The sequence below is a fragment of the Burkholderia sp. APQ4-4ca genome, from assembly GCF_057837105.1.
The window spans coordinates 7,897-103,156 of record NZ_JBYQCG010000230.1; the positions used below are offsets into that span (position 1 = coordinate 7,897).

The 95,260-nt window shown below is 67.3% G+C and carries 95 protein-coding genes and 8 tRNA genes; 37 read left to right on the plus strand and 66 right to left on the minus strand.

Annotation, left to right across the window (positions count from 1 at the left end):
• Positions 1-1,825 (plus strand): protease pro-enzyme activation domain-containing protein (locus AC3IFE_RS26820; protein ID WP_489193111.1); only part of this gene is annotated, 1,825 nt, incomplete at its 5' end.
• Between the two features lie 93 nt (positions 1,826-1,918).
• On the opposite strand, the gene AC3IFE_RS26825 is transcribed toward AC3IFE_RS26820, so the two are convergent.
• Genes AC3IFE_RS26825 through AC3IFE_RS26845 form a run of 5 tightly spaced genes read right to left on the minus strand, consistent with a single transcriptional unit; the run spans position 1,919 to position 7,355 of the window.
• Positions 1,919-3,025: an MraY family glycosyltransferase gene (locus tag AC3IFE_RS26825; RefSeq protein ID WP_489193113.1), complete on the minus strand. Its 1,107-nt coding sequence runs from the start codon at positions 3,023-3,025 to the stop codon at positions 1,919-1,921.
• Positions 3,026-3,052: 27 nt separating this feature from the next.
• Complete coding sequence (galE, locus tag AC3IFE_RS26830; protein ID WP_489193115.1) at positions 3,053-4,075, minus strand: UDP-glucose 4-epimerase GalE; 1,023 nt, start codon at positions 4,073-4,075, stop codon at positions 3,053-3,055.
• A gap of 14 nt (positions 4,076-4,089) precedes the next feature.
• On the minus strand, positions 4,090-5,226 hold the full coding sequence (locus AC3IFE_RS26835; protein ID WP_489193117.1) for a glycosyltransferase family 4 protein: 1,137 nt from the start codon (positions 5,224-5,226) through the stop codon (positions 4,090-4,092).
• Positions 5,227-5,277: 51 nt separating this feature from the next.
• Entirely contained in the window at positions 5,278-6,102 is an 825-nt protein-coding gene (locus AC3IFE_RS26840; protein ID WP_089466825.1) for a glycosyltransferase, read from the minus strand.
• On the minus strand, positions 6,099-7,355 hold the full coding sequence (locus tag AC3IFE_RS26845; protein ID WP_489193119.1) for a lipopolysaccharide biosynthesis protein: 1,257 nt from the start codon (positions 7,353-7,355) through the stop codon (positions 6,099-6,101). Before AC3IFE_RS26845 ends, AC3IFE_RS26840 begins: the two co-directional genes overlap by 4 nt.
• A gap of 245 nt (positions 7,356-7,600) precedes the next feature.
• On the opposite strand from AC3IFE_RS26845, the gene AC3IFE_RS26850 reads away from it, so the two are divergent.
• The 4 genes from AC3IFE_RS26850 (at position 7,601) to waaA (ending at position 12,470) form a co-directional block, all read left to right on the plus strand.
• Positions 7,601-8,995: a phosphomannomutase/phosphoglucomutase gene (locus AC3IFE_RS26850; protein WP_089466827.1), complete on the plus strand. Its 1,395-nt coding sequence runs from the start codon at positions 7,601-7,603 to the stop codon at positions 8,993-8,995.
• Positions 8,996-9,167: 172 nt separating this feature from the next.
• The gene (gene waaC / locus AC3IFE_RS26855; RefSeq protein ID WP_006485129.1) at positions 9,168-10,163 is read left to right on the plus strand and encodes a lipopolysaccharide heptosyltransferase I; all 996 of its coding nucleotides are present in this window, start codon (positions 9,168-9,170) and stop codon (positions 10,161-10,163) included.
• 23 nt (positions 10,164-10,186) lie between these two features.
• Positions 10,187-11,071 carry a Kdo hydroxylase KdoO gene (gene kdoO, locus AC3IFE_RS26860; RefSeq protein WP_006485119.1) on the plus strand — a complete coding sequence of 295 codons (885 nt, stop codon included), beginning with the start codon at positions 10,187-10,189 and terminating at the stop codon, positions 11,069-11,071.
• A 37-nt stretch (positions 11,072-11,108) separates the two neighbouring features.
• A complete protein-coding gene (waaA, locus tag AC3IFE_RS26865) occupies positions 11,109-12,470 on the plus strand; it encodes a lipid IV(A) 3-deoxy-D-manno-octulosonic acid transferase (protein ID WP_489193122.1) in 1,362 nt (453 codons plus the stop codon).
• 63 nt (positions 12,471-12,533) lie between these two features.
• On the opposite strand, the gene ureG is transcribed toward waaA, so the two are convergent.
• The 16 genes from ureG to hemN all read right to left on the minus strand — a co-directional run bounded on the left by ureG (position 12,534) and on the right by hemN (position 27,091).
• On the minus strand, positions 12,534-13,181 hold the full coding sequence (gene ureG / locus AC3IFE_RS26870) for an urease accessory protein UreG (RefSeq protein WP_489193124.1): 648 nt from the start codon (positions 13,179-13,181) through the stop codon (positions 12,534-12,536).
• 14 nt (positions 13,182-13,195) lie between these two features.
• Positions 13,196-13,876 carry an urease accessory protein UreF gene (locus tag AC3IFE_RS26875; RefSeq protein WP_089466830.1) on the minus strand — a complete coding sequence of 227 codons (681 nt, stop codon included), beginning with the start codon at positions 13,874-13,876 and terminating at the stop codon, positions 13,196-13,198.
• Positions 13,863-14,453, minus strand: coding sequence for an urease accessory protein UreE (ureE, locus tag AC3IFE_RS26880; RefSeq protein WP_489193126.1), 591 nt, complete (start codon positions 14,451-14,453; stop codon positions 13,863-13,865). The genes AC3IFE_RS26875 and ureE overlap by 14 nt, the downstream gene beginning before the upstream one ends.
• An 18-nt stretch (positions 14,454-14,471) precedes the next feature.
• Complete coding sequence (gene ureC, locus AC3IFE_RS26885) at positions 14,472-16,178, minus strand: urease subunit alpha (RefSeq protein ID WP_301738093.1); 1,707 nt, start codon at positions 16,176-16,178, stop codon at positions 14,472-14,474.
• Between the two features lie 26 nt (positions 16,179-16,204).
• Positions 16,205-16,510: an urease subunit beta gene (locus tag AC3IFE_RS26890; protein ID WP_089466832.1), complete on the minus strand. Its 306-nt coding sequence runs from the start codon at positions 16,508-16,510 to the stop codon at positions 16,205-16,207.
• Between the two features lie 8 nt (positions 16,511-16,518).
• The gene (gene ureA / locus AC3IFE_RS26895) at positions 16,519-16,821 is read right to left on the minus strand and encodes an urease subunit gamma (protein ID WP_006406310.1); all 303 of its coding nucleotides are present in this window, start codon (positions 16,819-16,821) and stop codon (positions 16,519-16,521) included.
• A 236-nt stretch (positions 16,822-17,057) separates the two neighbouring features.
• Positions 17,058-17,933 carry an urease accessory protein UreD gene (locus tag AC3IFE_RS26900; protein WP_301738095.1) on the minus strand — a complete coding sequence of 292 codons (876 nt, stop codon included), beginning with the start codon at positions 17,931-17,933 and terminating at the stop codon, positions 17,058-17,060.
• A 150-nt stretch (positions 17,934-18,083) separates the two neighbouring features.
• Entirely contained in the window at positions 18,084-18,776 is a 693-nt protein-coding gene (gene urtE / locus AC3IFE_RS26905; protein ID WP_089466834.1) for an urea ABC transporter ATP-binding subunit UrtE, read from the minus strand.
• A 4-nt stretch (positions 18,777-18,780) separates the two neighbouring features.
• Positions 18,781-19,641, minus strand: coding sequence for an urea ABC transporter ATP-binding protein UrtD (gene urtD / locus AC3IFE_RS26910; protein ID WP_089466835.1), 861 nt, complete (start codon positions 19,639-19,641; stop codon positions 18,781-18,783).
• Positions 19,638-20,825, minus strand: coding sequence for an urea ABC transporter permease subunit UrtC (gene urtC / locus AC3IFE_RS26915; protein ID WP_489193132.1), 1,188 nt, complete (start codon positions 20,823-20,825; stop codon positions 19,638-19,640). Before urtC ends, urtD begins: the two co-directional genes overlap by 4 nt.
• Before the next feature lies 1 nt (position 20,826).
• On the minus strand, positions 20,827-22,446 hold the full coding sequence (urtB, locus tag AC3IFE_RS26920; RefSeq protein ID WP_489193134.1) for an urea ABC transporter permease subunit UrtB: 1,620 nt from the start codon (positions 22,444-22,446) through the stop codon (positions 20,827-20,829).
• A gap of 137 nt (positions 22,447-22,583) precedes the next feature.
• Positions 22,584-23,891 (minus strand): urea ABC transporter substrate-binding protein, encoded by a 1,308-nt coding sequence (gene urtA / locus AC3IFE_RS26925; protein WP_489193136.1) that lies wholly within the window; start codon positions 23,889-23,891, stop codon positions 22,584-22,586.
• A 356-nt stretch (positions 23,892-24,247) separates the two neighbouring features.
• A complete protein-coding gene (locus AC3IFE_RS26930; RefSeq protein WP_006488544.1) occupies positions 24,248-24,571 on the minus strand; it encodes a rhodanese-like domain-containing protein in 324 nt (107 codons plus the stop codon).
• Positions 24,572-24,585: 14 nt separating this feature from the next.
• On the minus strand, positions 24,586-25,242 hold the full coding sequence (locus AC3IFE_RS26935; RefSeq protein WP_301738103.1) for a protein-L-isoaspartate O-methyltransferase family protein: 657 nt from the start codon (positions 25,240-25,242) through the stop codon (positions 24,586-24,588).
• Between the two features lie 104 nt (positions 25,243-25,346).
• Entirely contained in the window at positions 25,347-25,604 is a 258-nt protein-coding gene (locus tag AC3IFE_RS26940) for a hypothetical protein (protein ID WP_089466840.1), read from the minus strand.
• Positions 25,605-25,699: 95 nt separating this feature from the next.
• Positions 25,700-27,091, minus strand: coding sequence for an oxygen-independent coproporphyrinogen III oxidase (gene hemN / locus AC3IFE_RS26945; RefSeq protein WP_489193139.1), 1,392 nt, complete (start codon positions 27,089-27,091; stop codon positions 25,700-25,702).
• Between the two features lie 172 nt (positions 27,092-27,263).
• Between hemN and AC3IFE_RS26950 the strand changes: the two genes are divergently transcribed.
• From AC3IFE_RS26950 to AC3IFE_RS26960, 3 genes are all read left to right on the plus strand, one after another.
• Positions 27,264-27,581 (plus strand): YkgJ family cysteine cluster protein, encoded by a 318-nt coding sequence (locus AC3IFE_RS26950; RefSeq protein ID WP_089467903.1) that lies wholly within the window; start codon positions 27,264-27,266, stop codon positions 27,579-27,581.
• Entirely contained in the window at positions 27,578-28,159 is a 582-nt protein-coding gene (locus AC3IFE_RS26955; RefSeq protein ID WP_089466842.1) for a DUF1439 domain-containing protein, read from the plus strand. The genes AC3IFE_RS26950 and AC3IFE_RS26955 overlap by 4 nt, the downstream gene beginning before the upstream one ends.
• A 79-nt stretch (positions 28,160-28,238) precedes the next feature.
• Positions 28,239-29,069, plus strand: a complete 831-nt coding sequence (locus AC3IFE_RS26960) for an undecaprenyl-diphosphate phosphatase (protein ID WP_089466843.1) — start codon at positions 28,239-28,241, stop codon at positions 29,067-29,069.
• Positions 29,070-29,163: 94 nt separating this feature from the next.
• Here the strand turns inward: AC3IFE_RS26960 and trmB are convergent, their stop codons facing one another.
• Both trmB and AC3IFE_RS26970 read right to left on the minus strand, forming a co-directional pair.
• A complete protein-coding gene (gene trmB, locus AC3IFE_RS26965; RefSeq protein WP_489193142.1) occupies positions 29,164-29,940 on the minus strand; it encodes a tRNA (guanosine(46)-N7)-methyltransferase TrmB in 777 nt (258 codons plus the stop codon).
• A gap of 130 nt (positions 29,941-30,070) precedes the next feature.
• Positions 30,071-30,145: transfer RNA gene (locus AC3IFE_RS26970), tRNA-Gly, on the minus strand.
• Positions 30,146-30,345: 200 nt separating this feature from the next.
• Here AC3IFE_RS26970 and AC3IFE_RS26975 point away from each other — a divergent pair.
• Positions 30,346-30,690 carry a cupin domain-containing protein gene (locus tag AC3IFE_RS26975; protein ID WP_006496617.1) on the plus strand — a complete coding sequence of 115 codons (345 nt, stop codon included), beginning with the start codon at positions 30,346-30,348 and terminating at the stop codon, positions 30,688-30,690.
• 323 nt (positions 30,691-31,013) lie between these two features.
• Positions 31,014-32,186 (plus strand): enolase C-terminal domain-like protein, encoded by a 1,173-nt coding sequence (locus tag AC3IFE_RS26980; protein WP_489193144.1) that lies wholly within the window; start codon positions 31,014-31,016, stop codon positions 32,184-32,186.
• A gap of 3 nt (positions 32,187-32,189) precedes the next feature.
• On the opposite strand, the gene AC3IFE_RS26985 is transcribed toward AC3IFE_RS26980, so the two are convergent.
• From AC3IFE_RS26985 to AC3IFE_RS27000, 4 genes are all read right to left on the minus strand, one after another.
• Positions 32,190-32,816: a LysE/ArgO family amino acid transporter gene (locus tag AC3IFE_RS26985; protein WP_489193146.1), complete on the minus strand. Its 627-nt coding sequence runs from the start codon at positions 32,814-32,816 to the stop codon at positions 32,190-32,192.
• 438 nt (positions 32,817-33,254) lie between these two features.
• The gene (locus AC3IFE_RS26990; RefSeq protein ID WP_489193148.1) at positions 33,255-33,797 is read right to left on the minus strand and encodes a chromate transporter; all 543 of its coding nucleotides are present in this window, start codon (positions 33,795-33,797) and stop codon (positions 33,255-33,257) included.
• Positions 33,794-34,405, minus strand: a complete 612-nt coding sequence (locus tag AC3IFE_RS26995; RefSeq protein ID WP_489193150.1) for a chromate transporter — start codon at positions 34,403-34,405, stop codon at positions 33,794-33,796. The genes AC3IFE_RS26990 and AC3IFE_RS26995 overlap by 4 nt, the downstream gene beginning before the upstream one ends.
• Positions 34,406-34,536: 131 nt before the next feature.
• Entirely contained in the window at positions 34,537-35,292 is a 756-nt protein-coding gene (locus tag AC3IFE_RS27000) for a DeoR/GlpR family DNA-binding transcription regulator (RefSeq protein WP_301738107.1), read from the minus strand.
• Between the two features lie 90 nt (positions 35,293-35,382).
• On the opposite strand from AC3IFE_RS27000, the gene AC3IFE_RS27005 reads away from it, so the two are divergent.
• From AC3IFE_RS27005 to AC3IFE_RS27025, 5 genes are all read left to right on the plus strand, one after another.
• Positions 35,383-35,982 (plus strand): NUDIX domain-containing protein, encoded by a 600-nt coding sequence (locus tag AC3IFE_RS27005; RefSeq protein WP_489193197.1) that lies wholly within the window; start codon positions 35,383-35,385, stop codon positions 35,980-35,982.
• The gene (locus AC3IFE_RS27010; RefSeq protein ID WP_089466852.1) at positions 35,979-36,359 is read left to right on the plus strand and encodes a DUF4406 domain-containing protein; all 381 of its coding nucleotides are present in this window, start codon (positions 35,979-35,981) and stop codon (positions 36,357-36,359) included. Before AC3IFE_RS27005 ends, AC3IFE_RS27010 begins: the two co-directional genes overlap by 4 nt.
• Before the next feature lie 181 nt (positions 36,360-36,540).
• Positions 36,541-37,410 carry an SIR2 family NAD-dependent protein deacylase gene (locus tag AC3IFE_RS27015; RefSeq protein ID WP_489193153.1) on the plus strand — a complete coding sequence of 290 codons (870 nt, stop codon included), beginning with the start codon at positions 36,541-36,543 and terminating at the stop codon, positions 37,408-37,410.
• Between the two features lie 163 nt (positions 37,411-37,573).
• On the plus strand, positions 37,574-37,960 hold the full coding sequence (gene crcB / locus AC3IFE_RS27020; RefSeq protein WP_089466854.1) for a fluoride efflux transporter CrcB: 387 nt from the start codon (positions 37,574-37,576) through the stop codon (positions 37,958-37,960).
• Between the two features lie 23 nt (positions 37,961-37,983).
• Positions 37,984-38,334 carry a DUF190 domain-containing protein gene (locus AC3IFE_RS27025; protein ID WP_089467904.1) on the plus strand — a complete coding sequence of 117 codons (351 nt, stop codon included), beginning with the start codon at positions 37,984-37,986 and terminating at the stop codon, positions 38,332-38,334.
• A 13-nt stretch (positions 38,335-38,347) separates the two neighbouring features.
• On the opposite strand, the gene AC3IFE_RS27030 is transcribed toward AC3IFE_RS27025, so the two are convergent.
• Positions 38,348-38,911 carry a YggT family protein gene (locus AC3IFE_RS27030; protein ID WP_006488584.1) on the minus strand — a complete coding sequence of 188 codons (564 nt, stop codon included), beginning with the start codon at positions 38,909-38,911 and terminating at the stop codon, positions 38,348-38,350.
• A gap of 75 nt (positions 38,912-38,986) precedes the next feature.
• Positions 38,987-39,916 carry a Rossmann-like and DUF2520 domain-containing protein gene (locus AC3IFE_RS27035; protein ID WP_089466855.1) on the minus strand — a complete coding sequence of 310 codons (930 nt, stop codon included), beginning with the start codon at positions 39,914-39,916 and terminating at the stop codon, positions 38,987-38,989.
• A 508-nt stretch (positions 39,917-40,424) separates the two neighbouring features.
• On the opposite strand from AC3IFE_RS27035, the gene AC3IFE_RS27040 reads away from it, so the two are divergent.
• A complete protein-coding gene (locus AC3IFE_RS27040; RefSeq protein ID WP_006488565.1) occupies positions 40,425-40,721 on the plus strand; it encodes a hypothetical protein in 297 nt (98 codons plus the stop codon).
• A gap of 122 nt (positions 40,722-40,843) precedes the next feature.
• Here AC3IFE_RS27040 and AC3IFE_RS27045 read toward each other — a convergent pair whose 3' ends face one another.
• Positions 40,844-41,512, minus strand: a complete 669-nt coding sequence (locus AC3IFE_RS27045) for a LysE family transporter (protein ID WP_489193156.1) — start codon at positions 41,510-41,512, stop codon at positions 40,844-40,846.
• A gap of 58 nt (positions 41,513-41,570) precedes the next feature.
• Positions 41,571-43,127: a UbiD family decarboxylase gene (locus AC3IFE_RS27050; RefSeq protein WP_089466857.1), complete on the minus strand. Its 1,557-nt coding sequence runs from the start codon at positions 43,125-43,127 to the stop codon at positions 41,571-41,573.
• 597 nt (positions 43,128-43,724) lie between these two features.
• On the opposite strand from AC3IFE_RS27050, the gene AC3IFE_RS27055 reads away from it, so the two are divergent.
• Complete coding sequence (locus tag AC3IFE_RS27055; RefSeq protein WP_489193158.1) at positions 43,725-44,873, plus strand: transglycosylase SLT domain-containing protein; 1,149 nt, start codon at positions 43,725-43,727, stop codon at positions 44,871-44,873.
• A gap of 115 nt (positions 44,874-44,988) precedes the next feature.
• On the opposite strand, the gene AC3IFE_RS27060 is transcribed toward AC3IFE_RS27055, so the two are convergent.
• From AC3IFE_RS27060 to AC3IFE_RS27100, 9 genes are all read right to left on the minus strand, one after another.
• Positions 44,989-46,185, minus strand: a complete 1,197-nt coding sequence (locus AC3IFE_RS27060) for a pyridoxal phosphate-dependent aminotransferase (protein ID WP_489193160.1) — start codon at positions 46,183-46,185, stop codon at positions 44,989-44,991.
• 70 nt (positions 46,186-46,255) lie between these two features.
• Positions 46,256-46,693 carry a transcription antitermination factor NusB gene (gene nusB / locus AC3IFE_RS27065; protein ID WP_006476662.1) on the minus strand — a complete coding sequence of 146 codons (438 nt, stop codon included), beginning with the start codon at positions 46,691-46,693 and terminating at the stop codon, positions 46,256-46,258.
• On the minus strand, positions 46,690-47,205 hold the full coding sequence (ribH, locus tag AC3IFE_RS27070; RefSeq protein WP_006476661.1) for a 6,7-dimethyl-8-ribityllumazine synthase: 516 nt from the start codon (positions 47,203-47,205) through the stop codon (positions 46,690-46,692). The genes nusB and ribH overlap by 4 nt, the downstream gene beginning before the upstream one ends.
• 53 nt (positions 47,206-47,258) lie before the next feature.
• Positions 47,259-48,401: a bifunctional 3,4-dihydroxy-2-butanone-4-phosphate synthase/GTP cyclohydrolase II gene (gene ribBA / locus AC3IFE_RS27075; protein ID WP_089466860.1), complete on the minus strand. Its 1,143-nt coding sequence runs from the start codon at positions 48,399-48,401 to the stop codon at positions 47,259-47,261.
• A 195-nt stretch (positions 48,402-48,596) separates the two neighbouring features.
• Positions 48,597-49,115 (minus strand): DUF1993 domain-containing protein, encoded by a 519-nt coding sequence (locus AC3IFE_RS27080; protein WP_089466861.1) that lies wholly within the window; start codon positions 49,113-49,115, stop codon positions 48,597-48,599.
• A gap of 315 nt (positions 49,116-49,430) precedes the next feature.
• On the minus strand, positions 49,431-50,060 hold the full coding sequence (locus tag AC3IFE_RS27085; protein ID WP_489193163.1) for a riboflavin synthase: 630 nt from the start codon (positions 50,058-50,060) through the stop codon (positions 49,431-49,433).
• A 14-nt stretch (positions 50,061-50,074) separates the two neighbouring features.
• Positions 50,075-51,196, minus strand: a complete 1,122-nt coding sequence (gene ribD / locus AC3IFE_RS27090; protein WP_489193165.1) for a bifunctional diaminohydroxyphosphoribosylaminopyrimidine deaminase/5-amino-6-(5-phosphoribosylamino)uracil reductase RibD — start codon at positions 51,194-51,196, stop codon at positions 50,075-50,077.
• A 15-nt stretch (positions 51,197-51,211) separates the two neighbouring features.
• Entirely contained in the window at positions 51,212-52,495 is a 1,284-nt protein-coding gene (gene hemL / locus AC3IFE_RS27095) for a glutamate-1-semialdehyde 2,1-aminomutase (protein ID WP_489193167.1), read from the minus strand.
• 173 nt (positions 52,496-52,668) lie between these two features.
• Positions 52,669-53,127, minus strand: a complete 459-nt coding sequence (locus AC3IFE_RS27100) for a hypothetical protein (protein ID WP_489193169.1) — start codon at positions 53,125-53,127, stop codon at positions 52,669-52,671.
• Positions 53,128-53,375: 248 nt separating this feature from the next.
• Between AC3IFE_RS27100 and AC3IFE_RS27105 the strand changes: the two genes are divergently transcribed.
• The gene (locus AC3IFE_RS27105; RefSeq protein WP_489193171.1) at positions 53,376-54,593 is read left to right on the plus strand and encodes a Bcr/CflA family multidrug efflux MFS transporter; all 1,218 of its coding nucleotides are present in this window, start codon (positions 53,376-53,378) and stop codon (positions 54,591-54,593) included.
• Between the two features lie 60 nt (positions 54,594-54,653).
• Here the strand turns inward: AC3IFE_RS27105 and AC3IFE_RS27110 are convergent, their stop codons facing one another.
• The 6 genes from AC3IFE_RS27110 to zwf form a co-directional block, all read right to left on the minus strand.
• Positions 54,654-55,082 carry a type VI secretion system amidase immunity protein Tai4 gene (locus AC3IFE_RS27110; protein ID WP_489193173.1) on the minus strand — a complete coding sequence of 143 codons (429 nt, stop codon included), beginning with the start codon at positions 55,080-55,082 and terminating at the stop codon, positions 54,654-54,656.
• Positions 55,083-55,185: 103 nt separating this feature from the next.
• On the minus strand, positions 55,186-55,542 hold the full coding sequence (locus tag AC3IFE_RS27115; protein WP_089466868.1) for a DUF1493 family protein: 357 nt from the start codon (positions 55,540-55,542) through the stop codon (positions 55,186-55,188).
• Positions 55,542-55,994: an STM2901 family protein gene (locus AC3IFE_RS27120; protein WP_489193199.1), complete on the minus strand. Its 453-nt coding sequence runs from the start codon at positions 55,992-55,994 to the stop codon at positions 55,542-55,544. The genes AC3IFE_RS27115 and AC3IFE_RS27120 overlap by 1 nt, the downstream gene beginning before the upstream one ends.
• Positions 55,995-56,532: 538 nt before the next feature.
• Complete coding sequence (locus tag AC3IFE_RS27125; protein ID WP_301739480.1) at positions 56,533-58,461, minus strand: bifunctional transcriptional regulator/glucokinase; 1,929 nt, start codon at positions 58,459-58,461, stop codon at positions 56,533-56,535.
• Positions 58,439-59,119: a 6-phosphogluconolactonase gene (gene pgl / locus AC3IFE_RS27130; RefSeq protein ID WP_089466872.1), complete on the minus strand. Its 681-nt coding sequence runs from the start codon at positions 59,117-59,119 to the stop codon at positions 58,439-58,441. Before pgl ends, AC3IFE_RS27125 begins: the two co-directional genes overlap by 23 nt.
• Positions 59,120-59,207: 88 nt before the next feature.
• Positions 59,208-60,677, minus strand: coding sequence for a glucose-6-phosphate dehydrogenase (gene zwf, locus AC3IFE_RS27135; RefSeq protein ID WP_089466873.1), 1,470 nt, complete (start codon positions 60,675-60,677; stop codon positions 59,208-59,210).
• Positions 60,678-61,108: 431 nt separating this feature from the next.
• Between zwf and AC3IFE_RS27140 the strand changes: the two genes are divergently transcribed.
• The 4 genes from AC3IFE_RS27140 to AC3IFE_RS27155 all read left to right on the plus strand — a co-directional run bounded on the left by AC3IFE_RS27140 (position 61,109) and on the right by AC3IFE_RS27155 (position 65,511).
• Positions 61,109-62,356 (plus strand): ABC transporter substrate-binding protein, encoded by a 1,248-nt coding sequence (locus AC3IFE_RS27140; protein WP_301739482.1) that lies wholly within the window; start codon positions 61,109-61,111, stop codon positions 62,354-62,356.
• Between the two features lie 138 nt (positions 62,357-62,494).
• Positions 62,495-63,433 carry a carbohydrate ABC transporter permease gene (locus tag AC3IFE_RS27145; protein ID WP_011544827.1) on the plus strand — a complete coding sequence of 313 codons (939 nt, stop codon included), beginning with the start codon at positions 62,495-62,497 and terminating at the stop codon, positions 63,431-63,433.
• Positions 63,423-64,280: a carbohydrate ABC transporter permease gene (locus AC3IFE_RS27150; protein ID WP_089466875.1), complete on the plus strand. Its 858-nt coding sequence runs from the start codon at positions 63,423-63,425 to the stop codon at positions 64,278-64,280. The genes AC3IFE_RS27145 and AC3IFE_RS27150 overlap by 11 nt, the downstream gene beginning before the upstream one ends.
• A 112-nt stretch (positions 64,281-64,392) precedes the next feature.
• Positions 64,393-65,511, plus strand: coding sequence for an ABC transporter ATP-binding protein (locus tag AC3IFE_RS27155; protein WP_089466876.1), 1,119 nt, complete (start codon positions 64,393-64,395; stop codon positions 65,509-65,511).
• A 97-nt stretch (positions 65,512-65,608) separates the two neighbouring features.
• On the opposite strand, the gene AC3IFE_RS27160 is transcribed toward AC3IFE_RS27155, so the two are convergent.
• From AC3IFE_RS27160 to trxB, 3 genes are all read right to left on the minus strand, one after another.
• Entirely contained in the window at positions 65,609-66,232 is a 624-nt protein-coding gene (locus AC3IFE_RS27160) for a trimeric intracellular cation channel family protein (protein ID WP_089466877.1), read from the minus strand.
• Entirely contained in the window at positions 66,219-66,998 is a 780-nt protein-coding gene (locus tag AC3IFE_RS27165; RefSeq protein WP_089466878.1) for a Smr/MutS family protein, read from the minus strand. The genes AC3IFE_RS27160 and AC3IFE_RS27165 overlap by 14 nt, the downstream gene beginning before the upstream one ends.
• A 136-nt stretch (positions 66,999-67,134) precedes the next feature.
• A complete protein-coding gene (gene trxB / locus AC3IFE_RS27170; protein ID WP_089466879.1) occupies positions 67,135-68,097 on the minus strand; it encodes a thioredoxin-disulfide reductase in 963 nt (320 codons plus the stop codon).
• Positions 68,098-68,479: 382 nt separating this feature from the next.
• Here trxB and AC3IFE_RS27175 point away from each other — a divergent pair, with 382 nt between their 5' ends.
• From AC3IFE_RS27175 to AC3IFE_RS27185, 3 genes are all read left to right on the plus strand, one after another.
• Entirely contained in the window at positions 68,480-70,789 is a 2,310-nt protein-coding gene (locus AC3IFE_RS27175) for a DNA translocase FtsK (RefSeq protein WP_489193179.1), read from the plus strand.
• Positions 70,790-70,835: 46 nt separating this feature from the next.
• The gene (gene lolA / locus AC3IFE_RS27180; protein WP_089466881.1) at positions 70,836-71,528 is read left to right on the plus strand and encodes an outer membrane lipoprotein chaperone LolA; all 693 of its coding nucleotides are present in this window, start codon (positions 70,836-70,838) and stop codon (positions 71,526-71,528) included.
• Between the two features lie 247 nt (positions 71,529-71,775).
• Positions 71,776-73,086 carry a replication-associated recombination protein A gene (locus tag AC3IFE_RS27185; protein ID WP_089466882.1) on the plus strand — a complete coding sequence of 437 codons (1,311 nt, stop codon included), beginning with the start codon at positions 71,776-71,778 and terminating at the stop codon, positions 73,084-73,086.
• 16 nt (positions 73,087-73,102) lie between these two features.
• Here AC3IFE_RS27185 and AC3IFE_RS27190 read toward each other — a convergent pair whose 3' ends face one another.
• Positions 73,103-73,372 carry a DUF2164 domain-containing protein gene (locus tag AC3IFE_RS27190; protein ID WP_089467906.1) on the minus strand — a complete coding sequence of 90 codons (270 nt, stop codon included), beginning with the start codon at positions 73,370-73,372 and terminating at the stop codon, positions 73,103-73,105.
• A gap of 246 nt (positions 73,373-73,618) precedes the next feature.
• Between AC3IFE_RS27190 and serS the strand changes: the two genes are divergently transcribed.
• Positions 73,619-74,920: a serine--tRNA ligase gene (gene serS / locus AC3IFE_RS27195; protein ID WP_489193182.1), complete on the plus strand. Its 1,302-nt coding sequence runs from the start codon at positions 73,619-73,621 to the stop codon at positions 74,918-74,920.
• Positions 74,921-75,035: 115 nt separating this feature from the next.
• Positions 75,036-75,126: transfer RNA gene (locus tag AC3IFE_RS27200), tRNA-Ser, on the plus strand.
• 330 nt (positions 75,127-75,456) lie between these two features.
• On the opposite strand, the gene AC3IFE_RS27205 is transcribed toward AC3IFE_RS27200, so the two are convergent.
• On the minus strand, positions 75,457-76,617 hold the full coding sequence (locus AC3IFE_RS27205; protein ID WP_489193184.1) for an alkane 1-monooxygenase: 1,161 nt from the start codon (positions 76,615-76,617) through the stop codon (positions 75,457-75,459).
• A 556-nt stretch (positions 76,618-77,173) separates the two neighbouring features.
• Here AC3IFE_RS27205 and AC3IFE_RS27210 point away from each other — a divergent pair.
• From AC3IFE_RS27210 to AC3IFE_RS27230, 5 genes are all read left to right on the plus strand, one after another.
• Positions 77,174-77,797, plus strand: a complete 624-nt coding sequence (locus AC3IFE_RS27210) for a GNAT family N-acetyltransferase (protein WP_256979659.1) — start codon at positions 77,174-77,176, stop codon at positions 77,795-77,797.
• A 169-nt stretch (positions 77,798-77,966) separates the two neighbouring features.
• Positions 77,967-78,749, plus strand: coding sequence for a septum site-determining protein MinC (minC, locus tag AC3IFE_RS27215; protein ID WP_301739486.1), 783 nt, complete (start codon positions 77,967-77,969; stop codon positions 78,747-78,749).
• Positions 78,750-78,808: 59 nt separating this feature from the next.
• Entirely contained in the window at positions 78,809-79,624 is an 816-nt protein-coding gene (gene minD / locus AC3IFE_RS27220; protein ID WP_006476635.1) for a septum site-determining protein MinD, read from the plus strand.
• 12 nt (positions 79,625-79,636) lie between these two features.
• The gene (minE, locus tag AC3IFE_RS27225) at positions 79,637-79,891 is read left to right on the plus strand and encodes a cell division topological specificity factor MinE (RefSeq protein ID WP_006476634.1); all 255 of its coding nucleotides are present in this window, start codon (positions 79,637-79,639) and stop codon (positions 79,889-79,891) included.
• A gap of 161 nt (positions 79,892-80,052) precedes the next feature.
• Positions 80,053-80,454: a YXWGXW repeat-containing protein gene (locus tag AC3IFE_RS27230; RefSeq protein ID WP_489193188.1), complete on the plus strand. Its 402-nt coding sequence runs from the start codon at positions 80,053-80,055 to the stop codon at positions 80,452-80,454.
• Between the two features lie 116 nt (positions 80,455-80,570).
• On the opposite strand, the gene AC3IFE_RS27235 is transcribed toward AC3IFE_RS27230, so the two are convergent.
• A complete protein-coding gene (locus tag AC3IFE_RS27235; RefSeq protein WP_489193190.1) occupies positions 80,571-82,127 on the minus strand; it encodes a chloride channel protein in 1,557 nt (518 codons plus the stop codon).
• 191 nt (positions 82,128-82,318) lie between these two features.
• Between AC3IFE_RS27235 and waaC (AC3IFE_RS27240) the strand changes: the two genes are divergently transcribed.
• Positions 82,319-83,317 (plus strand): lipopolysaccharide heptosyltransferase I, encoded by a 999-nt coding sequence (gene waaC, locus AC3IFE_RS27240; RefSeq protein WP_089466887.1) that lies wholly within the window; start codon positions 82,319-82,321, stop codon positions 83,315-83,317.
• A 14-nt stretch (positions 83,318-83,331) separates the two neighbouring features.
• On the opposite strand, the gene AC3IFE_RS27245 is transcribed toward waaC (AC3IFE_RS27240), so the two are convergent.
• From AC3IFE_RS27245 to rph, 9 genes are all read right to left on the minus strand, one after another.
• Entirely contained in the window at positions 83,332-83,511 is a 180-nt protein-coding gene (locus tag AC3IFE_RS27245; protein ID WP_089466888.1) for a hypothetical protein, read from the minus strand.
• Positions 83,512-83,615: 104 nt separating this feature from the next.
• Positions 83,616-84,926 (minus strand): MFS transporter, encoded by a 1,311-nt coding sequence (locus AC3IFE_RS27250; protein ID WP_089466889.1) that lies wholly within the window; start codon positions 84,924-84,926, stop codon positions 83,616-83,618.
• 306 nt (positions 84,927-85,232) lie between these two features.
• Entirely contained in the window at positions 85,233-85,724 is a 492-nt protein-coding gene (locus AC3IFE_RS27255; RefSeq protein ID WP_089466890.1) for an energy transducer TonB family protein, read from the minus strand.
• Between the two features lie 315 nt (positions 85,725-86,039).
• The gene (locus AC3IFE_RS27260) at positions 86,040-86,333 is read right to left on the minus strand and encodes a hypothetical protein (protein WP_089466891.1); all 294 of its coding nucleotides are present in this window, start codon (positions 86,331-86,333) and stop codon (positions 86,040-86,042) included.
• Between the two features lie 243 nt (positions 86,334-86,576).
• Positions 86,577-86,972 (minus strand): hypothetical protein, encoded by a 396-nt coding sequence (locus tag AC3IFE_RS27265; RefSeq protein ID WP_089466892.1) that lies wholly within the window; start codon positions 86,970-86,972, stop codon positions 86,577-86,579.
• A 141-nt stretch (positions 86,973-87,113) separates the two neighbouring features.
• Positions 87,114-87,201, minus strand: a tRNA-Ser gene (locus AC3IFE_RS27270).
• A gap of 44 nt (positions 87,202-87,245) precedes the next feature.
• Entirely contained in the window at positions 87,246-88,460 is a 1,215-nt protein-coding gene (hemW, locus tag AC3IFE_RS27275) for a radical SAM family heme chaperone HemW (protein ID WP_011544847.1), read from the minus strand.
• A gap of 34 nt (positions 88,461-88,494) precedes the next feature.
• On the minus strand, positions 88,495-89,121 hold the full coding sequence (gene rdgB / locus AC3IFE_RS27280; protein WP_089466893.1) for an RdgB/HAM1 family non-canonical purine NTP pyrophosphatase: 627 nt from the start codon (positions 89,119-89,121) through the stop codon (positions 88,495-88,497).
• Positions 89,114-89,854 (minus strand): ribonuclease PH, encoded by a 741-nt coding sequence (rph, locus tag AC3IFE_RS27285; RefSeq protein ID WP_089466894.1) that lies wholly within the window; start codon positions 89,852-89,854, stop codon positions 89,114-89,116. Before rph ends, rdgB begins: the two co-directional genes overlap by 8 nt.
• Before the next feature lie 173 nt (positions 89,855-90,027).
• On the opposite strand from rph, the gene AC3IFE_RS27290 reads away from it, so the two are divergent.
• The 4 genes from AC3IFE_RS27290 (at position 90,028) to AC3IFE_RS27305 (ending at position 94,334) form a co-directional block, all read left to right on the plus strand.
• The gene (locus AC3IFE_RS27290; RefSeq protein WP_089466895.1) at positions 90,028-90,951 is read left to right on the plus strand and encodes a YicC/YloC family endoribonuclease; all 924 of its coding nucleotides are present in this window, start codon (positions 90,028-90,030) and stop codon (positions 90,949-90,951) included.
• A gap of 7 nt (positions 90,952-90,958) precedes the next feature.
• Entirely contained in the window at positions 90,959-91,642 is a 684-nt protein-coding gene (gmk, locus tag AC3IFE_RS27295) for a guanylate kinase (protein ID WP_089466896.1), read from the plus strand.
• Positions 91,643-91,700: 58 nt separating this feature from the next.
• The gene (rpoZ, locus tag AC3IFE_RS27300) at positions 91,701-91,904 is read left to right on the plus strand and encodes a DNA-directed RNA polymerase subunit omega (RefSeq protein WP_006025620.1); all 204 of its coding nucleotides are present in this window, start codon (positions 91,701-91,703) and stop codon (positions 91,902-91,904) included.
• A 63-nt stretch (positions 91,905-91,967) separates the two neighbouring features.
• Positions 91,968-94,334 (plus strand): RelA/SpoT family protein, encoded by a 2,367-nt coding sequence (locus AC3IFE_RS27305; RefSeq protein WP_089466897.1) that lies wholly within the window; start codon positions 91,968-91,970, stop codon positions 94,332-94,334.
• 203 nt (positions 94,335-94,537) lie between these two features.
• Here AC3IFE_RS27305 and AC3IFE_RS27310 read toward each other — a convergent pair.
• The 5 genes from AC3IFE_RS27310 to AC3IFE_RS27330 all read right to left on the minus strand — a co-directional run bounded on the left by AC3IFE_RS27310 (position 94,538) and on the right by AC3IFE_RS27330 (position 95,166).
• Positions 94,538-94,614 (minus strand) — tRNA-Arg (locus tag AC3IFE_RS27310).
• A gap of 61 nt (positions 94,615-94,675) precedes the next feature.
• Positions 94,676-94,752 (minus strand) — tRNA-Arg (locus tag AC3IFE_RS27315).
• Between the two features lie 61 nt (positions 94,753-94,813).
• A tRNA-Arg gene (locus AC3IFE_RS27320) sits at positions 94,814-94,890 on the minus strand.
• Positions 94,891-94,951: 61 nt separating this feature from the next.
• Positions 94,952-95,028, minus strand: a tRNA-Arg gene (locus tag AC3IFE_RS27325).
• A gap of 61 nt (positions 95,029-95,089) precedes the next feature.
• Positions 95,090-95,166, minus strand: a tRNA-Arg gene (locus AC3IFE_RS27330).
• Positions 95,167-95,260: the final 94 nt, after the last annotated feature.

Sequence of the window (95,260 nt, forward strand, 5' to 3'; positions counted from 1 at the left end):
GCTCGGGCTCGATACCGCGACCCGCCTGCACCCCAATTTCGTACGCGCTTCCGATGCCGCCGCCGCGCCGACCGCGAACGCCTCGCCGACGACTTCCGCCGTCGCGGTGGGTCACAATCCGACGGATTTTCCCCGCATCTATTCCGTCGGCAGTGCCCCGGCGGCGGTGAACACCATAGTAGGCATCATTGCCGAAGGAGACGTGACGCAGTCCGTCATCGACTTGGCGACGTTCGAAAGCAATAACCACCTGCCTGCCGTACCCGTTTCCGTGATTCATGCCGGGCTGTCGAGTGGGGACACGAGCGCAACCACGGAATGGTCGCTCGATAGCCAGACCATCGTCGGGATGTCCGGCGGCCTCAAGCAACTGAATTTCTACGTTGCGCGGTCGTTTGCCTGGAGCGATATGGCGCTGGCGATCAATCGCGCCGTGACCGACAACACTGCTCGGGTCATCAACATGTCGATCGGCGGGTGCGAGAACTGGGCGCCGACGGCGGTCATCGACACGTTGTTCCAACTCGCCGTCGCGCAGGGGCAGACTTTTTCGGTCAGCTCCGGCGATTCAGGCAGCGTGGCATACGGCTGCAGTGGCACATCGGTGCAATATCCCGCAACGTCACCGTATGTAGTGGCCGTTGGCGGCACGACGCTCTATACGAACGGGAACGGCAGCTATGCAGGCGAGACGGCCTGGGATTCCAGTGGGGGCGGCATTAGCGGTATCGAGCCGATTCCATCGTGGCAGTCGAATGTTCCGGCGCTCAAGGGGCGCGCTTTTCGGGGCATGCCGGACATCGCGTTCGACGCCGATCCGAACAGCGGCGAAGCAGTCGTCGCGGGCGGACAACTCGTGATAATGGGTGGGACGAGCCTGTCCGCGCCGTTGTTTGCTGCGACCTGGGCGCGCATGCTGTCCGGGGCCTGCGCAACGAATCTTGGTTTTGCGGCGCCCACGCTGTACAGCGCCCAGGTCAAGACGCCCTCGATCTTTCGCGATATCACCTACGGATCGAACGGCGCATACGGTGCAGGCTCGGGATGGGATTTCGTGACCGGCTGGGGCACGCCGAACGTCAGCGCGATGTATTCTGCGATATGTGGTCCGACAGCGGCGATTTACGGCGGTGTGATCAATCAAGGTACGACGCTCAGGCCGGGGCAAATCGCATATTCGGGTTCCAGAAGCCATCAGTTGGTCATGCAGAATGACGGCAACCTCGTGCTTTACAACACGACCAATGGTGCCGCGGTGTGGAATTCAGGCACTTACGGAAATCCCGGCGCGTATGCCGCCTTCCAAGGCGATGGCAACTTCGTGGTGTACGGCGCGAGCGGTAATGTGCTGTGGAACTCGGCGACCAGCAGCACGTCCTACAGCCAGTTTCTTGTCGTGCAGGACGACGGCAATCTGGTGATCTACCGATCATTCGTCCCGGTATTCTCCACATCGACCGCTTCCAGCGGATATGCAAACTCCCCGGCCGGCCCGGCCGTATGGAAGGGCGGTGTTGCCCTCGGCAGTGGCCAGAGTTTTACTTCAGGCAATGGTGCGAACGTGCTGATCATGCAGGGAGACGGAAATCTCGTGCTGCTCCGCCAGGGCGTTGTGCAATGGAATTCCGGTACGTATAGTCATCCGGGCGCATTCGCGGCGATGCAAACGGATGGCAATCTGGTCGTCTACAGTCCGACGGGGGCCCCGCTCTGGTATTCCGGCACCAGCGGCAATTCAGGCGCGGCGACTTATGTTCAGGACGACGGCAACGTCGTGATCTATGTGCCGCTGCCGCGCTGGAGCACGAATACAGCAGGTGCCTAGCAGCTTCACTCGTCGCTTCGCGACCGAATATCGCACGGCCGCCGTGACCGGCGGCGGGCCGCGCGAGCCGGGCAACACGCCGGCCGCGGCTCCTCAATGCCCCCGCCGCTCCTTCCTCACCACCATCCACCGCGGCGCCCTGAACCTGACGATGCTGAGATAAAGCCACACATACGTCAGCGCGAACAGCACGACGAACACGAACAGATGCACCGTATGCCGCCAGAACAGCGTCGCCGGAATCACCGCGACGAGGCACAGCAGCCACAGATAAGGTGAAGTCAACGAATTCCGCCGCGTCAGATCATGCGCGTGCTTCGTCCCCACGGCCCACCGCATCAGCCGCTTGTACACGAGCATATGCAGATGCACGCCGTCCGGAATCCCCGGCGACATCCCGCGGATGAACTTCTTCCGGTAGATCGAGAAGCAGGTCTCGAAGATCGGATACATGAACAGCAGCACCGGATACCACGCGGACACCTCGCGGTTGCGCATCACGAGCATGATCGCGAGCTCCGCGAGCATGAAGCCGATGAAATACGCGCCGCCGTCGCCGAGGAAGATCAGCCCCGCCGGGAAATTCCACAGAAAGAAGCCGAGCACCGCGCCCATCATGATGATCGACGCGGACATCACGACCGGGTCGTTCACATGGAACGCGACATACGCGAGCGACGCGAACATCATGAAGCTGACCATCGACGCGAGCCCGTTGAACCCGTCGATGATGTTGATCGCGTTCGCGAGCGCCGCGACCGCGAGCACCGTGATGAACGCCGAGATGGCCACGTAGCCGAGCAGGAAATCGAGCGGCGGCACGCTGATGCGCTTGACCGCGATGCCCAGCAGCCAGAACGCCAGCGCGGCCGCGCCCATCGTGCAGAGCAGCCGCGCACGCGGCGACACGCGCTTGGTCAGGTCCTCGACGAGGCCGGAGAGGAAAGCCGGCAGCCCGCACGCGGCGATCCCGAGAATGCTGCCGGAGATCGTCGGATAGCGCCGGGACAGCACCAGCGCGGCCACGACGACCCCGGCGAGGATCCCGATGCCCCCGACGCGCGGCACGGGCCGCACGTGGAATTTCTGCACGCCGGCCAGGTCGCTGTCGATCGAGAATTTCTCGTGAAGGTGCGCGTAGCGCACGATGAACAGCGTGACGAGCAAGGAGACGATGAAGCCGGACGCGAAGCTGAGCATGGGATCGCTCGAAAAATGGACAGCGGATTATACAAAACCGCGCGGGTTGCCCTCCTGCCATCGCCAGTGGTCGGCACACATGTCCTCGATGCCGAGCGTCGCACGCCAGCCGATGACGTCGGCCGCGGCCTGCGGATTCGCATAGCACTCGGCGATGTCGCCCGGGCGGCGCGCGACGAGTTCGTACGGCACCGGCCGGCCCGACGCCTTCTCGAACGCACGCACGACTTCCAGCACGCTGTAGCCTTGCCCGGTGCCGAGGTTCACGACGAAGCTCGCGTCGCGCTTGGCCAGTGCGTCGAGCGCGGCGATGTGCCCCTTCGCGAGATCGACGACGTGGATGTAGTCGCGCACGCCGGTGCCGTCCGGCGTCGGATAATCCGAACCGAATACACGGAGCTTTTCCAGCTTGCCGACCGCGACCTGTGCGACGTACGGCATCAGGTTGTTCGGGATGCCGGCCGGATCCTCGCCGATCAGCCCGCTCGCGTGCGCGCCGACCGGGTTGAAGTAGCGCAGCGTCGCGATGCGCCACGACGGGTCCGACACTTCGAGATCGCGCAGGATCTGCTCGGCGATCAGCTTCGACTGGCCGTACGGGTTCGTCGCGGCGAGCGGGAACGATTCGTCGATCGGCGAGCGTTCGGGCACGCCGTACACGGTCGCGGACGAGCTGAACACGAACTGCCTGACGTTGCGCTCGCGCATGACCTTGAGCACGGCGAGCAGTCCGCCGATGTTGTTCTGGTAGTACTCGAGCGGCTTCGCGACCGATTCGCCGACGGCCTTGAGCGCCGCGAAGTGAATCGTGCCGGTGATCGGGTGCGCGTCGAATACCTTCGCGAGCGCGGCTTCGTCGCACACGTCGACCTGATGGAACGCGGGCGTCTTGCCCGTGATCCGCTCGATGCGGCGCACGGATTCGGCCTTGCTGTTCACGAGGTTGTCGACGATCACGACGTCGTAGCCGTTGTCGAGCAGCTCGACGGCCGTGTGCGAGCCGATGTAGCCCGCGCCGCCGGTAACGAGGATGGTGCCTTTAGCGGTCATGCTGATGCGCTCCTTCAGAGTGTGAATCCCGTCAACGAATGGATGGTCTCCCTGTAGCGTTCGACGACCTGCTGTTCGTCGAATTCCGCCGCGACCTTGTGCCGGCCGCGTACGCCCATCGCCGCACGGCCTTGCGGCCCGAGCGCGATCATGCGATTCAGTTGTTCGGCGAGGCTCGCGCTGTCGCGTACGCGGCACAGGAAGCCCGTTTCGCCGTCGGCGACGACGTCGCGGCAGCCCGGCACGTCGGTCGCGACGATCGGGCGGCCCATCGCCGATGCTTCCATCAACGTGCGCGGCACGCCTTCGCGGTACGACGGCAGCACGACGCAATCGGCCGCCGCGATATGCGGGCGCACGTCGTGCGCTTCGCCGAGATACTCGACGATGCCTTCGTCGACCCACGCGTCGACGTCCGTGCGACCGATCGCGCTCGGATTGTCGACGCCGAGCGGCCCGAGCAACTGGAAGCGCGCGTTCGGGAAGCGCGCGCGTACGAGACGCGCGGCTTCCACGTATTCGCGCACGCCCTTGTCCCACAGCAGCCGGCCGATCAGGATGAAGACGGGCGCGGCGCCGCCCGGCAGCGGCACGGGCGAGAACTGTTCGAGATCGACGCCTTCGCCGTGCAGCAGCCGCGCGCGCTCGGGATGTGCGAGCAAGCGCTCGTCGGTGAAGGTCGCGAGATCGTCGCGATTGAGGAACCACACCTCGCGCGGGAAGCGGAACGCGAACCGGTACAGGCGCTTCGCGACGCTCGCCGCGCGGCTCTTCTGGATGAACACGTAGCCGAGGCCGGTCGTCACCGCGATCGACGGCACGCGCGCGAGCCACGCGGCCACCGAGCCGTAGATATTCGGCTTGATCGTGTAATGGAACACGAGATCGGGCCGCAGCGCGCGGTAGTGGCGCGCGAGCGCGGCGAGCGTGCCGAGATCCTCGCGCGGGCTCGTGCCTTTCGACGCGATCGCGAGCGCCACATAGCGGCAGCCCATCTGCTCGAGCAGCGGCACCGTACGGTCGTGCGGCGCGATCACGATGACCTCGGCGCCGCGCGCGACGAGCGCACGGATCAGCCCGTGGCGATACGTATGGATCGCCCAGGCCGTGTTGCAGACGAGCGCGATGCGCAGCGGGGAGGTGGCGGACATGAAAAAAAGAAAAAATAAAGCGTCGAAATGGGCGAGCGGGCCGGATGCGCGTCAGGCGGACGGCCGCGCGGCGAACAGCGTCTGCTTGATGCGCTGCAGCGTACGGTACGGCGTGACGAAATGCAGCAGGTTCTTGGCGAGGCCGGCCCAGTCGTACGGGTTCAGCACGTTGAAGTGGCGCAACAGCAGCGTGAGCGTCGACACCAGCTGGCGCCGGCGTTTGGTCGCGCTGATCCCGCCCTCGTTAAGCTCGTAATACAGGCCGAGTTCCGGCAGGTTCGCGCAATCGTAGCGTTGCATTAACCGTAAAAAAAGATCGAGATCCTCGGCCGCGCGGTACTGCGCCCGATAGTTGCCCACCTCGCGCACGGCGTCGATGCGCAACATGACCGACGGATGCACGAGCGGCGAGCGCAGGAAGCGCGTGCGGCGCAGCGTGCGCGGATCGGCGGGCGGTGTCAGCATGAAGCGCGGCTCGCCGGCGCGCGACACGACCTGCGTCCACATGCCGACGCAGGCCACGCGCGGGTGGGCGCCGAGATAGGCGCGTTCTTTCGCCAAGCGCTGCGGCGCGGCGAGATCGCCCGCGTCGATGCGGGCCGCATAGCGGAAGCCGCGCGCGGCGAGCGCGTCGATGCCGGCCGCTAGCGCGCGTTCGATGCCACCGTTCTGCGGCATGCGCAGCACGTCGATCGACAGGCCCGGCAGGTCGGGCGCGACGATCGGCGGCGTGCTGCCGTCGTCGACGATCAGCACGTGCACGCGCGCATCCTCGCGAAACGACGCGAGGGTCCGGACGACGTCGTCGTGCCCGTTGTAGGCCGGCATCAGCACGGCCACGTCGTCGAGCGGGGGCGGGCAATCGGGGGGCGTCATGTTCGCAGCTTGAAACGGATGTAATAAAAGTTGACGGCGGCGGCGGCGAGGTAGCCGGCCGCCAGCCCGACGAGCGCGCCGTACAGGCCGAGCCGCGGGATCGCGAACAGGTTGACGAGCGCGGCGATCGCCAGCGCGAGCAGCCATTTCGTGAGCAACACGAATTTTGCTTGATATTTGAGAACGATAAGATTGCCTATCGCCTCGATGCCGGCCGGCACGGACAGCCAGACGGCCCAGCGGAAGATGTCGACCGACGCCTCGTAGCCGCGGCCGAACACCTTGCCGACGATCAGCGGGGCGGCCGCGTCGAGCACGAGTGCGCCGGCCGTCATCAGGCCGGCCGTCATCGCGATCAGCCGGACGATGTTGCGGCGCAGCCGCGCGACGTCCTGCACGCGGTAGACGAACGCGGGCGCGATGGTCTGCGCGAGCATCAGCGCGAGCGTGATCCAGTTCTCGTTGAGCTGCTGCGCGGCCGAATAGCGGCCGAGATCGGCGAACGACACGTGGCGCTCGAGCATCAGGCGGTCGAGTTTCAGGAACAGGTACATGCAGATGAGGCCGAGCCAGAACACGGTGCCGGCCGTGGCAAAGTGCCGGAACAGCGATGTGTCGAACGTCCAGCCGAGCGCGCCGCCGTTACGATGGCGGTAGTACAGCAGCAGCGCGAGGCCGATCGCGGCGGCTTCCAGCGCCCACAGCCACGCGAAGCGGGCAGGGCCGGCGGCGGCACGCACCAGCAGCCAGACGAGCAATGCCTTCGCGAGCGCGGTGACCATGCTGGTGACGAGCTGCGGCTTGCTGTAGGTCATGCTCTGCAGCCACGCGTTGATCACGCCGACGAACGGCTCGCGGAACACCATCGTGACCGCGAGGCCCGCGAGCATCGCGCCGACCAGCGGGTCGAACGCGCCCGCGGCGATCGCGATCCAGGTCGCGGCGAGCGCGGCGACCGACACGGCGATGCGCAGCACGAACGCGCTGCCGAGCACCGCGCCGAGCTGGGCGGGCGGGCGCTGGACGATGGTCGGGACGAGGATTTCCGCGCCGCACACCCAGGTGAGCGGCGCCAGTACCAGGAGAAGCGTATTCGCATACTGCCATTTGCCGAACACATCTGGCCCGAAATAACGGGCCAGCAGGCCGCTGATCGCGATCGCGACGCCGATCTGCGTGAGCCGTTCGAGCCCCAGCCAGACGAGGTTCGCGACGGCCTTCGCGACGTCCGGGTTGCCGAAGCGCTTCAGCATGCGCGGCGGCGGCTGCGCGCGCGGGAGGCGGCCGGAAGCGGCGGGTGGGCGGTGGCGGAGCGGCTAGGCATTAAAATGGGCGATATGCGCGTCATCAAAACCCGCGATTATAAGTGGGATCGCGACCGCTCCAGCCGTTCCGCTCCTTGTTTTACGGGCCGCCTGTATCATGCGCGGCACCGGCGAGAGGCGGCCAGCCAAGCCAGACAATTTTCCATGCACGCAACTGAGAGAGAAGAGAATCGATGATCTCCCAATCCATCTTCAAGGCATATGACATCCGTGGCGTGGTCGGCAAGACACTCGACGTCGACACGGCGCGCGGGATCGGCCGCGCATTCGGTAGCGAAGTGCGTGCGCAGGGCGGCGATGCGGTCGTCGTCGCGCGCGACGGCCGCCTGTCCGGGCCGGAACTCGTCGGCGCACTGGCCGACGGCCTGCGTGCGGCCGGTGTCGACGTCGTCGACGTCGGCATGGTGCCGACGCCGGTCGGCTATTTCGCGGCGAACGTGCCGCTGGCGCTGAAGGGCGGCGAGCGCCGCGTCGATTCGTGCATCGTCGTCACGGGCAGCCACAACCCGCCCGACTACAACGGCTTCAAGATGGTGCTGCGCGGCGCCGCGATCTACGGCGAGCAGATCCAGGCGCTGTATCGCCGCATCGTCGACGAGCGGTTCGAGACGGGCAGCGGCACCTATGAGGAAATCGACGTCGCCGATCAGTACATCGCACGCATCGTCGGCGACGTGAAGCTCGCGCGGCCGCTGAAGCTCGTGGTCGACGCCGGCAACGGTGTCGCGGGCCCGCTCGCGACGCGCCTGTTCAAGGCGCTCGGCTGCGAGCTCGTCGAACGCTTCACGGACATCGACGGCACGTTCCCGAACCACCACCCCGATCCCGCCCACCCGGAAAACCTGCAGGACGTGATCCAGGCGCTGAAGGACACCGACGCCGAGATCGGCTTCGCGTTCGACGGCGACGGCGACCGCCTGGGCGTCGTCACGAAGGACGGCCAGATCATCTATCCGGACCGCCAGCTGATGCTGTTCGCGGAAGAAGTGCTGTCGCGCAATCCGGGCGCCCAGATCATCTACGACGTGAAGTGCACGCGTCACCTCGCGCAGTGGGTGAAGTCGAAGGGCGGCGAGCCCTTGATGTGGAAGACGGGCCACTCGCTCGTGAAGGCGAAGCTGCGCGAGACGGGTGCGCCGCTCGCGGGTGAAATGAGCGGCCACGTGTTCTTCAAGGATCGCTGGTACGGCTTCGACGACGGGCTGTACACCGGCGCGCGCCTGCTCGAGATTCTCGCGAAGACGGCCGATCCGAGCGCGCTGCTCAACAGCCTGCCGGACGCGATGAGCACGCCCGAACTGCAGCTCTGGCTCGACGAAGGCGAGAATTTCCGCCTGATCGAGCAACTGCAGAAAGAGGCGAAGTTCGACGGCGCCGACGAAGTCGTGACGATCGACGGCCTGCGTGTCGAGTACCCGGACGGCTTCGGCCTCGCGCGTTCGTCGAACACGACGCCGGTCGTCGTGATGCGCTTCGAGGCCGAGACGCAGGAAGGGCTCAAGCGCATCCAGGAAGACTTCCGCCGCGTGCTGACGGCCGCGAAGCCGGACGTCAAGCTGCCGTTCTGAGCGTCGGCGGCCGGCGGGCCGCCCGTACGACGGCTGGTTCATCGGCCGTGTTTATCCCGAAAAGCGGCGCGCGCCCCGGGCGCGCGGCCGCTTTTTGTCTGTCCGGCCCGTCGGCCGGGATAAAATCGCCCCTTTATGTCTGTCGCCGGCTGCCAGCCGGCGTTTTTTCAGCGTGCAAAAGATCCTGATCGTGCGCGTGTCGTCGCTGGGCGACGTCGTGCACAACATGCCGGTGATCGCCGATATCCGGCGCCGTCACCCCGATGCGCAGATCGACTGGCTCGTCGAGGAAAGCTTCGTCGACCTCGTGCGGCTCGTCGACGGCGTGCGCAACGTGCTGCCGTTCTCGCTGCGCCGCTGGCGCAAGAAGCCGTTCTCGGGCGCGACGTGGCGCGAGATCCGCGCATTCCGCCGGCGCCTCGCGGCCGAGCAGTACGACCTCGTGATCGACTGCCAGGGCCTCATCAAGACGGCCTGGGTCGCGAGCTGGGCGCGCGGCCCGCTCGTCGGGCTCGGCAATCGCACCGACGGCGCCGGCTACGAATGGCCGGTGCGCTTCTTCTACCGCAAGCGCGTGCCGATCGCGCCGCGCACGCACGTGGTCGAGCGCTCGCGGCAACTCGTCGCGGCCGCGCTGGACGACCCGGCGCCGACCCCGGCCGACCCGGTGGAATTCGGCCTCGACACGCGGGCGGCGGCGCTCGCGGTGGCCGCGCTCGGCCTGAACCTGCCGGTGCCGTACGTCGTGTTCGTCCACGCGACGTCGCGCGCCGACAAGCAGTGGCCGGATGCCGCTTGGATCGAGCTCGGCCAGGCGCTCGTGCGGCGCGGCGCGTCGCTCGTGCTGCCGTGGGGCAACGACGCGGAACGCGCGACCAGCGAGCGGCTCGCGAAGGAATTCGGCGCGGCGGCGATCGTGCCGCCGAAGCTGTCGCTGCCGGCCGTGGTCGGGCTGATCGACGGCGCGGCCGCGACGGTCGGGGTTGATACAGGTCTGGTTCACATCGCGGCCGCGCTGAAGCGTCCGACGGTCGAACTGTACAATTTCGCGACGGCCTGGCGGACCGGCGGCTACTGGTCGCCGAACGTCGTCAATCTCGGCACGGCGGGGCAGCCCCCGTCGATCGCGCAGGTGAAGTCGGCGCTCGCGGGCTTCGGTCTCCTGTAACGCTGTCCATACGCGAACCGATCATGAGCGAATCCCAGATCATCGAAGTCCCGTCCGCCGACTGGAGCGGACACAACCTGTCGGCGCCGCGCGAGCAGTTGCTCGCCGCGGTCGAGGAAGGCAAGGTGCTGTATTTCCCGCATCTGCGCTTCGCGATCGAAGGCGGCGAGGAAGCGCTGCTCGATCCGGCGCTCGCCGATCCGAAACGCAAGAACATCAGCCTCGCGCCGAACGGCGGCGCGCTCGCCGGCGTGCTCGGCGACAGCGTCACGCAATCGGCCGTGCGCGCGCTCGTCGCGCGCTTCCAGCAGCAGGCCGGCACGCTCGTCGACGGCCTCTTTCCCGAATACCGCGGCAAGCTGCGCGTCGCGCCGACGAGCCTGCGGCTGATGCAGGTCGAAACGCGCCAGACGTCGTGGCGCAAGGACGATAGCCGCCTGCACGTCGACGCATTCCCGTCGCGGCCGAACTACGGCGAGCGAATCCTGCGCGTGTTCACGAACGTGAACCCGGCCGGCGCGCCGCGCGTGTGGCGGGTCGGCGAGCCGTTCGAGGACGTCGCGAAGCGTTTCCTGCCGAAGATCCGGCCGCAGTTCCCGGGCTCGGCGTGGCTGCTGAACCTGCTGCACGTGACGAAATCGCCGCGCAGCGCGTACGACCACCTGATGCTGAACCTGCACGACGGGATGAAGGCCGACCTCGACTATCAGAAGACTTGTCCGCAGCAGACGATGCCGTTTCCGCCGGGCAGCGTGTGGATATGTTTCTCCGATCAGACTTCGCACGCTGTGATGTCCGGCCAGTTCATGCTCGAGCAGACCTTCTTCCTGCCGGTCGATGCGATGGTGCGTCGCGAGTGCGCGCCGCTCGGCATTCTCGAACGCCTGACGGGCAGGGCGCTGGTTTGAGCGCGCCTCTGCTTCGACGTCACTCGAGGGCGGCCGCATGCTGAGGGCGATCTATCGTGCGCTGTGGTGGCTCGTCGCGCCGGCCGCCGTGATCCGGCTCTATGTGCGTTCGCGCAAGGAGCGCGGCTATCGCGAGCATATCGGCGAACGCTTCGGCCGCGTCGCGGGCCGCTCGCCGGACGATCGCGCGCCGCTGATCTGGGTGCATGCGGTGTCGGTCGGCGAGACGCGCGCCGCGCAGCCGCTGATCGACGCGCTGATGCATGCGCGCCCCGATGCGCGCATCCTGCTCACGCACATGACGCCGAGCGGCCGCGCGACGGGCGAACAGATCTTCGGCGATCGCGTGCTGCGCTGCTACCTGCCGTACGACATGCCGGGCGCGGTGCGGCGCTTCCTGCGCGCATGGCGGCCGACGCTCGGTCTCGTGATGGAAACCGAGGTGTGGCCGACGTTGATCGACGAGTGCCGCCGCGCGGATGTGCCGCTCGTGCTGACCAATGCGCGGATGTCCGCGCGTTCGTTCCGGCGCGCGGCGAAGTTCGGCACGGCGACGCGCGACGTGTTCGGCGGCTTCTCGCGCGTGCTCGCGCAGAGCCCGGCCGATGCGGAGCGGCTGACGTCGCTCGGCGCGCGCAACGTGACCGTGCTCGGCAACCTGAAGTTCGACATGACGACGCCGCCGGAACTCGCGGCGCGCGGCCATGCGTGGCGCGACGCGATCGGCGCGCGGCCGGTGTGGGTCGCCGCCAGCACGCGCGAGAACGAGGAGGCACTCGTGCTGCAGGCGTTCGCGGAAATGCGCACGCCCGGCGCGCTGCTGGTGCTCGTGCCGCGTCATCCGCAGCGCTTCGCCGAGGTCGAGGCGCTCATCGTGCGCAACGGGCTCAAGTGCGTGCGGCGCTCGGTCTGGGCGGCCGATGCGGCCGCGCTCGCGGCGGGCCGGCCGGCCGCCGAACCGTTGGCCGGCGACGTGACGGTGCTGCTCGGCGATTCGATGGGCGAGCTCGGCGCGTACTACGCGGCGGCCGATATCGCGTTCATCGGCGGCAGCCTGTTGCCGCTCGGCGGGCAGAACCTGATCGAAGCGTGCGCGGTCGGCGTGCCGGTGCTGATCGGGCCGCACGTGTTCAACTTCACGCAGGCGACCGCGGACGCGGTCGCGGCCGGCGCGGCGATGCAGGTCGCGGATCCGCTCGATCTCGCGCACGTGCTCGACGCGCTGTTCGTCGACAAGGCGCGGCGCATCGCGATGGGCGCGGCCGGCGCGGCCTTCGCGTCGCGTCACCGCGGCGCGACCGCGCGCACGGTCGACGTGCTCGCCGCGTTGCTGCCGCCCGCCGAAGCCGGTGCGCGTGGGCTGCCGGGCGGGCTGGGCGCCGCTTCCGAAGACGAATAGACGAAGGGCGGCGCAAGGCCGCCCGCGCACGCATGGCGGCGACGCGAGCCGCCGCCATGCCGCTCACACCGTCAGCAAGCCCTTCTTCTCGATGAACGCGATCACGTCCGCGACGCCGTCGAGCGCCTTCAGGTTCGTCATCACGTAAGGCCGTTCGCCGCGCATCTTCCGCGTGTCGGATGCCATCACGTCGAGATTCGCGCCGACCAGCGGCGCGAGGTCGGTCTTGTTGATCACGAGCAGGTCGGACTTCGTGATGCCGGGGCCGCCCTTGCGCGGAATCTTCTCGCCGCCGGCCACGTCGATCACGTAGATCGTCAGGTCCGACAGCTCGGGGCTGAAGGTCGCCGCGAGATTGTCGCCGCCGGACTCGATGAACACGATGTCGGCATCCGGGAAGCGCGCGAGCATCCGGTCGACGGCCTCGAGGTTGATCGACGCGTCCTCGCGGATCGCCGTGTGCGGGCAGCCGCCCGTTTCGACGCCCATGATGCGTTCCTCGGGCAGCGCGCCCGCGACTGTCAGCAGCCGCTGGTCTTCCTTCGTATAGATGTCGTTCGTGATCGCGACGAGGTCGTACCGGTCGCGCATCGCCTTGCACAGCATTTCGAGCAGCGTGGTCTTGCCGGAGCCGACGGGGCCGCCGATGCCGACGCGCAGCGGCGGCAGTTTTTTCGTGCGGTGGGCGGGGGAGGGAGCGGGTGCGTTCATGGCGTGGATCAAGTTCAGGAGCGGAACAACCGCGAGTACTGGGTTTCGTGCCGCGCGGACAGGATGCCGAGCTGCGGCGCGAACGTGTTGACGGCGTCGGGCGGCGTCGCGAGCGCGCGGCGCACGGCCGCGTCGATCGCGCCGCGCAGCGCGACGATGATGCGTTGCCCGGCGAGCTGGCCGAGCGGCACGGCCTTCAGCGCGGCGGACGTCTGGTTCTCGACCCAGCCGAATGCGTACGCGGCGAGCGTCGCGTCGGCGCTGGCGTCGTGTGCGGCCGCCGCATATGCGAACGCGGTCGGTAGCGCGACCGGCGACAGCGACGCGAGCGTCGCGCGGCGGGCGGCGTCGCCCCATTCGAGCGACGCGCACAGCTGCGCGAGCGACCAGCCCATCTGTTCGGTTTCGCGGCGCAGTTCGGCCGATTCCCGGCTCGCGACGAACCACGCGTTTTCGGCGACGAGCGCGTGCGTGTCGTGCGTCTGCCAGCGGTTGAGCTGGTGCGCGAGGAACGGCAACTCGCCGTGCGCGAGCACGTCGGTCAGGCCGCTGGCGATCCAGTCGCGCGCGGAATCGGCGTCGTGGATCAGGTTCGCGTCGAGCGCGGCTTCGAGGCCCTGCGAATAGCTGTACGCGCCGATCGGCAATGCGGGCGATGCGAGGTGCAGCAGCGCGACGAGTTCAGTGGTGGTCATGACCGTGGTGGCCGTGCGTGCAGCCGGGACCATGCTGATGATCGTGATCGTGCGAATGCCCGTGGTGTTCGCCGAACACCTGCTGCGCGAGCGCGTAATCCTCGGCGAACGTCGCATCGTGCCCGTGCTTGTGGCCGCCGCCGTACGCGCCGGCTTCCGGCTGGAACGGCGCGCGTGCCTCTTCGACCTGCGTGCCGAGCCGGCGCAGCATGTCCGCGAGCACGGGATCGGCTTCGAGCTTCAGGTAGCCGTCGCCGATTTCGACCGGCGTATGACGATTGCCGAGGTGATACGCGGCACGCATCAGCGTGAGCGGGTCGGCCGCGCGCACGAGCAGCACGGTTTCGGGTGCCGCGGCGATGCGCACGAGCCCGCCGTCGTCGGCGACGAGCACGTCGCCGTCGCGCAGCACGGTGCCGCGCGGCAGCAGGACCGCGACGGCCTCGCCGCTGTCGAGCGTCGCCGCGAGGCGGCTCTTGCAGCGCGCGTCATAGGCGAGCGTGAGCGTCGGCGCGCGTGCGACGAGCGACGCGGCGAGTTTCACGTTCGGGGCAATGCGTTTGTCGAGGGTGCGCATGAAGCTGAGGATTCCGGATCAGAACAGGAAATAGCGCTGCGCCATCGGCAGCACCGTCGCCGGTTCGCAGGTGAGCAACTGGCCGTCGGCGATCACGTCGTAGGTTTCGGGATCGACGCTGATCGACGGACGCCATGCGTTGTGAATCATGTCGGCCTTCGTCACGTTGCGGCAGTTGCGCACCGGCACGATCCGCTTCGCGAGGCCGTAGCGCTCCGCGATGCCCGCGTCGGCCGCCATCTGCGACACGAAGGTCAGCGACGTGCGCGCGAGCGCGCCGCCACGCGTCGCGAACATCTCGCGATAGTGAACCGGCTGCGGCGTCGGGATCGACGCGTTCGGGTCGCCCATCTGCGCGACGGCGATCATCCCGCCCTTCAGGATCATCGACGGCTTGATCCCGAAGAACGCGGGTTCCCACAGCACGAGGTCGGCCCATTTGCCGGGCTCGATCGAGCCGACTTCGTGCGCGATGCCGTGCGTGAGCGCCGGGTTGATCGTGTACTTCGCGACGTAGCGCTTCGCGCGGAAATTGTCGTTGCGCGAGCTGTCTTCCGGCAGCGCGCCGCGCTGCACTTTCATCTTGTGCGCGGTCTGCCACGTGCGGATGATCACTTCGCCGACGCGGCCCATCGCCTGCGAATCGGACGACAGCATCGACAGCGCGCCGAGATCGTGCAGGATGTCCTCGGCCGCGATCGTCTCGCGGCGAATGCGCGATTCGGCGAACGCGAGGTCCTCCGCGATCGACGGATCGAGGTGATGGCACACCATCAGCATGTCGAGATGCTCGTCGAGCGTGTTGATCGTGTACGGGCGCGTCGGATTGGTCGACGACGGCAGCACGTTCATCTCGCCGCACACCTTCAGGATGTCGGGCGCATGGCCGCCGCCCGCGCCTTCGGTGTGGTACGTATGGATCGTGCGGCCCTTGAACGCGGCGACCGTCGATTCGACGAAGCCCGCTTCGTTCAGCGTGTCGGTGTGGATCGCGACCTGCGTGTCGGTGTCGTCGGCGACCGACAGGCAGTTGTCGATCGCGGCGGGCGTCGTGCCCCAGTCCTCGTGCAGCTTCAGCCCGATCGCGCCGGCCGCGATCTGCTCGACGAGCGGCTGCGGCAGGCTCGCGTTGCCCTTGCCGAGGAAGCCGAGGTTGATCGGCCAGCCGTCGGCGGCCTGCAGCATCCGCTCCATGTGCCACGGGCCCGGCGTGCAGGTGGTCGCGTTGGTGCCGGTGGCCGGCCCCGTGCCGCCGCCGAGCATCGTCGTGACGCCCGAGGCCAGTGCCTCGTCGATCTGCTGCGGGCTGATGAAGTGGATGTGCGTGTCGATGCCGCCCGCGGTCACGATCAGCCCTTCGCCGGCGATCACTTCGGTCGCCGCGCCAATCGCGATCGTCACGCCCGGTTGAATGTCGGGGTTGCCGGCCTTGCCGATCGCGGCGATGCGGCCGTGCTTGATCGCGATGTCGGCCTTCACGATGCCCCAGTGATCGAGGATCACCGCGTTCGTGATGACGGTATCGGGCACGTCGGCGGCCACGCGCTGCGACTGGCCCATCCCGTCGCGGATCACTTTCCCGCCGCCGAATTTCACTTCCTCGCCGTACGTGGTGAAGTCGCGTTCGATTTCGATCAGCAGTTCGGTATCGGCGAGCCGCACGCGGTCGCCCGTCGTCGGCCCGAACATTTCCGCGTACGCGCGGCGGCTCAAGCGTAGTGTCATGTGCTGTTCCTGAAGAGCGGGGCGGCTTACAGCGGCCCCATCACCTTGCCCTGAAAACCGTAGACGGCGCGCTCGCCCGCGAGGGCGACGAGCTCGACGGTGCGCGTCTGGCCCGGCTCGAAGCGCACGGCCGTGCCGGCCGCGATGTTGAGCCGGAAGCCGCGTGCGGCCGCGCGGTCGAACGACAGCGCGTCGTTGACTTCGAAGAAGTGGTAGTGCGAGCCGACCTGCACCGGGCGATCGCCGGTGTTCGCGACGACGAGCGACAGCGTCGCGCGGCCCGCGTTCAGTTCGTGGTCGCCGTCGTCGGTGAGGATTTCGCCGGGAATCATGCGGGGCTTCACGGAATCGGGTGGTGGACGGTCACGAGTTTCGTGCCGTCGGGGAAGGTCGCTTCGACCTGGATGTCGGGAATCATTTCCGGCACGCCGTCCATCACGTCGTCGCGCGTGAGCAGCGTCGTGCCGTAGTGCATCACCTCGGCCACGGTCTTGCCGTCGCGCGCGGCTTCCATCAGCGCCGCGGTGATGAAGGCGACCGCCTCCGGATAATTGAGCTTCAGGCCGCGCGCGCGGCGGCGTTCGGCAAGCAACGCCGCCGTGAAGATCAGCAGCTTGTCCTTTTCGCGGGGAGTCAGTTTCATGAAGGCAGGCGTTCAGGAAAACGTAATTTTTATCGGTGCGTAAGCGACCGAGCAGGGGTGCGGACCATCGTAGCACCGCGCTGTTTGGCGTGCGTCGTGTATCGCTTATGTAAGCAGCAAGGTGCGTGCCATGAGCGTTCGACGTGCCGCCATGCGCGCCCGTGGTGCGTGATGCATGCAGACTGTGCGTCGCGTGTCGCGGCGTTGCGCCGAAACGGTGCGTAAGGTGGACGTGCTCAGGTCTGCCAGAGACGCAGCGGCCGCGCGTCGACGCCGTGCACGATCGGTCGCAACTGCAGCCAGCAGTCGGTGAAGTGGCGCTGCAGCGCTTCCATCGACGTTGCCAGCGCGCGCACCAGCACGACGCCGGGCGTCACGCAGGTGGCGCCCGCGCGCAGCGTGTCGTCGAACGGCATGCGCGCGGCGAGCGCTTCGGCGAGCGCGGCGTCGCACGCGGCGCCGGCCGCCCACAGCGTGCCGTACGCGGGAAAGCCGGCGAGGCCCTGCAGCGCGCCGCGCAGTGGGTCGCGCGCGTCGAGCAGCGCGCGTTCGGTCCACAGCGGCCGGCCGTCGGCGGCGACAAGCGCCGAGCTCGACGCGATGCGCCCCGCCGACCAGGTTTCGCCGGCGGCCTGCCGGCCGAGCTGCGTCGCGTCCCAGCCGATCGCGCTCGCGCCTGCGCCGAGCGTCACCGTGAAGTCGAGCGACGCGTGCGCCGTGTCGAAGAACAGGTTGTTCTGCGGCAGCCAGTCGAGCTTCGCGTGTTCGCCAACCGTGATGCCGATCCGTTGCGTCGCGTCCAGCCCGTTCGACTTGTACCACTTGGTCGCGCCGGGTGTCGTCAGCACCGCGTGCGTGCCGTCGCCGAGCGCGATGTCGATGTCGAGCCGGTCGCCGCCCGCGACGCCGCCCGGCGGATGGACGATCACCGCGTGGCAGATCGCGTCGCCCTCCGGATACAGCGGCCGCTGCACGCGCAGCGGGCCGTCGTGCAGCCGGTGCGCGAGCGTCGTGCGCGCGCCGTGCCGCTCGAAGCCGAGTTCGAGGCGGCCGCGCCACGACTTGGCGACGGCGGGGCGGGACAGCGTGGCATGCGAATCGGGGGCGGACATCGGCGGCGAACGGGAAACGAGGAAGCGGGTGCGAAGAACGTGGATGCTACCGGAACAATAATGCAGATACTGCATTCGTTGAAAGCGCTGTGCGCGCCGTCCGCACGTGTCACCCGCCGCGCACCGCGGCGCCGGCCGCCACGCCTGCCGTCACACCGCGATCAGCTCGCGCACGCCGTTCGCCTCCATGTCGCGCGCGTCGCCGCCCGCGACGATCTCCCCGCGGCTCATCACCCAGTAGCTGTCCGCAATCGAGCGCGCGAAGTCGTAATACTGTTCGACGAGCAGCACGGTCATCTTCGATTCGTCGACGAGCTGGCGCAGCGTGCGCCCGATGTCCTGGATGATCGACGGCTGGATGCCTTCGGTCGGCTCGTCGAGGATCAGCAACTGCGGCTCGCTCATCAGCGCGCGGCCGATCGCGAGCTGTTGCTGCTGGCCGCCGGACAGGTCGCCGCCGCGCCGTGCGCGCATGTCCTTCAGCACCGGGAACAGGTCGTAGATGCGGTCGGGCACTTTCGACGGCGCCTTGCGGCTCGCCGCGCCGACGAGCAGGTTCTCCTCGACGGTGAGCCGTGGAAAGATGTCGCGGCCCTGCGGCACATACGCGAGCCCGGCCGCGACGCGCGCATACGGCGGCAGCGCGCCGAGTGCGGTGCCGCGCCACGACACGCTGCCGCTTTTCGCGGCGACGACGCCCATCAGGCAGCGCAGCAGCGTGCTCTTGCCGACGCCGTTGCGGCCGAGCAGCACGGTGAGTTTGCCGTCGTCGGCGGCGAGGTTCACGTTGCGCAGGATATGGCTGCCGCCGTAGTACTGGTTCAGCGCTTCGATTTTCAGCATCGCATCATCGTCCGAGGTAAGACTCGATCACCGCATCGTCGCGCTTGACCTGGTCGAGCGTGCCGTGCGCGAGCACCGCGCCTTCGGCCATCACCGTCACACGCCCCGTGTCGCCCGCGAGCGCCGCGACGAACTCCATGTCGTGCTCGACGACCATCATCGAGCAGGTGCCGCGCAGCGTGTTCAGCAGCTCGGCGAGTTCCATCGTCTCGTGGTCGGTCATCCCGGCCGCCGGCTCGTCGAGCAGCAGCAGCGCGGGGCGCTGCATCAGCAGCATGCCGATTTCGAGCCGCTGCTTCTGCCCGTGCGACAGCTCGCCGGCCGCGCGATAGGCCTGGCTTTCGAGGCCGATCAGCGCGAGCGTCTCCTCGATCTTCGCCTGCGCGGTGCGGTCGAGCCGCGCGCGCAGCGACGCGAGCCAGCCCTTGTCGGTCTGCATCGCGAGTTCGAGGTTTTCCCACACCGGATGCTGTTCGAACACGGTCGGCTTCTGGAACTTGCGGCCGATGCCCGCACGCGCGATCTCGGGTTCGTTCATCCGCGCGAGATCGATCGTCTGGCCGAGAAACACCTTGCCCGCATCGGGCCGCGTCTTGCCGGTGATCACGTCCATCATCGTCGTCTTGCCCGCGCCGTTCGGGCCGATCACGCAGCGCAGCTCGCCCGCGTCGATCGCGAGCGACAGCTTCTTCAGCGCCCGAAAGCCGTCGAAGCTCACCTCGATATCCTCGAGATAGAGAATCGTGCCGTGCGACGTGTCGATGCCGGCCGGCACGACGCGCCCCATCGACGCGCTGCCGCTGACGGCGAGCAGCTCGTCTTCGGGCGGCGGCGGCGTGAACTGATAGAGAGCCGTTCCGTTCATGCGCGTTTCCCCTTCGCGAGCACGGTTTCGACGAGGCCCATGATTCCGCGCGGCAGCAAGAGCGGCACGAGCACGAAGATCAGGCCGAGGAAGAACAGCCAGTATTCGGCGAAGTACGCGGTGAAGAAACTCTTCGCGCCGTTCACCGCGAATGCGCCGACGATCGGCCCGATCAGCGTGCCGCGCCCGCCTACCGCGACCCAGATCGCCATTTCGATCGAGTTGCCCGGCGACATCTCGCCGGGATTGATGATGCCGACCTGCGGCACGTACAGCGCGCCGGCGATGCCGCACAGCACGGCCGACACGGTCCACACGAACAGCTTGTACGCGAGCGGGCTGTAGCCGAGGAACATCAGCCGCGTCTCGCCGTCACGCACCGCGGTCACCACGCGCCCGAGCTTGCTCGTGACGATCGCGCGCGCGGCGATGAACGCGAGCACGAGCGTCGCGAAGGTCAGCAGCAACAGCACCGTGCGCGTGCCCGGCGACGTGATCGCGAAGCCGGCGATGCGCTTGAAATCGGTGAAGCCGTTGTTGCCGCCGAAGCCCGTCTCGTTGCGATAGAACAGCAGCATCGCGGCGAACGTCATGGCCTGCGTGATGATCGACAGGTACACGCCCTTCACGCGCGAGCGGAACGTGAAGAAGCCGAACACCCACGCGAGCACGGCCGGCACGAGCACGACGAGCGCGAGCGCCCACGCGAGATGCTGCGTGCCGCTCCAGTACCACGGCAACTGGTGCCAGTCGAGAAACACCATGAAGTCGGGCAGGTCGCTGCCGTACTTGCCGTCGCGGCCGATCTCGCGCATCAGGTACATGCCGATCGCATAGCCGCCGAGCGCGAAGAACAAGCCGTGGCCGAGGCTCAGGATCCCGCAGTAGCCCCACACGAGATCGAGCGCGAGCGCGGCGATCGCGTAGCACATCAGCTTGCCCGCGAGCGTCATCGTGTACGCGGACAGATGGAACGCGCTCGCTTCCGGCGCGACGAGCGCGGCGAGCGGCACGCCGATGCCGATCGCCACGCAAAGCGCGACGAGCGCGAGCCATGCGCGGCGCGACAGCAGCGCGGGGCGGGGCGGCAGGCCGAGCGCGAAGCCGTCCGCCGCGCGCGCGCCGGCGGCGGGCTGCGGCATGCCGGCGACCGGGTTCGACATCGAATCGGTGTATGAAGTCACGTCAAGCCTCCGCGCTGCGGCCCTTCGGCGCGAACATGCCCTGCGGGCGTTTCTGGATGAACAGCACGATCATCACGAGCACCGCGATCTTCGCGAGCACGGCGCCCCAGAACGGTTCGATCGCCTTGCTCGCGAGGCCGAGCCCGAAGCCGCCGAGCACGGTGCCGGCGATCTGCCCGACGCCGCCGAGCACGACGGCCATGAACGAATCGATGATGTAGTTCTGGCCGAGATCGGGACCCACGTTGCCGATCTGCGACAGCGCGCAGCCGCCGAGGCCCGCGATGCCCGCACCGAATGCGAACGCATACGCGTCGACGCGGGCGGTCTTCACGCCGACGCAGGCGGCCATCCGGCGGTTCTGCGTGACGGCGCGCACGAACAGGCCGAGCCGCGTCTTCGTCAGCACGGCCCACGCGACGAACACCACCGCGAGCGCGAACGCGAGGATCGCGAGCCGGTTGTACGGCAGGATCAGGTTCTGCATCACCGTCACGCCGCCGCTCATCCACGACGGGTTCACGACCTGCACGTTCTGCGCGCCGAACAGCATGCGCGTCGCCTGGATCAGGATCAGGCTCACGCCGAAGGTCGCGAGCAGCGTTTCGAGCGGGCGGCCGTACAGATGTCGCAGCACGAGCCGTTCGAGCACGATGCCGACGAGCGCGGCCACCGCGAACGACACCGGCACGGCGACGAGCGGATACCAGTCGAACGCGCCGGGCGCGTAGCGCTGGATCAGCGTCTGCACGACATAGGTTGCGTACGCACCGATCATCAGGAATTCGCCGTGCGCCATGTTGATCACGCCGATCAGCCCGTACGTGATCGCGAGGCCGAGCGCGGCGAGCAGCAGCACGCTGCCGAGCGACAGGCCGGCGAACACCGTGCCGACGATTTCGCCGCGGCGCTGCAGTGCGTGCAACGCATCGAGCCCGTGTTGCGCGGCGTCGCGCACGCGTGCGTCGGGTTCCGCGTAGCTGCCGTCGGCGTTCTTCGCGACGAGCGGGCGCAGTTGTTCAATCATGTCGAGGTCGCTGCGCGCGGCTACCACCTGCACGGCTTCGAGGCGTTTCGCCGGATCGGCGTCGTGCAGCGCGGCAATTGCCCACAGCGCGTCGAGGCGACGTTTCAATGCCGGATCGGTTTCCTTTGCGCGGGCACGATCGATCATCGGCTTGAGCGCCGGGTCGGGCGACTTCAGCAGTGCGTCGATCGCGTCGCGGCGTGCGGCCACGTCGGGCGACGCGAGCGCGAGGCCCGACAGCGCGCCGGCGATCTTCGTGCGCAGCAGGTTGTTCAGCATCACCGGCTGCGCGTCGCCGGCCGGCGTCGCGGCCTGCGTGAGCGCGTCGTGCGCGGTGTCGCCGGACTGGATCAGCAGGCGGCCGTCGCCGGTCGCGAGCGCATCGCCGCTCGACAGCGCGTTGAGCACCGCGACGGCGCGCGGATCGGTGTCTGTGGCGAGCCGTTCGATCGCCGCCGTCTTCGCGTCGAAGTCGTCGCCGGCGAGCGCGGCGGTGTCGGCCGCCGTCAGCGCGAACGCGGCGTGCGGCAGCAGGCCCGCGAGGGCGGCGCATGCCGCGATCGCGCGGGCGGCTCGGCGAAAGCGTGTAGGCATCGGGAAATCCTGTCGGGCGAGGGGAGCGGAGTGGTGCGGCGCCGGCGGTGGCGATTCGTCACGACGAGCGCGGCCGGCGCATCGCGGTGGATGCGCGAGCGGCACGTCGCGCACGAAGCGCGACGCGCCGCACGGCGTCACGCCAGCGCCGCGCGCTGCCGGCGCAGGAACGCCGGAATCGAGCTGACGACGTCCGGCTTGCCCTGGTTGCCCGCGATGAACGGGCTCCACGGTTGCGCGCGCACGGCCGTCTTCGTCTTCCACACGACGTTGAACTGTCCGTCGCCGCGAATCTCGCCGATCATCACCGGCTTGTGCAGGTGATGGTTGCCGTCCATCGTGAGCGTGAAGCCCGACGGCGCGGCGACCGTCTGGCCGATCATCGCGACGCGCACCTTGTCGACGTCGGTGCTCTTCGCCTTCTCGACGGCCTGCTTCCACATATGGATGCCGACGTAGGTCGCTTCCATCGGATCGTTGGTCACGCGCTTCGCGCCGCCGGGCAGGTTGTTCGCCTTCACCCACGCGGCGAACTGGTCCTTGAACTTCGTGTTGGTCGGGTTCTTCACCGACATGAAGTAGTTCCACGCGGCGAGGTGGCCGACGAGCGGCTTCGTATCGATCCCGCGCAGTTCTTCCTCGCCGACCGAGAACGCGACGACCGGCACGTCGGTCGCCTTGATCCCCTGGTTGCCGAGCTCCTTGTAGAACGGCACGTTCGAATCGCCGTTGATCGTCGAGACCACGGTCGTCTTGCCGCCTTGCGCGAAGGTCTTGATGTTCGCGACGATGGTCTGGTAATCGCTGTGGCCGAACGGCGTGTAGACCTCCTGAATGTCGGCGTCCTTCACGCCTTTCGATTTCAGGAACGCGCGCAGGATCTTGTTGGTCGTGCGCGGATACACGTAGTCGGTGCCGAGCAGGAAGAAGCGCTTCGCGCCGCCGCCTTCCGCGCCCATCAGGTACTCGACGGCCGGAATCGCCTGCTGGTTCGGCGCGGCGCCCGTGTAGAACACGTTGCGCGACATTTCCTCGCCTTCATACTGCACCGGGTAGTAGAGCAGCCCGTTCAGCTCCTCGAACACCGGCAGCACGGACTTGCGCGACACCGACGTCCAGCAGCCGAACACGCACGCGACCTTGTCCTGCGTGAGCAGCTGGCGCGCCTTCTCGGCGAACAGCGGCCAGTTCGACGCCGGGTCGACCACCACCGGTTCGAGCTTGCGGCCCATCACGCCGCCGCTCTTGTTGATGTCGGCGATCGTCATCAGCGCGGTGTCCTTCAGCGACGTCTCCGAGATCGCCATCGTGCCCGACAGCGAATGCAGGATGCCGACCTTGATCGGGCCGGTGCCCGCATCGGCCGCGTGCGCGAACGGGCTCTTGCCCGCCAGCGCGAGCGCGCCGGCCATCGAACCGAACTTCAACAGACTGCGACGTTTCATCGGTATCCCCTTGTCGTGTTGGATGCGCGTGCGCCGTGGCGGCGCCGGCCATCGTGTAACGCAAGGCATGTGCCAGTCGCGCGGATGCACGCCCGGCGTGCCTGCGCGGGGCACGGGTGGGCACCGGCGGGCATCGGCGCGGTGCGGATGATGCGCCGTGCAGCATCCGCCGTCCATTGCGGTGCAGGCGCACGGGCGCAAATGGTGCACGACGGTGCGGCGGCGTCGAAACGCAGGCAAACCGGGGAGGAAAAGAAAAACGGGCGCGCAGTGCGCGCCCGTTCGGCGGATCTGTGCGGCCGGCGGCGGGGTGCCGGGCGGCGCGGCGGCACATGATGCGCCGCCGGAAGGATCGGTCAGTAGCGCGGCACGGACGGATCGACGTCGCGCGACCACGCGTCGATCCCGCCTTGCAGGTTGTACAGCTTCGTGAAGCCGCGCGATTCGAGGAACATCGCGACTTGCGCGCTGCGCATCCCGTGATGGCACACGCAGACGATTTCCGCTTCGTCGTCGAGCTCTTCGCTGCGCGCGGGAATCTGCTGCATCGGAATCGACACGCTGCCGGCGATCTGCGCGGTCGCGATTTCCCACGGCTCGCGCACGTCGAGCACGACCGGCGCGGGGCGCGCCGTGTCGCCGAGCCATTCCGCGAGCATCGCGGGCGTCAGGATCTGCATGGAGGCTCCGCCGCTCAGAACTTGAAGCGCGACGGCTCGATCGCGTTGACGAGGTGGTCGATGTACGTTTCGAACACGTCGGCGACGCGGTACTGCTTGTCGTCGATGCGCGTGATGATCTGCGCCTTCATCACCGGACGGCCGCCGACGAACGCCGACAGGCGGCCGCCGACCTTCAGCTGTTCGAGCATTTCCTGCGGCACGACCGGCAGGCCGCCCGCGACGCAGATCACGTCGTACGGCGCCTTGGCCGCCCAGCCGCGCGAGCCGTCGCCCAGCACGACTTCGGCGTTGGTCACGCCGTCGTTGCGCAGGTTGTCTTCCGCGAACTTCGCGATCGCCGGATCGATCTCGACGGCCGTCACGTGCTGCGCGCGATGCGCGAACAGCGCGGCCAAGTAGCCCGAGCCCGCGCCGATCACGAGCACGTTCTCGTGCTTCTTGACCGACAGCTCCTGCAGCACGCGCGCTTCGACGCGCGGAAACAGCATCTTGCTCGTGCCGCCCGGCAGCGGCAGTTCGAGATCGGCGAACGCGAGATCGCGATATTGGGCCGGCACGTAGTTTTCACGCTTGACGATCGACAGCAGGCCCAGGACATCCAGATCCAGCACGTCCCACGGACGGATCTGCTGTTCGATCATGTTGAAACGCGCGTTTTCGATATTCATGGTGTGGTCACGCAGCCAGGTCGGCCATCAGCGGGGATAGAGAAACTTCGTGATTGTACCAAACGGCACGGCCGCGAAGCCTTCAGGCGGCCTGCAACAGACCTTTACCCTTTGCTCTTCTTGATCTGCGCCTCGAACGCGAGGTCGAGCTTGCTCGCCTTGCGCGGCTTTTTGGGGCCAAATTCGTCGACGAACTTGACGAATTCGTCGAGCGGCAGCGGCTCGCAGCGTTTTTCGGCGGTGCCGCCCGAGCGGTCGACGAGATAGAACAGGCCGCCCGCCATCGCGACGGCCGCGAATTGCGGGTTGCCGGAGCGGGCCTTCAGGCGTTCGACCGCGTGGGTCGCTTTGGTGGTGCGCATCTTGGGGTGGCGGAGCGGATGTAAGCCTCACACTCTATCAAACCGGCCACGAGCGTGCGGCCGGCGCCCGCCCGTGGGCCGGCGCGGGAACCGCCCTAAACCGTGCGCGAGTAGCGCTGCTGCGACGTCTGGCCGAGGTACGCGTCGAACGCCATCGCGATGTTGCGCACGACCATCCGGCCGGCCGGATGGGTCGTCAGCCGGTCGCGCGCGATCGTCAGCAGCCCGTCGCGCTCGAACGGTCGCAGCGCGTCGAGCTCGCGCGCGAAATGATCCGCGAAGAGGATCCCGTGCGCGGCCTCGACATGCGAGAACGGCAGTTCGAGGTTGCACATCAATTGCGTGATCACGTCGCGGCGCAGCCGGTCGTCCGGCGTGAGCCGCACGCCGCGCGCGATCGGCAGCCGGCCGGCGTCGAGCGCGGCGCCGTAGGCGGGCAGGTCCTTCGCGTTCTGCGCGTAGAAGTCGCCGACCTTGCCGATCGACGACACGCCGAAGCCGATCAGATCGGTATCCGCGCGCGTGCTGTAGCCCTGGAAATTGCGCTGCAGCGTGCCGTTGCGTTGCGCGCGCACGAGCTCGTCGGACGGCCGCGCGAAGTGGTCCATCCCGATGTACACGTAGCCGGCCGACGTCAGCATGTCGATCGCGAGGCCGAGCAGCGCGATGCGCGTTTCCGGCGGCGGCAGCGTCGCATCGTCGATCTGCCGCTGCATCTTGAACAGATGCGGCATGTGCGCGTAGCCGAACACCGACAGGCGATCGGGAGCGAGTTCGATGATCGTCTCGAGCGTGCGTGCGAACACGGCGACCGTCTGGTGCGGCAGCCCGTAGATCAGGTCGACGCTCACCGAATGGAAGCCCGTCGCCCGTGCGGCGGCGAGCAGGTCGGCCGTCATCGCGCGCGGCTGGATGCGGTTGATCGCCTGCTGCACGACCGGGTCGAAATCCTGCACGCCGAGGCTCAGCCGGTTGAAGCCGATCGTGCGCAGATGGACGAGCGTCGCCGGCGTGACCGTGCGCGGATCGATCTCGATCGAGAACTCGGCGTCGGCGTCCGGCGCGAGCGTGAAGTGCTCGCGCGTGGCCGCCATCAGCTCGGCCGTTTCGTCGTCGGACAGGAAGGTCGGCGTGCCGCCGCCCCAGTGCAGCTGCGTGACGGGGCGGGACGGATCGAACAGCGCGGCCTGCAGCGCCATCTCGCGCTTGAGCTGGTCGAGATACGGGCGCGCGCGGCGGCGGTTGTTGGTCGCGATCTTGTTGCAGCCGCAGTAGAAGCACGCGGTGTTGCAGAACGGGATGTGGAAGTACAGCGACAGGTCGCTCGACGACGCGCCGGGGTCGCGGGCCGCGCGGACGTAGTCGGCCGGATCGAAATCGTCGCGGAACTGCAGCGCGGTGGGGTACGACGTATAGCGCGGCCCGTTCGCGCCGTATTTCGTGAGCAAATCGGGACGGAACATCGTGTCGGCAGAACCAGAACGCATGGCGGTCTCGCGCTTTTTTAGATGCTTTCGAGTATATGAACACGCGCGCGGGCTGGATTGTGTAATAACGTCGCAGCCGGCGATGGCACAATGCGGGGTGGGCTGCCGGACGCCGCGTCCGGTTGCCGCACCGTTTTTCGTTGTTCGTCGAGAGAGCCGAGTGTCCGTCGAAATGCCTGCCCGCCCGGCGCCCGCCGAAGTCCCGCCGCCGCATGCGTGCCGCGAGGGCTGCGGCGCGTGCTGCATCGCCCCGTCGATTTCCAGCCCGATTCCGGGCATGCCCGACGGCAAGCCGGCCGGCGTGCGCTGCGTGCAGCTCGGTGACGACCTGCGCTGCATGATCTTCGGCCGACCCGAGCGCCCCGCGTGCTGTTCCGGGCTGCAGCCGTCCGCCGACATGTGCGGCGCGTCGCGCGACGACGCGCTCGCGTGGCTCACGCGCCTCGAGGCCGCGACGCGGCCGGCGCATCCAGGAGAGAAATCAGCATGACCGTCCCTCGCGCGCCCGGCCGGCGCCGTTTTCTCGCTGCCGCTATCGGCGCCGTCGGCGTGTGCGTATCGCTCGCCGCGTGCGCGTCGACGTTCCCGTTCATCCCGGATCACTACACGTTCTCGCGCGGCGACGTGCAGAAGGCCGTCGCGCGGAAGTTTCCTTACCAGAAGACGGTCGCCCAGGTGGTCGACGTGTCGCTCGCGAACCCGGCCGTCAATCTGCTGCCCGACCAGAACCGCGTGGCCGTGCAGCTCGACGCCCATTTCGCGAGCCCGTTCCTGCGCGAGCCCGTCAGCGGCAAGTTCACCGTGTCGGGCCAGCTTGCGTACGACGCACCGAGCCGTTCGGTCGTGCTGAGGGCGCCGGCCGTCGACAGCCTCGCGCTCGACGGCGACGCGCAGATGTACGCGCAGCAGGTCGGCGCGGCCGCCGGCCTGCTCGCGACGCAGCTGCTGACCAACTATCCGATCTACACGTTCAAGCCGGAACAACTCCAATTTGCCGGAGTGAACTACGAACCCGGTACAATTACGATCCTTACAAACGGCATACGCGTGGCGATCGTCGAAAAGTGACGATGGGGCGCGCACGGCCGGGCGGGCCGCGCGCGCAAGAGTGGCCCTTTCTTTCGACCATTTCGGAGTTGGGCCACGGATGGACTGGATCCTGATCTGCAAGGCATTGATCCTCGGCGTCGTCGAGGGGCTGACGGAATTCCTGCCGGTGTCGAGCACCGGTCACCTGATCGTCGCGGGCAGCTTCCTGAATTTCAACGATTCGCACGCGAAGACGTTCGACGTCGTGATCCAGTTCGGCGCGATCCTCGCGGTCTGCTGGGAATACCGGCAGCGCATCGTATCCGTCGTGTCCGGGCTGCCGAGCCGGCCCGACGCGCAGCGCTTCACGCTGAACGTCGTGATCGCGACGATTCCCGCGATCGCGCTCGGCCTGCTGTTCGAGAAGAAGATCAAGGCGGTGCTGTTCTCGCCGGTGCCCGTCGCATTCGCGCTCGTCGTGGGCGGCGCGATCATCCTGTGGGCCGAGGCGCGGCAGCGCGAACGCAGCGAGCCGCCGCGCGTGATGTCGGTCGACGCGCTGACGCCGCTCGACGCGCTCAAGGTCGGTATCGCGCAGTGCTTCGCGCTGGTGCCCGGCATGTCGCGCTCGGGCTCGACGATCATCGGCGGGATGCTGTTCGGTCTCGACCGGCGCGTGGCCACCGAATTCTCGTTCTTCCTCGCGATTCCGATCATCTTCGGCGCGACGCTCTACGAAACCGTGAAGGACTGGCAGGCGTTCACCGTCGATTCGCTCGGCCTGTTCGCGCTCGGGCTCGTCGCCGCGTTCGTCAGCGCGTTCGTGTGCGTGCGCTGGCTGCTGCGCTACGTCGCGACGCACGATTTCACGGTGTTCGCGTGGTACCGGATCGCGTTCGGGCTGTTCGTGCTGCTGGTGGGTTACAGCGGCTGGCTGAACTGGACGTGAGGCTGGCGAGCGGTCGATGCGCCGCTCCATGAAAAAATCCCGACCGGCGCGAGACGCCGGTCGGGATTTTTTTATTCCGCGCGGGGTGGGGCGCTCAGCGTGGGCGCTTGCGGAACACCAGGTCCCACACGCCGTGGCCGAGCCGCAGGCCGCGCCGTTCGAACTTCGTCACCGGACGGTAGTCGGGGCGCGGTGCGTAATCGGCGGCCGTGTTTTCGAGCGTCGGTTCCGCGCCGAGCACTTCCAGCATCTGCTCCGCGTAGTTCTGCCAGTCGGTCGCGCAGTGCAGGTACGCGCCGGGCTTCAGGCGCGACGCGAGATGCGCGACGAGCGGCGGCTGGATCAGCCGGCGCTTGTGGTGACGCGCCTTGTGCCACGGATCGGGGAAGAAGATGTGCACGCCGTCGAGGCTTTCCGGCGCGATCATGTGCTCGAGCACCTCGACCGCGTCGTGCTGGACGATGCGGATGTTCGTCAGATCCTGCTCGCCGATCAGCTTCAGCAGCGCGCCGACGCCCGGCTCGTGGACCTCGACGCCGAGGAAATCGTCAGCCGGGCGATGCGCGGCGATTTCCGCGGTCGACGCGCCCATCCCGAAACCGATCTCGAGGATGCGCGGTGCGCTGCGGCCGAAGATCGCGTTCCAGTCGGGCAGCTCCGGCGCATACGGGACGACGAAGCGCGGGCCGAACTCGTCGAGCGCGCGGCGCTGGCCGGTCGACACGCGGCCGGCGCGCGTCACGAAGCTGCGGATGCGGCGGCGGTGCAGCGGGTTGACTTCGTCGGCGCCTTCGCCGGCTTGGCCGGCTTCGTCGGGAATGGCGTCGTCATGCGGCGGCAGGCCGGCTTCGTTCGGATCGTCGTGCATCATCGGTACAGAGAAAGGCTCGGTTCGGGCGAGGGCCCGTGCGCAGCAATGCTGCCGGGCGATTCGGCGCATGGTACAAAAAAGCCGCCTTCGACGAGGCGGCTCATGCGCAGGCTGTTGTGCAGCCGGAAAGTGGAGCGGGCGATGGGAATCGAACCCACGTCATCAGCTTGGGAAGCTGAGGTAATGGCCATTATACGACGCCCGCAGAACGCGCAATTCTACAGGGGTTTGGGTGGGGATGGCAAGCGGGCCGTCTTGGCCGCCGGTATCGAAACTGGTGCGGCCCGGCCGGCACACCAGCCAATGTCGAAAATGGACGAGTCGGTGTCGGAAGCATACAAGCCCATGCAAAGCTTTCGAACTAACGTGACAGGCCTCTCATACGATCGTTAGTCTGGAGCCGACATGTCCGATTTCATCACCGTTCTGCGCAAAACCTGCCCGACGCCTGTCCTTGATGCAACCAAGTGGAAGCGCATCGGCGGCGATCCGCACACCGTGAACCTCAACGCGTACGTCTCGAAGGACGGCAGCAAGATCATGGGCACCTGGATCTGCACGCCGGGCAAGTTCGAGGTGAATTATGAAAAATGGGAGTACTGCCACTTCCTCGATGGCTACTGCATCATCACGCCGGAAGGCGAGGAGCCGCAGCACTTGAAAGCCGGCGACGTGTTCGTCATCGAACCCGGCATGAAAGGGACCTGGGAAGTGGTCGAGACGGTGCGCAAGTACTTCGTCTTCGCCTGAGCGAGCCTGTCGATTCGATTCAGTCCAGGCATACCGCCATCGTCCCGGTTCATGGAGCCGGGACGGCAATCGAGATCCCGGCTCGACCGGACTCGATTCGGAAATAGCGCGCCGAGCATGGCCGCCTGCTCGGCGCGCTTCTTTATCCAGCTGCACCCCCTGACGAATTCGACACGCAATTGCCCGGGCGACGACACGATGACGCTCGCCACCGATCCTGCACGCCATCACGCAAACCCCTAAGATGCAGCGATCCGCCCACCGTTTCCGCTGCAGCGCACGAACTTTCCGCCTGTGCCGGACGCCCCTCCGGAGCCCCGACCATGCGCATCACCGCGATCCACGAACGTGCGATTCCCGTGTCCCGCTATGCCGATCCCGCGATTGCGTCCGGCGGCCTGACGACGAGCGTCGTCGCGGTCGTTACCGACGTCGTGCGCGACGGCCGCCCGGTGACGGGCTACGGCTACGCGTCGATCGGCCGCTTCGCGCAGGGCGGCCTGATCCGCGAACGGTTCGCGCCGCGCCTGCTGGCCGCGGCCGACGCACTCGCCGACGAAGCCGGCACGAACCTCGACCCGTTCCGCGCATGGCGCGCGATGATGGCCGGCGAAAAGCCGGGCGGGCACGGCGAACGCTGCGTCGCGGTCGGCACCCTCGACATGGCGATCTGGGATGCCGCCGCGAAGATCGCCGACCTGCCGCTGCATCGTTTTCTCGCCGATCGTCTCGGACGCACGCCGCAGTCGCGCGTGCGCGTGTACGCGGGCGGCGGCTACCGCTATCCGCATGACGATCTCGCGCGCCTGTCGGACGAGATGCGCCGGATCGTCGATCTCGGCTACACGCACGCGAAGATGAAGATCGGCGGCGCGGATGTCGAGCAGGACCGGCGCCGCATCGAAGCCGCGGCCGCACAGCTGGCCGGCCCTTCGCATCTCGCAGTCGACGCGATGAACACGTACGACGCGACGACGGCACCCGCCGCGACCGCGATGCTCGCGCTGTTCGACCTCTGGTGGTTCGAGGACATCTGCGATCCGCTCGACCTGCCGCTCCAGGCGGACGTCGCCACGCGATACGCTGCGCCGATCGCGTCCGGCGAAGCGCTGTTCTCGCTCGCGGAAGCGAAGCTGCTCGACCGCTACGGCGGCTTGCGCAACGACCGCGACGTACTGGTGTTCGATCCCGTGCACAGCTACGGGCTGCCGGGCTATCTACCGATCGTCGATCACTTCGTATCGCGTGGCTGGCGGCGCGACGCGTTCTGGCCGCACGGGGGGCACCTGTTCTCGTTGCACGTCGTCGCGGCGCTCGGGCTCGGCGGTGCGGAAGTCAGCCCGTTCGCATTCGAACCGTTCAGCGGACTCGCCGATGGCGAAATCGTCGACGCGGGATACGCACGCGTGCCGCGGGCGCCGGGTATCGGGTTCGAATTGCATGCCCGCGCGCACGACGTATTCCGCGCGATATCGGAATCGCTATCGGGAGGCTGACGCCTAAAGCGCGTCGATCGCGAAACGCGCCGCGAAGCCGAGCATCATCATCGCGACGAAGCCGTCGAGCACGCGCCACGCGAGCGGACGAGCGAACCACGCACGGCACGCGCGTGCGCCATAGACGAGCACCAGAAACCACGCGAGCGACGCAGCCACTGCGCCGATCGCAAACGGCGCGCGGGCGGACGGCGCGTGGCTCACGATCACGGTGCCGAGCAGCAGCACCGTATCGATCCATGCATACGGATTGAGGAGCGAAACGGCGGCGGTTGCGAGCACGGTGCGCGACCGCGTGGGTTCGCTGCCGACGCGTGAGCCATCCACATGTTCGGGCTGCCGTCCGACGATCGCCGAGCGCAGCGCGAGCAGGCCATAGCCGGCGAGATACGCGATGCCGGCCCACAGCGCGGCCGACACGACGCCGGGATGGCGCGACAGCAACGCCGACAGCCCGTGTGCGCCGAGCGCGATCAGCAGCGCGTCGCTACCGGCGCAGACGAGGGCAATGGAAAGCAGGTGAGGGCTCGAAATCGAGCGCTTGATGACGAAGGCGTCCTTGGGACCGACCGACGTGAACAGGCCGGCGCCAAGCAGCAGGCCTTCGATGAAGGCAGAGGTGTCGAGCACGAGCGGGCCGACAACCTCTTAAGCTGAACCGGTGATGGTTAGGATGGACGCCACGTTAAGGGGTGCCTGGGGCGTTGTCAATACCGGCCGGCCGCGCACGCTCCGGCCGTTGCCCGTGCGTATCGAACCGCCAGACGATTTCGGCCTTCACCTCCTGCACCGCGTGGCTGGCGAGCGCGGTGTCGTGTCAGCGCAGCGACAGAGCGCGCGCGAACAGCCTGTGCGGTACCGTCTACAGCGCGAGCTTGCATTCCTGGGTCTCGATGTGCGCGGCCATTGCCGACCGACGCGCTCGAACGGATCGCCGACTTGCGTCGGCGGGCGTGCGAAGGCGCGGATTTCGACGAGGGGTGGCGTGCGTTCGCAGAGCGGCGTGCGCCGGTGTTTCGCGGCGTTTAGGCGAGCAGGCGGCGCCCGGGGCGATGACGGCGGCGCGCGTCAAGCGCCGCCGAGCGTGTGCAAGCCGACGAGCAGCAGCGCGCCGATCGCGATCAACAGCAGCGCATGAATGCGTGTGTACATCACGCACAGCGTCGACGCAATCGCGATCGCGCGAGCCGCCCAGCCGCCGTCGAGCGCCTGCAGCAGCACCCATACCGACGCGAGGATCATGCCGGCCGCGACCGGACGCAGGCCGGCTTCGAGCGCGATTTGCCAGCGCGCGCCCCGGTGTCGCCGCCATAGATGCGCGACGCCGTAGATCAGGAACGCGGTCGGGCCGAACAGTGCGAGCGTCGCGATCACCGCGCCCCAGAAGCCGGCGACCTGCCAGCCGATCAGCGTCGCCAGCAACGAGCCCGGGCCCGGCGCCATCCGCGCGATCGCGAAGTCGTTCACGAATTGCGTGGCGCTCATCCAGTGATGGACATCGACGACTTGCCGCTGAATATCCGCGATGACCGCCTGCCCGCCGCCGATCGTCGCGATCGACAGCGGCGCGAACACGCCGAACAGTGCTGCGTAACGTGCGGACGCATTCATCGCGCGTCGCTCCCGATCGGCGCGGCGGCCGCACGACGGTATTCGCGCGCGACGCTCAGCGTGCCGCCGATCAGCACGGTCCATACGAGCGGCCAGTGCAGCACCGCAACCGACGCGAACGTGAGCGTCATGACGGCGAACGGCAGCACGCGGCGCGGCAGCCGGCGCACCGCGGTGATCGCCATCGAGATCGAGAGCCCGATCGCCGCGGCCGCCGCGCCGGCGAGCGCGACGTGCGTGAGCGGAAAGCGCGTGAGCGTCGAGAACGCGACGCCGAACAGCACGATCAGCACGGCCGGCGGCGCGATGATGCCGGTGAAGCCGGCCACCGCGCCGCGCCATCCGGCGAGCCGGTAGCCGATCCAGATCGCGAGGTTCTTCACGTTGACGCCCGGCAACGCCTGCGACAGCGCGAGACCGTTGAGGAACGCCTCTTCGTCGAGCCAGCGTCGCTCGTGCACGAAATCGCGCATCATCCGCCCGCTGAGCCCGCCGCCGAAGCTGGTCAGGCCGATCTGCGCGAACGCGACGAACAGTGCGAGGACGTCCGGCGGCGGTGCCTCGCCTGCGGGCGGTGCCGAGGCAGTTGTGGTGGAGGGCGGAAGCATCGGGCGGGTAGCACGTGGTGATCGGACGATCGCCCATGTTAGCAAGCGGTGCCTGTCAGCACGCTGACATGGGTTCGGCACGAGCGCGGTGCAACTCGCAACCGATTCGGCGCGTACGAGCGCACCGCACGCTATGCGCGCACCACCGTCACACCCGCGGCCTCGATCGGCTTCGTCAGCGCGGTGTCGGTTTCCTTCTCGACGACGATCGCCTGCGCCAGCGTGAGGTCGCCGATCACGAACTGCGACGCCGCGCGCAGTTTCGACTGCGACGCGAGCACGACCGTCTCGGCCGCGCGTTCGGCCAGCGCGCGCTTGATCGCCGCTTCCTCGAAATCGCCGGTGCTCAGGCCGGCTACCGGATGCACGCCCGTGACGCCCATGAAATACAGATCCGCGCGAATGCGCGCGATGCCTTCCATCGCCGCCGCGCCAACCGCGACGATCGAGTGCTTGTAGAGCCGCCCGCCGATCAGGATCACGTCGATCGACGGATGCGCGGCCAGCGCGACCGCGACGCTCGGGCTGTGCGTAACGATCGTCGCGCGCAGGTCGGCCGGCAACTGGCTGACGAGCAGCGCGGAGGTCGTGCCGCCGTCGACGATCGCCACCTGCCCGGGCGCGATCATCTGCGCGGCCCGCCGTGCGATGCGCCGCTTCTCCGTGGTTTCGAGCGCCTCGCGCTGCGCGAACGGCGCGACGGCCGGCGACGCCGGCAGCGCACCGCCATGCACGCGCTGCAGCAGCCCTTCGGCCGCGAGTTCGCGCAGGTCGCGGCGCACCGTGTCTTCGGACACGCCGAATTGCACGCTCAGCTCGGCGGCCAGTACCTGGCCATCGCGCGCGAGCGCATCGAGGATCGCCTTCTTGCGTTGGGTCGTCAGCATCGCGTTTGCACGAAAATTCTTGAAATTGCACGAATCTGCACGTTACCATGGGCGCCGTCCTTTGTCGAACCGGAGGCTGCAATGGCTGGACTGGCTGCAACGCGGGAGCGGGTGCGCATCGTCGATACGACGGTGCTGTCCGACGACTGGTATGTGCTGCGGAAGGTGACGTTCGATTTCCTGCGCCGCGACGGAACGTGGCAGCGCCTGAGCCGGGAGACCTACGATCGCGGCAACGGCGCGACGATCCTGCTGCGTCATGCCGAGACGGGCGACGTGCTGCTGACGCGGCAGTTCCGGATGCCGGCGTTCGTGAGCGGGCACGACGGCATGCTGCTCGAAGCGGCCGCCGGGCTGCTCGACGACGACACGCCCGAAGCGCGCATTCGCGCGGAGGCCGAGGAGGAAACCGGCTATCGCGTGCGCGGCGTGCGCAAGGTGTTCGAGGCGTTCATGAGCCCGGGTTCCGTGACGGAGAAGCTGCATTTCTTCGTCGGCGAATACGATGCGTCGCTGCGCACGGGCGCGGGCGGCGGCGTCGCGGAAGAGGGCGAGGATCTGGAGGTTGTCGAGATGCCGCTGCAGGCGGCGCTGGACGCGGTCGAGCGCGGCGAGATCGTCGATGCGAAGACGATCATGCTCCTGCAATACGTCGCGCTGCGGGAAACCGCGGGCGGGCGCGCCGCATGACGCCGCGGCTCGTGCTGGTCGCCGGCCCGTATCGCAGCGGCACGGACGGCGACCCCGCGCGCATCGCCGCGAACCTGCACCGGCTGGAAGCGGCGGCGCTCGCCGTGTATCGCCGCGGGCACGTGCCGATGATCGGCGAATGGGTATCGTTGCCGCTCGCGGCCGCGGCCGGGTCGACACAGGTCGGCGACGCGATCGGCGAAACGTTCCTGTATCCGGCCGCGCACCGGCTGCTGCGGCGTTGCGATGCGGTGCTGCGTATCGACGGCGCGTCGCGCGGGGCGGATGCGGACGTCGCGCTTGCGCGGCAACTCGGCAAGCCGGTCTATTTCGCGGTCGACGAGATTCCGGTTGCGCAGGACGAATCGGCTCACTGAGCAAGCGTGGACGCCGCGTCGCGGGGGCGCCGGTGCGGCGCGTGCGGACGGCGCGCATGCGCATCGCCGAGCCGCACACGCGCAGCGCCACGCGGTTGCGTTGCCGATGCGGCGCGACGTCCGAACCGGCGTATGATCGCGACGCCACTCGCGCAACGTTCGATGCCTCCGCTTTTCCATCATGCCGCTTTCCGATTCCGCTGATCCCGCCGACTCCGCCGCCGCGCCGCTTCCCGCCGAACTCGTCGCGTCCGCCGTCGACGCCCTCGCGCGCGCCGACGCATTGCTCGTCACGGCCGGCGCGGGCATCGGCGTCGATTCCGGGCTGCCCGATTTTCGCGGCACGGACGGCTTCTGGCGCGCGTATCCGGCGCTGCGCCGCGAGCGTTTCGAATTTCACGAGATCGCGTCGCCGCACGCGTTTCGTGCACGTGCGGCGCTCGCATGGGGCTTCTACGGGCACCGTCTCGCGCTTTACCGCGCGACCACGCCGCACGCCGGCTTTGCGATCCTGCGCCGCTGGATCGACGCGATGCCGAACGGCGGTTTCGTGCTGACGAGCAACGTCGACGGCCAGTTCCAGAAGGCCGGCTTCGATCCTGAGCGCATCGTCGAAATCCACGGTTCGATTCATGCGATGCAGTGCCTGCGCCCGTGCACGGACGACACGTGGGACGCGGCGCCGTTCGTGCCGGAGGTCGACGAAGCGACGTGCCGCCTCGTGGGCGACATGCCGCGCTGCCCGCACTGCGGCGGTCTCGCGCGGCCGAACATCCTGATGTTCGGCGACACCGGCTGGCTCGGTGCGCGCTACGACGCGCAGGAACGCGCCCTGGACGACTGGATCGCGCGGGCCGGGCGCGTCGCCGTGGTGGAGATCGGCGCGGGCACCGCGATTCCGACCGTGCGCCTGCTGAGCGAACGGCTCGGCGCCGACGTGATCCGCATCAATGCGCGCGAAGCGCATGCGCGCCGTGCGGACGTGATCGGGCTGAAGGGCGGGGCGCTGGCGACGCTGAACGCGCTCGACGCGGCCCGGCAGCGCGCATGAACGTGCCGGCGGGCTGGCACACGGCCTGCGCGGTGCCGGCCGCCGTCGTTGCAGCGGCTCGCCGAATCCGCATACAGTTCAGCTAGCGCCGCGCGTCTGCGCGCCGCCCGGGTAACCGGGAGACGGCGGCTGCGCCGCGCTGTGTCATCGACCGGGGGTGCCCTTGTTCTATTCGATCGTCGCGATCTTCGTCGGCGCCGGCCTCGGCGCGTTGCTGCGCTGGTTCCTGAGCCTCGCGCTCAATGCGTTCTTTCCCGCGGTGCCGCTCGGCACGCTCGCGTCGAACCTGCTCGGCGGCTACGTGATCGGCATGGCCGCCGTCGTGTTTACCGTTCGCGTCGGGTTGCCGCCCGAGTGGCGGCTGTTCGTGATCACGGGCTTTCTCGGCGGCCTCACGACGTTCTCGACCTATTCGGTCGAAGTGATGACGCACGCGCTCGAGGGCGAATTCGGATGGGCGTTGGCGGTGGCTGTCCTACACTTGACTGGATCGTTCGCGCTGACGGCCCTCGGCATGTGGACCGCCCGTGCGTGGCTCGCGGCGGCCTGAGCGGGCTGCCATCGGAGGGTGCGATGGACCGGGTCTTTTTGCGCTTCTACGTGCACGAGCAGCACCGGCTGCATTGGAAGCCGCTGTGGGAATGGCTGCTGGAAGAGGCGAACCGGATGGGTGTCGCGGGCGGTTCCGCGTTTCGCGCGATGGCCGGTTTCGGCCAGCATCGCGTGCTGCACGAGGATCGCTTTTTCGAACTGCAGGGTTCGCTCGCGATCGAGGTCGAATTCATCGTCACCGAGGACGAGGCGCGGCGGCTGCTCGAGCGGCTGTCGCACGAGAAAGTGCGCGTGTGCTACGCGATGATGCCCGCGCAGTTCGGCGTGATCGACACGCTCGGCGCACCGCCGGCGCAGGGGCCGGCGGCGTAGATGTCGCGCCGGATCAGATGCCGAACATCGTCAGCGACACGGCGGCGCGCGTGACGATCATCAGCAGCACCTGCACGATCACGAACAGCAGGATCGGCGACAGGTCGATGCCGCCGAGGTTCGGGATCACCCGGCGCAGCGGGTTCAGGAACGGCGCGGTGAGCTGGTAGAGGATCGGCATCGCCGGCGAGCGCGGGTTGAGCCACGACAGCAGCGCCATCAGGATCGTCATCCAGATCACGAGATTGAGCGCCCACTTCACGACGGTGAGCAGCGCGACCACGACGAGCGTCGCAATCACGGCGGCCGGATCGAAGCCGGCCATCACGACCATCAGCACGACATAGACGAGCGCGGTGAGCAGCGCCGCGACCACGCTGGCCCAGTCGATGCCGCGTACGCCCGCGATCACGCGGCGCAACGGCAGCACGAGCCAGTTGGTCGCCTGCAGCACGGCTTGCGTGACGGGGTTGTACGGCGGCACGCGGACGGCCTGCATCCAGACGCGCAGGATCAGCGCGGCGCCGAATAGCGTGAAGACGGTATTGAGCAGAAAACGGGCGATCTCGCCGAACATCGTTGGCATCCTTTTTATACAGTCAGTAGCGTGCGGCCGCCAACGCCGGTTGGCGGCGCATCGGCCGACACCTTATCACGCCTCGTCTCGCGACGGGGAGGGGTGTATGGCCGCGCGCGCGAGGGAGGTTTCGACGGCTTCGGCCAGCGCCGGCAGCGACGCCGGCGGCGCCGCGCGTTTTGCCGCGAGCGCGACCGCGCGGCGCGTCAGCAGCGCGTACAGCATCGCGTGATCGCCGCCGCGCGCGTCGAGCAGCGCGAGCTGACGCTCGACGATGCCCGTGTCGCCGCGCGACACCGGGCCCGACAGCGCATTCGCGAGCCCCTTGTCGCGCGCGGTCTCGATCGTGCCGGCGAGCATCGGCAACAGCGCGCGCAGCGCGGCGTCCTCGTCGAAACCGAGGCCGCGCCACAGTTCGACCGCTTCCGACAGCCCGCACAGCGCGAAGCTCGCCGCGTAGTGGGCGGCCGCGTGATACAGCATCCGGCCGCCGGCCGGAATCGACAGCGGATGGCAGCCGAGTGCGGCGGCAAGTCGCAGCAGCGTCGCGTGCAGCGCACCGTCCGCTTCGATCGTGACGGAGCAGCCGTCGATGCGCGCGAGGTCGGCGTCGGTGCCGCCGAACAGATAGAGCGGATGGAAGCCGCCGGTGGCCGCGCCTTGCTGCTTCGCCGGATCGAGCAGCGCGACCGCCGATGCGCCGCTGCAATGGACGACCGCCTGGCCGGCGGCGCGCGATGCGTCGAAACGCAGTGCCGCGGCGCTCGATGCGAGATGATCGTCGGGCGTCGTCACGAAGATCAGGTCGGCGGCATCGACCACCTGCTGCGGGGTATCGACCGCGCGACAGCCGTCGATGCGCGCGGCAAGGTCGGCGGCCGACGCAGGCGTGCGGCTTGCGATCGCGACGACGGGGAAGCCTGCGCGGGCGAAACGCTGCGCGATACAGCGCGCGAGGCGACCGGCGCCGATGAAGCCGAGGCGGGGTGTGTCGGGAAGCGGCATGGCAGTCGATGTAAGCAAAAACGAAGCAACCGCCAGTATCGCAGGAATGACGGCGGTGTCGGGGAAGGCGCAGGGGCGGATGCACGTATGAATTACCGGTATACGGTGCGATTTGAGTACGCGTCGAAGTTCGGCATTGCAGGCGGCTCATGAGGGAGTATCCGACCCCAAACACCGTGCCCCGCATCCCGCTTGAAATGTCGGCATCTTGTCTCAAATTTGTAATCGTTCATTACGCAAGCGTGCCCGCTGCGCGCGGCCGATTCGGTAAGGCTGACCGGCCATTTTGTTGCGACCCGACTCAGCGGACGGAATCGCGCGACCTGCAAGGCTCGCCGCTCCCGCCGGGCGCCGCGCCGCACGGCGGTCTCGGCCCCGTGCAATTGCAATTTGCAACAAATGGACGATACGCGCGGGGCGGGTTTTCGCTACATTGCTTCCATGCGACGTGCATGCCCGCCGTTGCCGACAGGAGCGCCTAAAATCCCGCTCCAGCAGGAGAATCGAAGTGAAAAAGCTCATTCCGTTCATCGCCGCCGCCGCACTGGGCCTGGGTGCCGCAAGCGCCGCGCAGGCCCACGTGTCGATCGGGGTCGGCATCGGCATCCCGGTCGCACCCGCGTATCCCGTCTATGCACCGCCGCCGCCCGTGTACTACGCGCCGCCGCCTCCGCCCGTGTATTACGCACCGGCGCCCGCCTACTATGCGCCGCCGCCCGCGGTGGTCGTGGGCGGCTACTACGGTCGCCCGTACTGGCGCCATGGTTACGGCGGCTGGGGCCATCACGGCTACTGGCGTCGCTGATTCGTCCCGCGCGGCCTGACCGCGCGCGGCAAAACGGCGCAACGTCCCGCGAGGGGCGCTGCGCCGTTTTTTCATTGAGGCTCACAGGTGGCGCCGTGGCGCGCGCGGCAGCGCGACCGCGATTAGGCCGCGTGCACGATCAGGTCGCGGTAGCCGCCGACGATCACGCTGTACGAGAAGTACGCGAACAGCAGCGCCGACGCGACGTGGCACGCGCGCATCAGCCCGGCGCCCGCGCGCTTGCGGCCCTGGCTCGCGAGCGTGCACATGAAGAACGTCCACGCGAGGCCGCCGAGGAAGAAGCCCGACAGGAACACCGACGCGGTGGCCGGCGTGGTCGCACCGGCTTTCGCGATCAGTGCGCCGCCGACCGCCGCGAACCACAGGATCGCGCTCGGCGACGACATCGCGAGCAACATTCCGCGCAGAAAGCTGCGTCGTGCACTCGCGCGCGGCAGCGGTGCATCGTCCGCGTCGTCGTCGGCCGTCTTCGCGGGCGTCAGCGCTTCGCGCGCCATCTTCCACGTGAGGAACAGCAGCACCGCGCCGCCGCCGATCCACACGATCCAGCGCACGGGTTCGAACTGCAGCAGCACGGCCATCCCCGCGAGCGCGAGCGCCGCATAGATGAGATCGCCGACGCACGACCCGACGCCGAGCCAGAAGCCCGGCCTGAAGCCGTGCGACAGCGTGAGCGACAGCATCGCGACGTTCACGAGGCCGATGTCGAGACACAACGACAGCGACAGAAAGAATCCGTCGGACAGCATGGAGGCGGGCGGAAAGCTCATCTTCTGGGTGCGTGCGGCGATTGCGATGCGTGGGCCGGCGCGCGCCGGCCGCGTGGCGTCAGAGGCCGATCTCCTGCCACAGCCGGTCGACGCGCGCCTTCACGGCCGCATCCATCTCGATCGGGCGGCCCCATTCGCGGCTCGTTTCGCCGGGCCACTTGTTGGTCGCGTCGAGCCCCATCTTCGAGCCGAGCCCGGCCACCGGCGACGCGAAGTCGAGATAATCGATCGGCGTGCTGTCGACCATCACCGTGTCGCGCACGGGGTCGACGCGCGTCGTGATCGCCCAGATCACTTCCTTCCAGTCGCGGATGTTCACGTCCTCGTCGACGACCACGATGAACTTCGTATACATGAACTGCCGCAGGAAGCTCCATACGCCGAACATCACGCGCTTCGCATGGCCCGCGTAGCTCTTCTTCATCTGGACGATGGCCATCCGGTAGCTGCAGCCTTCCGGCGGCAGGTAGAAGTCGGTGATTTCCGTGAACTGCTTCTGCAGCAGCGGCACGAACACCTCGTTCAGCGCGACGCCGAGCACCGCGGGCTCGTCGGGCGGCTTGCCCGTGTAGGTCGAGTGGTAGATCGCGTCGCGGCGCATCGTGATGCGCTCGACGGTGAACACCGGAAACCACTCCTGCTCGTTGTAATAGCCAGTATGGTCGCCGTACGGCCCTTCGAGCGCGTGCTCGTATGCGGCCGCCGCGTGGCCGGCCGGGCGCGGCGGCGCGCCGGCCGGAGCGGGGCCGGGCGCGCCTTCCTGCGGATGAATGAAGCCTTCGAGCACGATCTCCGCGCGCGCGGGCACCTGCAGCGTGTCGACGCCGGGCGTCAGGCACTTCGCGAGTTCCGTGCGGCTGCCGCGCAGCAGGCCGGCGAACTGATACTCGGACAGCGAATCGGGCACGGGCGTCACCGCGCCGAGCGTGGTGGCCGGATCGGCGCCGAGCACGACCGCGACCGGATACGGCTTGCCCGGGTTCTGCAGCGCGAATTCGCGGAAGTCGAGCGCGCCGCCGCGATGCGCGAGCCAGCGCATGATCAGCTTGTTGCGGCCGATCAACTGCTGACGGTAGATGCCGAGGTTCTGGCGCGACTTGTTCGGCCCGCGCGTGACCGTCAGGCCCCACGTGACGAGCGGCCCCGCATCGCCGGGCCAGCAGGTCTGGATCGGCAGCTGGTTCAGGTCGACGTCGGCGCCTTCCCACACGATCTCCTGGCACGGCGGGGACGACACCGACTTCGGCGCCATGTCCCACACGGCCTTCGCGAGCGACAGCAGCTTGCCGGCGTCCTTCAGGCTCTTCGGCGGATCGGGTTCCTTCAGCGCGGACAGCAGGCGTCCGAGATCGCGCAGCGAGCCGAGCGCGGCATCGTCGCCCGCATCGACGCCCATCCCGAGCGCGACGCGGCGCGGCGTGCCGAACAGGTTGCCGAGCACCGGAAACGCATGGCCGGGCGGCGCGTTGAACAGCAGCGCGGGGCCGCCGGCGCGCAGCACGCGGTCGCACAGCTCGGTCATTTCGAGCACGGGCGACACGGGCTGCGTGACGCGCCGCAGTTCGCCGAGCGCCTCGAGGCGCTGAATGAAATCGCGTAAGTCTTTGTATTTCATGAAGAAGGTCCGGGCCACCCGCGTGAACGGGCAGCGATGGGCGGGGCCGCGGCCGGCTGCGACCCCGAATCGACCGACGATTTTACCCCGGGCAGCCGCGCGGCCGCCCCGGCCGAGAAAAACTCGATCGCGCGCAAACCCCTTACGGCACGGGGATTGCGTTCTGAAGAGGGGTTTTAAATTACTTTTTGTTATGAATGTGAGTTTTTATAGTGTTGACGATCTATAAAACCCTGCTAGAATCCGCTCACATTGGTTGCAGGGTAAAAGGCTTCGAGCCGCCAATCACCGATCTTTGACGCAGCGCGTCACCGTCCGCCGAATCCTGCACGGCGTCTTCGACGGCTTATGTCGTAGTCCCAGCCAGCGCCACGAGACGCTGGTTTTTTGCGTGGGTGCCACCGCGTATGCCCGCCTCGCCCAATGTGCGAAGGCGCCGGCCTTCTTACACCGTGGCCTCGAACGGTACTTATACCGTTTCCCCGATGCTTGCGCGTCCCAACCAAGGCGTGCGGCGTCGTGATTCCGCGGCGCGTTTTCTGTCTCGCCATCGAGCTGAGCGAGCCGCACGAGTCATGTTCATGGGAGATGATCTGAATGAACGCTTGGTTATCGTGGCGTCCCACTGAGCAGCATGCGCAAATCGTGCGCAACTTGCTGCGTCGCGGGACGCGTGTCAGTCACCATCTATTCAGCGTTGTCGGCTGTTTCGCTGTCGCGGTTGCGCTTGCACTGTGGCTGCTGCCAACCGTCCGCGGCACGCTCGCCGCGAAGCTGATGCCGGTCGTGTCCGCGGCCGTACAGGCCGGTCCGGCCCGTCTGCTGTCCGGCCATCCGCTGCCGAACTTCGCGCCTGCCGGCGCGCAGCCGCAGCAGGAAGACGCGCCCGAAGCCGATGCGCTTGCGGTCGGCCTCGATGTCGCACCGGAAACCGCCGCTCAGGGCGCTCAAGGCGCCCAGGGCGATGCGTCCGACGCGGCCCGCAACGGCCCGTCGCCCGTCGCACTGGCCAAGCTGATTCCGATTCAGCGCGTGGCGGCCGATGCCCGTGACGATCGCGCGCTCGCGTCGAACCGCGAACAGGCGCTCGTCGCCACCTATCTGTCGCGCCGTTACCGCGTCGCGCAGGAGCCGCTCGGCCAGCTCGTCAAGGCCGCGTTCCAGACCGGGCGCGACGTCGGCCTCGATCCGCTGCTGCTGCTGTCGGTGATGGCGATCGAATCGGGCTTCAACCCGTACGCCGAAAGCGGCGTCGGCGCGAAGGGGCTGATGCAGGTCATGTCGAAGGTTCATTCCGACAAGTTCGAGTATTTCGGTGGCACCGACACCGCGCTGCAACCGCTCGCGAACCTGCAGGTCGGTGCACTGGTGCTGAAGGACTGCATCGCGCGCGGCGGTTCGCTCGCGAGCGGCCTGCGCCTGTACAACGGCTCGACGAACCCCGACGACAATGGCTACGGCTCGAAGGTGATGGCCGAGCGCGGCCGCCTGCGCGACGTCGCGCGCGGCCGCAGCGTGCCGATCAATGCGCCGCAGGCGCCGGCGCAGCCCGCGAAGCCGATCGTTACCGCCGCTGCCGTGACAGCCGCGGCAGGCGGCGCGAAGCGCGTGCATGCGACGCTCGACGGCGCGCAGCCGCTGACCGCGAAGGCCGCTGCCGCGTCGAAGGGGCCGCCGCAGCAGGACGACGCGAGCGTCGACACCGTCAAGCAGGCCCACGGCGATCATTCGGAGCTTGGCGCGTAACGCCACGCGAGCAACCGCCGCGGACCGAAATGAAAAAGCACCCGAGCGGGTGCTTTTTTTGTGCGCGGCCGCCGTGGGTGGGCCGATGGCCGGCAGAAACCGGCGGCGCGTGGCCTCAGCGCTGTCCGAACAGCGTCGCGAGCCGGTCGACGGCCTCTTCGAGCCGCGAGTAGGCGGTCGCATAGGACAGGCGGATATAGTCGCGCGGCGCATGGACTCCGAAGTCCATCCCCGGCACCAGCACCACGCCCGCGTCGTGCAGCATCGCCTGCGTGAGCGCGGCGCTGTCGCCGGCCGCCGGGTGGGCGACGCCGCCGCAATGCGCATACACGTAGAACGCGCCGTCCGGCATCACCGGCACCGTAAAGCCGAGCCGTTCGAGCGCCGGTGCGATGAAATCGCGGCGGCGCTTGAACTCGAGCCGGCGTGTTTCGTAGATGTCGAGCGTTGCCGGCTCGAAGCAGGCGAGCGCCGCATGTTGCGCGAGCGCGGACGGGCAGATGAACAGATTCTGCGACAGCTTCTCGAACGTGCCGACGAGCGCCGGCGGCACGACGAGCCAGCCGAGCCGCCAGCCCGTCATGCTGAAATACTTCGAGAAGCTGTTCACGGTGATCACGTCGTCGCCGAACGACAGCGCCGACACGGGCGCGGCGTCGTAGCTGAGCCCCTGGTAAATCTCGTCGACGATCGTGAAGCCGCCGCGGGCGCGCACGGCTTCGACGATCCGCTTCAGCTCGTCCGGTTCGAGCGACGTGCCGGTCGGGTTCGACGGCGACGCGAGCAGCACGCCGCGCGTGCGATCGTTCCAGCGCGTGCGGACGTCGTTTTCGGTGAGCTGGAAGCGCGCGTCCGGGGCGCTCGGCACGAGCACCGGCCGACCTTCGGCCGCCGCGACGAAGTGCCGGTTGCACGGATACGACGGGTCGGGCATCAGCACTTCGTCGTCGCGACCGACCAGCGCGAGGCACGCGAGGAGCAGCGCGGCCGATGCGCCGGCCGTCACGACGATCCGCTCGGGGGCGATCGTGAGGCCGTACGCGTGCGCATAGTGCGCGGCGATCGCCTCGCGCAGCGGCGCGATGCCGAGCGCGCTCGTGTATTGCGTGACGCCGCGGCGCAGCGCGGCCGCGGCGGCCTCGACAACCGGCTCCGGCGCGGTGAAATCCGGCTCGCCGATGCCCATGTGGATAACATCGCGTCCCAAGGACTCGAGCCGCTGTGCCTCCTTCATCAGTTCCATCACGTAGAAGGGCTGGATCGCGTCGACGCGTGCGGCGAGCGTGACGAGCGAATCGGCGGTGGTATTCATCGGCAGGCAGGGCGGAGGGGGAAAAGAATGAAAAACGGGCGCTTGCGCGCCCGTGGACAAACAAACGGCATCAGCCGTTGCGACGCGCCTGCGTTTCGGCGGGGCGCAGCTTCGCGGCCAGCTTGTCGAGCACGCCGTTCACGTACTTGTAGCCGTCGGAGCCGCCGAACGTCTTCGCGAGTTCGACGGCTTCGTTGATGATCACGCGGTACGGCGTTTCGACATGGTGCGTGAGCTCGAACGTCGCGATCAGCAGCACCGCGCGTTCGACCGGCGACAGCTGATCGATCGGACGGTCCAGCGACGGCGCCAGCGCTTCGACGAGCGTCGCATGCTCGCGGATCACGCCGTGCAGGATCGCTTCGAGCAGCTCCTTGTCAGCCTTGTCGTAACCGAGCGCGCCGCGCAGTTGCGCGTCGATCTCGCCGGAGGGCGCGTTCGACAGCAGCCACTGGTACAGGCCCTGCGTCGCCAGCTCGCGCGATTGTCGGCGGGCGCTCTTCTTCATGCGCGCTCCTCTTCGTCGTCTTCGTCTTCCTCTTCGTCCTCGTCGTCGCCGAGTTGGTCGAGCGCCATCGTCAGGTTCGCCATTTCGACGGCGACGCGCGCGGCGTCACGACCCTTTTCGGTCATGCGCGCGACGGCCTGCTCGTCGTTTTCGGTCGTCAGGACCGCGTTCGCGATCGGCAGGTTGAAGTCGAGGCCGATGCGGGTGATGCCCGCGCCGCTCTCGTTCGACACGAGTTCGAAATGGTAGGTCTCGCCGCGGATCACCGCGCCGAGCGCGATCAGCGCGTCGAACTGGCCGCTTTCGGCGAGCTTCTGCAGCGCGAGCGGGATTTCCAGCGCGCCGGGCACCGACACGAGCAGCACGTCTTCACCGGTGACGCCGAGGCGTTCCAGTTCCTCGACGCACGCGTCGGCGAGGCCGTTGCACACGGGTTCGTTAAAGCGCGATTGCACGATGCCGATACGCAGGCCGTCGCCTTCGAGATTCGGTTGGTATTGTCCGATTTCCATGATCTGGTCCGTGGTGTGGATGAACGGTTATAGGGCGAAAGCGCCGTGGCGGGTTACGCGTGGGACGCCGGGCAGGACGTGGCTTCGCCGCCGGGCATCGGAATGAAGCCCGTGACTTCGAGGCCGTAGCCGGACATGCTGCCCAGCTTGCGCGGATTCGACAGCACCTGCATCTTGCCGACGCCGACATCGCGCAGGATCTGCGCGCCGATGCCGAACGTCTTGAAATCGACCGGCCGGCGCTTGAGCGCAGCCGCCTTTTCTTCCTCGTCGAACGCCTTGAAGACGTCGATCAGGTGTTCCTTCGTATCGCCGCAGTTGAGCAGCACGATCACGCCGAGGTCGCGTGCCGCGATCTCGCGCATCGCCGCGTCGAGCGTCCACGAATGGGTCGATACGCCCGTCTCGAGCAGATCGAGCACCGACAGCGGCTCGTGCACGCGCGCCGGCGTATCGACGTCGGGCGACGGCGTGCCGCGTACCAGCGCGATGTGCGGCGAGCCGCTCGGCTGGTCGCGGTACAGCACCGCGCGGAACGTGCCGTGCGCGGTCTGCATCGTGCGCTCGGCGATCCGCTCGATGATCGATTCGGTGCGGCTGCGATACTGGATCAGATCGGCGATCGTGCCGATCTTCAGGTTGTGTTCCTTCGCGAACTCGAGCAGGTCGGGCAGGCGCGCCATCGTGCCGTCGTCCTTGATTACCTCGCAGATCACCGCGGCGGGCGTCAGGCCCGCGAGCGCGGTGAAGTCGCAGCCGGCCTCGGTATGGCCGGCGCGCACGAGCACGCCGCCCGGCTGCGCCATGATCGGGAACACGTGGCCCGGCTGCACGATGTGCTCAGGGCGCACGTCGTGTGCGACCGCCGTGGCGATCGTGTGCGCCCGGTCGGCGGCCGAGATGCCGGTCGTCACGCCTTCGGCCGCTTCGATGCTGACCGTGAACGCGGTGCCGTACTGCGTGCCGTTGCGATAGGTCATCAGCGGCAGGTGAAGCTGCTTGCAGCGTTCCTGCGTCAACGTCAGACAAATCAGGCCGCGGCCGTACTTGGCCATGAAGTTGATCGCTTCCGGCGTGACGAATTCGGCGGCGATCACGAGGTCGCCCTCGTTTTCGCGGTCTTCTTCGTCGACCAGGATCACCATCCGGCCGGCTTTCAGCTCGGCGATGATGTCGAGCGTGGAGGCGAGCGTCATAAGGGGGCGAGAAAGAGGAAAGTGCGTATTTTACGCCAGCCGGACGGCGTTTCGGCTGGCGCGGGCCGCGCGCGGCGGGCAAGCGCTCCGGAAAACGGAGCGGCCGGCCTGCGCGGCAGGCCCGGCGGGCCGCCGCCGCGCGTGGCCGGCACGCGGGTGCGGACGGTTGCGGGCCGGGTCGACCCCGGCCTCGCGTCATGCGTGCTGGTCGCGCCCGCCGAGGTAGTCGAGCTTGCCGAGTTCGACGCCGCTGTGGCGCAGGATGTCGTACGCGGTCGTCACGTGGAAGAAGAAGTTGGGCAGCACGAAATGCAACAGGTACGACTGGCCGGTGAACTCGATCGGGCCCACGCGCATCTTCAGCACGATCTGGCGCGTCTCGCTGCCGTCGATCTGCGCGGCGTCGAAGCTTTTCAGGTAGTCGATCGTCTTCTGGATGCGCGCGTGCAGTTCGTCGAAGGTCTGCTCGACATCCGGGTAGCTCGGGATCTCGGCGCCGGCGAGCCGCGCGGCGCAGCCCTTGGCCGTGTCGGTCGCGATGTAGACCTGGCGGACGAGCGGCAGCATGTCAGGGTAGAGGCGTGCGCCGACGAATACCGACGGATCGATCTGCTTTTCGGCCGCATGGGCCTGCGCCTTGCCGAGGATGTGCTGCAGGTTGGTGAGGCCGCGGATCAGGACGGGCAGCGAAGCCTGGTACATCGAGATGGACATGGGGACGACTCCTGTGGGATGAGGCGCGGCCGCTACGCGGCGCGTCGTGCGTGGCGGCGTGGAAACCGCTGTCGACGCATCTTAGCGCGACGGCATGACCCGTGCGCGTCGATGGCCGTTCGGCCAGGTGCCGGCTGGCCGGACGGCCATCGAGCGGACGCGATCGCGCTGCTCTCGCTTCGGATGGCCGGCGACGGGGCGGCACCGCACGAAACAGAATGGGGGCAACGCCCGGGGGCGCCGCGGCGCGCCGAACAATGCCGGACCGAGCCGTCAGCCATCGTTCCCTATACAGGACAGAATGGAACTGCCCGATCAGTCCTGATGCACGCCCTGCGATGCCGACAGCATCCGCTCCACATACCGCGCGATCATGTCGACTTCGAGATTGACCTTGTCGTCGGCCTTCACGTGACGCAGCGTCGTGACCTCGACCGTATGCGGAATCAGGTTGATCGAGAATTCGCAGCCGTCCGCGCGATCGTCGACCGTATTTACGGTCAGGCTCACGCCGTTCACCGTGATCGAGCCCTTGTACGCGAGATAGCGGCCGAGTTCGCGCGGCGCGACGATCCGCAGTTCGTGCGACTCGCCGACCGGCGCGAAGCGCGTGACGGTGCCGAGGCCGTCCACATGGCCCGACACGATATGCCCGCCGAGGCGGTCGTGCGCGCGCAGCGCCTTCTCGAGGTTCACTTCGCCGGGCTGCGCGAGGCCGACCGTCCGGTTCAGGCTTTCGCGCGACACGTCGACGTCGAACGTGGCGGCGGTCTTTTCGATCACCGTCATGCACGCGCCCTGGATCGCGATGCTGTCGCCGAGCGCGACATCGGCCAGGTCGAGCCCGCCGGCCTGTACGGTCAGGCGCACGCCGGCATCGGTCGACGTGCCGAGCGGGGCGATCGTTTCGATGCGGCCGACGGCCGCGACAATTCCGGTAAACATCGTGACGATTCCGTTCAGTGAGCGGCGTCGGGCGGCGCGACACGCGCGAGGATCCGCAGGTCGTCGCCGATCCGCTCGATACCGTGGAACGACAGCCGCGTGCGCGCGTCGAGGCTGGCCGGCGCGGCGAGATCGAACATGCCGGCCGCGTCGGCGCCCAGCAGGCTCGGCGCGAGATACACCAGCAATTCGTCGACGCAGTGCTCGCGCAGCAGCGAACCGTTCAGCTTGTGGCCGGCCTCGACGTGCAACTCGTTGACGCCGCGCGCGGCGAGCGCCGCCAGCATCGCCGGCAGGTCGACCTTGCCGTGGGCATTCGCGAGCGGCACGATTTCCGCGCCGCGCGACTTCAGCACGTTCGCGCGTAGTTCGCCGGCGGCGTCGAGCCGGCCGCAGAAGATCAGCAACGGCGCGCCTTCGAGCAGCCGCGCGTCGAGCGGCAGGTCGAGACGGCTGTCCACGAGGATGCGTTGCGGCTGGCGCGGCGTGTCGACGCCGCGCACGGTCAGCAGCGGATTGTCCTCGCGCACGGTGCCGATGCCGGTGAGGATCGCGCAGGCGCGGGCGCGCCATGCGTGCCCGTCGAGGCGCGCGGCTTCACCGGTGATCCACTGGCTTTCGCCCGAGGGCAGCGCGGTGCGGCCGTCGAGCGACGCGGCGGCCTTCATCCGCACCCACGGGCGGCCGCGCGTCATCCGCGACACGAAGCCGATGTTCAGCTCGCCGGCCTCATGCGCGAGCAGCCCGCAGCGCACGTCGATGCCCGCGTCGCGCAGCATTCCGAGGCCGCGGCCCGACACCTGCGGGTTCGGATCTTCCATCGCCGCGACGACCTTGGCCACGCGCGCGTCGATCAGCGCGTTCGCGCACGGCGGCGTGCGGCCGAAATGGCTGCACGGTTCGAGCGTCACGTAGACGGTCGAGCCCGCGACGTCGTTGCCGCGCGCGCGAGCGTCCTTCAGCGCCTGCACTTCCGCGTGGTCCTGGCCGGCCGGCTGCGTGAAGCCTTCGCCGATCACGTCGCCGTCCTTGACGATCACGCAGCCGACGTGCGGATTCGGCGCGGTCGTGTACATGCCGCGCGCGGCGAGCGCGAGCGCGCGCTGCATGTGGGCGAAATCGGTGTCCGAGAACATGCGGGCGGCCCCGGGTCAGGCGGCGAGTGCCGCGAATGCGCGGCGCGCGGCCGCGAGCGTCGCGTCGATCACCGCGTCGTCGTGCGTGCTCGACACGAAGCCGGCTTCGTATGCGGACGGCGCGAAGTACACGCCCTCGTCGAGCATCAGGTGGAAGAAGCGGTTGAAGCGCTCGGTGTCGCTCTTCGTGACTTCCGCGAAGCTCGTCGGCACGCGCTCGGCGAAGTACAGGCCGAACATCGCGCCGACCGAATCGGCCGCGAACGGCACGCCGGCCGCGCGCGCTTCGGCCGCGAGGCCGTCGGCGAGGCGCTTCGTCTGCGCGGCGAGCGCGTCGTAGAAGCCCGGCGCCTGGATCAGTTGCAGCGTCTTCAGGCCCGCGGCGACGGCGATCGGGTTGCCCGACAGCGTGCCGGCCTGATACACGCCGCCGAGCGGCGCGAGGTGGGCCATGATGTCGCGGCGGCCGCCGAACGCGGCGGCCGGCATCCCGCCGCCGATCACCTTGCCGAGGCAGGTGAGGTCGGCCGCGATCCCGTAATACGCCTGCGCGCCGCCGAGCGCGACGCGGAACCCGCACATCACCTCGTCGAAGATCAGCACGGCGCCGTGCTTCGTGCACAGCGCGCGCAGCGCGTTCAGGAATTCGGGCGTGCCGCGCACGAGGTTCATGTTGCCGGCGACCGGCTCGACGATCACCGCGGCGATCTCGTCGCCGAACGCGCCGAACGCTTCTTCCAGCGCGGCGACGTTGTTGTATTCGAGGACGGTCGTGTGCTTCGCGATGTCGGCGGGCACGCCGGCCGACGTCGGGTTGCCGAACGTCAGCAGGCCCGAGCCGGCCTTGACCAGCAGGCTGTCCGCGTGGCCGTGGTAGCAGCCCTCGAACTTCACGATGCGGCTGCGGCCCGTGAAGCCGCGCGCGAGACGCAGCGCGCTCATCGTGGCCTCGGTGCCGCTCGACACCATCCGCACCTGTTCGATCGACGGCACGAGCTTGCAGATTTCCTCGGCGATCTCGATCTCGGCTTCGGTCGGCGCGCCGAACGAGAAGCCGTCGGCGAGCACGTTCTGCACGGCCGACAGCACGTCCGGATGGACGTGGCCGACGATCATCGGGCCCCACGAGCCGATGTAGTCGATGTACTGCTTGCCGTCGGCATCCCAGAAATACGGGCCTTGCGCGCACGCGACGAAACGCGGCGTGCCGCCGACCGAGCGGAACGCACGCACCGGCGAGTTGACGCCGCCGGGAATGGTCTTCTGGGCGCGTTCGAAGAGGATCTGATTGTTGGACATGAGCGAAACCTGCGAGAGAAGGGCGCGGGGGCCTGTGCACGGGCCGCGGCGCCTGGCGGAACGATCGTCTGATTGTACCGGAGACGCGCACGGCAGGCCCGCCAGCGCTTGTGCGGCCTTTCGGCGCGTTGGGGAATCGACCGGGCGGAAAGGCGGCCCCGATTCGACCCGGTTTACGCTGATCGCGGCCGCTTGCGCTTGCCGGTCAGCTCGGCCCAGCGCTTTTCGAGCGGGCCCTCGACCATCGGCTTGATCGACGTGCCGGAACTCTGCGCGTCCCACGTCTGCACCGAGTACGGATGCACGCGCAGCGCGTCGCGCGCGATCACGACGTCCTGATGCGCGTCGACGAGCCAGTCGTACACGAAGTCGATGCACAGCCGGTAGCCGCGCTTGGTCGACGGATCGGGCACCTCGTACGGCGCGCGCGTCACGTAGCCGGAGCCGAACACGCCCTTCGTTTCCTTCGCGACGCGGTGCAGGAACACGCGGTCGCCCGGCAGGATGCCGCGCGCGAAGCCGCAGCCCCACACGTCATGCACGGCCTCGCCGGCCTTCACGCGCGCGGCGACGTCGGGCAGTTCGGGCCATGGCCATTTCTTGGGGCTCCAGATCAGCAGGAAAGCGGTCATCGGTCGGTCGTACGTCGAATAGGTCAGACGAGAGGGGCGGGCAGCAGCAAGCTTAATCGAATCCGCCCGCGGGCTCGTTCGGCGCGCGACGCGCATGGGCGTGTCCCCGGCCGCCGCCGCGTGCGGGCTGAGGCACGCAAAAAAGTTGCGCGTACAATCATGAGCCTGAACGCGCCGCTTGCGGCGCGGCCTGCCGTCTTTACCGCCACGCGCGCCCCGATGCGTGCGGGCACCCATTCCGGATACCCATGTCTCACGTCGTCCGGCGCCGGCCCGATGCCCGGCTGATCCTGTTGCTCGGCGCGCTCGCGGCCTGCGGGCCGATCGCCACCGACATGTACCTGCCGAGCTTGCCGTCGATTGCCGACGGCTTTTCCGTGAGCCCCGGCGCCGCGCAGCGCACGCTGACGAGCTTCATGGCCGGCTTCTCGATCGGCATGCTGCTGTACGGCCCGCTGTCCGACACGTGGGGCCGCCGCCCGGTGCTGCTTGGCGGGATCGCGCTGTTCACGCTCGCGAGCATCGGCTGCTTCGTGTCGGGTTCGATCGACATGCTGATCGTCGTGCGTTTCCTGCAGGCGCTCGGCGCCGGCGCCGCGTCGGTGCTCGCGCGGGCGATCGCGCGCGACGCGCACGAACCGAGCGACGCGGCGAAGGTGCTGTCGATGGTCGCGATCGTCACCGCGGTCGGGCCGCTGCTCGCGCCGCTGATCGGCGGCCAGATCCTGCGTTTCTCCGGCTGGCGCGGCGTGTTCGTCGTGCTGGCCGTGTTCGGCGCGATCTGCGCGACGACCGCGTATCTGCGCGTGCCCGAAACCTGGCCGAAGGAGCGGCGCAAGAGCGCGGCCGTGCTCGCGTCGTTCGCATCGTACGGGCGCATCCTGTCCGATCCCGTCGCATGGGGGCACATGCTGTGCGGCGGGATGGCGTTCGCGTCGATGTTCTCGTACATCACCGCGACGCCGTTCGTGTACATCGAGTATTTCCACGTGTCGCCGCAGCACTACGGGCTGCTGTTCGGGCTGAACGTCGTCGGGATCATGATCGGCAACTTCGCGAACACGCGGCTCGTCGGCCGCATCGGGTCGCTGCGCATCATCGCGGCCGCGTCGCTCGTGAGCTGCATCGCGTCGCTTGCGGTCGCGTTCGTCGCGCTGACGGGGTGGGGCGGGCTGTGGTCGATCGTCGTGTGCCTGTTCTTCGTCGTCGGCGTGGTCGGGATCCTGTCCGCGAACTGCACGACCGACCTGATGCACCGCTATCCGCACAACGCGGGCGCGTCGGCGGCCGTGTTCGGCGCGATGCAGCTCGCGCTTGGCGCACTCGCGAGTGTCGCGATCGGCGCACTCGCGGACGGCACGCCGTTCGCGATGGGCGTGACGATCGGCGTCACCGGCGTGCTGTGCTTCGTCGGGCGCTATCTGGTGCTGCGCTGGCATGGACGGCCCGTGCCGACCGGGGCTTAAGCAGCGCGGCGGAACTGGCGGAGGAGGGCGGTCGACGGGTTTGAACTTCCCACCTCTGCATCACTTTGAACGGTCTGACGAGCGATTGTCGAGTCGATAGCTGCGCTTCGGGTTGATCACGAATCGCCTGACTTCAGTCTCGAGTTCCTGGCCGTGATACAGATCTAGGCATTTTAAAAAATCAAATCTCACGCCCTTGATTTCGGACTCGACGACCGGATTGCGATAGTCGCGTGCAAGAAAAAGATTGACCAGTGATTTGCTCGCGTCGGGGTTCCGCTCCAGATCGAAGTCGGTCCAGTCCATCAGCGCACTGGCACTGCTTCCCGCGTCCATCGCAGCGGTCGGTTCATTCCGATAAGCGGTCGCGATGCATTCGGCGAACACCATGTCCTTGTAGTTCTGCGCGTAGGTTCGGGCGCCGGCTTGCGGCGACGACGTATCCGCGGCGTGGCTGGGTTGTGCCGCGAACATCAGCGCCCAGAACATCACACACCGGAGCAGCGGATTTTGTCTGATGGCAGACTCCAGAGGTATGCACAGATCCAACACATCGCCTAAAAGATGAACCGGTCTATTTGGCGAGGTGCAATCAGCGCGGCAGGCTTTCCAAGCGCTGATTGCTCCACGCTCCATCCAGAATAGCCTGATAGAGCATGCCTAGAGTCAGTGGCACTTTGTCATATTTTTCTCGGCGTTTTCTGGAGAAAGCCATCCGCGCAACTTCAATCAAGCTAAAGCCCTCTCCTGAGAAGTAGCGATTGAATTCAAAATCTCCAACTTGCACTGGAAATTTATCAAAGAAGCGCTCCATAAACTCGACCGCATCATCGCCAGTGATATCCAAATCACCCTCGACGGCATGATCTTTTGTGAGAATTTTTTGGGGACCAACACCGGCCTCCCTTCTCACAAAATCCTCAAACTCGTTCCACGTAAACTGACTCATCAGAACACCTTGTCCTCAGGTTTAACAAGTGCGTTATAGCGCGACACGGAACGAACGCTGATCATCGTGACATCCTTGGCAGCAATGACCCAGCCAACGACAGGAACCGCGCGCCCAACGAAAACCCCAATGTTTATTACCAGAATGAACTTCAAGCGCTTGACGCTGGCATTGGTCAGCGTTGGGAGGATCTTCTTCTTCAAATCGTAGTCCAGATACTTGCGACTCGATATCGACGCAACGGAAGTACCCGGCGTGGTACCAAAGGGCTTCGCTCGTGTTGGCATCCAATTTTGACCGGCCACAATGGCAACCACTGCTGCCACATCGTCAACACCAAGCTCCTTGCATGTCTCATCGATAAAGACAAGGAAAAACAGCTCCATCGGCGTGAGATCTCGATGTGTACCAAAGGCATAGGTATTGTGTTCATTATAGTATTCCTCTCTCAGGCTATCGACGAGGCTGAAATCTCGAAGAGAACGATCCCCTGCCTATCGTCCAGGGTGCTGCCGCCCAGCGAAGGCGGGAATTTGATCACTGCTGCTTTGTTCCATCGCTGGATATGGGTGGCAACGTTGTCCCCAATCGTTCGCGCAACTTTCTCCGCGGAATTTATCGGCGCGTAAATGCGCATTGCTGCTGCCATGCGGCTGAAAAACGTGGTCTAGTCATATCCCTCTCCGCAAGCTGGATGAACGTGATGCCGTCGATGCCAATCGGGGTTCGGTGAGAAACGCGTCGTTTCTCGCGTCGGACCGGGATGGCGGCATCACGCGGAGTGAAGGAAGTTACCGAGCCAGGACAACTGCCGACAATCGGACTTGTTCGAAAATGTGGGGATGTACGAACGTATGACGTCACGTGCCGTCATCGATGCCTACCGGGCTGATGTGGTTCGCACCGGTGCCGCTGATGCAAAACACCCCGAACGCCGGGCCTGAATCCAGCGTTCGGGGTGTCGTGGATCGACGGTGTTTCGCCGAAGCGTCAGTCCCGCGCGACGTCCTTCGCCGCCGGCGACGCGCCGTGGCTCAACCAGTCGAGCACGTCGGCCGTTTCGTCGTCGCTCGCCCGCGCGCGCGCCTGCGCCACGGCCTCCGGCAATTCGCCGTTGGTCGACGCGCGACGGATCGCGACGCCGACCGCGAGAATGTCGATCATCAGCAGGTGCAGGACCCGCGAGATCATCGACAACTGCGACTCGCGCATCTCGATGTGGTCGGTCTCGAGCGCGACGGTCGCGCGCTTCGCGAGCGGCGTGTTGCTCGACGTGATCGCGATCACCTTCGCGCCGGCCTGCATCGCGACGTCGAGCACGCGCAGCAGCTCGGGCGCGCGTCCCGACTTCGACACCGCGACGATCACGTCGCCCTTGCCGAGCAGCGCGGCCGACGCGGCCTGCATGTACAGGTCGCCGTACGCAATCGTCGGGATTCCGAAGCGGAAGAACTTGTAGTGCGCGTCCTGCGCGACGATGTTCGAGTTGCCGAGCCCGTAGAACTCGATGCGACGTGCGCCGTTCAGGATTTCGATCGCGTTCTCGACGTGCTCGAAATTCAGGTGTTCGCGCAGCTGCAGGATCGCGGACACCGTGTTGTCGAGCACCTTCGCGCCGAAGTCGGTGGCCGTATCGCCGAGATGCACCTGGCTGTGGCTCATCGGGATCGTGCCGGTGAGGCCGGTCGCGAGCTTCAGCTTGAAATCCGACAGCCCCTGGCAGCCGAGCGAGCGGCAGAAGCGGATCACGGTCGGCTGGCTCACGTCGGCCTTGCGCGCGATGTCGACGATCGGATCGTTGATGATCGAGCGTGGATGGTTCAGCGCGAGATCGGCCACGCGGCGCTCGGCCGGCGTCAGCGCGTCGCGCATCTGGCGGATCCGCTCGAACACGGCCGACGACGCGCCGCCCGAGCGGTTCGACAACTGCTCCGCGAGAATCGCCGATACGCCCAGGAACGCCGGGTACTCGGCGGTGATCAGGTAGGTCGGGATGTTCTGCAGATAGTGCGTGAAGCGGCCCTTCGCCTCGAAGCGCGCGCGGAACGACGAGCGCGTGAACAGCTCGCCCAGCTTCAGCGCGACGCCGCCGCCGATGTACACGCCGCCGAGCGCGCCGAGCGTGAGCGCGACGCTGCCGGCGAACGCGCCGAGAATCCCGCAGAAGCATTCGACCGTCTCGAGCGCGAGCGCATCGCCCGCATGTGCGCGCTCGACGATCTCGACCGTGTCGACGGATGCGGCCACCCGCTTCTTGTCGCGCGCGGCGAGCGCACGATAGATGATCTCCATGCCGGGGCCCGCGCACACACGCTCGAACGACACGTGCGGAAACTTCTTGCGCGCGTATTGCAGCACGAGATCCTCGCGCTCGTCCTGCGGCGCGAACGAGGCGTGACCGCCTTCGCTGCCGAGCGCGATCCAGCGGTCGTCGGCCGGAATCAGGCCCGACACGCCGAGCCCGGTGCCGGGCCCGAGCAGGCCGATCACGCTGTTCTGGCGGCGCGCGCCGCCGCCCACCTGCACGCGCTGCGCATCGGTCAGACCGGGCAGCGCCATCGCGAGCGCGGTGAAATCGTTGACGACGAGCAGCGTGTCGAAGCCGAGCGCGCGGCGCGTCGCCTCGATCGAGAAGCTCCAGTCGTGGTTGGTCATCGTGACCTGGTCGCCGTCGACCGGGTTCGCGATCGCGATCGCCGCGTGGTTCACGCGGCTGATCTTCACGTCCTTCAGATACTTGCGGATCGCGTCGGTGATCGTCGGATAATCGGCGCCGGGATAGACGCGGATCTGCGTGATCTCGCCCGGGCCGGTTTCCAGCGCGAAGCGCGCGTTGGTGCCGCCGACGTCCGCGAGCAGGCGCGGGCCGTCGGCATGCTGACCCGCGACGACCGCCTTACTTTGCGCACCAGTAGACATCGAGCTGGGTCCCCTTGTCGTTGGCCAGTTGGGAAATCGCGTTCTTCTGCAGCGACGCGGCTGCCGCGTCGAGCACGTCGCGCTTGCGGGCGCCCGCGATCAGCAGGAACAGCCGGTCGACGCGCTTCAGCGCATCGAGCGAATAGCTCACGCGTGCATGGGGCGCCGCGCCCGGATGCACGGCGACGAAGCGCTCGGACGTCGTGATCGCGTGGTCCCATTCGGGCGCGTCGGCGAAAATCGACGCGGTGTGGCCGTCCTCGCCCATGCCGAGCACGGCGACGGTCGGCACGCGGTAGTCGGCGTTCGCATTGAGCGCGGCGACGTGCGCGTCGAGCGACACACGTGTGTCGACGAGCGGCAGGAAGCGGGCAGGGGCCGCCGCGTGCCGCAGCAGCGTGTCGCGCACGAGTTGCGCGTTGCTGGCCGCGTCGTCGTCCGGCACCCAGCGGTCGTCGACCAGTGTGACGTCGACGCCGGCCCAGTCGAGCGCCGCGTGCGACAGCGTGTGCAGGAACGGGCGCGGGCTGGTGCCGCCGGACACCGCGAGCGTCGGGCGCGCGGGGCCCGCGAGCGCCGCGCGCAGCGCATCGCCGACGGCGCGCGCGAGCGCTTCGCTTTGCGCTTCCTGGGTGTCGAAAGCGTGGATCTCGATCACATCTCCTCCGGACTGCTTTGTCTGTTCAAATCGTACGAATCGTGAGGCGCGTTGCCGCGTACGGTGACGTACGCCGCAACGGTTTGCATCAGTTTTCTTCTTCGAGCCAGCAGGTGTCGTGCTGCGCGAGCATCGCGCTCGACGCGGCCGGCCCCCACGTGCCCGCCGCATACGGCTTCGGCGGTTTCAGCGTGCGCGCCCATTCGTTCAGGATCGGCTCGACCCACTGCCATGCGGCTTCCTGTTCGTCGCGACGCACGAACAGGGCGAGCCGGCCGTTGATCACGTCGAGCAGCAGGCGCTGGTACGCCTCCATCTGCCCTTCCTTGAAGAACTGGTCGAACGCGAGGTCGAGGTGCACGCTCGCGAGGTTCATCCCTTCGCCCGGCTGCTTCGCGAGGCAGTACAGGCGGATCGTCTCGTTCGGCTGCAGCCGGATCACGAGGCGGTTCGCACCGGCGCGCAGCGCGGAGGCCCCGAGCGCCGAGTGCGGCACCGGGCGGAAGTTGACGACGATTTCCGCGACGCGGTCGGCCAGACGCTTGCCGGTGCGCAGGAAGAACGGCACGCCCGCCCAGCGCCAGTTCTCGATCTCGACCTTCAGCGCGACGAAGGTTTCGGTCTGGCTGTCGGGCTTCACGCCCGGCTCGGTCGCGTAGGCCGGCACCTGCGCGCCCTTGATCACGCCCGCATGATACTGGCCGCGCACGGCCACCTTGCCGATGTCGCGCGGGTCCACCGGCTTCAGCGCGCGCAGCACGCGCAGCTTCTCGTCGCGCACCGAGTCGGAATCCATCGAGTGCGGCGGCTCCATCGCGACGATCGACAGCAGCTGCAGCAGGTGGTTCTGCACCATGTCGCGCAGCGCGCCCGTATTGTCGTAGAAGTCGCCGCGCGCCTCGACGCCGAGCTCCTCGGCGATCGTGATCTGGATGCTCTCGACCCATTCGCGGCGCCACAGCGGCTCGAACAGCGCATTGCCGAAGCGCAGCGCGAGCAGGTTCTGCACGGGCTCCTTGCCGAGGTAGTGGTCGATCCGGTAGATCTGGCCTTCCGCGAAGATCTCGCCGACCGCGTCGTTGATCGCGTTGGACGACTTCAGGTCGTAGCCGAGCGGCTTCTCGAGCACGATGCGCGCGCCTTCGTTCAGGCCGACCGACGCGAGCGCCTTGCAGATCGGCACGAACAGCGACGGGCCCGTCGCGAGATAGAACACGCGGATGCCGGGCAGCGATGCAACCGCGTCGCGCAGCACGACGTAATCCTCCGCGCGGCCGAGATCGAGCTTCACGTACTCGATGCGGTCGAGAAACGACTTCCATGCCGCGTCGTCGAATGCGTTGCCGGCCGCCTTCGCCGCATGCGGCTTCACGTGCGTGTCGACCCATTCGAGATAGGCCGCCCGATCCGATTCGTGTCGCGCCACGGCGACGATCCGGCCGCTCGCCGCCAGCATGTTCGCGCGGTGCGCTTCGAACAGCGCGGGCAGGATCTTGCGCATCGACAAATCGCCGGTGCCGCCGAAAAGTACGAAGGTAAAGCTGGAATCGGTATGCATGTGTCTCCGCCGTGTTGGGGGTGCCCGGAAGCGATCCGTAGTGCGATAAAAATATTTTTGACACTGAATTGTAGTTTAACTACAATCCGCCGCAAGGGGTAGCACCTGGGTGAAGAAAAAAAGAAGCGCGGTCGACGAGCTGCGCGAGCTTCGCCTTCGGGAGCGCCTTGTGCCGAATGTTATCGGACATTGGCGGTGCGCATCGTCCGCGCGCCGTCGGCCCCGGGCTCGCGTCGCATCATCGCGGCGGGCCAGAAACACAAAGAGGAGACACGCCGTTGAATCTCGATTCACGCTTTCTGTAAGAGCCCGGCCGGTCATCGGCCCCGTACGCTGCATGCGTCCCGCGGCTCGATTTCCCCGTCGTTATCAAGAAGCCGGTTCCCGGTGAGGGAACCTCACGAGTTGATTCAGTCTGGAGGAGATAAGTAATGAAAGTTCGCTCGATCATGGGCGCGCTCTGCGCCGCAGGTCTGATGGCTGGCGCCGTGGCGGCGCAGGCAGCCGAGAACGTAACCGTGCTGCACTGGTGGACCTCGGGCGGCGAGTCGAAGGCCGTCGGCGTGCTGAAGGACGACCTGCAGAAGCAGGGCTACGTGTGGAAGGACTTCGCGGTCGCGGGCGGCGCCGGCGCCGCGGCGATGACCGCGCTGAAGACCAAGGTGATCAGCGGCGACGCACCGTCGGCCGCGCAGATCAAGGGCCCGCTGATCCAGGACTGGGCCGACCAGGGCGTGCTCGTCAACATCGATTCCGTCGCAGGCGACTGGAAGCAGAACCTGCCGCCGGAAATCGACAAGATCATCAAGTACAAGGGCCACACCGTCGCCGCGCCGTTCTCGGTGCACCGCGTCAACTGGCTGTACATCAACAAGGCCGCGCTCGACAAGGTCGGCGCGAAGGTGCCGACCACCTGGCCCGAATTCTTCGCGGTGGCCGACAAGCTGAAGGCCGCGGGCATCCAGCCGGTCGCGATGGGCGGCCAGCCGTGGCAGGACCTGACGCTGTGGGAAGACGTGGTGCTGTCCCAAGGCCCGGCGTTCTACAAGAAGGCGCTGGTCGACCTCGACCAGGCGACGCTGACGTCGCCGCAGATGCTGTCGGTGTTCGACACGGTGCGCAAGATCCAGGGCTACTTCGACACCGGTCGTAACGGCCGCGACTGGAACCTCGCGACCGCGATGGTCATCAACGGCAAGGCCGGCATGCAGTTCATGGGCGACTGGGCGAAGGGCGAGTTCGAGAACGCCGGCAAGAAGTCGGGCAAGGACTACATCTGCGCGCCGGTGCCGGGCACCGCGAACGCATACACGTTCAACGTCGACTCGTTCGTGTTCTTCCAGCAGAAGGGCGAGAAGAACGCGACGCCGGGCCAGCTCGCGCTCGCGAAGACGATCATGACGCCGGACTTCCAGGAGCAGTTCAGCCTGCTGAAGGGCTCGATCCCGGTGCGCCTCGGCGTGAAGATGGACAAGTTCGACGACTGCGCGAAGAAGTCGTACGCCGACGAGCAGGTCGCGATCAAGTCGGGCGGCTACGTGCCGTCGCTCGCGCACGGGATGGCGCAGAACGACGCGACCGCCGGCGCGATCACGGACGTCGTGACGAAGTTCATGAACTCGCAGCAGGATTCGAAGAGCGCGGTCGCCGCGCTCGCGAAGGCCGCGAAGGTCAAGTAACGCGCGCCAGGCGCCCGGCCGGAAACGCTTCATCGGCCGGGCGTTTTTGCATGTGCAGCAAACGGGCTCGCCCGCAGGCCCGTGCCGTACCCGGCGCCGGCCCGGCCTGCGCCGCCCTCGTTCCAGGAGTCGAATCAAGTGGCTGCCCCTCTTAGCGGAAACGGATCCGGCGCTGCCGCCGCACGGCGTACGTCGCCGATGTCGGCCTTCGCCGATCGCTGGATCCCGAAGCTCGTGCTCGCGCCGAGCGTCGCGATCGCCGTGGTGTTCATCTACGGCTTCATCCTGATTACCGGCTATCTGTCGCTGACCCGCTCGCGGCTGTTGCCCAACTACGAATTCGACGGCTTCGGCCGTTACACGGACCTGTTCCAGAACGACGTGTGGTGGACCTCCGCCGCGAACCTCGGCTGGTTCGGGATTCCGTTCATCGCGATCTGCGTCGGGCTCGGCCTGTTCCTCGCGATCCTGCTCGACCAGCGGATCCGCAACGAAGGCGCGCTGCGCGCGATCTTCCTGTACCCGATGGCGCTGTCGTTCATCGTGACCGGGACCGCATGGCAGTGGATCCTGAACCCGGGCCTCGGCCTCGAGAAGGTGATGCACGACTGGGGCTGGACGAGCTTCTCGTTCGGCTGGCTCGACGATCCGGACAAGGCGATCTTCTGCGTGGTGATCGCGGCCGTGTGGCAGTCGACCGGCTTCGTGATGGCGCTGTTCCTCGCGGGGCTGCGCGGTGTCGACGGCGAGATTTTCAAGGCCGCGCAGGTCGACGGCGCGACGCTGCCCACCATCTACCGCAAGATCGTGATCCCGAGCATGCGCCCGGTGTTCTTCTCGGTGCTGCTGATCCTCTGCCACATCACGATCAAGACCTTCGACCTCGTCGTCGCGCTGACGGCGGGCGGCCCGGGCACGTCGTCGTCGCTGCCGGCCATGTTCATGTACACGTTTTCGTTCAACCGCGGCCAGCTCGGGCTCGGCGCGGCGTCCTCGGTGATGATGCTCGCGACCGTGGTCGCGGTGCTGGTGCCGCTGATGTATATGGAATCGAGGAGCACCCGCAATGCAGCCTAAGATGACGATCAGCCGGGCAGTGATCTATGCGGCACTGATCCTGTTCGCGCTGTATTTCCTGTTCCCGATCTACGTGATGCTGTCGACGTCGTTCAAGGATCTCGACCAGCTGCGCACCGGCAACCTGCTGACGCCGCCGACGCACTGGACTTTCGATCCGTGGATCAAGGCATGGAGCGGCGCCTGTACCGGCGTGCGTTGCGACGGGATGAAGCCGTTCTTCCTGAACTCGCTGCAGATGGTGATTCCCGCCGTGCTGATCTCGTCGCTGATCGGCGCGTTCAACGGCTACGTGCTCACCCACTGGCGCTTTCGCGGCGCGGACGCGCTGTTCACGATGATGCTGGTCGGCTGCTTCATCCCGTTCCAGGTGATCCTGCTGCCGATGGCGCGCCTGCAGGGGATGCTCGGCCTCGCGAACACGATTCCGGGCCTCGTGTTCGTGCACGTCGTGTACGGGATCGCGTTCACGACGATGTTCTTCCGCAACTTCTACGTGAGCGTGCCGGCCGAACTCGTGAAGGCCGCGCGCATCGACGGCGCCGGCTTCTTCACGATCTTCACGAAGATCCTGCTGCCGGTGTCGCTGCCGATCTTCATGGTGTGCCTGATCTGGCAATTCACGCAGATCTGGAACGACTTCCTGTTCGGGATCGTGTTCTCCGGCGTCGACTCGATGCCGATCACGGTCGCGCTGAACAACCTCGTCAACACGTCGACGGGCGTGAAGGAATACAACGTCGACATGGCCGGCGCGATCATCGCCGCGCTGCCGACGCTGCTCGTCTACATCGTCGCCGGCCGCTACTTCGTGCGCGGGCTGACGGCGGGCGCGGTGAAGGGGTAGGCGCGGCTTTATCCGATACGACGAACCGGCCGCGCACCACGCGCGGCGCATCGAAACGAACCCGACGCGGCGCCCGAGTGCGCCGCGCGAGACGAGACAGAGGATTCACAGCATGGCAAGCCTTTCCATCCGTGACGTGTACAAGACCTACCCGAACGGGGTGCCGGTCCTGAAGGGTGTCGACATCGAGATCGAGGACGGACAGTTCCTGATCCTGGTCGGCGGCTCGGGCTGCGGGAAATCGACGCTGCTCAACATGATCGCCGGGCTCGAGACCGTCACGAGCGGCGAGATCTGCATCGACGGCAAGGTCGTCAACGACCTGTCGCCGAAGGATCGCGACATCGCGATGGTGTTCCAGTCGTACGCGCTGTATCCGTCGATGACGGTGCGCGAGAACATCTCGTTCGGGCTGAACATCCGCAAGGTGCCGAAGAGCGAGCAGCAGCAGATCGTCGATCGCGTGGCGTCGATGCTGCAGATCCAGCACCTGCTCGACCGCAAGCCGGGCCAGCTGTCGGGCGGCCAGCGCCAGCGCGTCGCGATGGGCCGCGCGCTCGCGCGCGATCCGTCGCTGTTCCTGTTCGACGAGCCGCTGTCGAACCTCGACGCGAAGCTGCGCATCGAGATGCGTGCGGAAATCAAGCTGCTGCACCAGCGTCTCGGCACGACGATCGTCTACGTGACGCACGACCAGATCGAGGCGATGACGCTCGGCGATCGCATTGCGGTGATGAAGGACGGCGTGGTCCAGCAGTTCGGCGCGCCGCAGGACATTTACGATTCGCCGTCGAACCTGTTCGTCGCGGGCTTCATCGGCGCGCCGCCGATGAACTTCATCAACGGCAAGCTGGTGGAGCAGGGCGGCGGGATCGCGCTCGAGATCGACACGGGCCTCGCGCGCAGCGCGCTGATCCTGCCGTTCGACGCGGCGAAGCTGAAGTCGCACGTCGGCCGCGAGGTGATCCTCGGCCTGCGTCCGGAGCGCATCACCGACGCGCGCAACGCACATCACGGCGAGGCGTCGAAGCTGCAGCCGATCGACGTGCGCGTCGACGTGACCGAGCCGACCGGCCCGGACACGCACGTGTTCGCGCAGGTGAACGGCAAACGGATCGTGAGCCGCGTGCATCCGGCCGCGAACCCGCAGCCGGGGCAGACGCAATCGCTGCTGTTCGACGTGTCGAAGGCCGTGCTGTTCGATCCGGCGTCGGAAGAGCGGATCGCGTGACGCGACGCTTGGGTGAATGAAAGACGAAGGGGCCGTTTCGATGAACGGCCCCTTTTTCGTTTCGCCGATGCGGCTGACGCGCGCGCGGATGCGCCGGTCAGTGCGGCAACCGCACGTCGAACTTGAACGTCGCGAGCCGCGCGACGAGGATGAAGCCGGTCGCGAGCAGCACGCTGTACACCGAGTCGAACTGCAGCCACACGAGCAGCAGGTAGAACCAGCAGCCGACGAATGCACAGGTCGCGTACGGCCGCGAATCGCGCAGGATCAGCGGGATGTCGTTGCACAGCACGTCGCGGACGATCCCGCCGACCACGCCGGTGATCACGCCCATCATCACCGCGATGAAGCGCGGCATCTCGGCGTCGAGCGCGATCGACGTGCCCGAGATGCTGAAGATGCCGAGCCCGATCGCATCGGCGATCAGCAGCAGCCGTTCGGCCGACAGCCGCGACAGCATGCGCAGCACGAACGGCGCGAACAGCGCGAGCACGAAGATCGCGATCACGTAGTCGTCGTGCATGACCCAGTAAAACGGCCGGCGCTCGAGCAGGATGTCGCGCAGCGTGCCGCCGCCGAAGGCGGTCGCGAGCGCGACGACGAACGTGCCGACCGAGTCGAGGCGGTTCTTGCGCGCCTCGATGAACCCCGAAATCGCGAAAGCCAGCGTGGCGATCGCCTCCAGTATCGCGATCGCGAGCGTCAGCCTAGGATGCGGCACGCGGCCCCCGGTCGGCCGGCGCCGCGTGCGGCTGCAGCAGCACCAGCACCGCGCCCGCGCCGCCGTCGTGGCCGCGCGCCTCGCAGAAAGCGATCACTTCTTCCTTCTGCACGAGCCACGCGCGCACCTTGCCCTTCAGCACCGGTTCTTTGCCGATCGAGCCGAGGCCCTTGCCGTGGATCACGCGCAGGCAGCGCAGCCCTTTCTTGCCGGCTTCGCGGATGAATTCGGCGAGCGCATCGCGCGCTTCGTCGCGCCGCATGCCGTGCAGATCGATCTGCGCCTGCACGATCCACGCGCCGCTCCTCAGCTTGCGCACGACGTCGCGGCTGATGCCGGGGCGGTGGTAATAGAGCGAGTCGTCGCTGTCGAGCAGCGTCTCGGGATCGAATTCGTCGGACAGCGTCGCGTTCAGCACGGCCTCCTCGTCGCGCTGCGTCTGTTTCGGTACCGGGTCGGGCGGCATGCGGCCCGACGACGCGCGCGGCGGCGCGTTCAGCGGCCGGATCGTGCCGATTTCGTTGCGGAACAGGTTCGCGTCGGCTTCCGCCTTGCGTTCGGCCTGCGCGGTTTCGATGCGCGCGCGCTCGCGACGATCGGCTTCGCCTTGCAGCGACTTGCGCAACGCGCCGAGGCCCGCGAGGCCCTGGCCGCGCAACGCGGCCGCATCGGGCGCGGGCGGCGGCGCGGCGGGCGCCGGGGTCACGGGACGGGCAGCGATCTTCCGCTTCGCGGGATCGCTCGGATGGGGCTGGTTCTTCGCCATGATTCGGTAACAGGGCAGGCGCGTTCGGGCGCGCGGGCACAAAAAAAGCCGCTGCGCGGCGGCAGCGGCTTTCCGGTCGAGCCTGCTTCGCGGCAGCGGACGCCATTGTAGCGCCCACCGCGAAAAGGCTTCCGGCTTACTTCTTGTCGTGCAGGCTTTCGAGGTAGCGCTGCGCGTCGAGCGCGGCCATGCAGCCCGTGCCCGCGCTGGTGATCGCCTGGCGGTACACGTTGTCCTGCACGTCGCCCGCGGCGAACACGCCCGGCACGCTCGTCGACGTCGCGTTGCCTTGCAGGCCGCTCTTCGTCAGGATGTAGCCGTCCTTCATCTCCAGCTGGCCCTGGAACAGGTCGGTGTTCGGCTTGTGGCCGATCGCGACGAACACGCCCTGCACGTGCAGGTCTTCCGTCGCGCCGGTCTTCACGTTCTTGATGCGCAGGCCCGTGACGCCCGATTCCTCGCCCGTCACTTCGTCGAGCACGTGATCCCACTTGATGTCGACGACGCCTTCCTTTTGCTTCTCCAGCAGGCGATCGATCAGGATCGGCTCCGCGCGGAACTTGTCGCGGCGGTGGATCACGGTGACCTTCTTCGCGATGCCGGTCAGGTAGAGCGCTTCCTCGACGGCCGTGTTGCCGCCGCCGATCACCGCGACTTCCTGGTTGCGATAGAAGAAGCCGTCGCAGGTCGCGCAGGCCGACACGCCCTTGCCCATGAACGCTTCCTCGGAGGCCAGGCCGAGATACTGCGCGGACGCGCCGGTCGCGATGATCAGCGAATCGCACGTGTATTCACCCGAATCGCCGATCAGGCGGATCGGTTGCTCGTGCAGCTTGGCGGTGTGGATGTGATCGAAGACGATTTCGGTGTTGAAGCGCTCCGCGTGCTCCTGGAAGCGCGCCATGAGCTCCGGACCCTGCACGCCTTTCGCGTCGGCCGGCCAGTTTTCGACGTCCGTCGTGGTCATCAGCTGGCCGCCCTGCGCGATGCCGGTGATCAGCACCGGGGACAGGTTGGCGCGGGCCGCGTAAACGGCAGCCGTATAGCCGGCGGGGCCGGAACCGAGAATCAGGACTTTGGCGTGTTTGGGCGTGGACATGTGCGAATCCGTAAAAGGCGGCTGCGGCGGGCGGGGTAGGGGCTCGCCGGACGGTCCGGGTTGACCGGGATGCCGTCATAGGTGGGTATCAGACGCGCATTATAAAGGCCCCGTTGCTGCGCTGCCGAACGAGAGTTTCAATCGTGGCGATAGCGTTTCGTGGCGTGCCCCCGCGTACCGCGGCGGTGAGCCGGGCGGCGGCCCGCGATGCGGTGGCGCGTTGTCGCGGGGGCGCGCATCCGGCCGGCTGCCGGCGGCGCCGGTTCGGCACCCCGTCCCCGTTATGTAACCGTCATTTACACTTGGCGGCCCGGTGCAGCGTTTACAATAAGCGCGATCGAACGACAGGCGGGCGCACGGCCCGTCCTCTTTATACGGATTCATGGCAAAAGCTCCTTATTCCGCCCAGGCACAGGCGTTGCCGCACCGGATGTCGAAGCTCCTCACGGAGATCCGCTGGATTCTCCAGGTCGCGCTCTGCGCGTTTCTGGTGATGGCCCTGCTGAGCTACAGCCGGCGCGATCCGAGCTGGACGCACGCCGCCCAGGTCGATCACATCTCGAACTGGGCCGGCCGCGTCGGCGCGTGGACGGCCGACATCATCCTGCTGCTGTTCGGCCTGTCGGCCTACTGGCTGATCGTGCCGCTCGGGCGGCGCATCGCCGTCAACTACCGCCGCATCACGCGCCACGACGCGATGCCGGACGAACCGGAGCGGCCGATCGGCTGGCTCACCGAAATCTTCGCGTTCGTGCTGGTCGTGCTCGCGTGCGACGGCATCGAGGCGCTGCGCATGTGGTCGCTGAAGGTGCAGTTGCCGCGCGCGCCGGGCGGCGTCGTCGGCGAGGCCGTCGCGGGCGCGATGTCGCATGCGTTCGGCTTCACGGGCGGCACGCTGCTGCTGCTGATCGCGCTCGCGATCGGCCTGTCGCTGTATTTCCGCTTCTCGTGGCTGTCGGTCGCCGAGCGCGTCGGCGGCGCGATCCTGTCCGCCGTCAACGTCGCGAAGCTGCGCCGCGAGGCCGAGCGCGACCGCAAGCTCGGCGAGGCCGCGGCGGTGCGCCGCGAAGGCAAGGTCGAAGAGGAGCGCGTGCGCATCGAGGATCACGAGCCGGTAACGATCGTGCCGCCGGTCATCACGCCGGCGAAGTCCGAGCGCGTCGAGCGCGAGCGCCAGGTGCCGCTGTTTACCGACCTGCCGGGCGATTCGACGCTGCCGCCGGTGTCGCTGCTCGACCCCGCGCCGAAGACGCAGGAAGCGATTTCCGCCGATACGCTCGAATTCACGTCGCGCCTGATCGAGAAGAAGCTGAAGGATTTCGGCGTCGAGGCGAGCGTCGTCGCCGCGTATCCGGGCCCGGTCGTCACGCGCTACGAGATCGAGCCGGCCACCGGCGTGAAGGGCAGCCAGATCGTCAACCTCGCGAAGGATCTCGCGCGTTCGCTGTCGCTCGTGTCGATCCGAGTCGTCGAGACGATTCCCGGCAAGAACTACATGGCGCTCGAGCTGCCGAACCAGCGCCGCCAGACGGTGCATCTGTCCGAGATCATCGGCTCCGAGGTGTATGCGGCCGCATCGTCGGCGCTGACGCTGAGCCTCGGCAAGGACATCGGCGGCAAGCCGGTGTGCGCGGATCTCGCGAAGATGCCCCACCTGCTGGTCGCCGGCACGACCGGTTCGGGCAAGTCGGTCGGGATCAACGCGATGATCCTGTCGCTGCTGTACAAGGCGACCGCCGAGCAGGTGCGCCTGATCCTGATCGATCCGAAGATGCTCGAAATGAGCGTCTACGAAGGCATTCCGCACCTGCTGTGCCCGGTCGTCACCGACATGCGCCAGGCCGGCCATGCGCTGAACTGGACGGTCGCGGAGATGGAGCGCCGCTACAAGCTGATGAGCAAGCTCGGCGTGCGCAACCTCGCGGGCTACAACAACAAGATCGACGAGGCGGCGAAGCGCGAGGAGAAGATCCCGAACCCGTTCAGCCTGACGCCGGACGATCCGGAGCCGCTCGGCCGCCTGCCGAACATCGTCGTCGTGATCGACGAGCTGGCCGACCTGATGATGGTCGTCGGCAAGAAGGTCGAGGAGCTGATCGCGCGGATCGCGCAGAAGGCGCGCGCGGCCGGCATCCACCTGATCCTCGCGACGCAGCGTCCGTCGGTCGACGTGATCACCGGCCTGATCAAGGCGAACGTGCCGACGCGGATCGCGTTCCAGGTGTCGTCGAAGATCGACTCGCGCACGATTCTCGACCAGATGGGCGCCGAATCGCTGCTCGGGATGGGCGACATGCTGTACCTGCCGCCCGGCTCGGGGCTGCCCGTGCGCGTGCACGGCGCGTTCGTCGCCGACGACGAAGTGCATCGCGTCGTCGAGAAGCTCAAGGAGCAGGGCGAGCCGAACTACGTCGAGGGCCTGCTCGAAGGCGGCACCGCCGACGGCGACGAGGGCTCGGCCGGCGCGGGAACCGGCGAAGGCGGCGGCGAGTCTGATCCGCTGTACGACCAGGCGGTCGAGATCGTCATCAAGAACCGCCGTGCGTCGATCTCGCTCGTGCAGCGTCATCTGCGAATCGGCTACAACCGCGCGGCGCGGCTGCTCGAGCAGATGGAGCAGTCGGGGCTCGTGTCGGCGATGTCGTCGAGCGGCAACCGCGAAATTCTTGTGCCGGCGCGCGACGCGGAATGAGTCCGCGGCGCCTGCAGCGCCGGCCACCCACGGAGAAAACCGCATCATGCAGCAACTTTCGTTCGCCCCTTCCCTTCGTTCGACGCGGCGCTGGCTCGGCGCGGCGCTCGCCGGCGCATCGCTGATGCTCGCGGCGACGCACGCGTTCGCGGGCGGCACCGAGCAACTGAAGGCCTTCGTGTCGCAGGTGCGTTCGGCGAAGGGCGATTTCACGCAGCAGATCGTCAAGGCGCCGGCGGCCAAAGGCGCGAGCGCCGTGCAGGCCGCGCCGAAGCCCACCGACAATTCGAGCGGCACGTTCATGTTCGCGCGGCCGGGCAAGTTCATCTGGACGTACCAGAAGCCGTACCAGCAGGTGCTGCAGGCCGACGGCGACAAGCTCTACGTGTACGACCGCGACCTGAACCAGGTCACCGAGCGCAAGCTGAACGGCGCGCTGGGCGCGAGCCCCGCGGCGATCCTGTTCGGCAGCAACGATCTCGACAAGAACTACACGCTGCGCGACGCCGGCGAGAAGGGCGGCATCGACTGGCTCGAGATGCTGCCGAAGGCGCAGGACACGCAGTTTCAGCGAATCGGCATCGGTTTCCGCAACGGCACGCTCGCCGCGATGGAGCTGCACGACGTGTTCGGCAACGTGACGCTGCTGACCTTCACGAACATCCAGACGAACCTGCCGCTGAAGGGCGATACGTTCAAGTTCGTCGTGCCGAAGGGCGCGGACGTGATCAACGGCTGACCGTCGCTGCACCGTTTTCCCGATACGGGCCTGCCGGCAACGGCAGGCCCGTGTTGTTTGGGGGCGCGTGCAACAGGCGCGTGCAACAGACGCGTGCAACAGACGCGTGCAACAGACGCGTGCAACAGACCCGGGCAACAGACCCGGGCACTGCCCGCCGGGCCGCGGCGGCGCCGTCGCGCGGCTGTCATAATGTCAGGTCCGGCGGCCGGTTCGGCCGCGACCGTTTGATGTGGAGCGAGGGTTCATGTCCGACCTGTTTCAAGTCGAGCCGCGCCGCCCGCTCGCCGAGGCGCTGCGGCCGAAAACGCTCGCCGAGGTGATCGGCCAGACGCATTTGCTGGGCGAAGGCAAGCCGCTGCGGCTCGCGTTCGAATCGGGCAAGCCGCATTCGATGATCCTGTGGGGGCCGCCCGGCGTCGGCAAGACGACGCTCGCGCGGCTCACCGCGGCCGCGTTCGACTGCGAGTTCATCGCGCTGTCCGCGGTGCTCGGCGGCGTGAAGGACATCCGCGAGTCGATGGAGCAGGCGAAGGACACGCTGAACCGTACCGGTCGCCACACGATCCTGTTCGTCGACGAAATCCACCGTTTCAACAAGGGGCAGCAGGATGCGCTGCTGCCGTTCGTCGAGTCGGGCCTCGTGACCTTCATCGGCGCGACGACCGAAAACCCGAGTTTCGAGGTTAATTCGGCGTTGCTGTCGCGGGCGCAGGTGTACGTGCTGAAGTCGCTGAACGACGACGAGATGCGCCAGTTGCTGAAGCGCGCGCAGGAAATCGCGCTCGACGGCCTCGCGTTCGACGACAAGGCGATCGATACGCTGGTCGGCTACGCGGACGGCGACGCGCGCCGCTTCCTGAACCTGCTCGAACAGGCGCAGACGGCGGCGACGTCGGCCGGCGTCGCGACGATCGATGCCGATTTCGTCAGCAATGCGATGACGCTGAACGCGCGGCGCTTCGACAAGGGCGGCGACAACTTCTACGACCAGATTTCGGCGCTGCACAAGTCGGTGCGCGGCTCGAGCCCGGACGGCGCGCTGTACTGGTTTTGCCGGATGATCGACGGCGGCGCGGATCCGAAGTATCTCGCGCGGCGCATCGTGCGGATGGCGTGGGAAGACATCGGCCTGGCCGACCCGCGCGCGTTGCAGGTGGCGAACGACGCGGCCGAAACCTACGAGCGGCTCGGCTCGCCGGAAGGCGAACTCGCGCTCGGGCAGGCCGTGATCTATCTCGCGTGCGCGGCGAAGAGCAACGCCGGCTACAACGCGTTCAACCAGGCGATGGCGTTCGTGAAGCAGGACAAGTCGCGCGAGGTGCCCGTGCACCTGCGTAACGCGCCGACCAGGCTGATGAAGGAGCTCGGCTACGGTCACGCTTATCGTTACGCGCACGACGAGCCGAACGCGTACGCCGCCGGCGAGACGTACCTGCCGGACGGGATGCGCGAGCCGCGCTGGTATCAGCCGGTGCCGCGCGGGCTCGAATCGAAGATCGCCGAGAAGCTCGCGTGGCTGCGCGAGCTCGATCGCGAGGCCGGCAAGAAGGACTGACGCCGCCGCGCGCGCGTCAGCGCTTGCGGCCCGGCTGCTGTTGCTTCCAGTATTCGAACGGCTCTTCGTGGCATTCGATGTCGAGTTCGGCGACCCGTGCATGCAGGCGTTCCTGCGCGTCGGCGATCGCGAGGTTGTAGATCGCCGGCGCGACTTCCTGAATGAAGAAATGCAGCAGGGCGCCGGCCTGGATGTTGCCGATCGGCTCGTCCATGTTTTCTGTGAAATAACGTTGCAGCGACGCGATCGCGCGATCGCGTACATCCTTGTCGAGTTCGATGGTCATCGGATTCCTTGGGAGCTGTGACGCGGAGCCGGCGCGCCGCTCGATTCGATTGCCGCGAGCCGGCGCGGGCGTGTTGCGATCCGTCATGGCCAGGCGCGGCAATTCGCCGGGCGCCGATGCGGCGGACCGCCAATGCGATACTGCCATGGTCGCCGCATTTGCGGCATTGTCCATCCGGCCGACGCCGTGGCGGCCGCGCGGTGCGTTAGAATTCCCGTCTTACACAACGATTTTCCAAGTCCTCCCATGCTCGACATCCAGTTGCTGCGCAAAGACCTCGACGGCGTCGCCAAGCGCCTCGCCGATCGCGGCTACACCCTCGACGTCGCCGCGTTCTCCGCACTCGAAGCGGAACGCCGCGCGATCCAGACCCACACCGAAGAGCTCCAGGCGCGCCGCAACAGCCTGTCGAAGCAGATCGGCGCGATGAAGGGCAAGGGCGAGGACACGTCGGCCGTGATGGCCGAGGTCGGCGGGATCGGCGATGAAATGAAGGCGTCGGAAGCCAGGCTCGGCGAGATCCAGGCGCGTCTGTCCGACCTGATGCTGGGCATGCCGAACGTCGCGCACGAAAGCGTGCCGGTCGGCAAGGACGAAGCCGACAACGTCGAGGCGCGCCGCTGGGGCACGCCGCGCCAGTTCGACTTCGCGGTGAAGGATCACGTCGACGTCGGCACGCCGCTCGGCCTCGATTTCGAGACGGGCGCGAAGCTCGCCGGTGCACGCTTCACGATGCTGCGCGGCCCGATCGCGCGCCTGCACCGTGCGCTCGCGCAGTTCATGATCGACACGCACACGCAGCAGCACGGCTATACCGAAACGTATACGCCGTACATCGTGAACCCGGAGATCCTGTACGGCACGGGCCAGTTGCCGAAGTTCGCGGACGACATGTTCCGCGTCGAGAAGGGCGGCGCGGAAAACACGGTCACGCAATACCTGATCTCCACGTCCGAGATTTCGCTGACGAACACCGTGCGCGAGTCGATCGTCGACGCGTCCGCGCTGCCGATCAAGCTCACCGCGCATTCGCCGTGCTTCCGCTCGGAAGCCGGTTCGTACGGCCGCGACACGCGCGGGATGATCCGTCAGCACCAGTTCGACAAGGTCGAGATGGTGCAGATCGTCGCGCCGGAAACGTCGTACGCGGCGCTCGACGAGATGGTCGGCCACGCGGAAGCGATCCTGCAGAAGCTCGGCCTGCCGTACCGCGTGATCACGCTGTGCACGGGAGACATGGGCTTCTCGGCCGCGAAGACGTTCGACCTCGAGGTGTGGCTGCCCGCGCAGAACACCTATCGCGAAATCTCGAGCTGCTCGAACACCGAGGCGTTCCAGGCGCGCCGGATGCAGGCGCGGTTCCGCAACGCGCAGGGCAAGCCGGAGCTCGTGCATACGTTGAACGGTTCGGGTCTGGCGGTCGGTCGCACGCTCGTCGCAGTGCTGGAGAACTACCAGAACGCGGACGGCTCGGTCACGGTGCCGGAAGTGCTGCGTCCGTACATGGGCGGCATGGAGCGGATCGACGCGCCGGCACAGGCGTCGTAACGCGGGTCTTTCGAAGCCCTCGCAAAAAATTTGCAGAAAGGGCTTGTCAGCCGCGAAGCACTCGTCTTATAATCTTTTTCTCGCGGAAACGACCAGCCGCGAAGGCAGTAAGGAAGGAGAGGTGGCAGAGTGGTCGAATGTACCTGACTCGAAATCAGGCGTACGGTTTCCCCGTACCGTGGGTTCGAATCCCACCCTCTCCGCCAAAATACGAAGCCCCTTGATCCGAAAGGATCAAGGGGTTTTTCGTTTTGGGCCGTCCGTGCGGCGTGTCGATTGCGGATGCGGTGGCGACAGGCCAACGGTGGGGTGGGCATCGGATCGTGCCGGGACGATAGCGGCGCGATCGTCCCGCACCGACTGTCGGAAGTCCTGACGGTTTTACATTGCTGGCTGCCGTCGTCACCGGGCCATGTTCGCGTTGCCGGAAATGGCGTGACGGCGTCGCTGCCGAACCGTGCGCATGCAAGCCGGATGCCGGCGCGCCGACCGCATCGAGCAGCGCTCGCCGGCATCCACACAGTCCTGTCCTCCCATCACGCCGCCGCCGGATACTGCGCCAGCACCTTGTCCCGAATCGACGGCTTGATATTCGATTGCGCCATGTCGCCGCGATAGTGCGCGACGACCCGCGGGTTCATCACGCGATACCAGAGCGGCGGCACGTACGCGAACAGGATCATCGTCGCGTAACCGGCCGGCAATTGCGGCGCATCGTCGAAGTGGCGCAGCGCCTGGTACGAGCGCGTCGGATTCGCGTGATGGTCGGCGTGTCGCTGCAACTGGTACAGGAACAGGTTCGTGACGACGTGATTGCTGTTCCACGAATGCTGCGGCGTGCAGCGTTCGTAGCGCCCGTTCGGCAGCTTGCGGCGGCCGAGCCCGTAGTGCTCGACATAGTTCACCACTTCGAGCAGCGACGCGCCGTAGACGGCCTGGATCACGAGGAACGGGATCACGACCTTGCCGGCCATCGCGATCGCGATGGCCCACACGACGGCGGTCATCGCCCATGCGTGCAGCACTTCGTTGCGCCAGCTCCACGGCGAATGCCCGAGCCGTTCGAGGCGAGCCTTCTCGAGCCGCCACGCGGAACGGATGCTGCCGGTCACCGTGCGCGGCAGGAACGCCCAGAACGACTCGCCGTAGCGCGCGCTCGCCGGATCCTCGGCCGTCGCGACGCGCACGTGATGGCCCCGATTGTGTTCGACGTAGAAGTGGCCGTACGCGACCGGCGCGAGCGTGATCTTCGCGAGCCAGCGTTCGAAGCGGTCGGTCTTGTGTCCGAGTTCGTGCGCGGTATTGATCGAGATGCCCGTCGAGGCGCCGAGCGACAGCGCGAAGCCGACGTAGTCGTACCACGCGAGCGCGTGCGTGCCGACGATCCACACGCCCATGAAGAACGCGACGTATTCGACGAAAGTCGCGAGATAGACGATGTACCGGTAATAGCGCTCCCGTTCGAGCCGCGGCACGACGGCTTCGGGCGGATTGTCGCGATCGTCGCCGATCAGCGTGTCGAGAATCGGGATCACCCCGAACGCGAACAGCGGGCCGAACCACCAGAACACGTGAAGGCCCGTCGACAGCGCGAGCTGCGCGGCGAGGATCGGCAGCGTGATCGTCAGCGCGCCGAGCAGCCACAGGTAACGCTTGCCATCCGACCAGCCCGAGGCCGATCCGTCGGTCATTGCCATTGTCTCCCTCCAGTCGGCCGGCCCGCGGGCGGCCGCATGCATGATTGTTCGAATCCTCGTGGTCCGCGATGCGCGCGGCGGCGCCGGATCGGTGTCCGGTTCTGCCTGTTATACGACCGGCGCGCGCGCTTGCCAAATACCGCCGCTAGGCGCGATGCTCCAAACGACGCGCTGCCCGAGACGCAGGGCGAGGAGGGGCCGACACGCGCCGATTGAAACGGGCCGACGACGGCGGATGGGCTCGCGACGGCGACGCGTTTGTCAGATGAATGGCGCGGCCTGCAGTGCGGGCGAGCGCGTGTGAGCGGGCTGCAACGAATGCTGCGTCGCAATAATGAGGCCGCCGAAGTAAGGGCGCCGAGCGCTTTTCGTTCGCTTATATTACGTAGCGTTACGGCCGCGGCGACGCGTTGCAACGCGGCTCGAAACCGGCCGGCCACGCATTGCAAGGAGAACGACGCGAAGCGCCGGATCATGAGAGTACGGTCACCGTCCAACACCCGGCGTCGACGTACCGATGCTGCACCTGCACATCGGGCCGCGCACGTCGTCGTGGATGACATCCGCTGTCTTTCGATTCGCGCCGCCGTTTGAAAATTACGATTTGACTCATGCCCCGCTTTCGGTTGAAGCTACCAGCTTGCTGTCCGAAGGGGGCTGTGCCTGCATGAGTTCGACCTTGACCGTTCGTCGTATCGCTGCCGATCAGGGCGGGGTATATCGCGAACTCCGCGCCGCATCGCTGCGTGAGCCCTATGCGCCCGGCGAAGCGCCGGAGGCCGAATTGCTGACCGTCGAAACGGACGCGGCGTCGGCGATCGCCGCGCAGCGCGCCGTGTCCGACGAGTCGACGACTTTCCTGCTGTACACCGAAGGCCACCCGGCCGGCATGATCGGCGCGTATTTCGACAACACGCCCGATCGGCGCGCGTTCGTCAGCGAACTGTGGGTCGCGCATGCGGTGCGTCATCTGCGCGGTGGCGTGCTGCTGCTGGAGACGGCCACCGCATGGCTTGCCGAGCGCGGCGCCACCGATGTCTACGCATGGATCGCCGATGCGAACCGCAACGCGATCCGCTTCTACGAGCGTGCCGGTTTCGGCAACACCGGCGAACATGCGCCGATCGCGCGGATGCCCGGCGCGATGAAATCGCTGTTCGTGTCGCAGGTGAAGCACTGACGCGACCTCGACATGGCCAGCCGCGCGGCGCGACGAAAGCCCGAGCGCCCGCTGGCCGCCCGCCTGCCGGTAGTGCGTCCGTCCAGGCCGTCGCCATCCCGAGTCCCAAAAATAATGGCCGCCCGCGTGGACGCCTGTAAAATACGCAAAAAATTTTTGCAGAGTGTCCATGTCGCTTAAAAAATCGCCATTCTTCGAGCTGCGCAGCGGATCGGTCGATACGTTGCTGTTCACCGTGAAGACGACCGATCTCGACGCGTTGCGTACCGAACTGGTCAAGCGCTTCGAAGCGACTCCCGAGTTTTTCGCCGACGATGTCGTCGCGATCGACGTCCGCCGCCTGGCTGACGGCGAGCGCGTCGCGCTCGCGGACATCCGCCAGATGCTGAACGACGTGCGGATGCGTCCGGTGGGCGTCGTCGCACTGGCAACGCAGGGCTGGGCGGGGGAAGCCGGCCTGCCGTTGCTGGAGGCGCGCGATCGCCGCGCGCCGGCCGCGAAACCGGCCGACGAAGCGGAACCGGCGGCCGTGCCAGCCGTCGAGCCCGCCGCCGCGGCAGCCGCAGCGGCGCCCGAACAGCCGTCGGAGCCTGCGCCGACACTCGTGCAGGCCGGCGGCCAGACGCTGGTGATCGACCGGCCGTTGCGTTCGGGGCAGCAGATTTACGCGAAAGGAGACCTCGTGGTGCTCGCGCCGGTCAGTCACGGCGCGGAAATCATCGCGGAAGGCAATATCCACATCTACGCGCCGTTGCGCGGCCGCGCACTCGCGGGCGTGCACGGCAATCACGACGCGCGCATTTTCTGCACGTGTCTCGAACCGGAACTGATTTCGATCGCGGGTATCTATCGAACGACCGAGAACCCGCTGCCCGCCGACGTACTGGGCAAATCGGTCCAGATCCGGCTCGAAGAGGAAAAACTGATGATCGAACCGCTGCGCCTGACGTGATTCACGCGGCGCGCTCCGGGTCGATCGGCTCTCATTGACGAACACAGGGTATTGGGTAAATGGCAAAAATCATCGTGGTGACCTCGGGCAAGGGCGGCGTGGGCAAGACGACGACGAGCGCGAGCTTCGCGTCGGGTCTCGCGCTGCGCGGCCACAAGACGGCCGTGATCGACTTCGACGTCGGCCTGCGCAACCTCGATCTCATCATGGGCTGCGAGCGTCGCGTCGTGTATGACCTGGTGAACGTGATCCAGGGCGAAGCGAACCTGAACCAGGCGCTGATCAAGGACAAGAAGTGCGAGAACCTGTTCATCCTGCCGGCGTCGCAGACGCGCGACAAGGATGCGCTGACGCGCGACGGCGTCGAGAAGGTGCTGAACGACCTCGTCGCGATGGACTTCGAATACATCGTCTGCGATTCGCCGGCCGGTATCGAGGCCGGCGCGCTGCACGCGATGTACTTCGCGGATGAAGCGCTGATCGTCACGAACCCGGAAGTGTCGTCGGTGCGCGACTCGGACCGCATTCTCGGCATCCTGTCGTCGAAGACGAAGCGCGCGACCGAAGGCAAGGAGCCGATCAAGGAACACCTGCTGATCACGCGTTACAGCCCGAAGCGCGTGAGCGAAGGCGAGATGCTGTCGCTCGAGGACATCAGCGAGATCCTGCGCATCAAGCTGATCGGCGTGGTGCCCGAATCGGAAGCCGTGCTGCATGCGTCGAACCAGGGTCTGCCGGCCGTGCATATCGACGGCACGGACGTCGCGGAAGCGTACAAGGACGTCGTCGCCCGCTTCCTCGGCGAGGACAAGCCGCTGCGCTTCACCGATTACCAGAAGCCGGGCCTGCTGCAGCGCCTCTTCGGCAGCAAGTAACGGAGGCCGCCCATGTCCATCCTTTCGTTTCTCCTCGGCGAGAAGAAGAAGTCCGCGTCGGTCGCGAAGGAGCGCCTGCAGCTCATCATCGCGCACGAGCGGGTCGGCGGCCGGCCGCCGGCCGATTACCTGCCGGCGCTGCAGAAAGAGCTCGTCGCGGTCATCTCGAAGTACGTCCATATTTCGGACGATGACATCCGCGTGAGCCTCGAGCGTCAGGACGACCTCGAAGTCCTCGAAGTGAAGATCGAGATTCCGCAAGCCTGACGCTTGCCGTGTGTCCCTCCGCACGGCGGCGCCCGCCGCCGTGCGCGTCTTACGCCCTGTTGCACTTTCGGGCATGCCGTAACACGACGCCTGTCGGCCGTCATCGACCCTCCCGCATTGAACGAATACGCTCACGTGACTTGTTCAATCAGGAGGTTGTGATGGCTGTCTCTATCGTTTCCCGCCGTATCGTTTCGCTCGCGCTGTTCGCCGCGGGCCTGTCAGCCGTCGTCGCACCGTTCGCCGCGCACGCGGACGAGATTCTCGTCGGCACGCCCGTGATCGCGCCGCAGGGGCGCATGGTCATCGCGGAGCCGGCCGCCGTGCGCACCGAGGAAATCGTCGTCGTCGCGCCGAATGCGCCGCCGCCCGTGCGCTACGAGGTCGTACCGGCCGCGCGCGTGGGCTACGTGTGGGACCGCGGGCACTGGCACTGGGACCATGGGCGCTACGTGTGGATCGGCGGCCACTGGGAGGCCGAGCGCGTCGGCATGCACTGGGTGCCCGGGCATTGGGACCAGCGCGGTCCGAACTGGTTCTGGACGCGCGGCCACTGGGCCTGAGGGAGGTGCGCGATGAAAAGAACCGCAATCGCCATCGCGCTCGTCGCGATCACGCTGGCCGGGTGCATCGTCGTGCCGGCGCGGCCGGTCTACTACCGGCCGGCGCCCGTCGTGATCTACTGAGCGTCGCGCGGGCCGTGCCGTTGCGCCGGGTCGTTTGCGTCGGGCGCAGCCGGCCCGGCATCGTGCGCCGCCGCCGTATGCGCTGCGCCGCTGGTCGGCGCAGCGGCGGTCGGCTCGTCGTCGCCTTCGTCGCGCAGCGTGTCGAGCGGATCGGCGGGGGCCGCGGTCGCGTCCCGGGGTTCGGTCACGTCGGTCATGTCGCCCGCCGCGGCCGCTGCGGTTGCCGCGGCCGGCGCGGCGGCCGCGACGGGCGGCGCCAGATAACGCTGCGCGAGCGTTTCGTAGAGCGGCGGCGCGAAAAAGCGCGATACCCGGCTCGATACCAGCGCGGTCGCCATCAGCGAAATCACGAGCGCATGACCGTTGATCATTTCCATCACGATCACGAACGACGTGATCGGCGCCTGCGTGACGGCGGCCAGATAGCCGACCATCGCGAGCGCGATCAGCATCGGCAGGCTCATGTTGCTGAATACGGCATGCAGTACGTTGCCGAAGCCGGCGCCGATCGACAGAGACGGCGCGAAGATCCCGCCCGGGATGCCCGGCAGGTACGACGCGACCATCGACACCATCTTCAGGAACGGATAGAAGACCGACAGCTGCTGACTGCCGTCGAGCAGGCCGCGCGCCTCCGCATAACCGCTGCCGAACGTCGTGCCGCCGGACACGAGCCCGACGACGGCGATCGTGAAGCCGCACAGCGCGGCGAACGCGACCGGCCGCTCGCGATACAGGCCCAGCAGTTGCGCGGGCAGCCAGCGCCCCGTGTTCAGCAGCAACCAGCAGAACAGACCGCCCGCGATGCCCGTCACGATCGCGGTGACCAGCACCGCGACCGCCAGCAGCTTCGGGAAATGGAGCCCGGCGTTGATCGTGCCGAAATACGTGTAGTTGCCGTTCAGCCCGAGCGCGACGACGCCGGCGAGGATGATCGCGGTGATCAGCACGCCGCTGGCGCGCGCGGAGAAGCTGCGGGTCAGTTCCTCGATCGCGAACACGATGCCCGCGAGCGGCGTATTGAACGCGGCCGACAACCCGGCCGCCGCGCCGGCCAGCACGAGCTGGCGTTCGATCTGCGCGTTCGAGCGCGGGTAGAAGCGCCGCAGGTTGAACATCAGCGCCGCACCGACCTGCACGGTCGGCCCTTCGCGGCCGATCGTGAAGCCGCCGAGAATGCCGAGGAACGAGATCAGCACCTTGCCGAACAGGAGGCGCAGCGTCAGCAGCCGGGCGCCGAATGCGCTCGGGCTGGCATGCAGCGTCGCGATCACCTGCGGGATACCGCTGCCCTCGGCGCCGCGGAAAAAGCGCCGCGTGGTCCACGCCGACAACGCGGCGATCGCCGGCGTCAGCAGCAGCGGCAGCCAGACGGCGTGATCGCGCATCGCGCGGAAAGTCTCGTAACCCCAGTCGATCAAGCGCGCGTACAGGACGGCCGCGAGGCCGACGACGATCGCGCCGAGCCAGAAAACACCATACTGGCGCCAGATCCGGAGCGAGCGGCGGGTGAGGGCGGGAAACAGCGCGGGGAGAGTGGGGCGCGGCATGGGTTCGGCCGGAGGGCAAAGAGAGGATTATAAAAAGGAACCGATGCCAGCGGGACGACAACGCTCCGAGACGGACGACAAAAATTCACAAAAGCGAAGCAATTTGTTGCAAATGTAATGTTCGCGTAATGTCTGTACATGGCAACCCTCGTTAGCATGCCCAAATGGCCAGTCAAGAACCCCCGCTTATCGTGAAACGTATCCTTATCGTGAAAGTGACGTCGCTCGGCGATGTCGTCCAGACGCTGCCTGTCGTCGCCGACCTGCATCGCGCGTTCCCCGGCGTGACGGTCGACTGGGCCGTCGACGAATCGTGCGCGGAGGTCGTACGCTGGCATCCGGGCGTGAGCGCCGTCCTGTGCGCGCCGCTGCGCCGCTTCAAGAAACTGCGCAATGCCGGCGACCTGAAGGCGATCTCGGCGTCGATCGGTGCGTTGCGTGCGCATCGCTACGACGCGGTCATCGATCTGCACGGCGTGTACAAGAGCGCGATCATCTCGTCGCTGGCGCGCGCCGCGCGCCGGGTCGGCTACCAGACGCAGGATCTCGGCGAAACGGGCGCGCGTTTCGCGTATTCGCACCGTTTCGGCCCGCGTCCGGACTGTGACGCATGGCACGGGATGCGCGTGAGTGCTGGCGAGGCGCTCGGCTACGTGCCGGAAGGGCCGGCCAGGCACGGCATCGTCGCGCCGCAGGATGCGAGTCTGCCGGCCGCGGTGACCGACGGCGGGCCGTTCATGCTGCTGTTCCATGCGACGTCCAATCCGGACAAGAAGTGGCCGGCCGACCACTGGGCCGCGCTGGCCACGGAGATGATGGCGCGCGGCGTGCGCGTGCTGGTGCCGTGGGGATCGGCGGCCGAGCACGACGATGCACGCGATATCGCCGCGCGGGCGCCGGGCGCGATCGTGTTACCGGCGATGACGGTACGGGAGCTCGGCGCGGCGCTGGGCCGGGCCGCGCTGGTGGTGGGCGTCGATACGGGGTTCGTGCACATGGCGCACGCACTGCAGCGGCCGACCGTGATGATTTTCGTCGCGACGTCGCGCCACCATTGCGGCATCGGCGGCACGCCGAATGCGCTGTCGATCGGCGAGCCGGGCGCGATGCCGACCGTCGACGAGGCGCTGGACGCGATCGATACGGTCTGCCCGGCCTATGGCGCGTTGCGCGCGCGGCTGTCCGCCTGACTCGGCGCCGAGGCTCAGGCGAGCAGCGCTTCGATCGTGACGACGGCGGCGATGGCCGCCAGATTCGCCAGCAGCGCCTCGAACACGAGGCCACGCCAGGTCTTCGGTCGGAATCGCAGCGCGAGCAGCAGCGCGCCACCGAGCGCGAGCGCAAGAATCAGCACGAGATCGGCATTGGCAAGGCGGATGTTCATGGCGGCGGCTCCTGTCGGGGCGGGATCTCCGGGCGCGCATCGACGCGCCCAGGATCGAGTATAGGCAGCGCCCGCCGTCGTACAACCCGGGTCGCCCCGAAGGGTCAGACGAGCGACGCGTCGCGCGTCTCGCGCATCAGCAGCACGCCGATCAGGCTGATCGCCGCCGCCACCGACACATAGCCGCCGACCCACGACAGCCCGCCGCGCGCAGCCAGCAGTTGCGCGATATACGGCGCGATCGACGCGCCGAGGATCCCGCCGAGGTTGTACGCGACGCCCGCGCCCGTGTAGCGGACGTTGGTCGGGAACAATTCCGGCAGCAGCGCGCCCATCGGTGCGAACGTCACGCCCATCAGGAACAGCTCGATCGTCAGGAACAGCGCGACGAGCGGCATCGAGCCGCTGCCGAGCAGCGGTTCCATCGCGAACCCCGACAGCAGCGCGGCGAGCGCGCCGACGACCAGCACCGGCTTGCGCCCGAAGCGGTCCGACGCCCATGCGGACAGCGGTGTCGCGAGGCCCATGAAGACGACCGCGAAACACAGCAGGCCGAGGAAGCTCTGGCGCGGAATATGCAGCGCCGACACGCCGTACGACAGCGAGAACACCGTCGAGATGTAGAACAGCGTGTAGCAGACGACCATCGCGAGCGCGCCGAGCAGCGTCGGCCGCCAGTGCTGCGTGACGAGCGTCGCGACCGGCACGCGCACGCGCTCGTTGCGATCGAGCGCCGCCTGGAACGCGGGCGTTTCGGTGATCTTGAGCCGCACGTACAGGCCGAGCGCAACGAGCACCGCGCTGACGAGGAACGGAATCCGCCAGCCCCAAGTGCGGAACTGCTCGTCGGACAGCGACAGCGCGAGCGCGAAGAACAGCCCGTTCGACATCAGGAAGCCGACCGACGGCCCCAGTTGCGGGAACATCCCGAACCAGCCGCGCTTGCCCTGCGGCGCGTGCTCGGTCGCGAGCAGCGCCGCGCCGCCCCATTCGCCGCCGAGGCCGATCCCCTGGCCGAAGCGCAGCACGCACAGCAGCACCGGCGCGAGCGCGCCGATCGTGTCGTAGCCGGGCACGAAGCCGATCGCGGTGGTGGACACGCCCATCACGAGCAGCGATGCGACGAGCGTCGATTTGCGACCGATGCGGTCGCCGAAGTGCCCGAACAGGAACGAGCCGATCGGGCGCGCGATGAAGGCGATCCCGAACGTGACGAACGCGGATAGCGCTTGCGCCGTCGCGGAGCCATGCGGGAAGAACACGGGGCCGATGACGAGCGCGGCGGCCGTCGCGTACACGTAGAAATCGTAGAACTCGATCGCGGTGCCGATGAAGCTCGCGAACACAATGCGCCGGTGGCTGACGGCGCCGGCCGAACCGGTTGCGTGTGCAACGGCCGGGGGGGATGCGGACATGGATGTCTCCGTTTTGTCGTTGGGGCAGCGGGCTGGGCGTGCGCTGGGGCAGGCGACTGCCTGCCGGGAGCCGCCGGGCACATGATTGATGCGGATGACGCGGTGGCGGCGTGGATGCGTGCCGTGGCGCGGACGTCACTCGCCGGTCGACGATGGAGACGGGTACGTCGCCGCCGCCCGGTGCCGGCGTGGTCGGCTCGCTTGCCGGGTGCGGCGCGCGAACGCGCGCGCGGCGTGATGGCCGCGCGAGTGCGGAAAATTATAGCCAGCGCCGCCGCCCACCGGCAATCGGGCCGCGGCGGCGCGTCAGTCGATCGATTGCGCCTGCGCGGACGCGGTGCTTTGCAGCTGGAAGTGGCCGTCGTCGTTGAAGAGCCAGCCTTCCATCAGTTCGAGTCGACCGTTGCCGTCGAGCAGCCGCGACGGCGGCGCCGGCAGCGGTGCCGAGCGGCGCAGCGACGCGAGCGCGAGTGCTTCCGCCTCGCTGTCGCCGTTGCTGCGATAGACGGATGCGTTGATCACGCGGCCGCTGCCATCGACGGTGAAGGCCACGACGACGAGCGAGCGCAGCATGGCCTGCGGTGTGCCGTGCAGCATGCCGGACGGATTGCGCTCGGCGACGCGGTGCGCGACCTCGACGCGATACTGGTCGAGATTGCCGCCGCGTATGACCGACGGAATCGTCAGGACCGAGCGTAACGACGAAGGCGGCGTGATCGTGCACGCGGCAAGCAGGGCGACGACGGCCAGCGCGGCAACACGCAGCCGGGCGACGCGCGGACGGAGAAGGGGGCGCATGACGGGATGGCCGGGAGGGACGATAAAAAAATGATAGGCGTACCGACGCGAGACGATATGGGGGGAAACGCATAGCGCGCGGGACCGGTCGTTGCGATCGCGGATGATGCCGGCTGGACGCCGCGTCGGGCAACGTGCATCGGGCGCGATGCATCGCGATGTGACGCGACATGTGACGGCGCCTGCGGCGCACGCGCGTGTCGGAAGGTTGAAAGCCACGGCGCGCTGCAATCGTGCGGCCGGGCGGCGCGCTCGGCCGATGCGGCAACTTCGGCCAGCCTGCCGACCCATCACCTGCGATGCCTTCCGGCCGCGTCAGAAGCCGTGCGTCACGAGCGACAGGACCGACAGGTCGGGGTGCGTGCCGTCGATGATGCTCTTGCCGATATGCACGGCTTCGTGGATCGCCTCGTCGACGCTCGCGAAGCTTTCCTCGCCGTCCGCGTGGAACGGCACCGCATGGCCGGGCAGCGCGGGATTCACGCCCGGATGGCACACGTAGCCGGTGTAGGTATAGCGCGTGTCGCTGCCGGGCATCGCGGCCGGCACGACATGGATCTCGAAGCCTTCGTAATCGACGTGGTCCGTCGCGCTCGACAGGTCGGTCATGGCGATCTCCGTGTGCCGCGCGCAGGGGTGGCGCGTGCGGCATCGAATACATCGAACACGCGGCGGCGTTCGTGTCGCCGTGTTGAACGAATTCTAGGCGATGGCGGGGCGGGCCGGGAGGCGTCCGACGGTGTGCGGCGGCTGGCGTCCCGGACGCTCGCACCCTGTCGCTTCGGCGCGTCGACGATCGGGCGCCGGTTCCATCAGCGGGCGACGGAAACGGGGATCATCGTATTTTTCGCGTCATTGCTTGCAGCGCGCGTCCTTGCGCTGCACCACGACGATCACCGGATACGTCTGGCCATGATCGAGTTCCACGCGCGCGACGACGGTCAGCGTCGCCGGATCGGAATCGTCGTACACGCTGACCTGTTCGTTGCGCAGATAGGTCACGCCGGTGCAGTTCGACGTGCGTCCGTCGTCGCCCACCTTGCACTGCAGCTCGTTGTCCTTCAGGTAGTTGTACGGCGACGGGCTCGCGAGATATTCGCTCAGGCCGCGCGGCGAACCGCCGACGCCGGTCACGTACGCGATCGCGCACGACGCCTGCGCGTCGCTGCCGGAGGCGGTGTCGGCCGCCGCATGCGTGCTGACGGCGGCCAGCACGGCGACGAGCGACGAGACGAGGAAGGGCTTCATGACGTGGATTTCCCGTTTCGCGAATCGGAGCGCGGGATTGTAACGGCATCCGGCGCGATGCGTCGGAACGTGCGGGGCGCACGCGTGCGGACAAACAAAAACCCCGTCATTCTGCGAATGGACGGGGTTCGGCGAACTTCCTGGCGGAAGCGGTGAGATTCGAACTCACGGACAGTTTCCCGTCGCTGGTTTTCAAGACCAGTGCCTTAAACCGCTCGGCCACGCTTCCACACGAGGCGGCATTGTAACCGAAATGCCGCCTCGTTCATCCGTTCAGTCATCGCGCAGGAACAATTCCTGCAGGTCGTTGAGGAAGCGCTGGCCGAGCGGCGTCGGCGCGATTTGCGTGAAATCGCGCGTGATCAATCCGCGCCGTTCCGCTTCCTTCAACGCGGGCTCGATGGTGCTCATCGGCAGGCCCGTGCGTTCGGCGAAGCTGTGCACGGGGAAGCCCTCGACGAGCCGCAGCGTGTTCAGCATGAATTCGAACGGCAGGTCGCGCGCGCCGACTTCACGCTCTTCCTGCACGGCCGTGCCGGCCTTCGCCTGTTCGATGAAGGTCGCCGGATGCTTGTAGCGTGCCTGCCGCAGGATCCGGTTCGGGAACGACAGCTTCGTGTGGGCGCCCGCGCCGATCCCGAGATAGTCGCCGAAGCGCCAGTAGTTCAGGTTGTGCTTGCACTGATGATTCGGCTTCGCGTACGCGGATACTTCGTAGCGCCCGTAGCCGGCTTCGGCCGTGCGCGCGTGGATCCATTCCTGCATGTCGGCCGACGCGTCGTCGTCGGGGACGACGGGCGGAAACTTCGCGAACAGCGTATTCGGCTCGAGCGTCAGGTGATACAGCGACAGGTGCGGCGGCGCGAACGACAGCGCGGTCTCGATGTCGGTGCGGCATTCGTCGAGCGTCTGGTTCGGCAGCGCGAACATCAGGTCGAGGTTGAAGTTGTCGAAGTTCTTCGCGGCGATCTCGACGGCCGCGCGTGCCTGCGCGGTGTCGTGAATCCGGCCGAGCGCCTTCAGGTGCGCTTCGTTGAAGCTCTGGATGCCGACCGACAGGCGATTCACGCCGCTTGCGCGGAACTGCGCGAACTTCGCGGCTTCGAACGTGCCCGGATTCGCCTCAAGCGTGATCTCGGCATCGGCGTCGAGCGGCAGCAGCGCGCGCACGTCGGACAGCATCCGGTCGAGACCGGCCGCCGACAGCAGGCTTGGCGTGCCGCCGCCGATGAACACGGTATGCACCTGCCGACCCCACACGAGCGGCAACGCCTGCTCGAGGTCGGCGCGCAACGCGTCGAGATAGTCGGCTTCCGGAAACCGTTCGCCTTTCCATTCGTGCGAGTTGAAATCGCAGTACGGGCACTTGCGCACGCACCACGGGAAATGCACGTACAGCGCGAGCGGCGGCAGCGACGTGAGGCGCACCTGGCCGGGCGACGTGAAGGTCGCGACGACGCGCGCGCCGGTGTCCGCGGCCTGGCTCATGCCGCCTCCCGCAGCGAAGGGGTGTCGGGCATGTTCATGCTTCCTCCGCGAGCCGCGCGAGCAATGCCTTCAGCGCCAGCGCGCGGTGGCTGTGCGTGTTCTTCACGGCCGGCTCGAGTTCGGCGGCCGTCGCGCCGAGCGACGGCAGGTAGAAATACGGGTCGTAGCCGAATCCGTGTTCGCCGCGCGGCGTATCGACGATCTCGCCGGCCCAGCGCCCTTCGGCGAACAGCGGTTCCGGATCGTCCGCGTGGCGGACGAGCGCGAGCACGCAGCAGTAGTACGCGCGCCGGTCGTCGACGCCGCGCAACTGCTCGACGAGATACGCATTGTTCGCCGCGTCGCCCTTGTCGCGGCCCGCGCGCTGCGCGTAGCGCGCCGAATAGACGCCCGGCGCGCCGCGCAGCACGCGCACGCACAGGCCGGAATCGTCGGCGATCGCCGGCAGCCCGGTGAGCCGCGACGCGTGGCGCGCCTTGGTCAGCGCGTTCTCGATGAACGTGCCGAACGGTTCTTCCGCCTCGGGCACCGCGAGGTCGCCCTGCGGGACGATCTCGATGCCGACCGTCGAGAACAGCGCGGTGAATTCGCGCAGCTTGCCGGCGTTGTTCGACGCGAGAACGATGCGCGACAGCGGCGCGACGGCGCGGTCGTCAGGCATGGTTCACACCCAGCACGTCTTTCTGCAACCGCACGAGTTCGGCGATCCCGCCCTGCGCGAGGTCGAGCAGCGCGTTCATCTCGGCGCGCGAGAACGGCACGCCTTCGGCCGTGCCCTGGACTTCGACGAAGCCGCCCGCGCCGGTCATCACGACGTTCATGTCGGTGTCGCAGCGCGAGTCTTCCGCGTAATCGAGGTCGAGCACGGGCGCGCCTTCGTACACGCCGACCGAGATCGCGGCGACGTGGTCGGTGATCGGCGAGCGCGCGAGCTTGCCGGCCGCGATCAGCTTGGTCACGGCGTCGTGCGCGGCGACGAACGCGCCGGTGATGCTGGCCGTGCGGGTGCCGCCGTCGGCCTGGATCACGTCGCAGTCGATGTGGATCGTGCGCGGGCCGAGCGCCTCGAGATCGAACACCGCGCGCAGCGCGCGGCCGATCAGGCGCTGAATTTCCTGCGTACGGCCCGTCTGCTTGCCGCGCGCCGCTTCACGGTCGCTGCGCGTGTGGGTCGCGCGCGGCAGCATCCCGTATTCGGCGGTCAGCCAGCCTTGCCCGCGCTCGCGCAGGAACTCGGGCACGCGCTCGGCGACGCTGGCGGTGCAGAGCACCTTGGTGTCGCCGAATTCGACCAGCACGGAGCCTTCGGCGTGTTTCGTGTAGTGGCGCGTGAGGGCGACCTGGCGCAGTGCGTCGGCACGGCGGCCGCTCGGGCGGGAAACGGAAGACGTCATGGGGAAATCGCGGAAGGAGAGGAAACCCCGATTTTAGCGCCGAACGGCGGGCGTGCCCGGCGGGGTGGTCCGCAAAAATGGGATAATGCGCGCTTCCCGCCCCGCGCCTTCCGATGCGCCGGGCGCCTCGATGTATTCCCCGCCCGCGAGGGCACCAGACGGCGAGACGAACCATGATCTACAGCATGACGGGCTACGCGAGCGCGACGCGCGAACTCGCGACGGCCGCCGGCAACGGCGGCACCAGCGTGTCGGTCGAACTGCGCACCGTGAACTCGCGCTTCCTCGATCTCAATTTCCGGATGCCGGACGACGTGCGCGCGTGCGAACCCGCGCTGCGCGAAATGCTGATGAACAAGCTGTCGCGCGGCAAGGTCGACGTGCGCATCAACCTGCAGCGCGGCGAGCAGAGCATCGGCGCGGGCGCGCTGAACCAGTCGGCGCTCGGCCAGCTTGCCGATCTCGAACGCGCGGTGCTCGATTCGTTCCCGGGCGTCGGCCGTCTGCGCGCGGGTGAAATCCTGCGCTGGCCCGGCGTGCTCGCGGAGAGCGGCGTGTCGGCCGAAGCGATCCGCGACGCGGTGCTCGCCTGCGGCAAGGAAGCGATCGGCGAGCTCGTCGTCGTGCGTTCGCGCGAAGGCGCGCAACTGGCGACGATGCTGCTGTCGAACGTCACCGAGATGGAGGCGATCGTCGCGCGCATCACGCCGCTCGTGCCGGAGCTGATCGCGAAGCACCAGCAGAAGATCGTCGAGCGGCTGCAGGAAGCGCTCGGCCTCGCGGCGCCCGAAGGCGGCTCGACGGTCGTCACGCGCGAGGAAGCCGCGGAGCGCATCCGTCAGGAAGTGACGATGTACGGGATCCGGATCGACATCGCGGAAGAGCTGTCGCGGCTCACCGCGCACCTGAACGAAACGCGTCACGTGATCGAGAAGGGCGGCCGCGTCGGCAAGCGTCTCGACTTCATGATGCAGGAATTGAATCGCGAAGCGAACACGCTCGGCTCGAAGGCGGCGGCGAAGGAACTCGCCGACGCGTCGATGGCGCTGAAGCTGCTGATCGAGCAGATGCGCGAGCAAGTGCAAAACCTGGAGTAAAAGCAACATGATCGACCCTAACCGCGACGGCCACGCGTCGCATTCGCTGCACGGCGGCGTCTATCCCGGCAACCTGTTCATGGTCGTCGCGCCGTCGGGCGCCGGCAAGTCGACGCTCGTGAATGCGCTGCTGTCGAAGGACAGCGACATCTGCCTGTCGATTTCATACACGACGCGCAAGCCGCGCCCGGGCGAGCAGGACGGCCAGCACTATCACTTCACGAGCGTCGAGGATTTCCGCGCGCGCCACGCGGCGCACGAATTCCTCGAGAGCGCGGAAGTGCACGGCAACTACTACGGCACGTCGCGCGTCTGGATCGAAGAGCAGATGAAGAACGGCCACGACGTGCTGCTCGAAATCGACTGGCAGGGCGCGTTGCAGGTGAAGAAGCAGTTCCGCAACGCGGTCGGCATCTTCATCCTGCCGCCGTCGCTCGACGCCCTCGAGGAACGCCTGAAGAAGCGCGGCCAGGACGAGCCGAACGTGATCACGCGACGCCTGCTGGCCGCCGGCAGCGAGATCGCGCACGCGTCGGAAGCGGAGTACGTGGTGATCAACGAGAATTTCGAGCGGGCGCTCGCGGAACTCGAATGCATCGTCGCGGCGACGCGCCTGCGTTTTGCTTCGCAGTACGCGCGACACGCGGAGCTGTTCATCGAGCTCGGCATCCATCTGCCCCACGCGGAATGACGCGGGGCACGAGGGACATAAGGTAGAATAAGGACTATATTCAGAAGGAATTACCAACATGGCTCGCATTACCGTCGAAGACTGCCTGAAGCAAATCCCGAATCGCTTCGAACTGGCGCTTGCCGCCACCTATCGCGCGCGGCAGCTCGCGCAAGGCCATACGCCGAAGATCGAAAGCCGCGACAAGCCGACCGTCGTCGCGCTGCGCGAAATCGCCGCCGGCCAGGTCGGCGTCGAGATGCTGAAGAAGGTGCCGGTGTAACGCGCATCCGGCCCGTTCCAGCCATGTAGTCCACGCGCGCAACGACTCGACCTGGAGGCGAATATGAGCACCACCCCATCGTCCGCCTCCGCGGATTCGACCACCGAAGCCACGGCCCAGTCGCCTGCGCGCCAGTACATCGACGCGGTCCTCGAACAGTCCTTTCGGCATCTGTTCGGGCCGACCGCCACCCCGGAGCAGCCGCGCAAGCACGGCGTCGTTTCGATCGCGAAACTGACGGCGGCGCTTGCCGAGTATCTCGCTCCGGACGAAATCAAAGAGGTCAAGGCGGCGTTCCATTTCAGCGACGAAGCCCACCTCGGTCAATATCGCCAGAGCGGTGAACCCTACATCACCCATCCCGTCGCCGTCGCTGAAATCTGCGCCGGCTGGAAGCTCGACGCGCAGGCCGTGATGGCCGCGTTGCTGCACGACGTGATGGAAGACCAGGGCGTGACCAAGAACGAGCTGGCCGAGCGGTTCGGCCCGAAGGTCGCCGAACTGGTCGACGGCCTGTCGAAGCTCGACAAGATGGAGTTCCGCAGCCGCGAGGAAGCGCAGGCGGAAAACTTCCGCAAGATGCTGCTCGCGATGGCGCGCGACGTGCGCGTCATTCTCGTCAAGCTCGCCGATCGCCTGCACAACATGCGCACGCTCGGCGCGGTGCCGATGGAAAAGCGCCGCCGCGTCGCGCGCGAGACGCTCGACATCTACGCGCCGATCGCGCACCGGCTCGGGTTGAACAACACGTACCGCGAGCTGCAGGACATGAGCTTCGCGAACTTCAACCCGCATCGCTACGCGACGCTCGAGAAGGCGGTGAAGGCCGCGCGCGGCAACCGCCGCGAAGTGATCAGCAAGATCCTCGAGGCCGCGCAGCGCGCGATGGCCGACGCGAAGATCGACGCCGAGATCACGGGCCGCGAGAAAACCATCTACAGCGTCTATCGCAAGATGCGCGACAAGCAGCTGTCGTTCTCGCAGGTGCTCGACGTGTATGGCTTCCGCGTCGTCGTCGACAGCCCGCTCGACTGCTACACGTGCATCGGCGCGCTGCACGCGCTGTACAAGCCGGTGCCCGGCAAGTTCAAGGATTACATCGCGATTCCGAAGATCAACGGCTATCAGTCGCTGCACACGACGCTCGTCGGCCCGTTCGGCGCGCCGATCGAGTTCCAGGTGCGTACGCGCAAGATGCACGAGATCGCCGAGGCGGGGGTCGCCGCGCACTGGCTGTACAAGAACGGCAGCGCCGATCTCAGCGACGTGCAGAAGCGCGCGCACCAGTGGCTGAAGTCGCTGCTCGACATCCAGAGCGAAGCGGGCGATTCGAGCGAATTCCTCGAGCACGTGAAGATCGACCTGTTCCCGGATGCGGTCTACGTGTTCACGCCGAAGTCGAAGATCATGGCGCTGCCGCGCGGCGCGACGGCGCTCGATTTCGCGTATTCGATCCACAGCGATCTCGGCAACCAGTGCGTGGCCGTGAAGATCAACAACGAGCTGCTGCCGCTGCGCACCGAGCTGAAGAGCGGCGACATCGTCGAGGTGATCACCGCGCCGTATTCGAAGCCGAATCCCGCATGGCTCGGCTTCGTGCGTACCGGCAAGGCGCGTTCGGCGATCCGCCACTACCTGAAGACGATGCGCCTGAACGAGTCCGTGCAGCTGGGCGAGCGGCTCGTCGACCAGAGCCTGAAGGGCTATGGTTTCTCGCTGGCCGATGTCGAGCCGGAGGTGTGGGAGAAGCTCGTGCAGTGGACGGGCAACAAGAGCCGTCAGGAAATCTTCGCGGACATCGGCCTCGGCCGCCGTGTCGCCGCGGTGATGGCCAAGCGCATCGAAGTGCTGATGAGCGGCCGCGACGCCGACGACGATCTGCCGAAGTCCGAGCGACATCCCGCGCATCATGCGCCGCCGGTCGTGATTACCGGCACCGAAGGGATGTCCGTGCAGTTGTCCGCGTGCTGCCGCCCGATCCCGGGCGACGCGATCATGGGGTATATCGGCATCGGTCTGGGCATGGCGATTCATACGACGGATTGCCGTGTCGCGCAGCGCATCCATCGCCGCGATCCGGGTCGCTGGATCGACGTCGAATGGGCGCCGCAGCCGGGCCGCCTGTTCGATGTCGCGGTGAAGGCGCTCGTGAAGAACACGAAGGGCATCTTCGCGCGCGTCGCGGCGGACATCACGTCGGCCGACGCGAACATCGTTCATATCGCGATGGACGAGGATCTGACGCACGAGTCGACGGTGCTGCGCTTCGTGATCCAGGTCAGCGACCGCGTGCATCTCGCGAACGTGATGCGGCGCGTGAGGACCAATCCGGACGTGATGCGGATCATGCGCGAGCGCTCGACCGACGACGGTGCGCATGCGCGCCATGACGGCGGCATGCGTATCGAGCGCGAGCGGCAGGATTACTGACGCTGACGCGCGCCGCGGCGGGCGCGGATTCGATGATCGACGGACGGCGGCTGATGGCCGCCGTTTTCATTGGGGCTGCCGAAAGCGCGGCGGGAGCGATGTGGCCTCTGCTTTGTCGATGGTGTGCGCGGCGAGAGCGGGAACGACGGGGGAGGCGGGCGCCCAAAGAAAAAGGGCTTTCCCGGAGGAAAGCCCTTTTAAGGTGGCGCGGCTGGCAGGATTCGAACCCACGACCCCTTGGTTCGTAGCCAAGTACTCTATCCAACTGAGCTACAGCCGCACGCAAAACGGTACTGCTTCAACTGTCGGAACCTTCTGCGATGGGAAGGCCCCCAAAAAAGTGGCGCGGCTGGCAGGATTCGAACCCACGACCCCTTGGTTCGTAGCCAAGTACTCTATCCAACTGAGCTACAGCCGCACGCAAAACGGTACTGCTTCAACTGTCGGAACCTTCTGCGATGGGAAGGCCCCCAAAAAAGTGGCGCGGCTGGCAGGATTCGAACCCACGACCCCTTGGTTCGTAGCCAAGTACTCTATCCAACTGAGCTACAGCCGCACGCAAAACGGTACTGCTTCAACTGTCGGAACCTTCTGCGATGGGAAGGCCCCCAAAAAAGTGGCGCGGCTGGCAGGATTCGAACCCACGACCCCTTGGTTCGTAGCCAAGTACTCTATCCAACTGAGCTACAGCCGCACGCAAAACGGTACTGCTTCAACTGTCGGAACCTTCTGCGATGGGAAGGCCCCCAAAAAAGTGGCGCGGCTGGCAGGATTCGAACCCACGACCCCTTGGTTCGTAGCCAAGTACTCTATCCAACTGAGCTACAGCCGCACGCAAAACGGTACTGCTTCAACTGTCGGAACCTTCTGCGATGGGAAGGCCCCCAAAAAAGTGGCGCGGCTGGCAGGATTCGAACCCACGACCC

Bases quoted from the DNA above. Each gene is read 5' to 3' on its own strand.
- AC3IFE_RS26825 (WP_489193113.1), bottom strand. From the start codon at position 3,025: ATGCTCAGCTTCGCGTCCGGCTTCATCGTCTCCTTGCTCGTCACGCTG.
- galE (WP_489193115.1), bottom strand. From the start codon at position 4,075: ATGACCGCTAAAGGCACCATCCTCGTTACCGGCGGCGCGGGCTACATC.
- AC3IFE_RS26835 (WP_489193117.1), bottom strand. From the start codon at position 5,226: ATGTCCGCCACCTCCCCGCTGCGCATCGCGCTCGTCTGCAACACGGCC.
- AC3IFE_RS26840 (WP_089466825.1), bottom strand. From the start codon at position 6,102: ATGACGCCCCCCGATTGCCCGCCCCCGCTCGACGACGTGGCCGTGCTG.
- AC3IFE_RS26845 (WP_489193119.1), bottom strand. From the start codon at position 7,355: ATGCTGAAGCGCTTCGGCAACCCGGACGTCGCGAAGGCCGTCGCGAAC.
- AC3IFE_RS26850 (WP_089466827.1), top strand. From the start codon at position 7,601: ATGATCTCCCAATCCATCTTCAAGGCATATGACATCCGTGGCGTGGTC.
- kdoO (WP_006485119.1), top strand. From the start codon at position 10,187: ATGAGCGAATCCCAGATCATCGAAGTCCCGTCCGCCGACTGGAGCGGA.
- waaA (WP_489193122.1), top strand. From the start codon at position 11,109: ATGCTGAGGGCGATCTATCGTGCGCTGTGGTGGCTCGTCGCGCCGGCC.
- ureG (WP_489193124.1), bottom strand. From the start codon at position 13,181: ATGAACGCACCCGCTCCCTCCCCCGCCCACCGCACGAAAAAACTGCCG.
- AC3IFE_RS26875 (WP_089466830.1), bottom strand. From the start codon at position 13,876: ATGACCACCACTGAACTCGTCGCGCTGCTGCACCTCGCATCGCCCGCA.
- ureE (WP_489193126.1), bottom strand. From the start codon at position 14,453: ATGCGCACCCTCGACAAACGCATTGCCCCGAACGTGAAACTCGCCGCG.
- ureC (WP_301738093.1), bottom strand. From the start codon at position 16,178: ATGACACTACGCTTGAGCCGCCGCGCGTACGCGGAAATGTTCGGGCCG.
- AC3IFE_RS26890 (WP_089466832.1), bottom strand. From the start codon at position 16,510: ATGATTCCCGGCGAAATCCTCACCGACGACGGCGACCACGAACTGAAC.
- ureA (WP_006406310.1), bottom strand. From the start codon at position 16,821: ATGAAACTGACTCCCCGCGAAAAGGACAAGCTGCTGATCTTCACGGCG.
- AC3IFE_RS26900 (WP_301738095.1), bottom strand. From the start codon at position 17,933: ATGTCCGCCCCCGATTCGCATGCCACGCTGTCCCGCCCCGCCGTCGCC.
- urtE (WP_089466834.1), bottom strand. From the start codon at position 18,776: ATGCTGAAAATCGAAGCGCTGAACCAGTACTACGGCGGCAGCCATATC.
- urtD (WP_089466835.1), bottom strand. From the start codon at position 19,641: ATGAACGGAACGGCTCTCTATCAGTTCACGCCGCCGCCGCCCGAAGAC.
- urtB (WP_489193134.1), bottom strand. From the start codon at position 22,446: ATGCCTACACGCTTTCGCCGAGCCGCCCGCGCGATCGCGGCATGCGCC.
- urtA (WP_489193136.1), bottom strand. From the start codon at position 23,891: ATGAAACGTCGCAGTCTGTTGAAGTTCGGTTCGATGGCCGGCGCGCTC.
- AC3IFE_RS26930 (WP_006488544.1), bottom strand. From the start codon at position 24,571: ATGCAGATCCTGACGCCCGCGATGCTCGCGGAATGGCTCGGCGACACG.
- AC3IFE_RS26935 (WP_301738103.1), bottom strand. From the start codon at position 25,242: ATGAATATCGAAAACGCGCGTTTCAACATGATCGAACAGCAGATCCGT.
- AC3IFE_RS26940 (WP_089466840.1), bottom strand. From the start codon at position 25,604: ATGCGCACCACCAAAGCGACCCACGCGGTCGAACGCCTGAAGGCCCGC.
- hemN (WP_489193139.1), bottom strand. From the start codon at position 27,091: ATGCGTTCTGGTTCTGCCGACACGATGTTCCGTCCCGATTTGCTCACG.
- AC3IFE_RS26950 (WP_089467903.1), top strand. From the start codon at position 27,264: ATGCCTGCCCGCCCGGCGCCCGCCGAAGTCCCGCCGCCGCATGCGTGC.
- AC3IFE_RS26955 (WP_089466842.1), top strand. From the start codon at position 27,578: ATGACCGTCCCTCGCGCGCCCGGCCGGCGCCGTTTTCTCGCTGCCGCT.
- AC3IFE_RS26960 (WP_089466843.1), top strand. From the start codon at position 28,239: ATGGACTGGATCCTGATCTGCAAGGCATTGATCCTCGGCGTCGTCGAG.
- trmB (WP_489193142.1), bottom strand. From the start codon at position 29,940: ATGATGCACGACGATCCGAACGAAGCCGGCCTGCCGCCGCATGACGAC.
- AC3IFE_RS26975 (WP_006496617.1), top strand. From the start codon at position 30,346: ATGTCCGATTTCATCACCGTTCTGCGCAAAACCTGCCCGACGCCTGTC.
- AC3IFE_RS26980 (WP_489193144.1), top strand. From the start codon at position 31,014: ATGCGCATCACCGCGATCCACGAACGTGCGATTCCCGTGTCCCGCTAT.
- AC3IFE_RS26990 (WP_489193148.1), bottom strand. From the start codon at position 33,797: ATGAATGCGTCCGCACGTTACGCAGCACTGTTCGGCGTGTTCGCGCCG.
- AC3IFE_RS26995 (WP_489193150.1), bottom strand. From the start codon at position 34,405: ATGCTTCCGCCCTCCACCACAACTGCCTCGGCACCGCCCGCAGGCGAG.
- AC3IFE_RS27000 (WP_301738107.1), bottom strand. From the start codon at position 35,292: ATGCTGACGACCCAACGCAAGAAGGCGATCCTCGATGCGCTCGCGCGC.
- AC3IFE_RS27010 (WP_089466852.1), top strand. From the start codon at position 35,979: ATGACGCCGCGGCTCGTGCTGGTCGCCGGCCCGTATCGCAGCGGCACG.
- AC3IFE_RS27015 (WP_489193153.1), top strand. From the start codon at position 36,541: ATGCCGCTTTCCGATTCCGCTGATCCCGCCGACTCCGCCGCCGCGCCG.
- AC3IFE_RS27025 (WP_089467904.1), top strand. From the start codon at position 37,984: ATGGACCGGGTCTTTTTGCGCTTCTACGTGCACGAGCAGCACCGGCTG.
- AC3IFE_RS27030 (WP_006488584.1), bottom strand. From the start codon at position 38,911: ATGTTCGGCGAGATCGCCCGTTTTCTGCTCAATACCGTCTTCACGCTA.
- AC3IFE_RS27035 (WP_089466855.1), bottom strand. From the start codon at position 39,916: ATGCCGCTTCCCGACACACCCCGCCTCGGCTTCATCGGCGCCGGTCGC.
- AC3IFE_RS27045 (WP_489193156.1), bottom strand. From the start codon at position 41,512: ATGAGCTTTCCGCCCGCCTCCATGCTGTCCGACGGATTCTTTCTGTCG.
- AC3IFE_RS27050 (WP_089466857.1), bottom strand. From the start codon at position 43,127: ATGAAATACAAAGACTTACGCGATTTCATTCAGCGCCTCGAGGCGCTC.
- AC3IFE_RS27055 (WP_489193158.1), top strand. From the start codon at position 43,725: ATGAACGCTTGGTTATCGTGGCGTCCCACTGAGCAGCATGCGCAAATC.
- AC3IFE_RS27060 (WP_489193160.1), bottom strand. From the start codon at position 46,185: ATGAATACCACCGCCGATTCGCTCGTCACGCTCGCCGCACGCGTCGAC.
- nusB (WP_006476662.1), bottom strand. From the start codon at position 46,693: ATGAAGAAGAGCGCCCGCCGACAATCGCGCGAGCTGGCGACGCAGGGC.
- ribH (WP_006476661.1), bottom strand. From the start codon at position 47,205: ATGGAAATCGGACAATACCAACCGAATCTCGAAGGCGACGGCCTGCGT.
- ribBA (WP_089466860.1), bottom strand. From the start codon at position 48,401: ATGACGCTCGCCTCCACGCTCGACATCATCGCCGAGCTGAAAGCCGGC.
- AC3IFE_RS27080 (WP_089466861.1), bottom strand. From the start codon at position 49,115: ATGTCCATCTCGATGTACCAGGCTTCGCTGCCCGTCCTGATCCGCGGC.
- AC3IFE_RS27085 (WP_489193163.1), bottom strand. From the start codon at position 50,060: ATGTTTACCGGAATTGTCGCGGCCGTCGGCCGCATCGAAACGATCGCC.
- ribD (WP_489193165.1), bottom strand. From the start codon at position 51,196: ATGTTCTCGGACACCGATTTCGCCCACATGCAGCGCGCGCTCGCGCTC.
- hemL (WP_489193167.1), bottom strand. From the start codon at position 52,495: ATGTCCAACAATCAGATCCTCTTCGAACGCGCCCAGAAGACCATTCCC.
- AC3IFE_RS27100 (WP_489193169.1), bottom strand. From the start codon at position 53,127: ATGACCGCTTTCCTGCTGATCTGGAGCCCCAAGAAATGGCCATGGCCC.
- AC3IFE_RS27105 (WP_489193171.1), top strand. From the start codon at position 53,376: ATGTCTCACGTCGTCCGGCGCCGGCCCGATGCCCGGCTGATCCTGTTG.
- AC3IFE_RS27110 (WP_489193173.1), bottom strand. From the start codon at position 55,082: ATGTTCTGGGCGCTGATGTTCGCGGCACAACCCAGCCACGCCGCGGAT.
- AC3IFE_RS27115 (WP_089466868.1), bottom strand. From the start codon at position 55,542: ATGAGTCAGTTTACGTGGAACGAGTTTGAGGATTTTGTGAGAAGGGAG.
- AC3IFE_RS27125 (WP_301739480.1), bottom strand. From the start codon at position 58,461: ATGTCTACTGGTGCGCAAAGTAAGGCGGTCGTCGCGGGTCAGCATGCC.
- zwf (WP_089466873.1), bottom strand. From the start codon at position 60,677: ATGCATACCGATTCCAGCTTTACCTTCGTACTTTTCGGCGGCACCGGC.
- AC3IFE_RS27140 (WP_301739482.1), top strand. From the start codon at position 61,109: ATGAAAGTTCGCTCGATCATGGGCGCGCTCTGCGCCGCAGGTCTGATG.
- AC3IFE_RS27150 (WP_089466875.1), top strand. From the start codon at position 63,423: ATGCAGCCTAAGATGACGATCAGCCGGGCAGTGATCTATGCGGCACTG.
- AC3IFE_RS27155 (WP_089466876.1), top strand. From the start codon at position 64,393: ATGGCAAGCCTTTCCATCCGTGACGTGTACAAGACCTACCCGAACGGG.
- AC3IFE_RS27165 (WP_089466878.1), bottom strand. From the start codon at position 66,998: ATGGCGAAGAACCAGCCCCATCCGAGCGATCCCGCGAAGCGGAAGATC.
- trxB (WP_089466879.1), bottom strand. From the start codon at position 68,097: ATGTCCACGCCCAAACACGCCAAAGTCCTGATTCTCGGTTCCGGCCCC.
- AC3IFE_RS27175 (WP_489193179.1), top strand. From the start codon at position 68,480: ATGGCAAAAGCTCCTTATTCCGCCCAGGCACAGGCGTTGCCGCACCGG.
- lolA (WP_089466881.1), top strand. From the start codon at position 70,836: ATGCAGCAACTTTCGTTCGCCCCTTCCCTTCGTTCGACGCGGCGCTGG.
- AC3IFE_RS27185 (WP_089466882.1), top strand. From the start codon at position 71,776: ATGTCCGACCTGTTTCAAGTCGAGCCGCGCCGCCCGCTCGCCGAGGCG.
- AC3IFE_RS27190 (WP_089467906.1), bottom strand. From the start codon at position 73,372: ATGACCATCGAACTCGACAAGGATGTACGCGATCGCGCGATCGCGTCG.
- serS (WP_489193182.1), top strand. From the start codon at position 73,619: ATGCTCGACATCCAGTTGCTGCGCAAAGACCTCGACGGCGTCGCCAAG.
- AC3IFE_RS27205 (WP_489193184.1), bottom strand. From the start codon at position 76,617: ATGGCAATGACCGACGGATCGGCCTCGGGCTGGTCGGATGGCAAGCGT.
- AC3IFE_RS27210 (WP_256979659.1), top strand. From the start codon at position 77,174: ATGACATCCGCTGTCTTTCGATTCGCGCCGCCGTTTGAAAATTACGAT.
- minC (WP_301739486.1), top strand. From the start codon at position 77,967: ATGTCGCTTAAAAAATCGCCATTCTTCGAGCTGCGCAGCGGATCGGTC.
- minD (WP_006476635.1), top strand. From the start codon at position 78,809: ATGGCAAAAATCATCGTGGTGACCTCGGGCAAGGGCGGCGTGGGCAAG.
- minE (WP_006476634.1), top strand. From the start codon at position 79,637: ATGTCCATCCTTTCGTTTCTCCTCGGCGAGAAGAAGAAGTCCGCGTCG.
- AC3IFE_RS27230 (WP_489193188.1), top strand. From the start codon at position 80,053: ATGGCTGTCTCTATCGTTTCCCGCCGTATCGTTTCGCTCGCGCTGTTC.
- AC3IFE_RS27235 (WP_489193190.1), bottom strand. From the start codon at position 82,127: ATGCCGCGCCCCACTCTCCCCGCGCTGTTTCCCGCCCTCACCCGCCGC.
- AC3IFE_RS27245 (WP_089466888.1), bottom strand. From the start codon at position 83,511: ATGAACATCCGCCTTGCCAATGCCGATCTCGTGCTGATTCTTGCGCTC.
- AC3IFE_RS27250 (WP_089466889.1), bottom strand. From the start codon at position 84,926: ATGTCCGCATCCCCCCCGGCCGTTGCACACGCAACCGGTTCGGCCGGC.
- AC3IFE_RS27255 (WP_089466890.1), bottom strand. From the start codon at position 85,724: ATGCGCCCCCTTCTCCGTCCGCGCGTCGCCCGGCTGCGTGTTGCCGCG.
- AC3IFE_RS27260 (WP_089466891.1), bottom strand. From the start codon at position 86,333: ATGACCGACCTGTCGAGCGCGACGGACCACGTCGATTACGAAGGCTTC.
- AC3IFE_RS27265 (WP_089466892.1), bottom strand. From the start codon at position 86,972: ATGAAGCCCTTCCTCGTCTCGTCGCTCGTCGCCGTGCTGGCCGCCGTC.
- hemW (WP_011544847.1), bottom strand. From the start codon at position 88,460: ATGAGCCAGGCCGCGGACACCGGCGCGCGCGTCGTCGCGACCTTCACG.
- rdgB (WP_089466893.1), bottom strand. From the start codon at position 89,121: ATGCCTGACGACCGCGCCGTCGCGCCGCTGTCGCGCATCGTTCTCGCG.
- rph (WP_089466894.1), bottom strand. From the start codon at position 89,854: ATGACGTCTTCCGTTTCCCGCCCGAGCGGCCGCCGTGCCGACGCACTG.
- AC3IFE_RS27290 (WP_089466895.1), top strand. From the start codon at position 90,028: ATGATCTACAGCATGACGGGCTACGCGAGCGCGACGCGCGAACTCGCG.
- gmk (WP_089466896.1), top strand. From the start codon at position 90,959: ATGATCGACCCTAACCGCGACGGCCACGCGTCGCATTCGCTGCACGGC.
- rpoZ (WP_006025620.1), top strand. From the start codon at position 91,701: ATGGCTCGCATTACCGTCGAAGACTGCCTGAAGCAAATCCCGAATCGC.
- AC3IFE_RS27305 (WP_089466897.1), top strand. From the start codon at position 91,968: ATGAGCACCACCCCATCGTCCGCCTCCGCGGATTCGACCACCGAAGCC.